The sequence below is a fragment of the Parasedimentitalea psychrophila genome, assembly GCF_030285785.1.
Taxonomy (GTDB): domain Bacteria; phylum Pseudomonadota; class Alphaproteobacteria; order Rhodobacterales; family Rhodobacteraceae; genus Parasedimentitalea; species Parasedimentitalea psychrophila.
The window spans coordinates 1757653-1871439 of sequence record NZ_CP127247.1 but is presented as its reverse complement, the minus strand read 5'-3'; the positions used below and the strand labels follow the sequence as shown (position 1 = coordinate 1871439).

At 59.8% G+C, this 113787-nt stretch carries 111 protein-coding genes and 2 tRNA genes (1 of these 113 only partly in view); 50 read left to right on the top strand and 63 right to left on the bottom strand.

Annotation, left to right across the window (positions count from 1 at the left end; translation table 11 throughout):
* The 3 genes in view from QPJ95_RS09030 to QPJ95_RS09020 are tightly spaced (at most 5 nt apart) and all read right to left on the bottom strand, a layout consistent with a single transcriptional unit that may run on beyond the window.
* Window positions 1-818 carry the 5' portion of a metal ABC transporter permease gene (locus QPJ95_RS09030; RefSeq protein WP_270917482.1) on the bottom strand. Its footprint begins 388 nt before the window's first position, so 818 of the gene's 1206 nt are visible here — the first part of the coding sequence; its start codon is at window positions 816-818; its stop codon lies off the left edge, out of view.
* 5 nt (window positions 819-823) lie between these two features.
* Window positions 824-1627 (bottom strand): metal ABC transporter ATP-binding protein, encoded by an 804-nt coding sequence (locus QPJ95_RS09025; protein WP_270917481.1) that lies wholly within the window; start codon window positions 1625-1627, stop codon window positions 824-826.
* 2 nt (window positions 1628-1629) lie between these two features.
* Window positions 1630-2571: a metal ABC transporter solute-binding protein, Zn/Mn family gene (locus QPJ95_RS09020; protein ID WP_390923796.1), complete on the bottom strand. Its 942-nt coding sequence runs from the start codon at window positions 2569-2571 to the stop codon at window positions 1630-1632.
* A gap of 223 nt (window positions 2572-2794) precedes the next feature.
* Here QPJ95_RS09020 and deoC point away from each other — a divergent pair, with 223 nt between their 5' ends.
* Window positions 2795-3784, top strand: coding sequence for a deoxyribose-phosphate aldolase (gene deoC, locus QPJ95_RS09015; RefSeq protein WP_270917479.1), 990 nt, complete (start codon window positions 2795-2797; stop codon window positions 3782-3784).
* A gap of 84 nt (window positions 3785-3868) precedes the next feature.
* A complete protein-coding gene (locus QPJ95_RS09010; RefSeq protein ID WP_270917478.1) occupies window positions 3869-6205 on the top strand; it encodes an aldehyde dehydrogenase family protein in 2337 nt (778 codons plus the stop codon).
* Between the two features lie 110 nt (window positions 6206-6315).
* Here the strand turns inward: QPJ95_RS09010 and QPJ95_RS09005 are convergent, their stop codons facing one another.
* On the bottom strand, window positions 6316-6507 hold the full coding sequence (locus QPJ95_RS09005) for a DUF1674 domain-containing protein (protein ID WP_270917477.1): 192 nt from the start codon (window positions 6505-6507) through the stop codon (window positions 6316-6318).
* An 86-nt stretch (window positions 6508-6593) separates the two neighbouring features.
* On the opposite strand from QPJ95_RS09005, the gene QPJ95_RS09000 reads away from it, so the two are divergent.
* The 7 genes from QPJ95_RS09000 (at window position 6594) to QPJ95_RS08970 (ending at window position 15222) form a co-directional block, all read left to right on the top strand.
* Window positions 6594-7880, top strand: a complete 1287-nt coding sequence (locus tag QPJ95_RS09000) for an RsmB/NOP family class I SAM-dependent RNA methyltransferase (RefSeq protein WP_270917476.1) — start codon at window positions 6594-6596, stop codon at window positions 7878-7880.
* A 92-nt stretch (window positions 7881-7972) separates the two neighbouring features.
* Window positions 7973-9715: a heparinase II/III family protein gene (locus QPJ95_RS08995; RefSeq protein ID WP_270917475.1), complete on the top strand. Its 1743-nt coding sequence runs from the start codon at window positions 7973-7975 to the stop codon at window positions 9713-9715.
* Between the two features lie 21 nt (window positions 9716-9736).
* Window positions 9737-11326, top strand: a complete 1590-nt coding sequence (gene purH, locus QPJ95_RS08990; RefSeq protein WP_270917474.1) for a bifunctional phosphoribosylaminoimidazolecarboxamide formyltransferase/IMP cyclohydrolase — start codon at window positions 9737-9739, stop codon at window positions 11324-11326.
* A gap of 16 nt (window positions 11327-11342) precedes the next feature.
* A complete protein-coding gene (gene lspA, locus QPJ95_RS08985; protein ID WP_270917473.1) occupies window positions 11343-11822 on the top strand; it encodes a signal peptidase II in 480 nt (159 codons plus the stop codon).
* A 53-nt stretch (window positions 11823-11875) separates the two neighbouring features.
* Window positions 11876-12391 carry a DUF3035 domain-containing protein gene (locus tag QPJ95_RS08980; protein ID WP_270917472.1) on the top strand — a complete coding sequence of 172 codons (516 nt, stop codon included), beginning with the start codon at window positions 11876-11878 and terminating at the stop codon, window positions 12389-12391.
* Between the two features lie 171 nt (window positions 12392-12562).
* Window positions 12563-13906, top strand: a complete 1344-nt coding sequence (locus tag QPJ95_RS08975) for a M16 family metallopeptidase (RefSeq protein ID WP_270917471.1) — start codon at window positions 12563-12565, stop codon at window positions 13904-13906.
* Complete coding sequence (locus tag QPJ95_RS08970; RefSeq protein WP_270917470.1) at window positions 13903-15222, top strand: M16 family metallopeptidase; 1320 nt, start codon at window positions 13903-13905, stop codon at window positions 15220-15222. The genes QPJ95_RS08975 and QPJ95_RS08970 overlap by 4 nt, the downstream gene beginning before the upstream one ends.
* A 102-nt stretch (window positions 15223-15324) precedes the next feature.
* On the opposite strand, the gene dapB is transcribed toward QPJ95_RS08970, so the two are convergent.
* Window positions 15325-16134, bottom strand: coding sequence for a 4-hydroxy-tetrahydrodipicolinate reductase (gene dapB, locus QPJ95_RS08965; RefSeq protein ID WP_270917469.1), 810 nt, complete (start codon window positions 16132-16134; stop codon window positions 15325-15327).
* A gap of 88 nt (window positions 16135-16222) precedes the next feature.
* Between dapB and rbfA the strand changes: the two genes are divergently transcribed.
* From rbfA to QPJ95_RS08920, 9 genes are all read left to right on the top strand, one after another.
* The gene (gene rbfA, locus QPJ95_RS08960) at window positions 16223-16615 is read left to right on the top strand and encodes a 30S ribosome-binding factor RbfA (protein WP_270917468.1); all 393 of its coding nucleotides are present in this window, start codon (window positions 16223-16225) and stop codon (window positions 16613-16615) included.
* Entirely contained in the window at window positions 16612-17352 is a 741-nt protein-coding gene (locus tag QPJ95_RS08955; protein WP_270917467.1) for a phosphodiester glycosidase family protein, read from the top strand. Before rbfA ends, QPJ95_RS08955 begins: the two co-directional genes overlap by 4 nt.
* On the top strand, window positions 17345-17629 hold the full coding sequence (locus QPJ95_RS08950; RefSeq protein WP_270917466.1) for a hypothetical protein: 285 nt from the start codon (window positions 17345-17347) through the stop codon (window positions 17627-17629). Before QPJ95_RS08955 ends, QPJ95_RS08950 begins: the two co-directional genes overlap by 8 nt.
* A 173-nt stretch (window positions 17630-17802) precedes the next feature.
* Complete coding sequence (gene truB, locus QPJ95_RS08945) at window positions 17803-18708, top strand: tRNA pseudouridine(55) synthase TruB (protein ID WP_270917465.1); 906 nt, start codon at window positions 17803-17805, stop codon at window positions 18706-18708.
* A 69-nt stretch (window positions 18709-18777) separates the two neighbouring features.
* On the top strand, window positions 18778-19284 hold the full coding sequence (locus tag QPJ95_RS08940) for a DUF1643 domain-containing protein (protein ID WP_270917464.1): 507 nt from the start codon (window positions 18778-18780) through the stop codon (window positions 19282-19284).
* Between the two features lie 113 nt (window positions 19285-19397).
* Entirely contained in the window at window positions 19398-20378 is a 981-nt protein-coding gene (locus QPJ95_RS08935) for a calcium-binding protein (RefSeq protein WP_270917463.1), read from the top strand.
* A gap of 186 nt (window positions 20379-20564) precedes the next feature.
* Window positions 20565-20834, top strand: coding sequence for a 30S ribosomal protein S15 (gene rpsO, locus QPJ95_RS08930; RefSeq protein WP_270917462.1), 270 nt, complete (start codon window positions 20565-20567; stop codon window positions 20832-20834).
* 401 nt (window positions 20835-21235) lie between these two features.
* Window positions 21236-23359: a polyribonucleotide nucleotidyltransferase gene (pnp, locus tag QPJ95_RS08925; RefSeq protein WP_270917461.1), complete on the top strand. Its 2124-nt coding sequence runs from the start codon at window positions 21236-21238 to the stop codon at window positions 23357-23359.
* 1061 nt (window positions 23360-24420) lie between these two features.
* Window positions 24421-25137, top strand: a complete 717-nt coding sequence (locus QPJ95_RS08920; protein ID WP_270917460.1) for a glycosyltransferase family 25 protein — start codon at window positions 24421-24423, stop codon at window positions 25135-25137.
* A gap of 73 nt (window positions 25138-25210) precedes the next feature.
* Here QPJ95_RS08920 and QPJ95_RS08915 read toward each other — a convergent pair whose 3' ends face one another.
* A complete protein-coding gene (locus QPJ95_RS08915) occupies window positions 25211-25861 on the bottom strand; it encodes a peroxiredoxin (protein ID WP_270917459.1) in 651 nt (216 codons plus the stop codon).
* Window positions 25862-26136: 275 nt separating this feature from the next.
* Between QPJ95_RS08915 and QPJ95_RS08910 the strand changes: the two genes are divergently transcribed.
* Complete coding sequence (locus tag QPJ95_RS08910; protein WP_270917458.1) at window positions 26137-27576, top strand: aldehyde dehydrogenase family protein; 1440 nt, start codon at window positions 26137-26139, stop codon at window positions 27574-27576.
* A gap of 122 nt (window positions 27577-27698) precedes the next feature.
* On the opposite strand, the gene QPJ95_RS08905 is transcribed toward QPJ95_RS08910, so the two are convergent.
* Complete coding sequence (locus tag QPJ95_RS08905) at window positions 27699-28136, bottom strand: glyoxalase superfamily protein (RefSeq protein WP_313851402.1); 438 nt, start codon at window positions 28134-28136, stop codon at window positions 27699-27701.
* Between the two features lie 250 nt (window positions 28137-28386).
* Between QPJ95_RS08905 and QPJ95_RS08900 the strand changes: the two genes are divergently transcribed.
* A complete protein-coding gene (locus tag QPJ95_RS08900) occupies window positions 28387-29232 on the top strand; it encodes an alpha-1,2-fucosyltransferase (RefSeq protein ID WP_270917456.1) in 846 nt (281 codons plus the stop codon).
* A gap of 146 nt (window positions 29233-29378) precedes the next feature.
* Here the strand turns inward: QPJ95_RS08900 and QPJ95_RS08895 are convergent, their stop codons facing one another.
* Complete coding sequence (locus QPJ95_RS08895) at window positions 29379-30032, bottom strand: pseudouridine synthase (RefSeq protein WP_270917455.1); 654 nt, start codon at window positions 30030-30032, stop codon at window positions 29379-29381.
* A gap of 107 nt (window positions 30033-30139) precedes the next feature.
* Between QPJ95_RS08895 and QPJ95_RS08890 the strand changes: the two genes are divergently transcribed.
* Complete coding sequence (locus QPJ95_RS08890) at window positions 30140-30550, top strand: nuclear transport factor 2 family protein (RefSeq protein WP_270917454.1); 411 nt, start codon at window positions 30140-30142, stop codon at window positions 30548-30550.
* 56 nt (window positions 30551-30606) lie between these two features.
* Complete coding sequence (locus QPJ95_RS08885; RefSeq protein ID WP_270917453.1) at window positions 30607-31245, top strand: SGNH/GDSL hydrolase family protein; 639 nt, start codon at window positions 30607-30609, stop codon at window positions 31243-31245.
* On the opposite strand, the gene rarD is transcribed toward QPJ95_RS08885, so the two are convergent.
* The 4 genes from rarD to QPJ95_RS08865 all read right to left on the bottom strand — a co-directional run bounded on the left by rarD (window position 31242) and on the right by QPJ95_RS08865 (window position 36212).
* Window positions 31242-32144 (bottom strand): EamA family transporter RarD, encoded by a 903-nt coding sequence (gene rarD / locus QPJ95_RS08880; protein ID WP_270917452.1) that lies wholly within the window; start codon window positions 32142-32144, stop codon window positions 31242-31244. The two genes, QPJ95_RS08885 and rarD, sit on opposite strands and share 4 nt — an antisense overlap.
* 18 nt (window positions 32145-32162) lie before the next feature.
* A complete protein-coding gene (locus tag QPJ95_RS08875; protein WP_270917451.1) occupies window positions 32163-32594 on the bottom strand; it encodes a DUF3995 domain-containing protein in 432 nt (143 codons plus the stop codon).
* Window positions 32595-32662: 68 nt separating this feature from the next.
* Complete coding sequence (locus tag QPJ95_RS08870) at window positions 32663-35113, bottom strand: GcvT family protein (protein ID WP_270917450.1); 2451 nt, start codon at window positions 35111-35113, stop codon at window positions 32663-32665.
* Between the two features lie 85 nt (window positions 35114-35198).
* Window positions 35199-36212 carry a GlxA family transcriptional regulator gene (locus tag QPJ95_RS08865; RefSeq protein WP_270917449.1) on the bottom strand — a complete coding sequence of 338 codons (1014 nt, stop codon included), beginning with the start codon at window positions 36210-36212 and terminating at the stop codon, window positions 35199-35201.
* Window positions 36213-36288: 76 nt separating this feature from the next.
* Between QPJ95_RS08865 and QPJ95_RS08860 the strand changes: the two genes are divergently transcribed.
* Window positions 36289-36588, top strand: coding sequence for a DUF1294 domain-containing protein (locus QPJ95_RS08860; protein ID WP_270917448.1), 300 nt, complete (start codon window positions 36289-36291; stop codon window positions 36586-36588).
* On the opposite strand, the gene QPJ95_RS08855 is transcribed toward QPJ95_RS08860, so the two are convergent.
* Both QPJ95_RS08855 and QPJ95_RS08850 read right to left on the bottom strand, forming a co-directional pair.
* Entirely contained in the window at window positions 36568-37020 is a 453-nt protein-coding gene (locus QPJ95_RS08855) for a GAF domain-containing protein (protein WP_270917447.1), read from the bottom strand. The genes QPJ95_RS08860 and QPJ95_RS08855 overlap by 21 nt on opposite strands.
* Window positions 37021-37114: 94 nt before the next feature.
* A complete protein-coding gene (locus QPJ95_RS08850; protein WP_270917446.1) occupies window positions 37115-38287 on the bottom strand; it encodes an acetyl-CoA C-acyltransferase in 1173 nt (390 codons plus the stop codon).
* Between the two features lie 93 nt (window positions 38288-38380).
* Here QPJ95_RS08850 and QPJ95_RS08845 point away from each other — a divergent pair, with 93 nt between their 5' ends.
* From QPJ95_RS08845 to QPJ95_RS08835, 3 genes are all read left to right on the top strand, one after another.
* Window positions 38381-38719 carry an STAS domain-containing protein gene (locus QPJ95_RS08845; protein ID WP_270917445.1) on the top strand — a complete coding sequence of 113 codons (339 nt, stop codon included), beginning with the start codon at window positions 38381-38383 and terminating at the stop codon, window positions 38717-38719.
* Window positions 38720-38761: 42 nt separating this feature from the next.
* A complete protein-coding gene (locus QPJ95_RS08840; RefSeq protein ID WP_270917444.1) occupies window positions 38762-39199 on the top strand; it encodes an ATP-binding protein in 438 nt (145 codons plus the stop codon).
* Window positions 39200-39470: 271 nt separating this feature from the next.
* Window positions 39471-41048 carry a gamma-glutamyltransferase family protein gene (locus tag QPJ95_RS08835; RefSeq protein ID WP_270917443.1) on the top strand — a complete coding sequence of 526 codons (1578 nt, stop codon included), beginning with the start codon at window positions 39471-39473 and terminating at the stop codon, window positions 41046-41048.
* Between the two features lie 57 nt (window positions 41049-41105).
* On the opposite strand, the gene hspQ is transcribed toward QPJ95_RS08835, so the two are convergent.
* Window positions 41106-41432, bottom strand: coding sequence for a heat shock protein HspQ (gene hspQ / locus QPJ95_RS08830; RefSeq protein ID WP_270917442.1), 327 nt, complete (start codon window positions 41430-41432; stop codon window positions 41106-41108).
* Between the two features lie 84 nt (window positions 41433-41516).
* Here hspQ and QPJ95_RS08825 point away from each other — a divergent pair, with 84 nt between their 5' ends.
* Both QPJ95_RS08825 and QPJ95_RS08820 read left to right on the top strand, forming a co-directional pair.
* Complete coding sequence (locus QPJ95_RS08825) at window positions 41517-42398, top strand: AEC family transporter (RefSeq protein ID WP_270917441.1); 882 nt, start codon at window positions 41517-41519, stop codon at window positions 42396-42398.
* A 65-nt stretch (window positions 42399-42463) separates the two neighbouring features.
* Window positions 42464-43051 (top strand): transglycosylase SLT domain-containing protein, encoded by a 588-nt coding sequence (locus QPJ95_RS08820; RefSeq protein WP_270917440.1) that lies wholly within the window; start codon window positions 42464-42466, stop codon window positions 43049-43051.
* A gap of 90 nt (window positions 43052-43141) precedes the next feature.
* On the opposite strand, the gene QPJ95_RS08815 is transcribed toward QPJ95_RS08820, so the two are convergent.
* The 4 genes from QPJ95_RS08815 to QPJ95_RS08800 all read right to left on the bottom strand — a co-directional run bounded on the left by QPJ95_RS08815 (window position 43142) and on the right by QPJ95_RS08800 (window position 49413).
* Complete coding sequence (locus tag QPJ95_RS08815) at window positions 43142-43732, bottom strand: LolA family protein (protein ID WP_270917439.1); 591 nt, start codon at window positions 43730-43732, stop codon at window positions 43142-43144.
* A gap of 42 nt (window positions 43733-43774) precedes the next feature.
* Window positions 43775-46687 carry a DNA translocase FtsK gene (locus tag QPJ95_RS08810; RefSeq protein WP_270917438.1) on the bottom strand — a complete coding sequence of 971 codons (2913 nt, stop codon included), beginning with the start codon at window positions 46685-46687 and terminating at the stop codon, window positions 43775-43777.
* Between the two features lie 110 nt (window positions 46688-46797).
* The gene (locus tag QPJ95_RS08805; protein WP_270917437.1) at window positions 46798-47976 is read right to left on the bottom strand and encodes an aminotransferase class I/II-fold pyridoxal phosphate-dependent enzyme; all 1179 of its coding nucleotides are present in this window, start codon (window positions 47974-47976) and stop codon (window positions 46798-46800) included.
* Between the two features lie 108 nt (window positions 47977-48084).
* The gene (locus QPJ95_RS08800) at window positions 48085-49413 is read right to left on the bottom strand and encodes an amidase (RefSeq protein ID WP_270917436.1); all 1329 of its coding nucleotides are present in this window, start codon (window positions 49411-49413) and stop codon (window positions 48085-48087) included.
* 88 nt (window positions 49414-49501) lie between these two features.
* Between QPJ95_RS08800 and QPJ95_RS08795 the strand changes: the two genes are divergently transcribed.
* Window positions 49502-50731 (top strand): UbiH/UbiF/VisC/COQ6 family ubiquinone biosynthesis hydroxylase, encoded by a 1230-nt coding sequence (locus QPJ95_RS08795; RefSeq protein WP_270917435.1) that lies wholly within the window; start codon window positions 49502-49504, stop codon window positions 50729-50731.
* 80 nt (window positions 50732-50811) lie between these two features.
* Here QPJ95_RS08795 and QPJ95_RS08790 read toward each other — a convergent pair whose 3' ends face one another.
* The 4 genes from QPJ95_RS08790 to QPJ95_RS08775 all read right to left on the bottom strand — a co-directional run bounded on the left by QPJ95_RS08790 (window position 50812) and on the right by QPJ95_RS08775 (window position 53687).
* Window positions 50812-51012: a Trm112 family protein gene (locus QPJ95_RS08790; RefSeq protein WP_270917434.1), complete on the bottom strand. Its 201-nt coding sequence runs from the start codon at window positions 51010-51012 to the stop codon at window positions 50812-50814.
* Window positions 51009-51650 (bottom strand): LON peptidase substrate-binding domain-containing protein, encoded by a 642-nt coding sequence (locus tag QPJ95_RS08785; RefSeq protein WP_270917433.1) that lies wholly within the window; start codon window positions 51648-51650, stop codon window positions 51009-51011. Before QPJ95_RS08785 ends, QPJ95_RS08790 begins: the two co-directional genes overlap by 4 nt.
* A 27-nt stretch (window positions 51651-51677) precedes the next feature.
* Window positions 51678-52592 (bottom strand): thioredoxin family protein, encoded by a 915-nt coding sequence (locus QPJ95_RS08780; protein WP_270917432.1) that lies wholly within the window; start codon window positions 52590-52592, stop codon window positions 51678-51680.
* A 306-nt stretch (window positions 52593-52898) separates the two neighbouring features.
* Window positions 52899-53687, bottom strand: a complete 789-nt coding sequence (locus QPJ95_RS08775) for an exodeoxyribonuclease III (protein WP_270917431.1) — start codon at window positions 53685-53687, stop codon at window positions 52899-52901.
* A gap of 318 nt (window positions 53688-54005) precedes the next feature.
* Here QPJ95_RS08775 and QPJ95_RS08770 point away from each other — a divergent pair, with 318 nt between their 5' ends.
* Window positions 54006-55115 carry a TauD/TfdA family dioxygenase gene (locus QPJ95_RS08770; protein ID WP_270917430.1) on the top strand — a complete coding sequence of 370 codons (1110 nt, stop codon included), beginning with the start codon at window positions 54006-54008 and terminating at the stop codon, window positions 55113-55115.
* Window positions 55116-55256: 141 nt separating this feature from the next.
* Here the strand turns inward: QPJ95_RS08770 and QPJ95_RS08765 are convergent, their stop codons facing one another.
* Entirely contained in the window at window positions 55257-55943 is a 687-nt protein-coding gene (locus QPJ95_RS08765; protein WP_270917429.1) for a response regulator transcription factor, read from the bottom strand.
* 171 nt (window positions 55944-56114) lie between these two features.
* On the opposite strand from QPJ95_RS08765, the gene ribA reads away from it, so the two are divergent.
* The gene (ribA, locus tag QPJ95_RS08760) at window positions 56115-57203 is read left to right on the top strand and encodes a GTP cyclohydrolase II (protein WP_270917428.1); all 1089 of its coding nucleotides are present in this window, start codon (window positions 56115-56117) and stop codon (window positions 57201-57203) included.
* A complete protein-coding gene (locus tag QPJ95_RS08755) occupies window positions 57200-57703 on the top strand; it encodes a L,D-transpeptidase family protein (RefSeq protein ID WP_270917427.1) in 504 nt (167 codons plus the stop codon). The genes ribA and QPJ95_RS08755 overlap by 4 nt, the downstream gene beginning before the upstream one ends.
* Window positions 57704-57768: 65 nt before the next feature.
* Here the strand turns inward: QPJ95_RS08755 and QPJ95_RS08750 are convergent, their stop codons facing one another.
* Window positions 57769-58416: a YggS family pyridoxal phosphate-dependent enzyme gene (locus QPJ95_RS08750; protein WP_270917426.1), complete on the bottom strand. Its 648-nt coding sequence runs from the start codon at window positions 58414-58416 to the stop codon at window positions 57769-57771.
* A 105-nt stretch (window positions 58417-58521) separates the two neighbouring features.
* Entirely contained in the window at window positions 58522-59502 is a 981-nt protein-coding gene (locus tag QPJ95_RS08745; RefSeq protein WP_270917425.1) for a porin, read from the bottom strand.
* A 305-nt stretch (window positions 59503-59807) separates the two neighbouring features.
* On the opposite strand from QPJ95_RS08745, the gene QPJ95_RS08740 reads away from it, so the two are divergent.
* The 5 genes from QPJ95_RS08740 (at window position 59808) to QPJ95_RS08720 (ending at window position 65116) form a co-directional block, all read left to right on the top strand.
* Window positions 59808-60290 carry a DUF3576 domain-containing protein gene (locus QPJ95_RS08740; protein WP_390923529.1) on the top strand — a complete coding sequence of 161 codons (483 nt, stop codon included), beginning with the start codon at window positions 59808-59810 and terminating at the stop codon, window positions 60288-60290.
* Between the two features lie 86 nt (window positions 60291-60376).
* A complete protein-coding gene (gene leuS, locus QPJ95_RS08735) occupies window positions 60377-62908 on the top strand; it encodes a leucine--tRNA ligase (RefSeq protein ID WP_270917423.1) in 2532 nt (843 codons plus the stop codon).
* Window positions 62895-63434, top strand: coding sequence for an LPS assembly lipoprotein LptE (gene lptE, locus QPJ95_RS08730; protein ID WP_270917422.1), 540 nt, complete (start codon window positions 62895-62897; stop codon window positions 63432-63434). Before leuS ends, lptE begins: the two co-directional genes overlap by 14 nt.
* A complete protein-coding gene (holA, locus tag QPJ95_RS08725) occupies window positions 63431-64459 on the top strand; it encodes a DNA polymerase III subunit delta (protein ID WP_270917421.1) in 1029 nt (342 codons plus the stop codon). The genes lptE and holA overlap by 4 nt, the downstream gene beginning before the upstream one ends.
* A gap of 63 nt (window positions 64460-64522) precedes the next feature.
* Entirely contained in the window at window positions 64523-65116 is a 594-nt protein-coding gene (locus tag QPJ95_RS08720; RefSeq protein WP_270917420.1) for a glutathione S-transferase family protein, read from the top strand.
* Window positions 65117-65210: 94 nt separating this feature from the next.
* Here the strand turns inward: QPJ95_RS08720 and QPJ95_RS08715 are convergent, their stop codons facing one another.
* The gene (locus QPJ95_RS08715) at window positions 65211-66413 is read right to left on the bottom strand and encodes a TIGR03862 family flavoprotein (RefSeq protein ID WP_270917419.1); all 1203 of its coding nucleotides are present in this window, start codon (window positions 66411-66413) and stop codon (window positions 65211-65213) included.
* A gap of 135 nt (window positions 66414-66548) precedes the next feature.
* Between QPJ95_RS08715 and QPJ95_RS08710 the strand changes: the two genes are divergently transcribed.
* Window positions 66549-66818 (top strand): hypothetical protein, encoded by a 270-nt coding sequence (locus tag QPJ95_RS08710; RefSeq protein WP_270917418.1) that lies wholly within the window; start codon window positions 66549-66551, stop codon window positions 66816-66818.
* On the opposite strand, the gene QPJ95_RS08705 is transcribed toward QPJ95_RS08710, so the two are convergent.
* Together QPJ95_RS08705 and QPJ95_RS08700 are read right to left on the bottom strand one after the other, a co-directional pair.
* Window positions 66806-67423: an enoyl-CoA hydratase/isomerase family protein gene (locus tag QPJ95_RS08705; protein ID WP_270917417.1), complete on the bottom strand. Its 618-nt coding sequence runs from the start codon at window positions 67421-67423 to the stop codon at window positions 66806-66808. The genes QPJ95_RS08710 and QPJ95_RS08705 overlap by 13 nt on opposite strands.
* Window positions 67420-68169: an SDR family oxidoreductase gene (locus tag QPJ95_RS08700; RefSeq protein WP_270917416.1), complete on the bottom strand. Its 750-nt coding sequence runs from the start codon at window positions 68167-68169 to the stop codon at window positions 67420-67422. The genes QPJ95_RS08705 and QPJ95_RS08700 overlap by 4 nt, the downstream gene beginning before the upstream one ends.
* Window positions 68170-68303: 134 nt before the next feature.
* Between QPJ95_RS08700 and QPJ95_RS08695 the strand changes: the two genes are divergently transcribed.
* The 6 genes from QPJ95_RS08695 to lpxK all read left to right on the top strand — a co-directional run bounded on the left by QPJ95_RS08695 (window position 68304) and on the right by lpxK (window position 76047).
* Window positions 68304-69827: a DUF2125 domain-containing protein gene (locus tag QPJ95_RS08695; RefSeq protein WP_270917415.1), complete on the top strand. Its 1524-nt coding sequence runs from the start codon at window positions 68304-68306 to the stop codon at window positions 69825-69827.
* Between the two features lie 137 nt (window positions 69828-69964).
* A complete protein-coding gene (locus QPJ95_RS08690) occupies window positions 69965-71503 on the top strand; it encodes a DUF2125 domain-containing protein (protein ID WP_270917414.1) in 1539 nt (512 codons plus the stop codon).
* A 132-nt stretch (window positions 71504-71635) separates the two neighbouring features.
* The gene (locus QPJ95_RS08685) at window positions 71636-72982 is read left to right on the top strand and encodes a TldD/PmbA family protein (RefSeq protein ID WP_270917413.1); all 1347 of its coding nucleotides are present in this window, start codon (window positions 71636-71638) and stop codon (window positions 72980-72982) included.
* Window positions 72969-73757 carry an inositol monophosphatase family protein gene (locus QPJ95_RS08680; protein ID WP_270917412.1) on the top strand — a complete coding sequence of 263 codons (789 nt, stop codon included), beginning with the start codon at window positions 72969-72971 and terminating at the stop codon, window positions 73755-73757. The genes QPJ95_RS08685 and QPJ95_RS08680 overlap by 14 nt, the downstream gene beginning before the upstream one ends.
* A 72-nt stretch (window positions 73758-73829) precedes the next feature.
* Complete coding sequence (locus QPJ95_RS08675) at window positions 73830-75050, top strand: 3-deoxy-D-manno-octulosonic acid transferase (protein WP_270917411.1); 1221 nt, start codon at window positions 73830-73832, stop codon at window positions 75048-75050.
* The gene (lpxK, locus tag QPJ95_RS08670; RefSeq protein WP_270917410.1) at window positions 75037-76047 is read left to right on the top strand and encodes a tetraacyldisaccharide 4'-kinase; all 1011 of its coding nucleotides are present in this window, start codon (window positions 75037-75039) and stop codon (window positions 76045-76047) included. The genes QPJ95_RS08675 and lpxK overlap by 14 nt, the downstream gene beginning before the upstream one ends.
* Before the next feature lie 50 nt (window positions 76048-76097).
* Here the strand turns inward: lpxK and QPJ95_RS08665 are convergent, their stop codons facing one another.
* Window positions 76098-76772 (bottom strand): DsbA family protein, encoded by a 675-nt coding sequence (locus tag QPJ95_RS08665; RefSeq protein WP_270917409.1) that lies wholly within the window; start codon window positions 76770-76772, stop codon window positions 76098-76100.
* Window positions 76772-77296, bottom strand: a complete 525-nt coding sequence (locus tag QPJ95_RS08660) for a DUF721 domain-containing protein (RefSeq protein ID WP_270917408.1) — start codon at window positions 77294-77296, stop codon at window positions 76772-76774. The genes QPJ95_RS08665 and QPJ95_RS08660 overlap by 1 nt, the downstream gene beginning before the upstream one ends.
* A gap of 84 nt (window positions 77297-77380) precedes the next feature.
* Between QPJ95_RS08660 and mutY the strand changes: the two genes are divergently transcribed.
* Entirely contained in the window at window positions 77381-78460 is a 1080-nt protein-coding gene (gene mutY / locus QPJ95_RS08655) for an A/G-specific adenine glycosylase (RefSeq protein ID WP_270917407.1), read from the top strand.
* Between the two features lie 69 nt (window positions 78461-78529).
* Window positions 78530-79663 (top strand): alkane 1-monooxygenase, encoded by a 1134-nt coding sequence (locus QPJ95_RS08650; protein WP_270917406.1) that lies wholly within the window; start codon window positions 78530-78532, stop codon window positions 79661-79663.
* Between the two features lie 10 nt (window positions 79664-79673).
* Here QPJ95_RS08650 and QPJ95_RS08645 read toward each other — a convergent pair whose 3' ends face one another.
* The 6 genes from QPJ95_RS08645 to QPJ95_RS08620 form a co-directional block, all read right to left on the bottom strand.
* On the bottom strand, window positions 79674-80918 hold the full coding sequence (locus QPJ95_RS08645) for an AGE family epimerase/isomerase (RefSeq protein WP_270917405.1): 1245 nt from the start codon (window positions 80916-80918) through the stop codon (window positions 79674-79676).
* 61 nt (window positions 80919-80979) lie between these two features.
* Entirely contained in the window at window positions 80980-81309 is a 330-nt protein-coding gene (locus QPJ95_RS08640) for an arsenate reductase family protein (protein ID WP_270917404.1), read from the bottom strand.
* 190 nt (window positions 81310-81499) lie between these two features.
* A tRNA-Ser gene (locus QPJ95_RS08635) sits at window positions 81500-81583 on the bottom strand.
* Window positions 81561-82670: a tyrosine-type recombinase/integrase gene (locus QPJ95_RS08630; protein WP_270917403.1), complete on the bottom strand. Its 1110-nt coding sequence runs from the start codon at window positions 82668-82670 to the stop codon at window positions 81561-81563. Before QPJ95_RS08630 ends, QPJ95_RS08635 begins: the two co-directional genes overlap by 23 nt.
* Window positions 82671-82881: 211 nt before the next feature.
* The gene (locus QPJ95_RS08625; protein WP_270917402.1) at window positions 82882-83421 is read right to left on the bottom strand and encodes a MerR family transcriptional regulator; all 540 of its coding nucleotides are present in this window, start codon (window positions 83419-83421) and stop codon (window positions 82882-82884) included.
* Between the two features lie 72 nt (window positions 83422-83493).
* Window positions 83494-83904 (bottom strand): hypothetical protein, encoded by a 411-nt coding sequence (locus tag QPJ95_RS08620; RefSeq protein WP_270917401.1) that lies wholly within the window; start codon window positions 83902-83904, stop codon window positions 83494-83496.
* A gap of 88 nt (window positions 83905-83992) precedes the next feature.
* On the opposite strand from QPJ95_RS08620, the gene QPJ95_RS08615 reads away from it, so the two are divergent.
* Window positions 83993-84421, top strand: a complete 429-nt coding sequence (locus tag QPJ95_RS08615; protein ID WP_270917400.1) for a helix-turn-helix domain-containing protein — start codon at window positions 83993-83995, stop codon at window positions 84419-84421.
* 423 nt (window positions 84422-84844) lie between these two features.
* Here the strand turns inward: QPJ95_RS08615 and QPJ95_RS08610 are convergent, their stop codons facing one another.
* From QPJ95_RS08610 to QPJ95_RS08580, 7 genes are all read right to left on the bottom strand, one after another.
* Window positions 84845-85378, bottom strand: coding sequence for a Panacea domain-containing protein (locus tag QPJ95_RS08610; protein ID WP_270917399.1), 534 nt, complete (start codon window positions 85376-85378; stop codon window positions 84845-84847).
* 180 nt (window positions 85379-85558) lie between these two features.
* A complete protein-coding gene (locus tag QPJ95_RS08605; protein ID WP_270917398.1) occupies window positions 85559-86611 on the bottom strand; it encodes a phage portal protein in 1053 nt (350 codons plus the stop codon).
* A gap of 2 nt (window positions 86612-86613) precedes the next feature.
* On the bottom strand, window positions 86614-87207 hold the full coding sequence (locus tag QPJ95_RS08600) for a hypothetical protein (RefSeq protein WP_270917397.1): 594 nt from the start codon (window positions 87205-87207) through the stop codon (window positions 86614-86616).
* Window positions 87208-87209: 2 nt separating this feature from the next.
* Complete coding sequence (locus QPJ95_RS08595; protein ID WP_270917396.1) at window positions 87210-87818, bottom strand: HK97 family phage prohead protease; 609 nt, start codon at window positions 87816-87818, stop codon at window positions 87210-87212.
* Window positions 87818-89068 (bottom strand): phage major capsid protein, encoded by a 1251-nt coding sequence (locus QPJ95_RS08590; protein WP_270917395.1) that lies wholly within the window; start codon window positions 89066-89068, stop codon window positions 87818-87820. Before QPJ95_RS08590 ends, QPJ95_RS08595 begins: the two co-directional genes overlap by 1 nt.
* Window positions 89055-89390, bottom strand: coding sequence for an HNH endonuclease (locus tag QPJ95_RS08585; protein WP_270917394.1), 336 nt, complete (start codon window positions 89388-89390; stop codon window positions 89055-89057). The genes QPJ95_RS08590 and QPJ95_RS08585 overlap by 14 nt, the downstream gene beginning before the upstream one ends.
* A complete protein-coding gene (locus QPJ95_RS08580; RefSeq protein ID WP_270917393.1) occupies window positions 89381-90895 on the bottom strand; it encodes a terminase TerL endonuclease subunit in 1515 nt (504 codons plus the stop codon). Before QPJ95_RS08580 ends, QPJ95_RS08585 begins: the two co-directional genes overlap by 10 nt.
* A 32-nt stretch (window positions 90896-90927) precedes the next feature.
* Between QPJ95_RS08580 and QPJ95_RS08575 the strand changes: the two genes are divergently transcribed.
* Window positions 90928-91179 (top strand): hypothetical protein, encoded by a 252-nt coding sequence (locus QPJ95_RS08575; protein ID WP_270917392.1) that lies wholly within the window; start codon window positions 90928-90930, stop codon window positions 91177-91179.
* Window positions 91180-91681: 502 nt separating this feature from the next.
* Here QPJ95_RS08575 and QPJ95_RS08570 read toward each other — a convergent pair.
* The 3 genes from QPJ95_RS08570 to QPJ95_RS08560 all read right to left on the bottom strand — a co-directional run bounded on the left by QPJ95_RS08570 (window position 91682) and on the right by QPJ95_RS08560 (window position 92507).
* The gene (locus tag QPJ95_RS08570; RefSeq protein WP_270917391.1) at window positions 91682-91936 is read right to left on the bottom strand and encodes a hypothetical protein; all 255 of its coding nucleotides are present in this window, start codon (window positions 91934-91936) and stop codon (window positions 91682-91684) included.
* Window positions 91933-92457 carry a hypothetical protein gene (locus tag QPJ95_RS08565; RefSeq protein ID WP_270917390.1) on the bottom strand — a complete coding sequence of 175 codons (525 nt, stop codon included), beginning with the start codon at window positions 92455-92457 and terminating at the stop codon, window positions 91933-91935. Before QPJ95_RS08565 ends, QPJ95_RS08570 begins: the two co-directional genes overlap by 4 nt.
* Window positions 92431-92507, bottom strand: a tRNA-Arg gene (locus tag QPJ95_RS08560). The genes QPJ95_RS08565 and QPJ95_RS08560 overlap by 27 nt, the downstream gene beginning before the upstream one ends.
* Before the next feature lie 220 nt (window positions 92508-92727).
* On the opposite strand from QPJ95_RS08560, the gene QPJ95_RS08555 reads away from it, so the two are divergent.
* Entirely contained in the window at window positions 92728-93753 is a 1026-nt protein-coding gene (locus tag QPJ95_RS08555; protein ID WP_270917389.1) for a LacI family DNA-binding transcriptional regulator, read from the top strand.
* Entirely contained in the window at window positions 93753-94967 is a 1215-nt protein-coding gene (locus QPJ95_RS08550; RefSeq protein ID WP_270917388.1) for a winged helix-turn-helix domain-containing protein, read from the top strand. Before QPJ95_RS08555 ends, QPJ95_RS08550 begins: the two co-directional genes overlap by 1 nt.
* 72 nt (window positions 94968-95039) lie before the next feature.
* On the opposite strand, the gene QPJ95_RS08545 is transcribed toward QPJ95_RS08550, so the two are convergent.
* The 16 genes from QPJ95_RS08545 to QPJ95_RS08470 all read right to left on the bottom strand — a co-directional run bounded on the left by QPJ95_RS08545 (window position 95040) and on the right by QPJ95_RS08470 (window position 113781).
* Window positions 95040-95957, bottom strand: coding sequence for a helix-turn-helix transcriptional regulator (locus QPJ95_RS08545; RefSeq protein ID WP_270917387.1), 918 nt, complete (start codon window positions 95955-95957; stop codon window positions 95040-95042).
* Between the two features lie 111 nt (window positions 95958-96068).
* Window positions 96069-96515, bottom strand: coding sequence for an acyl-CoA thioesterase (locus tag QPJ95_RS08540; protein ID WP_270917386.1), 447 nt, complete (start codon window positions 96513-96515; stop codon window positions 96069-96071).
* On the bottom strand, window positions 96516-97697 hold the full coding sequence (gene boxA, locus QPJ95_RS08535; RefSeq protein WP_286018253.1) for a benzoyl-CoA 2,3-epoxidase subunit BoxA: 1182 nt from the start codon (window positions 97695-97697) through the stop codon (window positions 96516-96518).
* Window positions 97698-97705: 8 nt separating this feature from the next.
* Window positions 97706-97882: a hypothetical protein gene (locus tag QPJ95_RS08530; RefSeq protein ID WP_270917384.1), complete on the bottom strand. Its 177-nt coding sequence runs from the start codon at window positions 97880-97882 to the stop codon at window positions 97706-97708.
* 58 nt (window positions 97883-97940) lie between these two features.
* Complete coding sequence (gene boxB / locus QPJ95_RS08525; RefSeq protein ID WP_270917383.1) at window positions 97941-99392, bottom strand: benzoyl-CoA 2,3-epoxidase subunit BoxB; 1452 nt, start codon at window positions 99390-99392, stop codon at window positions 97941-97943.
* Between the two features lie 82 nt (window positions 99393-99474).
* Window positions 99475-101136, bottom strand: coding sequence for a 2,3-epoxybenzoyl-CoA dihydrolase (gene boxC / locus QPJ95_RS08520; protein ID WP_270917382.1), 1662 nt, complete (start codon window positions 101134-101136; stop codon window positions 99475-99477).
* A 138-nt stretch (window positions 101137-101274) separates the two neighbouring features.
* Window positions 101275-102813 (bottom strand): benzoate-CoA ligase family protein, encoded by a 1539-nt coding sequence (locus QPJ95_RS08515; RefSeq protein ID WP_270917381.1) that lies wholly within the window; start codon window positions 102811-102813, stop codon window positions 101275-101277.
* 307 nt (window positions 102814-103120) lie between these two features.
* Entirely contained in the window at window positions 103121-104626 is a 1506-nt protein-coding gene (locus QPJ95_RS08510; protein WP_270917380.1) for a TRAP transporter large permease, read from the bottom strand.
* The gene (locus QPJ95_RS08505; RefSeq protein WP_270917379.1) at window positions 104623-105207 is read right to left on the bottom strand and encodes a TRAP transporter small permease; all 585 of its coding nucleotides are present in this window, start codon (window positions 105205-105207) and stop codon (window positions 104623-104625) included. The genes QPJ95_RS08510 and QPJ95_RS08505 overlap by 4 nt, the downstream gene beginning before the upstream one ends.
* Window positions 105208-105286: 79 nt before the next feature.
* The gene (locus QPJ95_RS08500; RefSeq protein WP_270917378.1) at window positions 105287-106321 is read right to left on the bottom strand and encodes a TRAP transporter substrate-binding protein; all 1035 of its coding nucleotides are present in this window, start codon (window positions 106319-106321) and stop codon (window positions 105287-105289) included.
* Between the two features lie 258 nt (window positions 106322-106579).
* Window positions 106580-107284, bottom strand: coding sequence for a fumarylacetoacetate hydrolase family protein (locus QPJ95_RS08495; protein WP_270917377.1), 705 nt, complete (start codon window positions 107282-107284; stop codon window positions 106580-106582).
* Window positions 107285-107478: 194 nt separating this feature from the next.
* On the bottom strand, window positions 107479-109293 hold the full coding sequence (locus QPJ95_RS08490) for an ABC transporter ATP-binding protein (protein WP_270917376.1): 1815 nt from the start codon (window positions 109291-109293) through the stop codon (window positions 107479-107481).
* A gap of 2 nt (window positions 109294-109295) precedes the next feature.
* Complete coding sequence (locus QPJ95_RS08485; protein WP_270917375.1) at window positions 109296-110225, bottom strand: ABC transporter permease subunit; 930 nt, start codon at window positions 110223-110225, stop codon at window positions 109296-109298.
* Window positions 110226-110234: 9 nt separating this feature from the next.
* A complete protein-coding gene (gene oppB / locus QPJ95_RS08480; protein ID WP_270917374.1) occupies window positions 110235-111158 on the bottom strand; it encodes an oligopeptide ABC transporter permease OppB in 924 nt (307 codons plus the stop codon).
* A gap of 70 nt (window positions 111159-111228) precedes the next feature.
* Window positions 111229-112857, bottom strand: a complete 1629-nt coding sequence (locus tag QPJ95_RS08475) for a peptide ABC transporter substrate-binding protein (protein WP_270917373.1) — start codon at window positions 112855-112857, stop codon at window positions 111229-111231.
* Between the two features lie 144 nt (window positions 112858-113001).
* Window positions 113002-113781 carry a pyrroline-5-carboxylate reductase gene (locus QPJ95_RS08470; RefSeq protein ID WP_270917372.1) on the bottom strand — a complete coding sequence of 260 codons (780 nt, stop codon included), beginning with the start codon at window positions 113779-113781 and terminating at the stop codon, window positions 113002-113004.
* Window positions 113782-113787: the final 6 nt, after the last annotated feature.

The window sequence follows — 113787 nt, the reverse complement described above, 5'->3', positions numbered from 1 at the left end:
GCAAAGCTCATCAGCACGATGATCGGCCCGGTGGGCAGGTTCGGCGCCGAGGCCGACATAGCGGCACCGACATAAGCCGACAGACCACCCGCCAGCCCGGCCAGCAGCACCACATAGTCAGAGCGTTCGGTCCAGAACCGCGCCGTCACCGCAGGGATGATCAGCAAAGCGACGATCAGGATCAGCCCAACGATTTTGAGCCCCACCACGGTGACCGCCATCACCAACCCCATCATCGCCATGTCAATTTTGCTGACCGGCAGACCCCGGGCGGCGGCATATTCGGGATCAAAGGCCACCAATGTCATCGGGCGGCGGATCAGCAGGATCAGCAACAGCGTCACCGCACCGCCCACCGCGATCACCATCGCGTCCGCCCACAGCATGCCGGCGGTCGACCCCAGCAGGAACCCCTCAAGCCCGGCCTGACGGCCCACACCTAAGGTCTGGATCACCGTCAGCAACACGATGCCAAAGCCAAAGAACACCGACAGCACCGAACCAATCGCCGCATCCTCGGCCAGACGGGTATTGCGGGTCAGCCAGTTCAGGCACCACAGCCCGGCACTGGCAGAGGCCGCCGAGCCCAGCAGCAAGCCGATCAGGTTGCGACCATCACCGCCAAAGCTGGCCATCAGGATAAAGGCAATACAGACCCCCGGCAGGGTGGCATGCGAGATCGCATCGCTCACCAAAGCCCGTTTGCGCAGAAACAGAAATGTGCCGGTAACCCCTGCCGAGATCCCCAGCAAGGTCGCACCAATAGCCACCAGCGTGGCGTTATAGCCAAGCTGCAACAGCAGAGCATCCATCAACATATCGACTACCCCAGCGCCAGAGCGAGCTGGTCCACCTGCGCCGTCGCCAGACGTCCGCCATAGGTGGCCTGCAGGTTTTCCGCCGAGAAGCTGACCGCCACCGGTCCCTCGGCCACTTTGCGGGTGTTGATCAGGAACACATTGTCGAAATATTCCGCCACCGTCGCCAGATCGTGATGCACCACCACAACGGTCTTGCCCGCCGCGCGCAGGGTTTTCAGCACCCCGATAATAGCCTTCTCGGTGGCCGCATCCACCCCGGCAAAGGGTTCGTCCAGCAGGTACAGGTCAGCACCTTGGGCCAGTGCCCGGGCCAGGAACACCCGTTGTTGCTGACCGCCAGACAATTGGCCAATCTGACGGCTGGCAAAGTCCCCCATGCCCACCTGCTCCAGACAGTCCATCGCATTGGCCCGGTGGCTGGGCCGCAGACGGCCCAGCAGGCCCAGCTCGCGGTACAGCCCCATCAGCACCACATCGATCACCCGGGTCGGGAAATCCCAGTCCACACTGGCCCGTTGCGGCACATAGGCGATGCGCGCCCGCTGCGCCTCCAGCGGCTTGCCGAACACCTGAATTTGCCCGGACACCGCTGGCACAATGCCCAGCGCCGCCTTGAGCATGGTCGATTTGCCAGCGCCGTTCGGCCCGATGATCGCCGTCATCTTGCCCGCCTCGACGGTCATATCAACGGAAAACACCGCCGGCTTCTGACCATAAGAGACGGTGAGACCGCGGATCGCCAGAGGGCTGTTTGCCACTGCCTGCTGCTGGCGCGCCTGGCCATTGCTACTTGCTAGATCCAACATCTTCAGGTCCCCGCCTCTAGTTTGCCAACCATACCGCGCGGTGGCACATCGCCACCCAACGCCTCGGAAATCGTGGAAATATTGTGGTCCAGCATGCCGATATAGCTGCCTTCGTAACTGCCATCCGCCCCCATCGCATCCGAGAACAGCTCGCCGCCAACCCGGACCTCGTGGCCCTGTGCCGCAGCGCCTTCGATCAAGGCCCGCATGGAGCGGTCCGAGACCGAGCTTTCGACAAACACTGCATTAATCTGACGGTCCACCAATAAGTTCACCAATTCTCCGATACGGTTCAGGCCCGCCTCAGACTGGGTTGAAATGCCCTGAATACCCAGCACCTCAAACCCGTAAGTCCGTCCAAAATAGCCAAAGGCATCATGGGCCGTGACCAGCACCTTATTGTTTTCTGGCACGGTCGCCAGCACTGCTTGGCCATATGCGACCAACTGATCCAGGTCGGCCAGGTGATCTGCGGCATTGGCCGCAAAGACCTCGGCAGCCTCTGGGCGCGCTTCGGTCAGGGCCTTTTGCACCTCGACCACCACCAGCTTCCACAACACCGGAGTCATCCAGACGTGTGGGTCATATTTATCCGCATAGGTATCATGGCTGCGCAGTATGTCCTTGGGCAGCCCTTCGGCCACCGCAACCACCTGCCGCTTGCGCGCCAGATCGTGAAAGAACTCACCCATCTGCGCCTCCAAGTACAGCCCATGCCACAGCACCAGATCAGCGCGGGTCATCGCCACGATGTCTGACCGGGTCTGGCGATAGGCATGCGGGTCAACCCCCGGCCCCATCAGCCCTCGCACCTGCACCAGGTCTCCGCCAATCTGACGGGCCGCATCAGCAATCATGCCGGTGGTGGCTACAATCTTCAGCGGCGCCTCGGCACGGGCCGCCCCGACCACCACTGGCAGTGACATCAAAATCATCAAGCCCATCAAGGCAAACTGGCGAATCCACATCGGAGAAGTCCTTCTGAGATATTATTTCAGGTGAATATGAGAATGATTCGCAACTAAGTCAACGCAAATGCGACTTATTCGCAAGAAGAGTTCAATTTTGTCCAATTAGTCAAATTTACCGTGCGGAATGCGCGCCAGTTGCTTGCGCAAGAGGCCACAGTCGTGCCACCGTTCCCCCCTGAGCTTTCGAGGACGCATGATGGACAGTCAAACAGCAGAACGAACCGCGCAGTCGCCGCAGGTGACCGAACCGCGCAATCCCGGCATGGCGCTGGATCTGGACTGGGTGGCAGGCGTGCAGGCCAATACCTCGGCCATTGAACGGCGCGCCGCCAGCCTGCCCGGTCGGCGCAGCGTCAAAAAGGACTATCAGGCCGCATGGTTGCTAAAGGCAATCACTCTGATCGACCTGACCACCCTGTCCGGCGACGACACCGCAGGTCGGGTGCGCCGCCTCTGCGCCAAGGCACGCCAGCCGGTCCGCGCCGACTTGCTGGATGCGCTTGGCGTTGACGGCATCACCACCGGCGCGGTCTGCGTCTATCACGACATGATCGCGCCCGCCGTGCAGGCCCTGCAGGGGTCTGGCATTCCAGTCGCCGCCGTCTCCACCGGCTTTCCGGCTGGCCTGTCGCCGTTTCACCTGCGCCTGGCCGAGATCGAGGAAAGCGTCAAAGCCGGCGCCCAAGAGATCGACATCGTGATTTCCCGCCGCCATGTGCTGACCCAGAACTGGCAGGCGCTCTATGACGAAATGAAAGCCTTTCGCGTTGCTTGCGGCGAGGCCCATGTCAAGGCGATCCTCGCCACCGGAGAACTGGGCACCCTGCGCAACGTCGCCCGTGCCTCGCTGATCTGCATGATGGCCGGGGCTGATTTCATCAAGACCTCCACCGGCAAGGAAAGCACCAATGCCACCCTGCCGGTGTCGCTGGTGATGATCCGCGCCATCCGCGACTACTATGACCGCACCGGCTACCGGATCGGCTACAAACCGGCCGGCGGCATCTCCAAGGCCAAGGATTCTCTGGTCTATCTGTCGCTGATCAAAGAGGAACTGGGAAATCGCTGGTTGATGCCAGACCTGTTCCGCTTTGGCGCCAGCTCGCTGCTCGGCGATATCGAACGCCAGTTGGAACACCATGTCACCGGCTCCTATTCGGCCGGCTACCGCCACCCAATGGCATAACGCCGGTTCGGCTCTAACCGGAATTTTCCAAAATTCCGGACCGTTTTCTGCGAGGAAACGGATACAGGACAAAAGGTTAGAACAATGACCGTTAAAGAGATTTTTGAAACCATGGACTATGGACCCGCCCCCGAAAGTGCCGTTGAGGCTCTGGCCTGGCTGGTCGATCAGGGCGACCGCTTTGGTCACTTCATCAATGGCGCCTTCACCCCGCCCGGCGACGGGTTTGACAGCCGCAACCCGGCCACCGGCGAGGTGCTGGCGACGCTGACCCAGGCCAGCCAGGCGGATGTCGATAGTGCCGTCTCTGCCGCCCGCAAGGCGCAGCCAAAATGGCAGGCCCTGGGCGGCGCCGGACGCGCCAAATATCTCTATGCGCTGGCCCGCCTGCTGCAGAAACATTCGCGCCTGTTTGCGGTGCTGGAAAGCCTCGACAACGGTAAACCGATCCGCGAGGCGCGCGACATTGATATCCCGCTGGCGCAGCGGCATTTCTATTATCACGCCGGCATGGCGCAACTGATGGACACTGAGCTGCCCGACGTTCAGCCACTGGGAGTCTGCGGTCAGATCATCCCGTGGAACTTCCCGCTGCTGATGCTGTCGTGGAAAATCGCGCCCGCACTGGCGATGGGCAATACCGTGGTGCTGAAACCGGCGGAATACACCTCGCTGACCGCCTTGCTGTTTGCCGACATCTGCCAACAGGCCGGCCTGCCCGCAGGCGTGGTCAACATCATCACCGGTGATGGTGCCGTGGGCGAAATGATCGTCGCCGCCGAGGTCGACAAGATCGCCTTTACCGGCTCCACCTCGGTGGGCCGCCGCATCCGCGAGGCCACCGCCGGCTCCGGCAAGGGGCTCACCCTCGAGCTGGGCGGCAAATCCCCCTATATCGTCTTTGATGACGCCGACCTCGATTCGGCGATCGAAGGACTGGTGGATGCGATCTGGTTCAATCAGGGCCAGGTCTGCTGCGCCGGCTCGCGCCTGCTGGTGCAGGAGGGCATTTCCGAAGTGTTCCACGCCAAGCTGCGCGCCCGCATGGACAAGCTGCGCATCGGCAACCCACTGGACAAATGTATCGACGTCGGCGCCATCGTCGACCCGGTGCAGCTGGAGACAATCAGCGCACTGGTCGCCGCCAACACCGCAGGCGAGATGTACCAGCCGCAGATCCAAATGCCCGAGGCTGGCTGTTTCTACCCGCCAACCCTGATCGAAGGGCTGACCCCCTCGGACTCCCTGATGCAGGAAGAGATATTTGGCCCGGTGCTGGTCTCCTCCACCTTCCGCACCCCGGCTGAGGCGGTCGAGATGGCCAACAACAGCCGCTACGGTCTGGCCGCCACCCTATGGAGCGAGAACATCAACCTGGCGCTGGATATCGCGCCAAAACTGGTGGCTGGCGTGGTCTGGATCAACGGCACCAATATGTTCGACGCCGCTGCCGGTTTTGGCGGAGTGCGCGAAAGCGGCTTTGGTCGCGAAGGCGGCTGGGAAGGGCTCGGTGCCTATACCAAACCCACAACCAAGACCAAACCGCTGGCTCTGGTCAAACCGTTCACGGGCGAGGGCGCAGCGGCAGATCCGCTGGACCGCACCGCCAAAATCTATGTCGGCGGCAAACAATCCCGCCCCGACAGTGGCTACTCAAATGCCATCTATGGCAAATCCGGCACCTTACTGGGCCAGGTCGGCCTGGCCAGCCGCAAGGATGTCCGCAACGCAGTAGAGGCCGCAGCCGGTGCCAAATCCTGGGCTAAAACCACCGGCCACCTTCGGGCTCAGATCCTGTATTACATCGGTGAAAATCTCTCCGCCCGCGCTGCAGAGTTCGCCCAGCGCATTGACGCCATGACCGGGGCAAAAGACGGCAAAGCCGAGGTTGAGACCTCGATCCAGCGGCTATTCACCGCCGCCGCCTGGGCCGACAAATACGACGGTCAGCTGCACAATGTGCCGATCCGTGGCGTCGCCCTGGCAATGAAGGAACCCACCGGCGTGATCGGCGCGCTCTGCGCCGACGAAGCGCCGCTGCTGGGGCTGGTCTCGGTGATGGCCCCGGCCATTGCCATGGGCAACCGGGTGGTCCTGGCCGCCTCGCAGCCATTCCCGCTGGCGGCCACCGATTTCTACCAGGTGCTGGACACCTCAGACGTGCCCGCCGGTGTGGTCAATATCCTGACCGGCTGTCACACCGATATCGCCAAGCCATTGGCCATGCACCTGAACGTCGATGCGTTGTGGAGCTTTTCCTCCAGCCCCCTGTCCGCCGCCATCGAGGCCGCCTCAGCCGGCAATTTAAAACGCACCTGGGTCAACAACGGCCAGACCACGGACTGGTCGCAGGACCACACCAAGCGTTTTCTGCAGGCCGCAACCGAGGTCAAAAACATCTGGGTGCCCTACGGCGAATAGGCAGGCGCAGCCAGGCCTTCTGCAAGGCCTTCTGCGGGATCGCCTTCATCTGGCTGAAAATATCCCGGGGGTGTGGGGGCTGGCCCCCACCCTGCCCTCCAAAACCACCGTCAAAAATCGATAGCAATGCCCTTTTTCTCCCAGTCGCCATAGCGCACCGGGTCCAGACCATCGCGGCCACCCAGCTCTTTGGGCGGTGGCGCCTTGGCCGCAGCCGCTTTGCGGCGCTGTTCCGCCTCACTCAGGGCGCGGATGGCCGCTGGCGGCAGATCAGGCTTTTCAGGTACAGTTTGATCACTCATCGCGGGTTCCTTTATGCTGAACCCATGATATACGCCCCTGTCTCGCGGGAACAACCCGCATGCCGCACCCGCTTTAGGAGCTGACCATGTCCAAACCCACCACCCAATCGGCAACTCAGGCGCGCCGCAGCGCAATCTATTTGCTGGACCAGGTGCTTGGCGAGGGGCGGCTGCTGCCCGAGATTCTCGCCGCCGGAACCCTGGACACGCTGCCCCCCGAAGAGCGGGCGCGGGCGCAGCGACTGGCAACACAAACCCTGCGCGGGCTGGAACGCGCCGACCGGCTGCTGAAAAAGCACCTGCGCAAAAAGACCCCGTTGATGGTGCATAATGCACTGCGGCTGGGCACCGTCGAGCTGTGCCAGGGGGCCGCTGCCCATGGCGTGGTGAATTCGATGGTCGAGATCATCTCCAAACACAAACGCCATGGCAAGCTTAAGGGTCTGGTCAACGCGGTGCTGCGCAAAATGGCCGACGAAGGCCCGGCAGGATGGGCGGAACGGCGGGTGCCACGGCTGCCCAAATGGCTGCGCAGCCCATTGGCCCAGGCCTGGGGAAACGAGGCAATGGCGGCGATGGACCAGGCCCATTTCAACGGCGCTCCGCTGGATATCAGCGCCAAACCCGGCGCCGATCTGACCGATCTGATCCATTTGAATGGCACCACCCTGCCCACCGGCTCAGTCAGGCTGGCCACCGCCGGGCAAGTTTCGGCGCTGCCCGGATTTGACGATGGCACCTGGTGGGTGCAGGACGCAGCTGCGGCGCTGCCGGCCCGGGTGCTGAACCTGCAGCCCGGCGAATCAGTGCTGGATCTCTGCGCCGCCCCCGGCGGCAAGACGCTGCAAATGGCGGCGGCCGGAGCCAAGGTCACCGCGGTGGACATTTCCAAGGGGCGGATAGCGCGGCTGCAGGACAACCTGACCCGCACCGGGCTGGTGGCCTCGCTGGTGGTGGGCGACGCGCTAGAGCAGCAGGGGCAATATGATGCCGTGCTGCTCGACGCGCCCTGCTCGGCCACCGGCACCATCCGCCGCCACCCCGACCTGCCATACGCCAAGGACGGCAGTGAATTCGGCCCGCTGATCGAGTTACAGGCGCGGATGCTGGCCCATGCCTGGAGCCTGGTGAAACCCGGCGGCCGTTTGCTGTTCTGCACCTGTTCGCTGCTGCCAGACGAGGGCGAATGCCAGGTTGAGGAGGCGCTGGAGATGTTTGCCGATATGACAGTGGACCGCGACGCGCTGGCTCTGCCCGGTGTTGAGGCCGCCTGGATCACCAGCGAGGGCGGGTTGCGGCTGCGCCCCGATTACTGGGCCGATCGTGGTGGCATGGACGGGTTTTACATGGCCTGCCTGCGCAAAGCCGCTTGAGTTCAGCCGGCCTTTGTATTCACCGGTGACTTGCGACAGCGCCCGCGTTATGCTCCGGCCGAAACGCCAGCAGAGCGTATGAGGCAGAGAGCATGTCCAGACACGATAGATCGGCGAGCCGGAGCACCCGCTTCCTGAACGGCCTGTACGCCCGGCTGGCGCGCAGGCAGGCGGCGGCAACGGGGTTTGTCTCGCAACCCGAACCCCGCACCATTGGCAGCTTTGCCCGTGGCCGACAGCTGGTGGCCGGCAATCTGCTGTTTGCCGGCTATCTGGTTGAATCACCCACCACCGGCCTGTGGGAGGTCGAGGCGCCCGACCTGGCTTTTGACGCCGAGAGAAACGGCTTTGCCTGGCTCGATGACCTGGCCTCGGTGGGCGACCTGCCAGCCCGTGAAAAAGCCCAGAAATGGCTCTGGGGCTGGATCAAGGCGCATGGCAAGGGCCGCGGCCCTGGCTGGTCTCCGGATTTGACCGGTCGCCGGGTGATCCGCTGGATCAACCACGCACTGTTTCTGCTGCGCGGCCAGGACAAAGATGCCAGCGACGCCTTTTACCGCTCGCTGTCGCAACAGACCTGGTTTTTGTCACACCGCTGGCACGGCGCCGCGCCCGGCCTGCCCCGGTTCGAAGCGCTGACCGGGCTGATCTACGCCGGGCTGGCGCTGCAGGGCCGCGAAGAGCTGGCCGATCCGGCGATCAAGGCGCTGGCGCTGGAATGCCAACAACAGATCGACGATCTGGGCGGCCTGCCAACCCGCAACCCCGAAGAATTGCTTGAGGTCTTCACCCTGCTCACCTGGGCGGCAGCGGCCCTGCACGAGGCAGGACGAACCGTACCGCACGCCCATACCGCAGCAATCGAACGCATCGCCCCCACCCTGCGCACCCTGCGTCACAGTGACGGCGGGTTGGCCCGGTTTCACGGCGGCGGCCGTGGCCTGGAGGGCTGGTTGGATCACGCATTGGCGGCCAGTCATGTGGCTGGCATCCAGGCAGACCGGTTGGCGATGGGCTATGCCCGATTGTCAGCCGGCCGCAGCTCGGTGCTTATCGACGCCAGTGTGCCGCCGCTTAGCGCCGCCTCGAATAACGGTCATGCCTCAACCCTGGCCTTTGAGCTCACCTCGGGGCGACGACCCTTTATCGTCAACTGTGGATCGGGTGAGGCCTTTGGCGTTGAATGGCGCCGCGCAGGCCGCGCCACCCCATCCCATTCCACCCTCTGCATCGAGGGTCACTCCAGTGCCCGCCTGAAACCACCGCAAAAGGGCAGCGGCCATGAGGCGCTGACGGAATCCCCCGATAGCGTGCCGGTTGAGATCAGCGAGATCGCCAGTGGCTTTCGCTTTCAGGGCGGTCACAACGGGTTTGCCCGCCATTTTGGCCTGACCCATGCGCGCACACTGGAACTGTCCTTTGATGGTCGGACGCTTTCGGGTGAAGATATGCTACTGGCGCTGGAAGACGCATCAAAACGGATATTCGACCGGGCGATGGACGCGGTGTCGCTCCGCGGTATCGGCTTTGACATCCGGCTGCATTTGCACCCCGAAGTAGACGCGGCACTTGACTTGGGGGGCACCGCCGTATCCATGGCACTCAGAAGCGGTGAAATCTGGGTGTTCCGCCACGACGGAGGCTGCGAGCTAAAGCTGGAACCCAGCGTCTACCTGGAAAAGAACCGCCTGAAACCACGCGCGACAAAACAGATCATTCTCTCTGGCCGGGCAATGCAGTATGCCACCCGCGTAAGGTGGACGCTAAGTAAAGCCCAAGAGACTGCGATTGCCGTGCGCGACCTGAACCGGGATGACCCGGTAATCTTTGACTGAGCCTGCAAAGGACTGCCTGTTATGACCGACCTTCACCCCGTACGCCGTGCGCTGCTTTCCGTATCCGACAAGACCGGCCTGATCGAGCTGGGCCAAGCGCTGTCCGCGCGCGGTGTTGAACTGCTCTCCACCGGCGGCTCTGCCAAGGCGCTGCGCGATGCGGGCCTGACGGTCAGGGATGTCTCTGACGTCACCGGCTTTCCCGAAATGATGGATGGCCGCGTCAAGACCCTGCACCCCGGCGTTCACGGCGGGTTGCTGGCGCTGCGCGACAATGATGCGCATGTTGCAGCGATGGCTGAGCACGGCATTGTTGAAATCGACCTGCTGGTGGTCAACCTCTACCCGTTTGAGGCCACCGTGGCCAAGGGCGCCGACTATGACACCTGCATCGAGAACATCGACATCGGCGGCCCGGCAATGATCCGCGCGGCGGCCAAGAACCACGGCTTTGTCAACGTGGTGGTGGATGTCGAGGACTATGACGCCCTGCTGGCCGAGCTGGAGGCCAACGATGGCCAGACCAGCTACAAGTTCCGCCAGTGGCTGGCGCAGAACGCCTATGCCCGCACCGCCGCCTATGACGCCGCGGTCAGCAACTGGATGGCCGCTGCGCTAGAACTGCAAGCCCCCCGTCGCCGCGCCGTGGCAGGCCAGCTGGCGCAGACTCTGCGTTACGGCGAAAACCCACATCAGCAGGCGGCCTTTTACCTGGATGGCTCCGCCCGCCCGGGTGTTGCCACCGCCACTCAGGTGCAGGGTAAGGAACTGTCTTATAACAACATCAACGACACCGATGCGGCGTTTGAGCTGGTGTCGGAATTTGACGCCGCCAACGGCGCCGCCGTGGCGATCATCAAACACGCCAACCCCTGCGGTGTGGCACAGGCGGCGAGCCTGACCGAGGCCTACCAAAAGGCCTTTGACTGCGACCGCACCTCGGCCTTTGGCGGTATCGTGGCGCTGAACATGCCGCTGGACGCCGCCACCGCAAAAGAGATTGTGCAGATCTTTACCGAGGTGGTGATTGCCCCCGGCGCATCGGATGAAGCAAAAGCAATCTTTGCCGCCAAAAAGAATCTGCGGCTGCTGCTCACCGACGGGCTGCCCAATCCGCTGGACAGTGGCATGACCACCCGTCAGGTCTCGGGCGGCATGCTGGTGCAGGACAAGGACGTCGGCCACCGCGCCATGCAGGATCTCAAGGTGGTGACCAAAATCGCCCCGACAGAGGCACAGATGCGCGATCTGCTGTTTGCCTGGAAAGTGGCGAAACACGTCAAGTCCAACGCCATCGTCTATGTCAAAGACGGCCAAACCGTCGGCGTCGGCGCCGGCCAAATGAACCGCCTCGACAGCGCCACCATTGCCGGGCTGAAAGCCCAGCGCATGGCCGATGTGCTGGAACTGGACAGCAGCCTGGCCAAGGGCTCTGCGGTGGCTTCGGATGCTTTCTTTCCCTTTGCCGATGGTCTGCTGGAAGCCGCCGCTGCCGGCGCCAGCTGCGTCATTCAACCCGGTGGCTCGATGCGCGACAATGAGGTGATCGCAGCTGCGGACGAGGCTGGCCTGGCCATGGTCTTTACCGGCATGCGCCACTTCCGCCACTAAGGAAACAGGCAGGGGTATGGCAATGCGTTGGATGTTTTGGGCTGCTTTTGCGTCCCTTTTGCTGGATCAGGCAAGCAAGTATCTGGTGATCCACTGGATGCAGCTATGGCGGCTCCGCAGCATCGACGTGTTGCCGCCCCTGCTCAACTTTCGCTATGCCGAAAACCGCGGCATCAACTTTGGCCTGTTCGGAGATGGCACGGACGCCATGCGCTGGATCCTGATCGGCGTGTCGCTGGTGATCTGCGTCGCGGTTGCGATCTGGATCCGGGGCTGGCACCCGTCGCGCTGGATGCAGCTTTCGGCCGGGCTGGTGATCGGCGGCGCATTGGGCAATGTGGCGGATCGGCTGCTATATGGCTACGTGCTGGACTTTCTCAATATGTCCTGTTGCGGCATTCGCAATCCCTATTCTTTCAACGTCGCCGACATCTTTATATTCGCCGGCGCCGCGGGCCTGATCCTCTTTGAAAACCGGGATAAAAAGGCCGCGTGACCTTGGAATTAAAATGCTGTAAAAGCACGTCAAACAGGCAGGAGTACGGGGCCATGCGGATCCCTCTGGGTGTAATTTTTCTGACCACAGCGGTGGCCCTGGCGGGTTGCAGCTCAACAGGCCTGCGCGAATTGCAGCAGCCCGGCACTGGACCAGATGAATTTCTGGTGATGCCAGCCGAGCCGCTGACAGCGCCCGAAGACTATACCGCGCTGCCCGCCCCGACACCGGGCGGCACAAATCTGACCGACCAGAACCCTCAGGCCGAGGCCATTGTTGCCCTTGGCGGCAACCCGGCGGCGCTGAACGCAGGTGGCGCCGTCCCCTCCAGTGATGGCGCCCTGGTCACCGCCTCCAGCCGATATGGGGTCGAGCCCGACGTACGGACCGCCCTCGCAGCCGAGGACGCCGTCTTTCGCAAGCGCGAGCACCGGACCGCACAGTTCAAGCTATTTTCAGTTGATCGCTACGAAGATGCCTATAAAAAAGAAGCCCTCAATCCATTTGAAGTTAGCCAGCGGTTCCGAGATTCCGGATATATCACCCCTTCGGCTCCTCCGGGACAATAGGGCTCACGTTTACGACAGACAGGTCGCTACACTCTTGACCGCGGCCTGCTGAACTCTGAACTCTGAACTCTGAACTCTGAACTATCCGGTCGGCCGTCCCTGGACCCAGATGCGCGTTTTATGCGCATCCAGATCACCTGTCGGCCCCTGTGAAACCAAGGAGAATTCCGTATGATCAGACGGATCGCATGGGCGAGCGCATTGCTCTCGGCCAGTTGGGCCGCCCCGACAATCGCCGGTGAGGACCTGGTGTCCAGTTTCACCCTTGGCAATGGGATGCAGGTTGTTGTGGTCGAGGATCACCGCGCCCCGGTGGTGCAGCATATGGTCTGGTACCGGGCCGGCTCTGCCGATGAACCCAAAGGCCAGTCCGGGGTGGCGCATTATCTGGAACACCTGCTGTTCAAAGCCACCGATACGCTGGCCTCTGGCGAGCTGTCATCGACGGTGGCGGCCAATGGCGGTAAGGACAATGCCTTTACCAGCCACGATTACACCGCCTACTACCAGCGGATCGCCTCGGACCGGCTCGAACTAATGATGCGGATGGAAAGCGACCGCATGGTCAATATCCGGCTGACTGAACGCGACATTACCACCGAGCGCGAAGTGATTCTGGAGGAGCGCAACCAGCGCACCGACAACAACCCCCGCGCCCTGTTCCGCGAACAATCCAACGCGGTGCAATACCACAATCACCGCTACGGTGTGCCGGTCATCGGTTGGCGCCACGAGATGGAAAGCCTCGACATGGGGGACGCGCTGTCGTTTTACGGCACCTATTATGCGCCCAACAACGCCATTCTGGTGGTCTCGGGCGATGTTGATCCGGCCGAGGTGAAATCGCTGGCCGAGGTCTATTACGGCGCAATCCCGGCCAATCCGGATCTGCCCACACGACTGCGCACCAAAGAGCCCCCGCAGACCGCAGCCCGGCGACTGACCTTCAAAGATGCTCGCGTCGCCCAGCCCTATGTGCAGCGCTCCTATCTGGCACCGGAACGCGACAGCGGCGCCCAGCAACAGGCGGCGGCGCTGTATCTGCTGGCCGAGCTTCTGGGCGGCGGCACCACCTCTTATCTGGCCAATGCGCTGCAATTCGACCAGCAGATCGCCGTCTATACCGGCGCGTTTTATTCCGGCATGTCGCTGGACGACACCACGTTTTCGGTCCTCGTCGTGCCCAGCGAAGGCATCACCCTGCAACAGGCCGAGGATGCGCTGGACCAGACCTATGCCGATTTTCTGGCCGAAGGCGTAGACGCCGAACAGCTGGACCGAATCAAACTGCAACTGCGCGCTTCTGAAATCTATGCCCGCGACAATGTCGATGGCATTGCCAACCGCTATGGCCGGGCGCTGACCTCAGGGCTGACCGTCGCCGACGTTCAGGCCTGGCCCGATATCCTGCAGGCGGTCACCGCCGAACAAATCATCGCAACCGCCAAGCAGGTGCTCAGACCCGAGGTTTCTGTCACCGGCTGGCTGATGCGCGACGAGGAGATCATCCAATGACCGGTTTCAAACGGATTGTGGCCACACTGGCCACCTGCCTTCTCGCCCTGCCCGCGCTCGCTGAGGTGAAAATCAAACAGGTCACCTCACCCGGGGGCATCACCGCCTGGCTGGTCGAGGACCACTCGATCCCCTTTACCGCGCTGGAGCTGCGCTTTCGCGGCGGCACCTCGCTGGACGCGCCCGGCAAACGCGGCGCCATCTACCTGATGTCCGGCCTGCTCGAAGAGGGCGCCGGTGATTTGATGGCACAGGACTACGCCAAAGCCCTCGAAGCGCTGGCGGCGTCGTTTTCCTATGACACCAGCAAAGACACCACGTCGATCTCGGCGCGTTTTTTGACCGAGAACCGCGACGCCGCCATCGCGCTGCTGCGCGACACCCTCCACTTGCCCCGGTTTGATCAGGTTGCAGTGGACCGGGTGCGGGGTCAGGTGCTGTCCGGGCTGCGCTCGGATGCCAAAGACCCCAATGACATCGCCGGGCGCGCCTTTTCGGCGATGGCCTACGGCGACCACCCCTATGGCAGCGACGGCAAGGGCACCATCGACAGCGTCACCGCGCTCAGCCGTCAGGATATTATCGACGCCCACGGGGCTGTGTTTGCCCGCGACCAGCTCTACGTTGGCGCCGTCGGTGACATCAACGGCGAACAACTGGGCGCCCTGCTCGACACCCTGCTCGGCGATTTGCCCGAAACAGGCGCGGCTATCCCCGGCCCGGCCACGGTGACCATTCCCGGCGGCGTCACCGTGGTTGATTTCGACACGCCCCAGTCCGTCGCCCTGTTTGGCCAGATCGGCATCGACCGCGACGACCCGCGATTCTTTGCCGCCTATGTGATGAACCAGATCCTCGGCGGCGGCTCCTTTGAAAGCCGCCTGATGACCGAGGTCCGCGAGAAACGTGGCCTGACGTACGGGGTCTATTCCTACCTGGTGCCGCGCGACCTGGCTGCGGTCTACATGGGCTCGGTTGCCTCGGCCAATGACAAGATGGCGCAGGCGGTACAGGTGATCCGCGATGAATGGCAAAGCATGGCAACCAAAGGCGTCACCCCGCAAGAGCTGCAGGATGCCAAAACCTATCTGACCGGAGCCTACCCGCTGCGGTTTGATGGCAACGGCCCGATTGCCTCGATCATGGTGGGGATGCAGGTGCAGGGGCTGCCCATCGACTACATCGCCACCCGCAACGACAAGGTAAACGCCGTCACCCTCCAAGACGTCAACAGCCTGGCCGCTGAACTGCTCACCGCCAACGGGTTGCACTTCATCGTGGTTGGCCGCCCTCAAGGGCTGCAAACCAGCAACTAACAAAAAAACGGGGCCTGGCCCATTCCGCCACGCCCCGTTTCTTTTTGCCAAAACTACTCCCGCCGGAGGCAGCGGCCCAAGGGGCCGCTTTTTCACGGGTCGCTACAGCCCCAGAACATCCAGCATATCATACTGACCCGGATCCTTGCCCTGCCCCCACAGCGCCGCCTTCAAGGCACCACGGGCAAAAATGGCGCGATCGGTGGCCATATGGCGCAGCACGATGCGTTCGCCAGCAGCGGCAAACAACACATCATGTTCACCAACAATGTCACCACCGCGAATCGCACTGAACCCGATATCGCCCCGCTTGCGCGCGCCGGTGATTCCATCACGTCCACTGTCGGAAACATCGGCCAGGGTCACGCCGCGCCCCTCGGCCGCTGCCTCACCCAGCATCAAGGCGGTGCCGGATGGCGCATCCACCTTGTGGTGGTGATGTGCCTCGATCACCTCAATATCGAAATCCTCGTCCAGCGCTGCCGCCACCTTTTTGGTTAGCTGCACCAGCAGGTTGACGCCCAGGGACATATTGCCAGCCCGCACGATCACCGCATGGCGCGCCGCAGGCTCCAGCCGGGCGATCTGCGCCTCAGACATGCCGGTGGTGCCAATCACATGCACCGCCCGCGCCTGTGCTGCCAAGGCGGCAAACTCCAGCGTCGCCTCGGGCGCGGTGAAATCAATCACCGCCTGCGCCCGAGAGAACGCCTCAAGCGCGTCATCGGTAACTGAAACCCCCACCGCCGCGCCGCCCATGGCAACGCCAACATCCTGACCAACCCAAGAATGGCCCGCGCGTTCAACCACGCCCACCAGCCTGGCCCTGTCACTGTCCAGCACCGTGCGGATCAGCATCTGCCCCATCCGCCCTGATCCACCGGTAATCACGATCCCTGGCTTATCCGTCATCTGCCCTACCCTTTTCACTCAAGCTGCTTTTTTCCTAACCGCAATGGCACCGCTTGGCAAAGCCTCGGTTTCGGCATAAAGCGGAGCCATGGCTAAGAACAAATTCAATGATGGTGCTCCTTCTCAGCGACAGTTGCGTGTTGGCGAACTCATCCGGCGGGCTCTGTCGGAAGTGTTGGCGCGTGGTGATCTGCATGATGCCGAGCTGAACCGTCTCTCCATCACCGTCGGCGAGGTTCGCACCTCTCCCGATCTCCGTATCGCCACCTGCTATGTGCTGCCGCTGGGCGGCAAGGGCAAAGACACCGTGCTGAAACTGCTCGCCAAGAACATGGGAGAGCTGCGCCGCCTGGTGTCCAAGAAGACCGATCTGAAGCACTCGCCCGAGTTCCGCTTTCGTCTGGACGAGACCTTTGACCGGATGGACGAGACCGAACGGTTGCTCAATCAGGACGTGGTGCGCCGCGACATCGAAGAGTGATCCGGGCGCTGCTGGTACTGCTGGCAGCGCTGTCTGCCGCCCCGCTGGCGGCTCTCGACTGCACTGACATCACCTATGACGGCAATCGCTATACGATCTGCGAGGTCGATGCCGCCAGGGAACAGCTGCGGCTGTTCCTGCGCGATGATCAGGGCAAGGTCTACGGCCAGTTCGCCGCCATCGACGCCGCATTGGCGCAAGACGGCCAGAAACTGGCCTTTGCCACCAATGCCGGCATGTATCACGCCAACCGCGCCCCGGTGGGTCTGTATATCGAGGATCAGCAACAGCAGATGCGGTTGATCCCCAATGCCGGCCCCGGCAATTTTGGCCTGCTGCCAAATGGTGTGTTCTGCATGCGGCCCGGCCGGGCCGACGTTTACGAAAGCCTGACATATCGCGATGCAGGGATAAACTGCACCCATGCCACCCAATCCGGCCCGATGCTGGTGATCGACGGTGCGTTGCACCCGCGGTTTCTGGTCGATTCGACCTCCTATTACATCCGCAACGGCGTTGGCACCTCGGCAGATGGCAAGCGAGTCGTTTTCGCGATCTCGCGTAACGCCGTCACCTTTCACCAGTTCGGCCGCCTGTTCCGCGATCACCTAAACCTGCCCAGCGCGCTCTATTTCGACGGCAATATCTCGCGCCTGCACGCGCCCTCGGTCGGGCGCAGCGACAAGGGGTTCATGATGGGGCCAGTGGTGGGTGTGGTTGAGATGACCGATGACTAGAAAGCAAAATCGTAGATACATTCAGATTGGATTTCAGTGCGCAAACTTGACTGTTGCGTCATTTATACTGGCTGCATTTGGATTTGTTGAAGTCGCTGCACAAAATGGTTGGGGCTGGCTGTTCTTTTTGGTCTTTGCTGCGTCAATGGCGGGTATCGTAGTATTCCTTATACTACTTGGGCTGGGCCCTCGGTGGATTGCTTTTCTTAAGAAGCAGGACAGCCTGAGTGATGCGCAGTTTCAAGCACTTGAGATATTTCCTCAGATCGAGGGCTAGCCCGCTTTTTCATCGTCTCCAGTCACATTCCATTTGGTGCGTGCAAGCACACACCCTACGCTGGCTGAACGGTTGCCCCTCTTGTGAAAGCTAGACCTGATTTTCCGAACTGGAATTGACAGGCCTTCCCCCATAAGCTACCCCGCGCGCCTCACTGTAATTCGGGGAACGACATGGCACGCAAACGCAAAGGCCGCGATATTTCTGGTTGGTTGGTGGTGGACAAACCCGCCGGCATCACCTCGACCTCGGTCGTGAACAAGGTCCGCTGGGCGCTTGAGGCCAAGAAGGCCGGCCATGCGGGCACCCTTGATCCTGAGGCAACCGGCGTGCTGGCCGTGGCTCTGGGTGAGGCGACCAAGACGGTTCCCTATATCACCGATGCGCTCAAGGCCTATCACTTCACCGTGCGGTTGGGTCAGGCCACCAATACAGACGATACTGAGGGCGAAGTGATTGCCAGCAGCGATGCGCGCCCCACGGATGATGAAATCATCGCCGCGCTGCCGCAGTTTCTCGGTGACATCATGCAGGTGCCGCCTAAATTCTCAGCGGTGAAAATCGACGGTCAACGGGCCTATAAACTGGCCCGCGACGGCGAGGATGTGGAACTGGCGGCGCGGCCCTTGTGGGTCGAGGAACTGCTGCTGGTGGATCGCCCCGACGCCGATCACGTGACGCTGGAGATGACCTGCGGCAAGGGCGGCTATGTGCGCTCGATCGCTCGCGATCTGGGCGCCTCATTGGGCTGTCACGGCCATGTGCGCGAATTGCGCCGGGTCTGGTCGGGGCCGTTTGAGGTTGAAAACGGGCTGACCCTTGCGCGGATCGAAGAGATGGCCCGCACCCCAGAGCTGGATACCTTCATTCAGCCGCTGGAAATTGGCTTGGTGGATCTGCCCGAGCTGAAATGCACCCCCGAAGGCGCCGCCAAGCTGCGCAACGGCAACCCCGGCATGGTACTGGCCGCCACCGTGGAGTACGGCGACGAGGCCTGGGCCTCGCTAGACGGCGAAGCCGTCGCCGTTGGCGTCTACAAAGCGGGCGAGCTGCACCCCAGCCGGGTGTTTGTGCGCTAAACGGTTCTGCCCGGCGGCAGCGCCGGGCATCCACTTGCCTATCCGGCATCGGGATGGCATCCCTGCCCCATGATCACCCGCTCTCATACCAAAGGCGACGCGCCCTCAACCGCGGTCTATTCCGACTGCGAGACCTATCGCTATAGCCTGACCCGGATCTGGCACCCTGAGGGCCGCCGTGTGATGTTTGTGATGCTGAACCCCTCCACCGCGACCGAGCTGCAGAACGACCCCACCATCGAACGCTGCGAGCGCCGCGCCAGATCGCTGGGCTTTGGCGGCGTCCGTGCCACCAATATCTTTGCCTACCGTGCCACCGACCCGCGTGACATGCGCGCCGCCGCCGATCCTGCCGGGTCACACAACGACGCCGCCATCCTCGACGGGCTGGACTGGGCCGATCAGGTGATCTGCGCCTGGGGCACCAATGGCACCCACCTGAATCAGGGACGCCGTATCGAGACCCTGCTGCGCGCCCAAGGCCAGGCCTTGCATCATCTGGGGCTGAGCAAGGCAGGGCACCCCAAACACCCGCTGTACATCGCGTATAGCCAGGTCCCGCAGCTGTGGGACTAAATTGGTTTCGGCGCGCCACTGTTAACCGATGTTCCTGATTTGTTTTGAAATATCCCCGCCGGTATGAGACACTGCCCCCTGTTAATTGGTCTCCATTGTTGTGGGGTTGTTAAATGTTGTGGATGGCAAGTCTTATTGGCCTGATGGCCATGGGTGGTATGATCATTGGCGATGATGCCGACATTGAAGGCGGCGACGACAATGCGGGCGACGACGGCGCCCTAACCGGACCTATAGAGCCCGAGACCGGTACTGCATTGCCTGACCTGCTGCCTACCGGTGGCTCTCAGGGCGACGATATCCTTTCGGGCACTGCTGACAGCGACAGCCTTGCCGGAGGCGATGGCATTGACCAGATCAACGGCTATGGCGGCGACGATCTGCTGGACGGCGGCAGCGACGATGACCACCTATATGGGGGAGAGGGCGCCGACACGATCCTCGGCGGCGATGGGTCAGACCTGATGCACGGCGAGGCTGGCGATGACCAGATGATTGGTGGCAACGGCAGTGACAGCCTGTTTGGCCATTTTGGCGCCGACCTGATAATCGGCGGCGATGGCGATGACATGGCCCATGGCGGCCAGGACGGTGACACGCTGCTCGGTGGCGGTGGCAATGACGCGCTGCATGGCAACTATGGCGATGACACCCTGTTTGGCGGCGATGGGGCCGACACGCTGTTTGGCGGGGTCGGCGATGATCTTGTTTCGGGCGCTGACGACGCGGGCGAGCGTGACTATCTCAATGGCGGCGACGGCGATGACACTCTGGTGGCCGGGGCCAATGATGTGCTGACCCTGGGCGACGGTGCCGATCAGATCATCACCGGCAGCTGGATCACAGCGGGCGACTCCATCGAGATCATCGATTTCGACGCTGCCGAGGATCAGCTGGTGTTGCTCTGGGACCTACAGGATCAGCCCGACCCCGATATCCAGATTGAATCCGATCCCGATGCCCCGGACCAAAGCATCATCCGCATCAACGGCACCGAGACCCTGCGGCTCAACAGCTCAGCCGGGATCACCGCAGCGGACATTGTGGTGCTGGATCAGAACAGCAGCGCCCTGGCCGCTCATATGCCGGGTTGATCCGGCAACAAGCGGCAGCCCTGCCGGGCAAATTACCTTTGCCATTGCCGACGGAACGGCCTATATCCGCGCATCCACCATGGATTCGCGGATCTGCGCTGTCTTCGGGTGGGGACTACTCCACGGGCCTGTGCTGGACGACATCCCGGCCTGCGCCATTCACACAAACCTATATAGGAGACCCCGATGTCGATCACAGTTGAAGAAAAAAACCGCCTGATGAAAGAATTCGCAATCAAGGAAGGCGACACCGGTTCGCCAGAAGTCCAGGTTGCCATTCTGACCTCGCGCATCACCACCCTGACTGAGCACTTCAAAATCCACAAAAAAGACAACCACGGTCGTCGTGGTCTTTTGAAAATGGTTGCTCTGCGCCGCAAGCTGCTGGATTACACCAAGTCGAAAGATCTGGCCCGTTACCAGGACCTGATCAAACGTCTCGGCATCCGCCGCTAAGAATACCGATCCTTTTGGATCATCTAACGCCCGCTCATCTGAGCGGGCGTTTTTTCGTTGTGCCGGGCCTTTTGTGCCGCCGCCCGCATGCGCGCAGCTCGCCAGGTTTCAGACCTTTGCATTTGCGGCCAGTAAGTCCGAGCGGGACACCACAACCCTAAGACGCATCACCGCGCCCTATGCGCAGCCGAGATATAGTCTGAAAAACCGGCAATTCTCCTCCTGCAGATGGTGTTATTGCATTGAACCTTTCTTTTTGCGCCAAAAACATATACGGCGAAGCAATCTGGAATGGGGCATCCGAGACCCGCGCCCCAGATACGAAGGATAGGGTCGCGAGCATGGGCTCGCATTTTTCCGGCCAAAGGGGATACGCCCCGGCGGCCTACGTAGGAAACGTGATGTTTAACGTAACTAAGAAATCGATCCAGTGGGGCGAAGACACGCTGACACTGGAAACCGGCAAAGTAGCCCGTCAGGCTGACGGCTCGGTGATCGCCACTCTGGGCGAGACCTCAGTCATGGCCAACGTGACTTTTGCCCGCAAGCAAAAACCCGGCCAGGACTTCTTCCCCCTGACCGTGCATTACCAAGAAAAATACTATGCCGCCGGTAAAGTACCGGGTGGCTTCTTCAAGCGTGAGGCCCGCCCCACCGAGAAGGAAACACTGACTGCACGTCTGATCGACCGTCCGATCCGTCCGCTGTTTGTCCCTGGCTTCAAAAACGAAGTTCTGGTGATGTGCACCGTGCTGTCCCACGATCTGGTCAACGACCCTGATATGGTTGCAATGATCGCTGCTTCGGCTGCTCTGACCATTTCCGGTGCTCCGTTCATGGGCCCGATCGCCAACTGTCGCGTTGGCTTTGAAGATGGCGAATATGTTCTCAACCCAACTGTTGACGACATGCAGGACCTGCGCCTGAACCCAGAACAGCGTCTGGATCTGGTTGTGGCCGGCACCAAAGACGCCGTGATGATGGTTGAATCCGAAGCTTACGAGCTGTCCGAAGCTGAAATGCTGGGCGCCGTCAACTTTGCCCATGAGCAGATCCAGCCGGTTCTGGACCTGATCATCTCGCTGGCCGAAGACTGCGCCAAAGAGCCGTTCGACTTTGCCGCTCCGGATTACTCGGATCTGTCCGCAGCCGTTAAGGCCGCTGGCGACACCGAAATGCGCGCCGCCTTTGCGATCAGCGACAAGCAAGAGCGGACCTCAGCTGTTTCGGCTGCCCGCGACACCATCAAGGCTGCCCTGAGCCCTGAGCAACTGGACGACGCGAACCTTGGTTCCGCTCTGAAAAAGCTCGAAGCTGGCATCCTGCGTGGCGACGTTGTCAAAACCGGCATCCGTATCGACGGTCGTAAAACCGACGAGATCCGCCCAATCGTTTCGGAAACCGGCCTGCTGCCGCGGACCCACGGTTCGGCACTGTTCACCCGTGGCGAAACTCAGGGTCTGGTTGTCACCACTCTGGGTACCGGAGACGACGAGCAGTTCATCGACGCGCTGCACGGCAACTTCAAATCCAACTTCCTGCTGCACTATAACTTCCCTCCCTATTCGGTTGGTGAAGTGGGTCGCGTCAGTGGTCCTGGCCGTCGTGAAATCGGTCACGGTAAACTGGCATGGCGTGCGCTTCAGGCGGTTCTGCCTGCTTCGACTGATTTCCCCTACACCATCCGTCTGGTGTCCGAGATCACCGAATCAAACGGTTCAAGCTCGATGGCTTCTGTCTGCGGCGGCTCGCTGTCGATGATGGACGCTGGTGTGCCTCTGAAAGCTGCCGTTGCCGGCGTTGCAATGGGTCTGATCCTGGAAGAAGACGGATCTTATGCGATCCTGTCCGACATCCTGGGTGACGAAGATCACCTCGGCGACATGGACTTCAAAGTGGCCGGTACCGCAAAAGGTATCACCTCGCTGCAGATGGACATCAAGATTGCCGGCATCACACCGGAAATCATGGAAAAAGCCCTGGAGCAGGCCAAAGTTGGCCGTGTTCACATCCTGGGCGAGATGGCCAACGCACTGACCGAAGCCTCTGACTTCTCGGTTCACGCGCCGCGCATCGAAACCATGCAGGTTCCAACCGATAAGATCCGTGAAGTGATCGGCTCGGGTGGTAAAGTGATCCGCGAAATCGTTGAAGTGTCCGGCGCCAAAGTCGACATCAACGACGACGGCATCATCAAGATCGCTTCGCCAAACGCGGAATCGATCAAAAAGGCCTATGACATGATCTATTCGATCGTGGCTGAGCCTGAAGAAGGTGCCATCTACACCGGTAAAGTTGTCAAAATCGTCGATTTCGGCGCTTTCGTGAACTTCTTCGGCAAGCGCGACGGCCTGGTGCATGTGTCCCAGATCGAAAACCGCCGCCTGAACCACCCTTCGGACGTTCTGAAGGAAGGCCAGGAAGTGAAAGTCAAACTGCTGGGCTTTGACGATCGCGGCAAGGTTCGCCTGTCGATGAAGATCGTTGACCAGACAACTGGCGAAGAGATCAAGGGCGAAGAGTAAGCCGATACGGCTTAACTCTCTTGTGAAATAACCAAGGCCCTGCTGGCAACGGCGGGGCCTTTTTTGTATTATGCAGCTAAGATCGTCCGGGCCATTCTGCTCAAACCCGCGACCTCATGTTCAAGCATCAATTCTCCGTTTTTTGGGATTTGCTTGTCAGAGTACCGACGGCCCTTCGCGAGATCTAAAACACAAAATCGGCAATTACCGAACTGAGTATTCTGGAACATCTTGTTGAGGACAAAACAGCCCAACCCCGCAACCGATTGTGTTGAGGGTGTCATTGACGAAGCATAGACCAAATGAAGAAATGCCTCATTCTTTTCAGTGGTGATGAAACTGGGTTTGGACTTAAGCAAAAAATCATGGTCACCAAGGTACCAAACTCCCTCCAAATCAGCATTTTCCCACTCTCTGCTGTTGGGCTTAGACCACTTTGAGAAAACGTTTAGTGCAGCGACATTGTGCGAAAGCTCGCTCTTGTTTTTCAGGTCAGCGATATACCCTGGGTCCGCCTCAAAATCTTTGGCGGCAATTTTGTGGGAAATTGTTTTCTTCAGTGACCAATATCGATCTTACTTACCAGGCTGCAGTAACGACTCCATTGTCGGCCATTGTTTTTGTGGCTGCAACTGACTCAATCTCAGAAATATTGTTAATCCTACTTCCATTATCCCTCACGCCTCTTTTTGACATCCAACTCTTGCTCACGTCACTCAATCAATAAGGGCGTCGGAAAAGTGTTTAGCTCCTTAGGCGCGTTAAGATTTCCATAAACCCTAGCCCAACCCCCCCCGAACCAAGCCAAGCCCCTCCCCCTGCGGAGGGGCGCCCCCTGCTCTGGCAATCGCCAGTATCTCGGCCGACAAAATTGAGGTTGAAGTCTTGCTGAATGGCGTGGACAATGAGCGGGTCGTTGTTATGACCACCAGCATGCTGACCCGTTACGCCCCGACCCGCCTCCTTGCTGCGCCACGATGTTGTCGGGCTAGTTTTCTGACTGGACCTGCTGTAGGTCCCCACTGCGCCACATCTGCACCGCAACAGAGTTCGCTGTCCTCATGAGAATCAAACCCTTCATCATCCACCTTGCCCGCGCCACCCAGCGGCATGCGCAGGTGCAAAAGCTGCGAACCCGCTTGGGGCCGGACAGTGAAATCATCGCTGCGGTAGATGGCTCCACCCTGTCCAGGGCGGATCTGGCAGCAGCCTATCAACCGGTGCCACAGGCGCCTCGCTATCCTTTTGCATTGCGCCCCGGTGAGGTCGGTTGTTTTCTGAGCCATCGCAGGGTCTGGACCGCTCTTTTAGAAAGTGATGCGGATGCGGCGCTGGTGGTGGAAGACGATGTTGAGTTGAGTATGGATTTCGAAGCGGCACTTAGCCTGGCCCAGCGGAACCTGGACGCGCTTGGATATATCCAGCTACAAACTCGTGATTACCTTGGCTCCGAGATCGACCGCCAGGACGGCTACGCACTGATCCGGCCACAGCTCACACCGCTTCGCACATCGGCTCAACTGGTCAGTCGCGCGGCGGCAAAATCACTGCTCGATATCTCGGCGCCCTTTGACCGGCCCGTCGATAGCTTTCTTCAAATGCACTGGCACACCGGAATACACCTTGCCGTGATTTCCCCCGCTTGCGTGATCGACCGCACAGCCGAGACCGGCGGCAGCACAATTGGGACCTCAAAACCACTGCTGGAAAAACTACAGCGCGAATGGAAGCGTGCGCGCTATCGGGCAAGGATCAAGAGACTCTCTTCATCTGGCTAAAAATATCCTCGGGGGTGAATGTGCCAAAGCCACCGGCTTTGGCACAGAGGGGGCAGACAGCCCCCTTTTTCTGTTACTGCGGCGCTTTGGTCTTGCGCAGATAAGGAAAAATCGTCTCGAACTCACCAAATTTCGCCTTGGCATCCTCATTCGACACCGTCGGCGGAATGATCACATCCTCACCCGGCAGCCAGTTGGCCGGTGTGGCGACGCCCTTTCCCGACATCTGCAAGCCGTCCAGCGCCCGCAGGATTTCGGCAAAATTGCGACCCACCGTCATCGGATAGGTCATCGACAGCTTCAGCTGTTTGTCTGGCCCGATGATGAACACCGACCGCACGGTGGCGCTATGCGCTGCGGTGCGGCCATCCGGCATATAGGCCTCGGCGGGCAGCATATCAAACGCCTTGGAGACCTCCAGACCGGCATCGGCAATAATCGGGAATCCTGCGGCGGCACCGCCATAGCTCTCGATGTCGACCTTCCATTTCTTGTGGTCCTCGACCCCGTCCACCGACACCCCGATCACCTTGGTGTTGCGGGCGGCCCACTCATCCGCCAGCTGTGCCACCGCCGAAAACTCGGTGGTGCAGACCGGGGTGAAATCTTTCGGGTGGGAAAACAGGATGGCCCAGCTGTCGCCGATCCAATCGTGAAAAGTGACGCTTCCCTGATCGGTTTCAGCGGTGAAATTTGGTACCACATCGTTGATGCGCAGGCCCATGGTGATCTCCTCCAATGTTCAAGTTCAGATCGTATACACGACCATGTAAGACTATTTCCCAGCGTTACACCCTCTCAGCCGTAGCACCAGTGCAAAAACAATTCCTCTGTTGGGCTATACAAAATGGGCTCCCCTTCCTCAGCCGCTCCTGGTGCCCCTGACATTTGATCAAACTTCTGGATATGGTCCCTTGCCGAGACCCCGGCGCAGTGACAAAGTGGCGCCAATTCCCCGACCGGTTGGTCGGGAACACAGTCTGTCTTGGGAGAATCGACATGATCGAGAAACGTGATTTTTACATCAATGGCCGTTGGGTCGCCCCGTCGGCAGCCAATGACTTTGCGGTGATCGACCCCTCAACCGAGGAGGCCTGCGCGGTGATCTCACTGGGCAGCGAGGCCGATACCAACGCCGCCGTCGCCGCCGCCAAGGCAGCGCTGCCAGGATGGATGGCAACCCCGCCGGCCGAGCGTATCGCCATGGTCGAAAAGCTGGTCGAGGCCTACAAGGCCCGTGGCGAGGATCTGGCTCAGGCGATGTCATCTGAGATGGGGGCCCCAATTGACATGGCCCGCAGCCAGCAGGTTGGCGCCGGCGTTGGCCACCTGAAGAACTTCATCCGGGCCGCCAAGGCGTTCCAGTTCGAAAAACCGCTGGGCGACCACGCGCCCAATGACATAATCATCCACGAAGCCGTCGGCGTTGCGGCGCTGATCACCCCGTGGAACTGGCCGATGAACCAGATCACCCTCAAGGTTGGCGCGGCAGCGATTTCCGGCTGCACCATGGTTCTGAAACCCTCCGAGCAAAGCCCGCTGAACGCGATGATCTTTGCCGAAATGATGGACGAGGCAGGTTTTCCGCCCGGCGTCTTCAACCTGGTCAACGGCGACGGTGTGGGCGTCGGCTCAACCCTGTCGGCGCATCCGGATGTGGACATGGTGTCCTTTACCGGCTCAACCCGCGCCGGCACCGCGATTTCCAAATCTGCGGCCGACACCCTGAAAAAGGTTCACCTGGAACTGGGCGGCAAGGGCGCCAACGTGATTTTTGACGATGCCGATGAAAAGGCTGTCAAACGCGGCGTGCTGCATATGATGAACAACACCGGCCAGAGCTGCAATGCGCCGAGCCGGATGCTGGTGCAGCGCGGCATCTATGATCAGGCGGTCGCCACCGCTGCCGAGGTCGCTGGCAAGATCACTGTGGGCCCAGCCTCGCAAGAGGGCCGCCACATCGGCCCGGTGGTCAATGAATTGCAGTGGGGAAAGATCCAAGGCCTGATCCAGGCAGGCATCGACGAAGGCGCCAAGCTGGTTGCCGGTGGCACCGGGCGTCCCGATGGGCTGAACAAGGGCTTTTATGTCAAACCCACCATTTTTGCCGATGTAACCAACCAGATGGTTGTGGCGCGTGAGGAAATCTTTGGCCCGGTTCTGGCGATGATCCCCTTCGACACCGAGGAGGAAGCCATCGAGATCGCCAATGACACGCCTTATGGCCTGACCAACTACGTCCAGACCCAGGACATGGGTCGCGCCAACCGCATGGCCCGCCAGTTGCGCTCGGGCATGGTAGAGATGAACGGTCAGCCCCGCTCTGCCGGGGCGCCTTTTGGCGGCATGAAGCAATCCGGCAATGGCCGCGAAGGCGGCAGCTGGGGCATCGAGGATTTCCTTGAGGTCAAAGCCGTCGGCGGCTGGACTGCGGAATAACGCGCGCGCCTCTGCTACAAACCGGTGTGCTCCCGCGCCCGGCAGGGATGCACTTGGTGCACCCCTAGCGGGCTTCAGGCGGGAGCCTGCCGGTTGCCCGCTGAAGATAATTCCGCTCTGTTTCAGACCGATATCAGCTCGACACTCAACTGCGGCACCCCGTCCGAGGTTTTGCTGACCGAGCAGCCATCCCAGCCAATGGTGCCGCTGACCCGTTGGCGAAAGTTTGAAAAACTGTCGAATTTAACCACATCAACCGGTACATCAAAATGCAGGGTAATGCGGCGTTGCTCGCCATCCCCCAGCACCGTCAGACTGCGTATGGTGGCGGCAAATCGCTGCCCCAGATAGCACCCCTGCACCCGCTCTCCGATCCGCAGATGCAGTTTGTTGCCCGCCTGGGCACTCAGTGTGTTCCAGTCCCGCAGACCATGTTGCTGCGCCAATAGCTCAAGCGATTTGCTGTGACTGATCTCATGGCCGCTAAAGCGCAGCCTGTCGCGCAAGCGTTTCGCCTGCGCCTTCAGCTCCGAAACCGGAGCCAGAATAGGGGTCTTCATCATCTTTGCCTCGTCCAATATCAACGGGCGCGTTATTTCTGACGGGGCTCGCATTGCCATCTGGCGCGCCATGATTGTGGGCGGAAGATGTAGATCAAGCAGGTTTCACCATAGCCAAAGGGCCGCGAGCGGCAGGGACCTGAACCTGCGGCCTAGATAGGCAGGCGCGGCCCCCTGGTCAATCCCCGACTGGCTTTGATCACCAGGACCACATATGAAGGCGCCAGCCGAATGATCAAAGGACCGCGCCGTGATCACTGCCCGCCTGCATGGCCGACTGGGAAACCAGATGTTTCAATATGCCGCCGCAGCCGGGTTGGCGGCGCGCCATAACGTGCCGGTGGCGCTGGATACGCGCGGCGCCGAGCGGCGCGGCGAAGGCGTTCCCACCCGGGTTTTTGATCTGGATCTGGCGCCGCCAACGGCGCTGCCGCCACTGAAACAGCAGGCACAGCTGCGCTATGCGCTGTGGCGGGCCTTGGGCACTGCGCCGCGGTTCCGGCGTGAAAAGGGCCTGGGCTACAACGCCGCGATCGAGGGCTGGGGCGATGGCAGTTATCTGCATGGCTATTGGCAATCCGAGCGCTATTTTGCCCATATCGAGGCGCAGATTCGCAGCGCCTTTACCTTCCCGGCGTTTTCCAATGCGCAGAACGCCGAGATGGCCGATCAGATTGCCGCCGACACCGCGATCTCGCTGCATGTCCGGCGTGGCGATTACCTGACCCTCGGCGCCCATGTGCTCTGTGATCATGCCTATTACCAGGCCGCCTTGACACGGCTGCTGGACGGGTTGCCGGGCGCTCCTACGGTCTATGTGTTCTCAGACGATCCACAATGGGCCAAGGACAACCTGCCGTTGCCCTGCGCCAAGGTGGTGGTGGATTTCAACGGGCCCGACACTGATTTCGAAGACATGCGACTGATGAGCCTGTGCCAGCATAACATTATCGGCAACAGCTCGTTTTCATGGTGGGCGGCCTGGCTGAACCAATCCCCGAACAAGCGGGTCGCAGGGCCTGCAAAATGGTTCGGAGATCCAAAGCTGAGCAACCCCGATATCCTGCCGCCAGACTGGTTGAAGATCAGCACCTGAGCGGGGCTGCAGATTAATTCAACGTTAGGTTGTTTCGCGCGCGAAACGTATTATGTTAAATGCCCCGCATTCCATGCGCAACGCACGGCCTGCGCCTGCCCCAGCCGCAAGCGGCCCCGGCGGGAACTCCACGAGATATTCTCAGATCAAAAATCAGGCTTGGCGCGGAACTTGATGGATTGGCTGGTCTCGGGGTGCTTGACCCGCAGTTCCTGCGAATGCAGCATCATCCGGTCATGCTCTCTCGCATCGCCGGTGGCATAGAGCGGATCGCCCAGGATCGGATGACCCAGCGCCAACATATGCAACCGCAGCTGATGGGTCCGGCCGGTCTTGGGGGTCAGCCGCACCCGGGTTTCATCGGCGCCGTATTTGACCACATTCCAATCGGTGAGTGAGGCCTTGCCGGTATGGTGACAGACCATCTGCCGCGGCCGGTTGGGCCAGTCCACGATCAGTGGCAGATCCACGGTGCCGGTGCGCGGCTCCAGCCGGCCGGTGATGCGGGCGACATAGACCTTGCGAGTGCTGCGCTGTTCAAACTGCATCGACAGATTGCGCTGCGCATGCGGGGTCAGGGCAAACAGGATCACCCCTGAGGTGTCGCGATCCAGCCGATGCACCAGCAGCGCCTCGGGGAATGCGATCTGCACCCGGGTCAGCAGACAATCGGCCAGATGCGCGCCCCGGCCCGGCACCGAAAGCAATCCGGCGGGTTTGTTCACCGCCACGATCTGGGCGTCGGAATGCAGGTACTCTAACGGGTCCTGCGGTGGGGTATATTCGCTTGATACTGCCATAGGCGCCTGCCTAGCGCCTGCAGGCTGCGGGGGCAAGTTCCCGCAACGTCGGGCTTGCCCCTCTTCTGCACATCGCCGCAGGATTGGAAGAACCAAAGGAGAGACCAATGCATCCAACACTCAGCGCCATGATGGAGGTCGTGGCCTCAGGCGACGACAGCAAAATCGCCGGCTTACTGGCCGAGGACGTGAAGTTTCTGCCACCCACCTACTGGAAAACCTGGACCGGGCGAGAGCCGGTGGCGGCGGTGCTGGGTCATGTGGGCAAAGTGTTCAGCGATTTCAGCTATCGCCGGGTGATGGGCGATGGCAACGATTGGGCACTGGAATTTCAATGCAAAATCGGTACACTCGACGCTGTTGGGGTGGATCTGATCACCCTGAACAACGACGGATTGATCCAAGTGTTCGAGGTGACCATGCGCCCTTACAAATCAGTCGGCGCCCTGCGCGAGGCGGTGAATGCGCGGGTGATGACCGATGCACGATTTCTGAAATACCGCGAGGCGCTCAGCTGATTGCCCTGGACCAGATCCTGCGTATCCCGCTGCTGCCGTTATTGATCACTCAGGCTATGCAAGTCCGTCGCAAGGCCCTGCTACTGCCCGAGCCCGAGGGCGAGCGCACCGGGGCCAACGGCAGCGGCCCTGCGCTACGCCTGTTGATCACCGGTGACAGCTCTGCCGCTGGGGTGGGTGCAGATACCCAATCCGAGGCGCTGAGCGGGCAATTGGTGCAGCAGCTGTCGAGGCGCCGTGCGGTGACCTGGCGGCTGGAGGCAGCAACGGGTCATACCACCCGCGACGCCATATCCCGGTTGCGGCCTCTGCAGGGGCAAACCTTTGACTGCGCCGTCATTGCCCTGGGTGTCAATGATGTCACCCGCGCCACCAGCGTGTCGCGTTTTCTGGCAAGCCAGTCAGAGCTGTGGACGCTGCTGAAACAGCAGTTCGGCGTGCGCCACATTCTGTCATCCGGTGTGCCCCCGATACAGCACTTTCCGCTGCTACCGCAGCCTCTGGCCTGGGTTCTGGGGCGTCATGCGGCCCGGCTGGATGCGGGACTGGGGGAACTGGCCGACGGGCATGGCAACGTCACCCATATTCCATTGACCCTGCCCCAGGATCCAGCACTGGCTGCCCCGGACGGGTTTCACCCCAACCCGGCAGCCTACGCATTATGGGCCGAGAACCTGGCGCGACATATCCCCTAGGCAGGCTTGCGCCGCAGCTGTTTCACCAGCGGCACCGAATAGATCACCAAAGCCGCCCAGATCATCGGAAAGGCAATCATCCGGGCGCCGCCGAATTCCTCGCCAAAGGCAAACACCGCGATCAGGAAGATCATCGTGGGGGCGATGTATTGCAGGATGCCAATGGTCGACAGCCGCAACAGTTTGGCGCCATTGGCATAGGTGATCAGTGGCACCGCGGTGACGAGGCCACAGCCCAGCAGCAGCGCGGTGTCCAGCCCTGCGCCGCCCATATGTCCGCTGCCGGTTACCGACAGATAGATCACATAGCCCAGCGCCACCGGCAACAGGATCAGCACTTCCAGCATAAATCCCTGATTGGGGCCGACCGGTAGTGATTTCTTGAAAAAGGCGTAAAAGCCCCATGACAGGGTCAATCCAACGGCCACCAGCGGCAATCCTCCGGCGGCAACCGTCAATAGCACAACCGCAGCAGCGGCCAGCGCAATCGCCACCATCTGCACCGCACTGGGCCGCTCGCCCAGCAGCAGCGCCCCCAGCAAGACGCTGAACAGCGGGTTGATATAATAGCCCAGCGCCGCATCCAGCGCATGGCCATTGGCAATCGCCCAGACATAGATCCCCCAGTTGACGGTGATCAGCGCCGCCGTGACAGCGGCCATCAGCAGCGTCTTGGGACTGCGCAGCGCCGCCATAAGATCATCGGTGCGGCGCAGCACAATCAGCAATAGCCCCGCCACCGGCACCGCCCAGATCACCCGATGCGCCACCACCTCCGCCGCCGGGAAATGCGACAGCGCCTTCATATAGAGCGGCATCAACCCCCACATCACATAGGCGGACAAGGCAAAACCCAAGCCGCGCGGGCTATCGGTATTGTTGGGGTTGGGGGATGTCATCAGGCGCGCCTCCCGGCATCAGGTCAAGGCAACATCAAGCAGCAGCGCCGCAATCAAAATGCACAGCGGGCCGTATCGGGTCTGGTCAAACCGGGCAAAGGGCTGCTCGGGCACCATCGCGCGCCACTGCGGGACATAGGCAACAAGCCCCCGGAACGAGAACACAAGGATCATCGCAACCAGCAGAATTCGGTACATCTGAAACAGCAAAAAACCCTGCATTAGACCCGCATAGGCCATCACAACATGGGCGGCGCCGGTCAGCACCAAGGCAACCATCAGACTGGCCAGTCGCGGCGGCATCTTTTTAATGCCTTTGCTGCCCACAACCGTTTTGGCCAGAGTTGCTTCATCCGCTGCCGGCCAATGGCTGCCCATGGCCCAAAGCAGATGCAGCAGGGCAATAGCCAGCAACAGGATGACCACAAGAATTGCGCTGAAGGGCATCATTAGGAGGACTTTCTGTTCGAACCGGCTGCCGCATGGCTCTCACCAAACGGCAGCATGTTCAACAGAAATCAGAGCTTCACGCGCTCGGACTTGGGGTCATACATCGGCTTCAGCGAGGCCTCGGCCTTGACCCGGGTGCCCATCACGTCGATTTCATAACTCGAGGCCAGCACATCAGCGGCGCTTTCGCCCTCGCAGGGCACATAGCCCATGCCAATGGCAGCCCCCAGCGTGTGACCGTAGTTGCCCGAGCTGATGTAACCGACAATCTCGCCATCCCGCAGCAACGGTTCGTTGTGATACAGCAGCGGTTCCGGATCAGTCAGCTTGAACTGCACCATGCGGTTCTTGGGGCCGGTTTCCTTGCGCTCCAGCACCGCATCCCGTCCGATGAAATCGGGCTTGTCGGTCTTCACCGCGAAACCCAGTCCGGCATCAATCACATGGTCCTCGCAGGTGATGTCATGGCCAAAGTGGCGAAAGCCCTTTTCGATCCGGCAACTGTCCATCATATGCATGCCGCACAGTTTCAGCCCCATGTCCTGCCCTGCCTCGGACAGGGTTTCAAAGACATGTCCCGCCATATCCGAGCTGACATAGACCTCCCAGCCAAGCTCACCCACGTAAGTCACCCGGTGTACCCGGGCGAGGCCCATGCCCAGCTCGATCTCCTGCGCGGTGCCAAAGGGGTTCACCGCATTGGAGAAATCATTGGGCGAGACCTTTTGCAGCAACTCACGCGAACGCGGACCCATCACCGCCAGAACGCCCTCGCCTGCAGTTACATCGGTCAAAACCACCCGGTAATCCCCCTGATTGCGCATCATCCAGGTTTGATCTGCCAGCCGGGTGGTTGAGGGAGTCACCACCAGATAGGCGGTCTCGCTCATCCGGGTGACGGTGACATCGGCCTCGATGCCGCCGCGCGCATTCAGGAACTGAGTATAGACGATCTTGCCCAGCGGCACCGAAAGACTGGCCCCACAGACATAGTTCAGAAAGGCCTCGGCATCAGGGCCCTCAACGCGGATCTTGCCGAACGAGGACATGTCATACATGCCGACGTTTTCACGCACCGCACGGTGTTCGGCGGCTGAATTTTCAAACCAGTTCTGGCGTTTCCAGCTATACTGATACTCACGCTTCTGACCTTCATTGGCAAACCAGTTGGCGCGCTCCCAGCCAGCAGTTTCACCCATCACCGCGCCGCGGTCCAGTAGCTGTTGATGGAACGGTGAGCGACGCACGCCACGCGCAGTGGCCTTCTGGCGGAACGGGAAGTGATCGGCATAGAGCAGCCCCAGCGTTTCCTTGGAGCGCTCATACAGGTAGTGCTGATTGCCCTGAAACGGATGCATACGGGACACGTCCACATCGCCCAGATCAAACGGCTTCTCGCCCGCATCCATCCATTGCGCCAGCGCCATGCCGGCGCCGCCAGCTGACTGGATACCGATCGAGTTAAAGCCCGCCGCCACCCAGACATTGTCCATCTCAGGCGCCTGACCCAAGTGATAGGCATCATCCGGGGTGAAGCTCTCGGGGCCATTAAAGAAGGTGTGAATACCGGCCTCGGCCAGCATCGGCATCCGGTTGCAGGCGGCCTCGAGTATAGGCTCGAAATGGTCGAAGTCTTCCGGCAGCTGGTCAAATTCAAAGCGCTCGGAAATGCCCTCCATGCCCCAGGGCTTGGCATTGGGCTCAAAAGCCCCCAGCAGGATCTTGCCGGCATCTTCCTTGTAATAGGCGCATTCATCCGGCACCCGCAGCACTGGCATCTGGGTCAGACCGGGGATCGCCTCGGTGACGATGTAGAAATGCTCGCAGGCATGCAGCGGCACATTGGTGCCCGCCATTTTGCCGACCTCGCGGCCCCACATGCCGGCACAGTTCACCACCATATCAGCCTCGATATGACCCTGCTGCGCACCGTCATCACTGACCCAGTCTACCCCGGTCACCCGGCGGCCCTGGCGGGTCATGCCGGTCACCTTGATGCGTTCCTTGATCAGCGCCCCATTTTGGCGCGCCCCCTTGGCCAGCGCCAGGGCGATATTGGCCGGATCAGCCTGGCCATCCGTAGGCAACCATATCCCACCAGTTACCCCATCAAGGTTCAGATGATCATAACGCTGTTTGACCTCCGCCGGTGACAGCTCCTCGGCGGGCACCCCAAAGGCGCGGGCCATGGCAGCACTGCGATACAGCTCTTCGCGCCGCTCCTCGGTCAAGGCCACCGAGATGGAGCCAACCTGGCGCATGCCGGTGGCAACACCCGTCTCCGCTTCCAGCCCGTTATACAGCTCAGCGGAATAGCGGGCCAGCTTGGTCATGTTGGAACTGGCACGCAGCTGACCGATCAGCCCGGCCGCATGCCAGGTGGTGCCGCTGGTCAGCTGTTTGCGCTCCAGCAGCACCACATCCTGCCAGCCCAGTTTGGCCAGATGGTAGGCCACCGAACAGCCGATGACGCCACCGCCGATAATGACCACACGGGCCTTGTTGGGAAGATCGCTCATGACATTGCTCCAGACTAAATAGTTCGGGATTAACCTGCCATGTCACCACAAATGAAAATGCACGATTTCCGCCATATCCTGACGATTATCCATCATTTTCGACACAGCTATTTGTCCTTTGCCCCCCTGCCCCGCAGCGCTTGCGCAGGGCCATCGGAGTAAGTCCGAACTGTGCCTTGTACAGGCTGGAAAAACCGCTGGGAAAGCCGCAGGCCAGGCCAATTTCACCGACGCTGAGGCGGCTGTTCAACAGCAGGTTATTGGCCTTGCTCAGGCGAATTTCACGATAGAAACTGTTCGGCGTGGTGTCGAAACCGGCCCGGAACCTGCGCTCAAGCGAGCGGGCGGACAGGCCCAGTTGCCGGGACAGTTCAGCAATTGGCACCGGCTCCTCGATATTGTCCTGCATGATCTGAATGCAGCGGTCGAGCGCGGTGTCGCCGGTGGTGTTGCTGCGCGCCCCGCCAAAGGGCTGACGGGTCGAAAAGTCCCGAATTCTGTCGTGCAACAGAACATTGGCCACCGTCACCAGCGCCGCCGGTGAGATATGCCGCCCCATCAGGGTCAGCACCACATCCACAGTTGCCCCCATGCCGGCACAGGTCACCACCAGACCGTCTTCGCTGGCCAGCGCACTGTCTGCCTCGAACAGGCTGCTACGCTCGCGCATCAGCGCCGAGTTTTCCCAATGGGTTGACAGATGTTGCGCCGCCCCCCCTCGATCCTTGATATAACGGCTTGCGGCCTCGGCCAGGAGAAACACCTGCGCGCCGCGAAAGGTATAAGCCGAGATCAGCGCCGGCGGCGACAGCGCCGGGCAGTCGGGATCACTATTGCCGATGACAAAAGCATAGTCCGCCCCGGGCCGCTCAACACAGGGGGCTGAGTTGACAAAAGCCTCACAGCGGCTCTCGATCAGGCCGCCCCGGGCAGAACGATAGGTCCAGGCAAACTGCGGCTGCGCAGCGATCCGGTTGGCAATGCGCAGGGCATCCACGATGGCCGCCACCTCCAGCAGCACAAAGCCATCGGCGACGATAATGTCGATCTGCCAAACACGCGGTGTTTGCGGGGTGTTGATATTGGTGGAACTGGCCATGGTAAAAGTCCTAGAACATCCCAGATGAATTCTGCAACGTTAATTCAGACGTTGGCGAGCGACGAAAGAAGTGGTGATGATGGATTTTCCCTGGCTGGTCGTTCTACTGTATCTGCTGGCCATCAACACCCTGACGCTGGCTCTCTTCGCTCTCGACAAACACCGGGCGCGACACCGGCGGTGGCGGATATCGGAGCAGAGCCTGCTGCTATCCTGCCTTCTGGGCGGCACCCCGGGCGCCTATTGGGCGCGCAAGAGGTTTCGCCACAAGACCCGAAAACAGCCCTTTTCAAGCCAACTACACATGATCGCTGGGCTGCAGCTGCTTGCAGGTTTGGGAGCCATCTGGTTGATCCTATCGGGTAAAGACCTCTGACAGGATTGCGGTCAGGGCATCCGCGTCCTGCTGTGAAAAGGCATCGGGCAAATTGCTGTCGATATCAAACACCCCGATCAGCCCCCCAGCGCTATCATGGACCGGCAGCACCAGTTCGGACCGGGTTGAGCTGGCGCAGGCGATATGGCCTGCAAAAGCTTCGACATCCGCCACCAGCTGCGCCTTACCGCTGCGGGCCGCAGCGCCGCAGACGCCGCGCGAGAACGGGATTTTCAGGCAGCCATGACCGCCCTGGTAGGGGCCGATTTTCAACACCTCAGGTTCCGTCACCCGGTAGAAACCGGTCCAGTCAAAGCGATCATCGCTGTAGTGCACCTCGCAGGCTACTGTGGCCATCAGCGCCACCTGATCACTTTCGCCTTCGGTCAGGGCGGCAATGGTCTTGGCCAGAAAAATGTAGTCGACTTTCATAGGGTAACCTCAGGTCGGAGAGGGGCGGAGGGGGCCAGCCCCCTCTTGGCCTGACGGCCAATTCACCCCCGGGATATTTTCAGCCAGATGAAGATCAGACCCGTTCGATGGCAATGGCAGTGCCTTCGCCGCCGCCAATGCAAATGGCGGCGATGCCGCGTTTGAGGCCGCGTTTTTCCAGCGCATTCAGCAGCGTCACTATGATTCGCGCCCCGGAGGCGCCAATCGGATGGCCCAGCGCACAGGCGCCGCCATTGACGTTGACCACCTCGCGGGACAGGCCCATGTCACGCATAAAGGCCATCGGCACCACGGCAAAGGCCTCGTTGACCTCCCACAGGTCGACATCCTCCCGGCGCCAGCCGATACGCTGCATCAGCTTTTGCGCCGCAGGCACCGGCGCGGTGGTGAACAGACCCGGCGCCTGGGCGTGACTGGCATGTCCGAGGATTTTGGCGCGCACGGTCAGACCCTGTGCTGCGGCTGCCTCGGCTGAGGCCAGCACCAGCGCCGCGGCCCCGTCCGAAATCGACGATGCATTGGCCGCAGTGACAGTGCCGTCCTTGCGGAAGGCAGGTTTCAGGGTAGGGATTTTCTCCGGACGGGCCGATTTTGGCTGCTCGTCCGCATCAAACACCAGCTCGCCTTTCCGGGTCTTGACCGTAACGGGCGTGATTTCGCCGTCAAAGGCATTGCTGGCCTGCGCCTGCAGCGCGTTGGACAGCGAGCGCAGGGCAAATTCATCCTGCTCCTGGCGGCTGAATTGATAGGTTTCGGCACAATCCTCGGCGAAGGACCCCATCAGGCGACCCTTGTCATAGGCATCTTCGAGCCCATCCAGAAACATGTGGTCGATCACCTGATTGTGGCCGATACGGGCACCACCGCGCATCTTTGGCAGCAGGTAAGGCGCATTGGACATGCTCTCCATGCCGCCGGCAACCATTGTATCTGCATGACCCAGTGCAATCTGGTCATAGGCCATCATTGCAGCCTTCATGCCCGATCCGCACATTTTGTTCAGCGTGGTGGCGGGCACCGCCTCGCCCAAACCCGCCGCAAACCCGGCCTGACGCGCCGGAGCCTGCCCCAGACCCGCCGACAGAACGCAGCCCATCAGCAGCTCATCGACGGTTGCGGCCCCAGCCCCCTTCAGCGCGGCCCGAATCGCTGCGCCCCCGAGATCGGCAGCGGCGACCCCATCAAATATCCCCTGAAACCCACCCATTGGGGTGCGCGCGGCCCCCGCAATAACAACCTCGATCATGCTCTTCCCTCCCTTGGCTGAACCATGCATACAAAATGGTAAGGATTGCGGTCTAGACTGCGCAGTAACGAATTACCATTTTTGGGGGAAAAAATGAGCCTGACCAGCACAATGACGGAGAGTGGCCAGATTGTAACGGTGAACGCCGAACGTATCGATGCCGCAATTGCCATTCAGTTCAAGGAAGACATGCGCAGTGAGACGGAGGGCGGCGCAAGCCGGGTTATTCTGGATCTGTCTGAGGTTAAATTCATTGATTCCAGTGGATTAGGCGCGATTGTCGCGGCGATGAAACAATTGGGCAGCAGCCGGAAACTGGATCTCGCGGGGCTAAGCCCAATGGTCGACAAAGTCTTTCGGTTGACCCGTATGGATACCGTCTTTGATCTCTATGCCTCGCTGAGTGAAGCCACGGCTGTGCGCAATATCTAACAAATGGATTCGAAGGCGCAAATCGCGCAGATTGAGAACTTGATGGTCGCTTCCTTTGCCTGCTCGTTTCTGGCCACGGAACAGGATGCCCGCTGGGGCATCGGTACCGTGGTTGAGCGATTGCGCCGGATGGGATTACCCGAGGACCGTGCCGAAGACGTGCAAATTGCCCTGGCCGAGGCTGTCAACAATGTTGTCGAGCATGCCTATGCCGATACCACCCCCGGTGATGTGGACATCGGCTGCAGTCTGGACACACAACAGCTGTGGATCAGCATTGGTGACGCCGGGCGACCACTGCCCAGGGAAAACCTGACCATAGGCAAGCCCGCCGACCTGTCGGTCCCCCGTGAAGATCTGCCCGAGGGTGGATACGGCTGGTTTCTCATTCGCGAGCTGACCAGCCACATAAAATACGAACGCAATAACGGCAATAATCGGCTGTCGCTTTGTTTCGATGTTGGCAATACCTGCCGTTAACCACCGCCGCCAGTTGCTGTGCCACAAAACCGCCGCAAAATCGGCAAAACTGCGCCTTACCCCTGTGCTGATACTGAGCTGTAGCTGCTGATAGCTTCCCTCGGCGCCGCGCTCAACAGCCCCCACCCAGTGCGCGCCGCCGGGGAATTCAAACCTCCCCCATGTCCACAGTCAAAATCCTGCCCCGCCAGCGCAGATTGCGATTGTTTTGCGTATTGCCTTTCGATGCTCAACTTCTAATCTCCCGGCAACGATCAAGGGGACTCAATTGATGCGCGATTTTCAACTTCAGGGCAGGTCAGCCGTTTTTGCCGAGAACGGCCTTTGCGCGACCTCTCATCCACTGGCAGCCGGGGCGGCGATTGACATCCTGAAACGCGGCGGCAATGCGATGGACGCGGCCCTTGCCGGTGCTGTTCTGCTGGGCATTTGCGAGCCTCAAATGACTGGCATCGGCGGCGATTGTTTTCTGCTCTACACCCGCCCGGGCAGCGACGACGTGCTGGCGCTCAATGGATCGGGTCGGGCGCCAGCGGCAGCCAATGCGGCGCATTTGCGGGATCAGGGGCTGGATATCGTCCCACCGGGAAGCCCACATGCGGTCACCATTCCCTGCGCAATGGACGCCTTTTGTCACCTCGCTGAAACCGAGGGCAAGCTGGGCCTGGATGTGATACTGGAGCCGGCAATTCACTATGCCGAAGCCGGAGTTCCGGTGGCGCCACGCGTTGCCTTTGACTGGGCCAATGATGCGGCAACCCTGCAAGGAACTGCCAGGCAGGACTATCTGTTTGACGGCCAGCCGCCCCGCGTCGGTCAAATGTTCCGCTCTCCCGGCCAGGCCGAAGTCCTGCGTCGGGTCGCCCGGCATGGCCGCGATGCCTTTTATACAGGTGAGGTGGCCGACGACATGTTGGCGGCATTGCAGCAGCAGGGTGGTGTGCACCAGGCCGAGGATTTTGCCGACGCTGCCTGCAGCACCGAAACCCCGGTCAGCGGCAGTTACCAGGGGATGGAACTGGTCGAGCACCCGCCAAACGGTCAGGGAGCCACCGCCATTTTAATGCTCAACATCCTCAAGCATTTTGACATTGCCGGCATGGACCCCTTTGGCGCCCAACGGGTTCATATCGAGGCGGAAGCGGCCAAGCTGGCCTATGACGCCCGCAACCGCTTTATCGCCGATCCCGATCACATGTCACACTTGCAGCATATGCTGGCACCAGAAACAGCGGCAAAACTGGCGGCGCTGATCAACCCAGGCCGCGCCATGGCCGCCGCTGCCCCGCTCAGCGAAGCTGTGCATAAGGACACCGTGTATATCACTGTGGTCGACAAGGACCGGATGGCGGTGTCACTGATCTATTCCATCTTCCGCGGCTTTGGCACCGGCATCGCGTCGGAAAAATTTGGCATCTTGCTGCAAAACCGTGGATCTGGGTTCACACTGGAAGCGGGGCACCCGAATGAATTGGGCGGCAATAAGCGGCCCATGCACACGATCATTCCCGGCATGCTGCGCCAGGACGGCAAGGTTGTGATGCCGTTTGGCGTCATGGGCGGAGCCTATCAACCCAATGGTCATGCCCGGTTTATGTCCAACCTGACTGACTTTGACATGGATATTCAGGCGGCAATGAATGCGCCGCGTGCGTTTAGCGACAAGGGTGTTCTAAAGGTCGAACGGGGATATTCAGACAAGGTGCGCCAGCAGCTTGCTGATCTGGGCCACAGAGTTGAAATACCACCAACCGCGATTGGCGGCTCTCAGGCCATCCGCATCCGCAGTGATGGCGTGCTGGAAGGCGCCAGTGATCCGCGCAAAGATGGCTGTGCATTGGGCTACTAACCACCGCAACCCGTGTAGGGTGCGTGCTCGCACGCACCTTCCGCAGCGACAGCGCCGTCAGTTCAGTTGGAAATGCAGCGGATAGGTGCCGTCTGAAAACGGGCCAAACATATCCGGGATATCCGGATGATCCACCGGCTCGCCAGAATAATCGGCCACCAGATTCTGTTCAGACACATAAGCCACGTAATAGCTTTGGTCATTTTCCGCCAGCAAATGGTAGAACGGCTGTTCTTTCGACGGGCGGCTTTCCTCGGGGATCGCCTGATACCATTCGTCGGTATTGGTGAACTGAGGGTCGACGTCAAAAACCACACCGCGAAACGGGTGTTTTTTGTGGCGTACGACCTGCCCCAAATGATATTTCGCGCGTATTCTTAACATAGTCTTGCTGCCCCTATGCGCTACCACTACCCCGTAACCTAGGACCTTGTCCAACAATTGACATGACTATCGGGGAAACAGTCTGTGAACCTTTCTTTAACAGTGCTCGAAATCGTAGCACCGGTTTTTATTCTCGCAGCAACCGGCTTTGGCTGGGTTAAATTCGGCTTTGAGTACCGCATTCAATTTGTCACCCGACTGGCGATGACACTGGCCGTGCCCTGCCTGATTTTCACCGCCCTGATGAAGACCAGTCTGGACAAAGGCACCCTGGGCACATTCCTGCTGGCAAGCCTTGCGGGCTATGCCTTGATCGCACTGGTGGCTCAGGGTTTGGTGCGCTTTACCGGGCTGGATCGACGCACCTATCTGGCGCCTCTGATCTTTGGCAACACCGGCAACCTCGGCCTGCCACTGGCGCTGTTTGCCTTTGGTGAGGCCGGGCTTGGCTACGGCGTTGTGGTGCTGGCTGTGTCCTCGGTTCTGTCCTTCACCTTTGGGATTTACCTGGTGGCGGGCCAGGGCGCTGGCCGCAAGGTGCTGAAGGAACCCATGGTCTGGGCAACCCTACTGGGGGGCTTGTTCCTGTGGCAGGACTGGCAAACGCCGCAGTTCCTGACAAATGCACTGGATCTGATCGGCCAGATGGCGATTCCGCTGATGCTGATTACGCTGGGCGTTGCCGTGGCCCGGCTGACCCCCGGCAAGATCTCTCGGGCGGTTGCCCTGTCACTTGCAAAACTGCTGATCTGTGTCGCTGTCGGCTGGGGGCTGGGGCTGATATTTGCCCTGGATAAAGTGGCTTTTGGGGTGCTTGTCTTGCAATTGTCGACCCCGGTGGCCGTCACCTCGTATCTGCTGGCGGAAAAGTTCAACGCAGATTCCGAGGCGGTGGCCGGCATGGTCGTGGTGTCCACCCTGATGGCGGTCGTGGCGCTGCCGCTACTGCTGGCCTTGGTTGTGTAAATGTGAATTTGTCCACCGGTCATTTTTTGCTATAGTCAGAAAAAAAATAAAGTAGGCAGAGGCAAATGAGCAGAATCATGAGCGCCCTGATCGCGTTGTTGATCATGGCATCCTGTGGCGGTGGCCAAAAATCGCCGCCGCGCAATCTGGACAATGCGTGCAGCATTATCAGCCAGAAATCCGATTACCTGAAAGCGTTCAAAGCGGCCGAGCGCCGCTGGGGGGTTCCGGTGCATGTGCAAATGGCGACCATCTATCAGGAAAGTCGCTATCGGGCGGATGCCCGCACGCCGCATAAATATGTGCTGGGAATCATCCCCATGGGCCGGGTCTCCAGCGCATATGGCTTTTCACAGGCGCTGGATGGCACCTGGGACGAATACCAGCGTGAGGCCGGCCGCCGCAGTTCCAAGCGCAATCGCATTGGCCACGCCACCGATTTCATCGGCTGGTACATGAACAAGACCCGTGCGAAAAACGGCATCGCCCTGTCGGATGCCCGCAATCAGTATCTTGCCTATCACGAAGGCCACACCGGCTATGCCCGGGGCAGCTACCGGTCCAAGCCCTGGCTGTTGCGGGTGGCGGACAAGGTTGATGCGCGCGCCGATATGTACCAGCGCCAGCTGGCCAATTGCCGCAAGTTCAACTGAGCCGGACAAGCTGAAAATGCCCGGCGACCGCGCCGGGCAGTGCCGCAATAACCATGTAGGTGATCTTGTCGGCGTAAGGGCAGATGCCCCTTAGCGCGACGCCCTGTTGGACGAGGTGTCAAACAGTTTGGATGGCAACTGCATTCCCGTTTCCAGCGGCCCCAGTATCACTGTGGTCCGGCCACCGCTGTTGTCATGCACCACCCATTTTCGCAGCTCCACCGGATCGCTTGTGAACATCAGCTCCAGGCTGCCGTAATCCGGATGCTCGGGGTCCTGCGTCTGCACCACGGTTGTGGTGCCGTCAAAGCCGTGGCCAACAACCATATTGGCCTGTTTCAAATCCACCCGACGGGCCAGTATAACCGAGAGCGGCGTGCGTCTGAGCGGATAGGTCTCGGGGGGCTGGTTGGATTTCTTGTCAAAGATCGCCACCGCACCGGCACCGGCGACCACGGTGCCAAAATCCGGCGGATCATATTCAAACCGCATCCGGCCCGGCCGGTGGATATACAGCCTGCCGGTGGACAGGCTGCCATCATCGTTGATCTGAGTGAAACTTGTCTGGGCCGTCTTCAACCCATTCAGATAGCCGGAAATTTCAGTCAGGCTCAGCTTCTCGGCGGCCCAGGCGGCGGGGGCGCAGGCAATCAGCGCCAAAGCAAATGCAATCTGTTTCATAGATCCTACATAAGCCTTGTGCGCCAGATGTGAAGAGCCGTGTTACTGCGGCTCGGGTATCAGAATTTCTCTTTTACCAACGTGGTTTGCAGGTGAAACAAGGCCTTCGTCCTCCATCTGCTCAACCAGTCTCGCGGCCTTGTTATATCCGATGGCGAGTTTCCGCTGAATATACGAGGTGGAACATTTGCGGTCACGGGTCACGATCTGCACTGCGGTGTCATACAGCGCGTCCTCAGTCGTGGTATTGCCCCCGGTCAGCCCCAGCACCGCATCAATATTGCTGGCCTTATCGTCATCCGGCGCATCGAGCACATTGCTCATGTATTCCGGCGGGCCAAAGGCCTTGAGGTGATTGACGATCTCCTCAACTTCTTCGTCCGAGACAAAGGGACCGTGGCAGCGTGTAATCTTGGCGCCACCGGCCATATACAGCATGTCACCCATGCCCAGCAGCTGCTCGGCGCCCATTTCACCCAAGATGGTGCGGCTGTCGATTTTTGAGGTCACCTGGAACGAGATCCGGGTCGGGAAGTTGGCCTTGATGGTGCCGGTGATCACATCAACCGAGGGCCGCTGAGTGGCCATGATCAGGTGGATACCCGAGGCCCGCGCCATCTGCGCCAGACGCTGGATGCAGGCCTCGATTTCCTTGCCGGCCACCATCATCAGGTCAGCCATCTCATCGACGATCACCACGATATAGGGCAGCACCTTGGGGGCGAACTCTTCGCTCTCGAACACCGGCTCGCCGGTGTCATCATCAAATCCGGTCTGCACCGTGCGGCTGAACATCTCGCCTTTGTCCAGGGCCTCGCGCACCCGGCCGTTATAGCCTTCGATGTTGCGCACGCCCATCTTGGACATCTTGCGATAGCGGTCTTCCATCTCGCCGACGGTCCATTTCAGCGCCACAACCGCCTTTTTCGGATCGGTCACCACCGGCGACAACAGATGTGGGATGCCGTCATAGACCGACAGTTCCAGCATCTTGGGGTCGATCATGATCATCCGGCATTCGGCTGGTGTCAGCTTATACAGCAGCGACAGGATCATGGTGTTGATGGCCACCGATTTACCGGAGCCGGTGGTACCGGCAATCAGCAGGTGGGGCATCTTGGCAAGATTGGCCACCATCGAATCGCCGCCGATGTCTTTGCCCAGCGCCAGCGGCAGGCTCATGGTGCTGTCACCAAAATCACGCGAGGCAAGGATCTCGCGCAGCATCACTTTTTCGCGGTTCTCATTGGGAAGCTCGATGCCAATCACCGAGCGGCCGGGCACCGTGGACACCCGCGCCGACAGCGCCGACATCGACCGGGCGATATCATCGGACAGGCCAATCACCCGACTGGCTTTCAAGCCCGGCGCTGGTTCCAGTTCATACATGGTGACCACCGGACCGGGACGCACCGCGACGATCTCACCCTTGACGCCATAATCGTCCAGCACGTGCTCCAGCATCCGGGCGTTTTCTTCCAGCGCGTCGTCACTCAGGTGATGGCGCTCGATACTATCGGTGCTGGCCAGCAGATTCAGCGGCGGCAGTTCAAAGCCGTCGTCGCTGTCCTCAAACCCCAAACCGGGCTGCGCCTCGGCAATGGCGCGGGCCGAGGGCAGCACCGGTTTCAGCACCGGCAGTTCTACCACCGATTTACGCGGCGCTGCCACCGGCAGCTCCATCGGCGCGAGCGGCATGACCGCCACCGGCGGAGCCATTGGTGACGGGGCCACCATGGCATTTTCTGGCTCCAGCTCAGGACTGTCCGGGGCTATGACCGGCGCCGTGACCGGTAGCGACACAGGCATTGCCGTCATCGGCGGCACGGGCATAGCCGTCATCGGCGGCTCGGGCGGCAAACCGTCCAACGGCGACTGGGGATTGAACACCAGCGGTTCGGGGCGGCGGCCACGGCCCTTGGTCAGGGGCAGGTTTGGATCATGCTCGGGCAACAGATCAGCGGCTCGGCGCTCGCGGACGGCATCGGCAATCTTGGCCGCAATCCGGTCATCTCCGGGGGCAGCATCCAGTTCAACCGTCGAATGGCGCTCAACCAGTTCCGGCTCGGGCATGGTGATCGTCTCGCTGCGGCGGATCATCGACGGCATCCGCGACAGCAAACCTCCACGCTCGGGGGTCGGTTCTTCGAGAACATCCTCCGCAGGTTCCGAGGCGGCCTCAGCGGCAGGCACCGCCCCATAGCGATCCGTGGTATCGATCACCTGCAGTTCATCGTCGGCATCGGCAGCACGTTGTGCGCGTTGGGCGCGATAGGTCATCGCCGCCTGCAACCCGCCAGTGGCACCCCGCCCCAGAAGATTGGCCAAGCCGGCATAGGCCATCACCACTCCGACCAGCATGAAGCGGCCGCCACGGGCCAGCTCAGGACGGGTGAACCCCAAGACAAAGGCGCCCAAAGTCAGCATGCTCAGCGCAGTCAGCAGTGTCATCAGTTTGACGGTGATCACATAGTTGATAGGCGACAGGGTCAGCAAAGCCCCCATAACAGTATCGCCGAACAATCCTCCCAGGCCAAAGTTATGGCTCACCTCCCAAATCGCATCAGGAACCAGATTGGCGGCATAGACAGAACTCAGCGCAATGGCGATTGGCGCAAATATCGTCCGGGGCATCGCCCGGTCTTCGCCCCAATGCAGCACAAACCGGGCGCCCCACATCAGCAGTATCAGGGAAATCGCCCATGCGCCTTTGCCGACAATCATGAACAACAACGCGGTAATCGAGGCACCGGGCCGCCCCAGCCAGTTTTGCACGGGAGCGTCGGTCGACACCCACCAGTTGGGGTCGTCCGGGGTATAAGATCCAATCATAGCCGCAGCCATCAGGCCCAGCATGATCAGCGCGATGCCGATCAGCTCCTTGCCCCGTTTTTCGATCGCTGCCTGCATATTACTGTCCAACAGCGGATCGCGACTGCGTGTTTGAAATGCCATGCCTACCTCGGTTCCTCATTTGGGCCATGCCTGCTGTTTTCGCAGGTCGCGGGCCCGGTCTTTTCTATGGGCGCAGCAACGGCCGACTGCTCGGGCCGTCGCGGCGCAATTCAGTACAGACAGCTGCGCAATTTCGTCAGCGCCGCCTCTGTTTGATCTTTCGGCGCCACCAGAGCGACGCGGATAAAGCCCTTGCCCGGATTTTGCCCGTCCGCATCCTGCGCCAGATAGGCACCGGGCAGAACCCGCACGCCGGTCTGCTGCCACAGCGTCAATGCAGCGGCCTCGCCATCCGCGACCGGCAGCCACAGGAAGAACCCAGCTTCGGGGGCCATATAGCCCGGCAATCCGGAGAACACCCGATCGGCGATCTCATATTTTTCCACATAGAGCGCCCGGTTTTTTACCACATGGGCCTCATCCGACCAAACCCGGGCGGCGGCGGCCTGCAGTGGCAGAGGTAAAGGCGCGCCAGAATAGGTGCGCAACTGTTTGATCCGCGCCATGTTCTGCGGCCCGCTGGCAATCAACCCTGAGCGCAGCCCCGGCAGGTTTGACCGCTTGGACAGCGAATTGAACAGCACCACCCGTTCCGGGTCGGCGCCCAGCTCTTGCGCCACGGTCAACGCGCCCAGTGGGGCAGTGTCACGGTAAATCTCCGAGTAGCACTCATCTGCGAAGATCTTGAAATCATAGCGCTCGGCCAGCTGGATCAACTGGGTCCAATAGGCGCGGTCAGCCACCGCGCCCTGCGGATTGGCGGGCGAGCAGATATAGGCAATTGCGGTGCGGTTCAGCACCTCTTCGGGCAGGCTGGCATAGTCTGGCAAATGGCCACTGGCCTGCGTGGCCGACACAAAGACCGGCTCAGCCGCCACCGAAAGGGCGGCCAGCATATAGACCTGATAAAACGGATTGGGGATCAGCACCGCCGGCTTCAAACCAGCCTTCTGCTCAGGGCACAGGGCCATTGCCGCGTTATACAGCCCCTCGCGGGTGCCATTCAGCGCCATAACTTGCGTTTCTTTGTCCACCACCACGCCATAGCGACGCTGGATCCAGGCGCTGATTTCACCGCGCAGCTGGTCCGTGCCCTCATTGGGTGGATATTTATTAAAGCCGGCGGCGTTTTCGACAATGACATCCGTAACCCACTGAGGAAACGCGTGTTTTGGTTCCCCAATGGTCATATGGACCACATCCCCACCCGGAGTGTGATGATCCAATAGCGTCCGCAAGCGCGGAAACGCATAGGCCGGAAGGTTCGAAAACCGCTCGGGAAAATTCATGTGTTAAGCCTCAAGTCCGGGATCATTTTCGCCCCGTTTTCCATAAGATACAGACCGGGCGGCAATCCGTCCAGACGCCCACAGCCAGTGAATTGGTTAATGTGGCTTTCAGGCCAAGGCCCGCTCAATCGCCGTTCCAAGCCGCAGCAGCGCCGCCTCTCCGTCGGGCTGCCCCAGCACCTGAAGCCCACAACTGGCAGTGCCTACCGGTAGCGACAATGCGCAGAGCCCCATCAGATTGCCAATCCGGGTGTTGCGCAGCGCCATCAGATTGGCGTGAACGTAATAGTCATCCTCGCTCAGCAGTCGCGCCATGTTCGGCGGCAAAATCGGTGAGGTCGGGCACAGCACCGCGTCAAACCCCGAGCTCGCCTGATCCCAGACCATGCGGATCTGCTCTATCCTGGCCCAGGCGGCCACATAGTCCGCGCCGCTGACATCGCCGCCGGCCCGGAACCGCTCCAGGATGGCCGGGAACATCAAATCGGGCGAGGCCTCGATCACCTCTTTCCACAACCCGTAGGCCTCGGCGGTGAACAGCACGCCGCTCAGCGCCATTGCCTCGGGCAGCTCTGGCACCACCAGCGGCACCACCTCGGCCCCCGCAGCCCGCAGCCGGTCCAGCGCCATTTCATGCGCTGCCCGCACGGTGTCATCCAGATCATCCAGCGCCACGGTTTGCAGGTCGGCAAACCGGCGCCCCTTTAGGCTGGCGCCGCGCAGATCGGCAGCGGGCGCTCCCTCAAGCACCCCCAGAAACAGCGCCGCATCTTCGACGCTGCGGGCCAGCGGGCCGACGGTGTCGAATTTCAGGCACAGCGGCACCACGCCCTCAAGACTGATCCGCCCCGAGGTGGTTTTCAGCCCAACCAGATCATTCCACGCCGATGGGATACGCACCGAGCCGCCGGTGTCGGTGCCAATACCGCAGGCCGCCAGCCCAAAGGCAACCGAGGCCGCCGCGCCAGACGAAGAGCCGCCGGGCACCGCATCACCGTCGTTGATACAGGGCGGCGTTTCCTTGACCGGGTTCAGCCCCAGCCCGGAAAAGGCCAGCTCGCTCATATGGGTTTTGCCCAGACAGACGGTGCCCATGGCGGTGGCGTTGCGCAGCACCAGTGCATCTTGGTCCGGCACCCGGCCCAGCAACAGGTCCGACCCCGACTCGGTGCCCACTCCGGCGCTGTCGTACAGGTCTTTCCAGCTGATCGGCACCCCGTCCAGCATTGAGCGGCGCTGGCCGGCGCGGGCGCGTTTGGCTGCAGCGGTGGCTTCACTCAGCGCCCGGTCATGGGTGACGCGGGCATAGATCCGGTCGCGCAGGGGATGGGCGTCGATGGCCTCCAGATAGGTATGGGTCAGTTGCAGCGGATCGATCTCGCCGCACTCAATACCCCGACCCAGATCCGCCGCGCTCATTTTCAACCAGTCCGACATGTCTTATGCGCTCCCTTTAGCTGTCAAAGCGACGGTAGCGTCACTGCCGCCCATGGACAATCCCGAACACAGGCGCATAGTGCGGCGCATGAAAAACACATCCGATATCCTGATCGTTGGCGGTGGGTTGAACGGCCCGGCGCTGGCGCTGGCGCTGGCCCAGACCGGCTTTTCCGTCACCGTGATCGACGCGCTGCCGCAGGCCAAATTGCAGGACAGCGCCTTTGACGGTCGCAGCTATGCGCTGGCCCTGGCGTCGCAGCGGTTGCTGCAACAGGTCGGCGTATGGCAGCATGTGGGCAGCGATAACGCCCAACCGATGTTGGAAATCAAAGTCACCGATGGCCATGCCGGGCAAGGTCCGTCACCGTTCTTTATGCACTTCGATCATGCCGAAATCGAAGACGGCCCGATGGGCTATATGGTCGAAGACCGTTTCCTGCGCCGCGCCCTGATCACCGCGATGGAGGCCGAGCCCGGCATCACCCTGATCAACCAGCGCCGGGTCGAGGCGCAACAGGTGGATGTCAGCGGTGTCACCCTGACGCTGGATGGTGGCGATACCCTGCGCGGCCGGATGCTGGTCGGCTGCGACGGTCGCAACAGCGGCACCGCCCAACGGGGTGGCATCAAGCGCAGCGGCTGGGACTATGGCCAGACCGCGCTGGTCTGCGCCATCGACCACGAAAAACCCCACCACGGCATTGCCCATCAGTTCTTCATGCCACCCGGACCATTGGCGATTCTGCCACTGCCCGGAAACCGGTCCTCCATTGTCTGGAGCGAGAGCACCGACACGGCCGCAGCGATCCAGGCGCTGGATGACGTCGGTTACATCGAAGCCCTGCGCCCCCGGTTTGGCGATTTTCTGGGCAAGATCAGCCTGGCCGGCCAGCGGTTCACCTATCCGCTGAACCTGACCCTTGCCAATTCTTTTGTCGGCGATCATCTGGCGCTGGTTGGCGATGCCGCCCACGGAATGCATCCCATTGCCGGACAGGGCCTGAACGCCGGGCTGCGCGATGTTGGGGCACTGGCGCAGGTGCTGACCGAGGCCAGCCGCCGCGGCGAAGATTTTGCCTCGGAGCTGGTGCTACAGCGCTATCAGGAGTGGCGTCGGTTCGACACCGCAACGCTGGCCGCCGCGACCGATCTGTTCAACCGGCTGTTTTCAAACGACAACCCGATACTGCGGTTGGGCCGCGATATTGGTATGGGAATTGTCGGCTCTCTGCCCGGCCTGCGCCGCAGCTTCGTGCGCGAGGCGGCTGGCCTGACCGGCGACCTGCCCAAGCTGTTGCAGGGCAAAGGGATTTAATCGCAACTTACCGAACCGGAGAGCCGGGCGCGGCCCGTTCACGCCTGAAAGGATCGCCCGGATCACTTTCTAGACGGCGATCATTCCAGCACGCGGGCCTCGTCCAGCAGCATCACCGGAATGCCATTGCGGATGGGAAAAGCCAGATTGGCCGCCTTGGACACCAGTTCCTGCGCCTCGGCATGATATTCCAGCACCGTGTGGGTCTTTGGACAAACCAGTGCCTCAAGCATATGACGGTCAAAGGCGGGGGTCTGAGTCTCGGTCCGGGTCTCGGTCATTGCAGCATTTCCTCGCTGGAACCGCCTCGCAGGGCAAATTCGATCAGAGTGGTCAGGGTTTCACGTCTTGTGGCAAGCCCCGGCGCCTCTAGCAAGGCCTGTTTGTCCTCGGGGTCAAAGTCCAGCATCATCGACAGCGAGTTGATCAGCAGCTCGTCATCCGCGTCCTTTAGCACCTCCCAGTCGGTCGATAGGCTGCGCGACGAGAAAAACCGCTCCAGCAGATCAAGGAACTCGGGCCGATCAAACCGGCAGTCATCCTCAACCCGGCCCAAATCCCGCTTATAGCCATCCCAGCTGACCTGACAGCGCCGATAGGGCGTAAAGCCATCGGTTTCTTGCTCGATCCGAAACCGGGACACCCCCGACAGGGTGATCAGATAGCGCCCATCCTCGGTTTCAGAGAACTGGGTCACCCGTCCCGCACAGCCAATATCGTGTAGGCCTTCGTCACTGCCCTGCCCGGCAAAGGGCTGCACCATGCCGATCAGCCGCTGCGGTGTCTTCAGGGCGTCTTCCAGCATCATCAGATAGCGCGGCTCGAAAATATGCAAAGGCAGCCTTGACCGGGGCAGCAAAAGCGCCCCGGGCAGAGGAAACACGGCAACCGTGTCCGGTAAGTCTGTGGACTGGATCATTGACTTGAAATTAGCCCTCAGCCGGGATTAGGCAAATATCATCGAGCTCAATTTGCGGCGACCGTTAAGAACAATCGGATCTTCCGGCTTCAGAGCGTCAAAGACGGTAAACAACTGAGCCTTGGCAGCTCCGTCATTCCACTCCCGATCGCGCCGGAACAGTTCCAGCAATTCCGCAACCGCCGCCTCGGCATCGCCGGCAGCATGCAGCGCCTGAGCCAGATCAAACCGCGCCTGATGGTCCGTCGGATCCGCATCAACGGCGCTGCGCAATTCTGCCACCGGACCGGCGTTTTCAGCTTGCCGCGCCAGCTCGATCTGCGCCCGGACAGCCTCGATCTCGGTGGCTTCGGCAATCTCGGCCGGGGCGCCGTTCAGCACCGCTTCGGCCTGATCCGCGTCACCGCCCGCCAGATGGGTCCGCGCCAGGCCGCCGTAGGCGGCTGCGTTTTTATCGTCTTCGCCAATCACCGCCGCAAAGATCTGCGCCGCGTCCTCGGCCTCGCCCTCGGCCAGCATTGCTTCAGCAGCCTCCAGAGCATCGCCCAGACCGCCGTCAGCAGCGCCGCCGCCAGCTTCGACAATCTTTGCAACAAAGGCGTCAATCTCAGACGGCGGCAAAGCCCCCTGAAAGCCATCAATCGGCTGGCCTTGGTAGAAGGCAAAAACAGCCGGGATCGACTGCACCCGCATCTGGCTGGCGATCATCTGGTTTTCGTCCACATTGACCTTGACCATGGTCACCGCCCCCTTGGCGCGGATGACAGCGGCTTCCAGCGCCGGGCCCAGTGTCTTGCAGGGGCCACACCAGGGCGCCCAGAAATCCACGATTACAGGCACCGTCTGCGACGCCTCAACCACATCCTGCATAAAGGTCGCCTCGGTGACGTCCTTGATCAAATCTGCTGCCGGGGCCTCGGCCCCACCAATAATATCCATCATAACCTTGTTCTCCACTTCGAGCTTGTCCTCTATATGAAAGCTGCCGAGCAAGAAACCAAGAGTGGAGTTGCGCAAATGCCCTGCCCCCGAATGGATATTTTTGCTCTTTGTGCGCGAATGATGGCAATGGGTGCTATCGCCAATTCCCAAAAACCAAAAGCTCCCGCGCCTGCAGGTGCATCGGCTACGCCGATTGACCTTAGCAGCCTTGGGCGTGGCGCCGCGCTTTGCGCGGCGCCACGCCCAACGGGAGGAACGCGTCCCTTGGGGCGCTGACGACGGGCGGGAGCCGCCCCTTTTGCTGTGTTAAAGGTCGAAGCTGGCAAAAACCGGGGCGTGGTCGCTGGGTTTTTCCCAACCCCTTGCATCCCGCAGGACCCGGCTCGAATGCCCTGCCGCCGAAATATCGGAGGTGGCCCAGACATGATCCAGACGGCGTCCCTTATTGGCTACATCCCAGTCTTTGGCACGGTAGGACCACCAGCTATACAACAATCCCTCGGGGATATCCTGACGGGTCACATCCACCCAGTTGCCAGCCTCCTGAACCGCCGCCAGAAGATCAACCTCAACCGGAGTGTGGCTGACCACTTTGAGCATCTTCTTGTGATCCCAGACATCATCAACGCGCGGTGCAATGTTCAGATCGCCCACCAGAATGGCCTTCTCGGGCGTCTCGTTGTGGAACCAGTCCCGCATATCACTCAGGTAATCGAGCTTCTGGCCAAATTTCTCATTGATCTCGCGATTCGGTTTGTCGCCACCAGCAGGCACATAGAAATTGTGGATGGTCACCCCGTTTTCCAACCGCCCGGCAATGTGGCGCGCATGATCCAAGCCGCCGAACTGCTGGCTGCAGACCTCTTCGATGGGCAGTCGCGACAAGATTGCAACGCCGTTATAGCCCTTTTGGCCGCGCGCAACCATGTGGCGGTAACCCAGCTCGGCAAAGCCATCCAACGGGATCTTGTCCACCGGGCTTTTACATTCCTGCAGGCACAGCACATCCGGCCCCTGTTCCGCCAATAGCTTTAGCACAAGGGGTTCGCGCAGGCGGACCGAGTTGATATTCCAAGTGGCAAGAGTAAAGGACATGCGCGTCTCATCTGTTGGGTCAGGTCAATTTCGAGCAAGTCTGCCCGTCTGCGCAGGGCGACACCAGTGCCGAATGGCATGGGCACAATATTTGTAGCAAGGCGTGGATTGTTCTTGCGGTTTGACCGTTTCTTGCTCAAATGCCCGCAGTTCCAAAAGATGTTGAAACGGAAATCGGACATGACTGCAGTGTTGGGGAGACTCCCCGGACACCCCTACACAAAGGTGCACGACTGGTGGCCACCGCCACAGACCGCATAGCCGGGCTGCGGCCCGGACTCTGATTCCCACAACATTTTTCTTTTTGGAGGTCTCCAAATGAGCAACGCAACTTTGCGTCCCGATACCGCTATGGTTCACATCAGCTGGCCGGACGGCAGCAATGCCGATTTCCCTTACATCTGGCTGCGCGACAATGATCCGGCAGCGTTTCACCCCCAGACCAAGGAACGCACCGGCGACCTGACCAGTTTCTCGCTGGATGTCTGCCCGGCCAAAATCGAAGCCGATGATAATAGCCTGACGATCTGGTGGGCCGACGAGACCACCGTCAGCAGCTTTGACATGGGCTGGCTGCGTCAACACCGCCCCGGCAAGCGCGCAGCCGATCCGGCGCATACAGGTTTTGGCCTCTGGCGTCAGGATCTGGGGGCCGAGGGTGTGCCCCGGGTCCAGGCGGACCAGGTGCTGAACTCTGACAGCGCGCTGCAAGACTGGCTGGTAAAGACCCAGGTCTCAGGCTTTTCCATTGTCGAGGGTCTGGCCGATAATACCGATGCGGGCATGGATGTGGCCCGCCGCATTGGATTTCTGCGACAGACCAACTTTGGCCTGACCTTCGAAGTGCAATCCAAACCCAACCCAAACAATCTGGCCTATACCTCGATCGCGCTGCCTTTGCACACTGATCTGACCAACCAGGAACTGCCGCCCGGGTTTCAGTTCCTGCACTGTCTGGCCAACGAGGCACAGGGCGGCGGGTCGCTGTTCTGCGACGGCTATGCCATTGCCGAAGACCTGCGGCAGTTGGACCCCGAGGCCTTTGAGCTGCTGTCGACGGTGTCGATCCCGTTCCGCTTCCATGATGAAGATACCGACATCCGAAGCCGCAAGAAAGTGATCAATCTGGACGAGGACGGCCAGGTAATCGAGATCTGCTTTAACGCCCATATTGCTGATGTGCTGGATCTGGAGCCCGCGTTGATGACCCGGTACTACCGGGCCTACCGCCAGTATATGATCATGACTCGCGCCGATGCTTACCTGGTCACGCTGAAACTAAAAGCGGGTGAGATGGTCGTCTTTGACAACCGACGGGTGCTGCACGGACGCGAGGCGTTTGATCCACAAACCGGGTTCCGGCACCTGCATGGCTGTTACGTCGACCGCGGTGAGTTCGAAAGCCGCCTGCGGGTTTTGAACCGCTGAGTCGAGAATAAAAAAAGGCCGGGCTCAGAGCCCGGCCAGTCCAACAGGGAGGTGCATATCATAACCCGGATATGCGCGGGGTCTCGTTAGAATCTAGGTAGGTGTTTATTTGTCATATTAAATACCTAGGCTAAGAAATTTTCAGGACACCAGCCGATATCCGCCGGATTCGGTCACCAACAACCGCGCATTCGATGGGTCCGGCTCAATTTTCTGCCGCAAACGGTAGATATGGGTTTCCAGCGTATGGGTGGTGACACCCGCATTATAACCCCAGACCTCGTGCAGCAGCACCTCACGCGCCACTACACCATCGTTTGACCGGTACAGGAACTTGAGGATATTGGTCTCTTTCTCTGTCAGCCTGATCTTGCGGTCATCCTCGGTCAGCAGAATCTTCATCGAGGGCTTGAAGGTATAGGGCCCCAGTGCAAAAACCGCGTCCTCCGACTGTTCATGCTGACGCAGTTGGGCGCGGATGCGGGCCAGCAGCACCGGAAATTTAAACGGCTTGGAGACATAGTCATTGGCACCGGCATCCAGCCCAAGGATGGTATCAGAATCGCTGTCGTGCCCGGTCAGCATCAGGATCGGTGCTTTGACCCCCTGCTTACGCATCAGACGGCACAGCTCGCGGCCATCGGTATCCGGCAGCCCAACGTCCAGAATGATCAGATCATACAGGGCCTCTTTGGCGCGTTCCATCGCACTTTGACCGTCCTCCGCCTCAAAAACATCAAAGTCTTCGGTCATCACCAGCTGTTCGCTCAGTGCTTCGCGCAGGTCCTCATCATCATCGACCAGCAGTATTTTCTTGAGTTGTGCCATTGGGAAACTCTCCTGTCCTGTTCTCACACATGTGCCCCGCATGGCAAAACGGCAAGATTTGCTGCAATGCTTTCACGCGCACGTGTTTTGTGCACGGGAAATGTTTCACTTTCCCTGCAATTAGGCCTAACTAACACCTGCTTATATTTCATCACATGCCGGAATCCCCTGATGAGTCTGCTGCCCTCAATGATCGAACTTCTGGCCCGCGCTCGGGTTGATCTGCGCATGGGATTGCCGGTGGTGCTGGCCGGCAATGGCGCGGCGGCACTGGCGATTGCCGCCGAAAGCCTCAGCGCCCAGCGGCTGGCGGATCTGCGCGCATATGGAGAGGTCTCGCTGGCGCTGACCGCACGACGGGCGGCAACCCTAAAGGCACGGGTCTATGATAGCGACATCGCCCGCCTGACCGTTCCCGCCGATGCGGATCGCAATTGGGTGCGCTCGCTGGCCGATCCGGCGGATGACCTCAATTCGCCAATGAAGGGCCCGTTCATCTGTCAGCGAGACGGCAATGCCGATCTGCACCGGCTGGCGATTGCGCTGGTTAAATCGGCCCGGCTTTTGCCTGCCGCCCTGCTGGTGCCGGTGGAGGCTGCGGCAGCCCTTGCTGCAGAGCTCGGGCTCACCCTGATCAACCACGCCATCGCCACGCCATTGCTGGGGCAAAGCTCGCCGTTGCATCCGGTTGCCGCCGCCCGACTGCCGGTTGAGGCCGCCGCGGCCGGGCGGCTGCATGTGTTCCGCCCCGAGGACGGCGGCGAAGAGCATTACGCCATCGAAATCGGCCGCCCCGACCGCAGTGCCCCGGTGCTGGCCCGGCTGCACTCGGCCTGTTTCACCGGTGACGTGCTGGGGTCGTTGAAATGCGACTGCGGGCCACAACTTCGCGGCGCTCTGGCCCAGATGGGGGCTGAGGGCGCCGGCGTGCTGCTGTACCTCAACCAAGAGGGCCGCGGTATTGGGCTGGCCAATAAGATGCGCGCTTATTCCCTGCAAGATCAGGGGTTTGACACGGTTGAGGCCAACCATAGGCTGGGCTTTGAGGATGACGAGCGCGACTTCCGACTCGGCTCAGAAATTCTGCGCAAGCTGGGATTTGATCAGGTGCGGCTGCTGACCAACAACCCCAAAAAGATCTCGATGATGGAACATGCCGGCATCAAAGTGACCGAACGGGTGCCTCTTCGAGTGGGGGAAAATGACTTTAACCGCGCCTATCTGGCCACCAAGGCCAACAAATCCGGCCATATGCTGTGAGCCCCGACGATCTGGTCCTGACCCCCAATGGGGTGCGGTTTCAGGGTCGCCTGCTGCCCTGTTCCATTGGCAAGGGCGGGCTGACGACCACAAAACGCGAGGGCGACGGAGCCACCCCAGTGGGCATCCACCAGATAGCTGGACTGCTCTACCGCCCCGACCGGATCCGCCGTCCGGTGCCCTGGGCGGAACCCATTGGTCCGGCTGACCTGTGGTCGGATGACAGCCGCGATATCGCCTATAACCACCACGTCCGCGCCCCTTATGGGCACAGCCACGAGCTGCTGCGCCGGGGCGATCCGCTTTATGATCTGGTATTGGTGATGGATTGGAACTGGCCCCATGCACAGCCGGGCAAGGGCTCGGCCATCTTCATCCACCAATGGCGCCGCCCCGGCTATCCAACCGAAGGCTGTATCGCCTTTTGCCGCTCTGACCTGCACTGGCTGGCCAGGCGGATCCGCCCCGGAACACGGGTTATTGTACCCGCCTTGGCCTAAGCGGCAAACCACCCAAGAAAATTCGAATTTTCTTGCCAAAATTCTGCGCAGAATTTTACACCCTGTCAGCCACGGGTGCCAAAGATTGCCGAGCCAACCCGCACATGGGTGGCCCCCTGGGCGATGGCGGTCTCAAAATCGCTGCTCATCCCCATCGACAGGCCCTCCAGCCCATTGCGCGCCGCAATTTCGGCCAATAACGCAAAGTGCCGCGATGCGTCTTCACCCACCGGAGGAATGCACATCAGGCCTTTGACCGGCAGGTCCAGCGCCTGACACTCCGTTATAAAACCATCAGCCCCGGTCGGCAGCACCCCGGCCTTTTGATCTTCCTCACCGGTATTCACCTGCAGAAACAGATCCGGACAATGACCTAGCTCTTGCGCCAACCGGGCCAGTGTTTTGGCCAGCTTGGGCCGGTCCACGGAATGGATTGCATGGCACAGCTCCATCGCCTGGCGTGCCTTATTGGTTTGCAAGGGGCCGATCAGATGCAGGTCAACACCTTCGAATCGCTGCATGAAATCGGGCCACTTGCCCGCCGCCTCTTGCACCCTGTTCTCGCCAAAACAACGCTGCCCCTGCTCTAGCACCGCCGCGACACGCGCGTTCGGCTGCAGCTTGGAAACGGCGATCAGCGTCACCGCGCCCAAGTCACGTCCGGCAGCGACCTCGGCCTTGGCAATACGGGATTTGATTTCATCCAGTGACATCTCTGCCCTCATATCTGTTTGACCGCAGAGAAACACTGTTTTGCGACAAAAGAAAAGGGCGGCCCCGTAAAGGACCGCCCTAAATACTCTAAGTGTCAGATCAGCTTAGAAGCTGAGTGCAACACCCAAGTCTGCCAGTGTGTTGCCGTTATCGGAAGCAACACCACCTTTAAGGGTAACACCGCCACCCAGGCTGTGCTTGAAGCCAACGCCGTAAGTTGCGTCATCGTCGTTTGCACCATCAGCAATCAGCGCCTGGATCGAAGTCGCCGAAGAGATTTCGTAGTTCATGGACGCACCAATGTGCATGTCGTCGAACGAATCTGCATCGCCGATCATGACCGCATAGCCGAACTGGCCAAAGTCACCGGAAACGGTAGCTGCCCAGTAGTCACCAGCAACGTCGTCGTCGCCATATGCAGCGCCAAAGGTTGTACCGTTGAAGTCATAGCCAGCACCGATCTGGAACTCTTCGGTTGCAGCAACAGCTTCCGCGTTGGTGATGGTTTCGGTGCTGGGGGTGGCGCCAGTGTGAGTGATGATTGTTACATCAGCAGCAACAGCTTTGGTTTCGGAGTAGGAAGCCGCAACAGTGAAACCGCCAGCAGTGTAACGTGCTTTCAAGGTTGTCATGTCCGCACCACCAGCGCCGAACCCACCGATGGTGTTGCCAGCATCTGTGCCGTACCAAGGTGTGTTGTGCTCAACCAGGGCTGTCAGGCCGATGCCGTAGCCGTAGTAGTTGATAACGTCGCCCGAGTCGAAGACGTCGGATACGTTACCTACGTCAACACGCAGACCTTCGTAGGACACGGCGAAACCAGCAGCACCAGGGCCTTTGCCCGAGATTGCGCTGTTTGCATCTTCGTTGCTTTCCAGACGGAAGCGACCTTCGAATTTCACGCCAGCGTCGGTGGTTGCGATGCCGGTGATGTTGATGCGCATACGCTGCTCAACACGAGTGCTTGTGTCATTGGCTTCGTTGTATGCCAGACCAAAACGAGCCGAACCACCGATGGTGATTTCAGCAGCAGCAACGCCGGCAGTGGCGATCAACGCAGTTGTTGCGAAGAGAATACTTTTCATGATTTTTTTCCCTCGGGTTTAAATTTTCTCAAACCAGCACGTTCCGGTACGAATTTGAGTACGATCCCCGTTTCGCTCTTTTGGGGGGTCTGGTGCAAGAGGCGGCTAAAGCAGCATTCTTTTCCCGCTAAAGTTGGTGCAAGGATGTCACAGTAAATTAACCCCTGGGGCGAAACCGGCGCTATACACTCATAAGACTCCTGAAGAATTCGCTTGTTGCAGCGCGGCGGCTTGGCTAGGACTGAAGCGCAACCGAAGTTTGATACGGAATTTGACCCTATATGCAGTGGCTAACGAAACTCGGAATGATATCTCTCGTCGTCTTGGTCGCGGGCTGCGGTGCCTTTGGTGGCAAGGATGGCGCAACAAACAGATCCGCCACCAACAATTCGCCGCCGGTACGACCGGAGCGTGACTTCCAAGATGCCATCACCTTTGATGATCCGGGAGAAACGATCTGGGATGCCTTTGGCGGATCCAACGCTGAGCAGACCGTGCAGGTAAACCGTTACCTGTGGTCGGCGTCGCTGGATGTGCTGAATTTCCTGCCAGTGCAGTCTGTTGATCCCTTTACCGGGTTGATCATCACCGGCTATGGCACCCCTCCCGGTGGCGGTCGCTCTTACCGCGCCACGGTGCATATCAAGGATCCGGCGCTGGATGCGCGGTCCCTGAACCTGTCGCTGCACTCCAAGGGTGGCACCGTCAGCGCCGCCACAACCCGCGCCGTGGAAGACGCCATATTCTCCCGGGCCCGGCAGTTGCGGATTGCCGACAAAAAGCTCTGATCCAGCTGACCTCTGGATCATCGCCGATAATCTCAGTATGACAGCGCCGGGTCTTGACCCGGCGTTTTTATTTAAAGGACCGCAAGATGTCGCGTTACGAAGCCTCCGAAATCGAAGCAAACTGGCAAGCGGCCTGGGAAAAGGCTGGAATCTTTCAGGCCAAGCGCACCGCAGACAAGCCAAAGTACTATGTGCTGGAGATGTTCCCCTATCCGTCGGGCCGCATCCACATGGGCCATGTGCGCAATTACACCATGGGCGACGTGGTGGCGCGCTATAAGATCGCGACCGGCCATAATGTGCTGCACCCCATGGGCTGGGATGCCTTTGGCCTGCCTGCGGAAAATGCCGCCATCGCCATTGGCGGCCACCCGAAAGAGTGGACCTATAACAACATCGCCGACATGCGTGGCCAGATGAAACCGCTGGGGCTGTCGATCGACTGGTCCCGCGAATTTGCCACCTGTGACCCGGAGTATTACGGCCAGCAGCAGGCGCTGTTCCTCGATTTCCTGAAGGCAGGATTGGTCTACCGCAAGAACGCCGTGGTGAACTGGGATCCGGTTGATATGACGGTGCTGGCCAACGAACAGGTCGAAGGCGGCCGGGGCTGGCGCTCGGGGGCCTTGGTTGAGCGGCGCGAGCTGACCCAATGGTTCTTCAAGATCTCTGATTTCTCGGACGAATTGCTGAGCGCGCTGGACGGTTTGGACAACTGGCCCGCCAAGGTGCGGCTGATGCAGGAGAACTGGATCGGCAAGTCGCGCGGGCTGCAGTTCTCGTTTGAGCGCACCGACGGCGGCGATTCGATTGAGGTTTACACCACCCGTCCCGACACCCTGAATGGTGCGTCTTTTGTCGGCATCTCGCCGGATCACCCGATTGCCAAACAGCTTGAGTCGGACAGACCCGAACTGGCTGAATTCCTTGCCGAATGTCGCAAGGGCGGCACCACCGAAGAGGCCATCGAAACTGCGCCCAAGCTGGGCTATGACACCGGCATCCGGGTCAAGCACCCGCTGAGCGGCGCCGAGCTGCCGGTCTGGATCGCTAACTTTATTCTGATGGAATACGGCACCGGCGCGATTTTCGCCTGCCCGGCGCATGACCAGCGCGACCTCGATTTCTGCCGCAAGTATGACCTGCCGGTGGTGGACACCTTCTATGCGATGGACAATGACACTCCGGTGGCAAATACCGCCTTTGTGCCCGCCAAGTCTGAAAAGGTCCGCTGGGTCGATCACTTTGCCGGGCTGACCGAGGCCACTGGCGAGGACGCGGTCAATACCACCGTCGATTTTGCCGAAAAAGCTGGCTGGGGCACCGGCGTCACCAAGTTCCGTCTGCGCGACTGGGGCCTGTCGCGGCAGCGGTTCTGGGGTTGCCCGATTCCCGTGGTGCATTGCGATGCCTGCGGCGTGGTGCCGGAAAAGAAAGAAAACCTGCCGATCGAGCTGCCCGAGGATGTCAGTTTCGACAAGCCCGGCAACCCGCTGAACTGGCACCCGACATGGCGTGACTGCGCTTGCCCATCCTGTGGTGAGCCCGCCAAGCGCGAAACCGACACCATGGACACATTCGTTGATTCGTCCTGGTATTTCGCCCGCTTCACCGCGCCAGATGCGGAAACCCCGACTGATATGGCCGAGGCCGAGTACTGGATGAACGTCGATCAGTATATCGGCGGCATCGAGCACGCGATTCTGCACCTGCTGTATTCGCGATTCTTTGCCCGCGCGATGCAGATCACCGGACATTTGCCGGACAAGGCGATTGAGCCGTTTGACGCGCTGTTCACCCAAGGCATGGTCACGCATGAAATTTACCAGACCCGTGGCGAAAACGACCGTCCGGTCTATCACCTGCCCGAGGATGTAACCGGCGGCAAACTGGCCGACGGCAGTGAAGTTGAGATCATTCCCTCGGCCAAGATGTCGAAGTCCAAGAAGAACGTGGTCGATCCGGCCTCGATCATCTCGGCCTTTGGCGCTGATACTGCCCGCTGGTTCATGCTGTCCGACAGCCCACCCGAGCGGGACGTGGAATGGACCGCTGCGGGGGCCGAGGCGACTTATAAGCATCTGGCGCGCGTTTACCGGATCGCCAATGAGATTGCCGGTGCGGATGTTGCTGCCAATGGCAACGACGACGCTCTGCTGCGCGAAATGCACAAGGCGATTGAGGAAGTCACCAAAGGCGTCGAGAGCTTTGGCTTTAACGCTGCCATTGCCAAACTGTACGGTTTCACCGCGACGCTGGCAAAATCCAAGGCCGGGTCCGACGCCAAGAAACAGGCGGTGAAAACGCTGGCACAGCTGATGTCTCCGATGACACCACACCTGTCTGAACAAATCTGGCAGATGCTGGGCGGCGAGGGCCTTGTCACCATCGCGCCTTGGCCGGTGGCGGACCCGGCGATGCTGATTGACGAAACCGTCACCCTGCCGATCCAGGTGAACGGCAAGCGGCGGGCGGAAATCAGCGTGCCCAAGGACATGGACAAGGCTGAGGTTGAAAAACTGGCGCTGGCAACGGATGCTGTGCAAAAGGCGCTGGATGGAAAGGCGCCGAAAAAGGTGATTGTGGTGCCAGGTCGTATCGTCAATGTCGTTGTTTGATCGCAGAACCCTGCTGGTAATGCTGGCGCCTCTGGCGCTGGCGGCCTGTGGCTTTACCCCGGTCCACGCCCCCGGCGGCAGTGGTGATGCACTATATGGTCAGGTGTCAGTGCAGGCGCCCGAGGACGTTCCCTCAACCAGCGAAGTCGATTCTTACCTGTTGGTGCAGAATTTGGAACATCGTCTGGGACGTACAGATGCAGGGGCCTATCAACTGGACCTGACGCTTAGCACCCGTGACGATGGCCAGGCGATCACCGATGACAGCCAGACCACCCGCTATTCCCTTCTTGGCAAGGCCAGCTATACGCTGACCCGGAAATCGGACGGCAAGGTGGTTGCCAGCGGCGAAGAACAGGCCTTCACCGGCTATTCCGCCACCGGATCCACGGTGGAAGCTCTGGCCAGTGAACGGGATGCGCATCGGCGGTTGATGGTGATATTGGCCGACCAGATCAACACCCGCATTTTGACAACTGTGGATCTATCGACCGACCCGACCCCGGTTGCGGCCTCTCCAGAATGAAGCTCAGCCCCCGCGACGCCGAAGGGTATTTCGCCCGTCCAGACCCGGATAAAACCGGGATACTGATCTACGGCGGTGATGCAATGCGGGTGGCGTTGAAACGCCAGCAGGTGCTGGCCGCGCTCTTGGGTCCGGCCGCTGAGGAAGAGATGCGCCTGACCCGGATGCCTGCCGGCGGATTGCGCAAGGACCCGGCGCAATTGCTAGACGCGGTCAAGGCGGTGGGCTTCTTTCCCGGCATCCGCGCGGTGTTTGTCGAAGAGGCCAATGATCAGGCCGCCCCTGCCATTCTGGCCGCTCTGGAGGAATGGCAGCCCGGCGATGCGCAGATCGTGGTCACCGGCGGCCAGCTGAAAGCCACCTCAAAACTGCGCAAGGGATTCGAGAGCCACCGCAACGCCTATGCGGTTGGCATTTACGACGACCCGCCGTCGCGCGCCGAGATCGAACGCATTCTGGCTGCCGCCTCGATTCGCGATATTCCCGGCGACAGCATGTCTTCGCTGACCGATATCGCCAATGACATCGGCCCCGGTGATTTCTCGCGGATGATTGAAAAGCTGGCCCTGTATAAGCACGGCGACGCCAGCCCGCTATCGCTGGACGACATCGAGGCGGTGGCGCCACAGTCCACCGAGGCGGCGCTGGATGATGTGCTGAACGTGGTGGCCGAAGGTCGCAGCGGCGAAATTGGCCCGTTGATCCGCCGGTTGCAATCCCAAGGCACCAACGCGGTGACATTGTGCATTGGCGCCACCCGACATTTTCGCACCCTCTATGCCTGTGCCTCGCATCCCGGTGGTGCGGCGCAGGGCATTGGCCGGATGCGGCCGCCGCTGTATGGCAAACGCCGGGACCGGGTGCTGCGACAGGCACAGGGCTGGGGCGTTGACCGGCTGGAAACGGCGCTGACACTGCTGACCGACACCGACCTGCAACTGCGCTCGGCTGGACAAACCGCGCCGGCACTGGCGCTGATGGAGCGCGCCCTGATCCGGCTGGCAATGTTAAGCCGCCTGCGCTGATTACCCCTTGACCTTGGGGCGATATTTCCCATTTTGAGATCAAATCAAAAGACAGGGATCAACATGTATAAACTTTACGGAAGCGTCAAAAGCCGGGCTTTTCGCGTCTTATGGATGCTGGAAGAAATCGGTGAGCCGTACCAGCTGATCGAAGCCGCACCGCATCACCCAGATGTGCTGGCGCTGAACACATCTGGCAAGATCCCGGTGCTGGTGGACGGCGATGCGGTGATCACCGATTCCACCGCCATCATCACCTATCTGGCGGACAAACATGGCAAACTGACCCATGCCGCAGGCACGATCAAACGCGCGCATCAGGATTCTCTGACCCAGATGGTGCTGGACGAATTCGACTCAGTTTTATGGACCGCCGCCCGCCACAGCTTTATTCTGCCAGAAGACAGGCGGGTTCCGCAGGTGAAGGACAGCCTGAAATGGGAATTTGAGCGCAATCTGGAACGCTTGGGCAAAAGCTTCGACGGCCCATTCCTGCAGGGCGACAGCTTTACCATCGCTGACATCACCGCCACCCATTGCCTGAACTGGGCCTTGGTTGCCGGTTTCCCGGTCAGCGACACAACCATGCGCGCCTATGCCAAGGAGATGCGCGAGCGTGAGGCTTTCAAGCGGGCCCTTGCCCATCTGCAAGACTAGCCAAACGAGGGTCGCGCCCACCCGCTGGGTGGGCGCCGCCCGACCTAACGGCCGGGCAAAACTTCGTCACACTGGCGGCTGGGTAAAACAGTCGTCACACTGGAGACGGGGGTTTGCTCAGGTATTGCGCTGCCGCCCGGCCGGCCCAACGCCCGGTGGCCAGACAGCCGGTCAGCAGATAGCCACCGGTGGGCGCTTCCCAGTCCAGCATTTCCCCGGCACAGAACACCCCGGGCCTCTGCTTCAGCATCAATCCTTCGTCCAGCGCGCCACGGGTGACACCGCCAGCGGTTGAGATCGCCTCGTCAATGGGCCGCAGCCCCGCGTGTTTCACCGGCAGAGCCTTGATCAACCGGGCCAGATCTGCGGGTTGCGGTGGCAGTGGGCGGGCAAATTCCTGCAACATCGCAATACGCGCCGGATCCAGTTTCAACACCTTGCGCAGATGGTTGGACAGGCTGGCCTTGCCACGAGGGCGCGACAACCGGCGGGTAACCTCATCCCCAGACAGATCCGGCAGCAGATCCAGCGTCAGCGGCGCACCGCCGCGCACCGCCGCGCAGATCGCGTAAATTCCACCGCCCTCAAGCCCGCGTTTGGAAATCACCGCCTCGCCGCGTGAAAACAGATCACCGGCCTGCAGGGCGATACCCTTGAGCGGCGCGCCAAACTGGGGGACCATGTGATCGGACCAGTCCACCAGCAGTCCGACATTGGCCGGCTTGAACGGGGCCAGCGCGACCCCTTGATCCGCCAGCACCGGCGCCCACATCCCGTCCGAGCCCAGCCGCGCCCAACTGGCACCGCCCAGCGCCAGCACGGTGACCGCCGCAGGGATGACCTGGGTGCCCTCGGCGGTGTCAAACAGCAGATCCGCCCCGTCCCAGCCGCGCCAGGACCAACCGGTGCGGCGCTGCACGCCCAAGTCGCCCAGCGCAGCTAACCAGGCCCGCAGCAGCGGCGAGGCCTTCATGACTTTGGGAAACACCCGGCCGGTCGATCCGGTGAACAGCTCACTGCCCAGGCCACGCGCCCAGTCCTGCACCGCCTGCGCATCAAACTGCCTGACCATCGGCGCCAACCAATCCGCCGCCTTGCCATAATTGGCGATCAACTGGTCAAACGGTTCATCCCTGGTCAGGTTCAAGCCGGATTTCCCCGCCATCAGCAGCTTGCGCCCCACCGAGGGCTTGGCCTCGACCACCACAACGCTGTGCCCTGCCCGCGCCAGTTGATCCGCCGCCATCAGCCCTGCCGGACCGGCTCCGATCACCACTGCATCATATTCCATTGCCATGCCTACCTCTTGTCAGCGCTGCGATCCGGCGCATTCTATGCGATGCTATAGCCCACAAGGCGCACCCTTGTCCGATCCGATCTGGCCGCTTTGCCACCACAAAATCGGCACATTCCTGAGCAAGGCCATCCCCGGTTGGCCAAATTCATTGTCAGCGCCGCCCGACACCCGCCAAACACCCGCGCCAGTTCAGCTCTAGCCAGTTCCGCTCTCGCCGACCCGGCAAACGGCATTACCGATAAGAACCGCCGCGCATTGCTCCCGCGCCCGCAGGGCGTCTGGCTGCGCCAAACACCCTTGGCGGGCTTGGGCGTAGCGCCGCGCTTTGCGCGGCGCTACGCCCAACGGAAGGCAGGCATCGCAGATGACAACGACGGGCGGGAGATCTTGGATCAGCTGTCCTGACACATCGCCAATATACGCCGGGCCAGCTCCGGCTTGGCCGCCAGACTATCCGCCATCAGATCACGGGCGACCTGCATCAGATCTGCGGGCTCTACCAGTTGATCGAGCAGGCCAAATTCATAGGCCTGCTGCGCCGATATCTTTTGGCCGGCCGCCAGGATCAGCTTGCATCGAGCCGGCCCCACCAGCGCCGCCATCCGTTTGACGTCCGAAGGCTGGGGTAGATAGCCCAGCTTCATCACCGGATAGAACAGCCTGGCACTGGGAACCGCAATGCGCAGATCACAGGCCAGCGCCATGCCATTGGCACCGCCCGCCAGGGTGCCGTTCAGCGCCGTGACGGTCAGGCAGGGCAGAGCCGCGATCGCCGCAGACAACTGCTCCCACAGCGGCGAGGTGGCGAGACCCGCCGCCGCCTCGTCCAGATCGGCGCCTGCGCTGAACACCTTGCCGGTGCCGGTCAGGATCAGCCCACGCGCGCCGACCGCGCGATTGGCAATATCCACCAGCTCCTCCAGCATCGCTGAGGTCAGCGCATTGGCCTTGTCCGGGCGGTTGAGGGTCACGATCCACAGGCCGGACTCCTCGACCGTCAGCTCGATCATGTCAGGCCGGCCCGCTTGCGGATCTCCTCATCGCGCTGGGAGATTTCACTGCCGATAAATTCATCCGCATCCGAGCTGCACATCCACAACAGGATCTTGGCCGGCCACTCAGCAGGCACGTGGTCCTCCCAGCTCATCTCGCTCACCGGATTGATACCACTGGCCTTGATATCCCGCTGCATCTGGGTGGCCACGGTTCCCGGCGACAAGCCAATGGCGCGGATACCATTGCTGCGTTCCTCCAGATCCAGCGAGCGTGTCAGCATCGCCGCCCCCGCCTTTGAGGTGCAATAGGCCCCCCAACCCTCAAGCGGGTTATGGGCAGCGCCGGAACTGACGGTCAGAATGGAGCCTCCCCCTGCCGCCTTCATCACCGGCAAGGCGGCCCGCATGCCATTGAAAACCCCCTTGATGTTGATATCAATCACCTGGCCCCACTGCTCCGGGTCCGCCTCGGCCAAGGGGCCAATGGGTTTTAACACCCCGGCGTTGTTGATCAGCACATCCAAGCCACCAAAGTGTTCGACGGTTTTCTGCACCGCCGCTTCAACCGCAGCGTAGTCAGCAACATCGCAGGTCAGCGCCAGCGCTTTTTCGCCGATCTCGGTGGCCAGTGCCGCCAGACTGTCGGCGCTCCTTGCCAGCAAGGCCACATTGGCACCCGCCGCCGCAAAGACCCGTGCAGCCTCAGCCCCGATTCCCCGACTGGCCCCGGTAATAATGACCGTTTTACCCTTGAATTCCATATATTTTATCTCCAATTCACGATTCCAAATCATGGTACTATGTTAATGGGGAATGGTCGACAATCAGGCCCCTTGACGGGCAATACCCTAACTGTTGACCATGGACCCACAGATTTTGATAGAAAGGTTGTCATATGTCAGTTTTCCCCGCACGCGGTTATGGTGCAGCGTTTGTATTGGTGCTTTCCAGCCAGGCTGCTTTGGCCGATCTTAGCGCCCAGGAGGTCTGGGACGACTGGAAGTCCTACCTCTCTGGCACCGGCTATGACGTCAATGGGACTGAGACACTGTCTGGCGGCACCCTCACGGTATCCGACATGTCGATGATGATGCCGATCCCCGACGAAGACGTCACAATCGGCTTGAGACTTCCTGAAATTCAGTTTTCCGAAAATGGCGACGGCACCGTTGACGTGCTGTTCCCCAAAGAGTTCCCGATCACATTCAACTTTTCCGGCGACAATGACAACGCCTCGGGCGAGATGATCTATTCGCACGACGGCAGCGCCATGTTGGTGTCTGGCGATGCCCAGACCATGACCTACGATTATTCCTCGCCGCTGGTGGAGCTGGCCCTGGGCAAGGTGATGGCCGATGGCGAAGAAATGCCCGCAGGCATGGTCAAGGCAACCATCTCGCTGATGGATGTGGTCACCAAGACCAGCATGACCATTGGCGACCTGCGCATCTATGACCAGTCCATGACAGCCTCCGCGCTGAACTACAGCTTTGGCGCCAAAGAGCCCGGCGGCAGCGATGCCGGATCGGCAACCGGCAGCCTGCAGGGGCTGAGTTTTGGCGGAACTAGCTCCATTCCGATGGGGCTGGATTTCAACGATATTACCGCCATGCTGGCCTCGGGTTTCGCCTTTGACGGGGTCTTTTCCTATAGCGGCGGCCATGCCTCGATGTCGGCGGTTGATGGCAGTGAAACCTTTGGGCTGGAGACCTCGTCCCAGGGCGGTAATTTTGCCATTGCGATGGGCAATGGGCAACTGTCCTATGACCTGAAACAGCTGCAGACAGAGGTAGACGTCAGCAGCAGCGATCTGCCGTTTCCGGTCTCTCTCAGTATTGCCGAATATGGCGCCAAACTGGCGATGCCAATTGCCAAGTCCGACAGCGAGCAGGATTTTGCACTTGGTCTGACCCTGCGCGATTTTGCGGTGCCGGACATGCTGTGGGGTATGGTTGACCCGACCGGAATGCTCTCGCATGAGCCCGCCACTGTTGTGCTGGACCTGGCCGGCAAGGGCAAACTGCTGTTCGATCTGTTCGACCCCGCAGCGATTGACGCTCTCGATATGGGGGATCAGGAACCGGGTGAGCTGACCGCGCTGACCATCCGGCAGCTGCAGGTCTCTGCGGCGGGGGCCAAGCTGACCGGCACCGGCGATTTCACCTTCAACAACGATGATCTGGCCAGTTTTGATGGCATGCCTGCCCCAGCCGGCAGCGCTGACCTGAAACTGGTGGGTGCCAATGCGCTGATCGACACGCTGATCCAGATGGGCCTGATGTCCGACGGCGACGCCATGGGCGCGCGGATGATGATGGGAATGTTGACGGTTCCGGGTGACGGCGAGGACACACTGGATTCGAAACTGGAAATCACCGGTGACGGTCAGATTTTGGCCAACGGCCAGCGCATTAAATAAGCGCTGAAATAACTAAAAGTTGAAGCCGTTTCCCCCTTGGGGGAGCGGCCTTTTTTACGCCTACTGGTTGAAATCACACTCCATAGCGGCTTAGTTGCCACTACCCCGTTCTGACCAAATCATTTGAAAGGCTGTTTATGAGCTTCAAGAATTCCACCGCCCTGCTCACTGTTGGCTTTGCAGCCCTGACCGCAGCCCCTGCACTGGCTGACATCTCCGCTGACGATATCTGGACCAGCTATCAGGCCATTGCTCAGACCGTGGGCGGTGAGCTGACCGCGACAGCCACGCGCGATGGCAACAAGGTTCTGTATACCGATGCCAAACTGCACTTTCTTATCCCCGACGGCAAAGGTTCGCTCGACATCTTGTACCCCACATTGTCCTATACCAACCATGCGGATGGGACTGTCTCGATGGATATGGCGGGGACCCACAGCTACAAGTTTGTCATTACAGGGCCCGACAAGAAATCAGATCAGATTTCAGCCAACATTATTTCCACCTATGACAATGCCGAGGTGATCGCCTCGGGAAACCCGGATGACATCACATTTTCCTACGCCGTGGATAGCTTTGCATTTGCTTTGCAGAACTTGGATTTGGGTGCCAGCGGCGGCAACAGCAACGTCGAGCTGTCTCTGACCGGCACGGGTTCAGCCGCACAGGGCAGCAGCCGATGGACACAGGGTGACCTTATCACTCTTGCGGGCCAATCCGTGATCTCGGGTTTTGACTATTCCATGCACAGCAAAGACGAGGATGGGGCGGTATCCACCACCTCAGCCACTTACGGCGAGATGGTCAGCAAATCAACAATCACACTGCCAACCGGAGGCATGTCGATCATGAACCTGGCCGCCGCTTTGCATGACGGGCTGTCAATCAAAGCAACAGGGACCTACGGCAGCAGCACGACGCAAGAATCCGTTGTGATGGATGGCGAGCAAGTCTCCTCGCAAACCATCACAACCGGTTCATCGACAAGCGCCTTTGCGGCCAATGCAGAGGCCATACAGCTCACCGCTGAAGGATCTGACATCGGCATGGATGTGCTCATCAATGCTGGCCTGTCGATGGCGCTCAAGACTGATATTGACCAAGTGGCCGGCGACTTCCGCATGCCGGTTTCCGCATCGGGAGAGCCGCAAGACTTCACCCTTGCGCTCGGCCTGAAGGGTCTGGATCTGGGCGATGAAATCTGGTCGATGTTTGACCCAAGCGAAGTGCTGCAACGTGACCCGGCAACCCTGGCGATAGGTCTGACCGGTCAGGCAACCCTGTTGCAGGACCTGCTGAACTTCACCGAAATGAAGGAACTGGCCGAGGGCAATCTTCCTATTGAGCTGAACACACTGGCCATCAAAGAATTCCTGATCTCGGCCGTGGGTGCCAGCCTGTCCGGCACTGGTAATTTCGCCTTCAACAACGATGATCTGACCAGCTATGACGGCATGCCCGCGCCATCCGGCAGCGCAGACCTGCAAATCACCGGCGCCAACGCGCTGATCGACAGGCTGGTCGAAATGGGTTTGGTCGAAGAGTCCGACGCCATGGGCGCGCGGATGATGATGGGGATGTTCACTGTTGCAGGAGACGGCGACGACACGCTGAGCTCGAAACTGGAAATCACCGAGGACGGCCAGATATCGGCCAACGGTCAGCGCCTCAAATAGGCGCATCGTCCACCGGAGCAGAGAGGGGCTGCCCACAGCAGCCCCTTTTACCATTGTCACCTTTGCACGGCCCCGGCGCGCTGGTAGGGTCGCTTGCAGACCCCCGCAGCCAGATCATCTCAGTAGGTACCCATGACCCAATCCCCAGAATCGCTCTGCCATGCCCTGATTGATGCAGCCATTGCGGCCGGCGCGGATGGCGCAGATGCGATGGCCGCCGAAGGCCAGTCGGTCTCGATCGAAGTACGCGAAGGCGCGTTGGAACATGCCGAACGCTCGGAAGGCACCGATCTGGGGCTGCGGGTTTTTGTCGGCCGCCAACAGGCGCTGGTGTCGTCGTCTGATATGCGCCCCGAAACGCTGATTGCGATGGCGGAACGGGCAGTGGCGATGGCGCGTGAGGCCCCCGAGGACCCCTATGCCGGCCTTGCTGACCCTTCGCAACTGATCAAAAGCTGGGACATGGCGGCGTTTGAGCTGGAGGATAGCGCGCCCGAGCCCGCCCCCGAGACCCTGAAACAGGATGCGCTGGCGGCAGAAGCCGCCTGTCAGGCGATTGAGGGTATCTCTCAGGTGCAATCGGCAGGGGCCGGCTATGGCACCCACACGGTTCATCTGGCCGCATCAAACGGATTTTCCGGCGGCTACCGCCGCAGCAGCCGGTCGCTGTCCTGCGTTGGCATTGCGGGTACTGGCAGCGGCATGGAACGCGACCACGACGGCGATTCGCGGACCTTTCACAGTGACATGCGCTCCGCTGACGAAATCGGCCGCACCGCCGGCCAACGCGCCGTTGAACGGCTGCAGGCGCGCAAGCCCGACACCGGCAGCTATCCGGTGCTGTTCGACGAACGCATCTCGTCCTCGCTGATTGGCCACCTGCTGTCTGCGGCCAACGGAGCGATGATTGCGCGCGGCTCATCCTGGCTCAAGGACAGTATGGGCGAACAGGTGCTGCCGACAAACCTGTCGGTGATCGAAGACCCGTTCCGCCCCCGCATCGCCGGATCCCGCCCCTTTGACGGTGAAGGTCTGGCCACCCACCGCCGCGCCATTGTCGAGGACGGCAGGTTGACCGGCTGGACCCTGGATCTGGCCTCGGCCCGCAAGCTGGGGCTGGAAAGCAGTGGCAACGCGGTGCGCGGTATCGGCTCGGTGCCGTCACCGTCAAACTGGAACATTGAACTGACACCCGGCGACCAATCGCGCCAGGAGCTGATCCGCTCCATGGGCAGCGGCTTGCTGGTCACCTCGATGATCGGCTCCACCATCAACCCCAACAACGGCGATTATTCGCGCGGCGCATCGGGGTTCTGGGTTGAAAACGGCGAGATCTGCTATCCGGTCAATGAATGCACCATCGCTGGCAATCTGCGCGACATGCTGATGCGCATCATCCCGGCCAATGACGCGCGCAGCTATCTGTCGCGGGTGGTGCCGTCGCTGTTGATCGAAGGCATGACCCTTGCCGGCAAGTGACCTGGACCTGCTGATCGACGCAGCACAGCGGGCGGGCAAGATCGCAACACAATTCAGTGGCCCCGAGGCCAAGCGCTGGGACAAACCCGACGGGGCTGGCCCGGTGACCGAGGCCGACCTGGCGGTCAATGCCATGCTGGAGGACATGCTGCCCAAGGCGCGTCCCGATTATGGCTGGCTTTCTGAGGAAACCGAGGACAGTGCAGACCGATTGTCCAGAGACCGGGTGTTTATCATCGACCCGATCGACGGCACCCGCAGTTTTGCCGCCGGGTCGCGCACCTGGGCGCATGCCTTGGCAGTGGCGGAAAAAGGCGTGGTGACGGCGGCGGTGATCTACCTGCCGCAGCGGGATTTGCTCTATACGGCGGCCAGCGGCCAGGGGGCCCGATGCAATGGCGCGCTGATCCGCACCTCCACCCTGACCGAGCTGAGCTCGGCCGAGGTTCTGGCGGCCCGGCCAATACTGGAGCCGCATCATTGGCAAGACGGGGTGGCGCCCGGCTTTAACCGAAGTCACCGGCCCTCGCTGGCCTATCGCATGGCCAAGGTGGCCGATGGTGGGTTTGACGCCATGTTGACCCTGCGGCCCAGCTGGGAATGGGACATTGCGGCCGGCGACCTGATCCTGCGCGAGGCAGGCGGCCATATCTCGGACCGCGCGGGCCTGCCGCTGAGGTTCAACAACCCGCAGCCACAGTTGAACGGCGTGGTTGCGGCCAATGTGGACTTGCACCGCGCCCTGATTGCCGCACTTTCCACCCCCACCCCATAGCTCGGGCGGCGCTTGACCTGCCTTGCCAAAGGCGTAGGTTGGCGCTGATCCGCAACATCTAGGCAAATTTATATGGGTCTCCCCTCACCCTCTACACGGGCCAAACCATGGCGCAAGTCAGCCGCCGTCGACGCCTGGCCGCCGCGGCCAAAGGGCGAGCTTATCTGGGCCCATGCCACCAGCACCGAGCGTTTTTTTGCGCTTGGCGATCTGGGGCAGCGGTTGAAAATGATGCGACCGGATCTGTCTCTGATCCTGACCTGCGAACCCGACCTGACCCCTTTGCCGACCCCCGACGGCTATGATCCGGTGATCGGAGAGCTGCCCGCCGACCAACCTGCGGATGTGCGCAGCTTTCTCAATCACTGGCGCCCGGACATCTGTCTTTGGACCGGCGGCAATCTGCGGCCGGTGTTGATGCGGGCCTGTAGCGAGCGCGGTATTAATGCGCTGCTCATCGACATCGAGGCGGACGAGCTGCCGGCCCGAGGGCGGCGCTGGCTGCCTGACAAAAGTCGCAAGCTGCTGGACAAGTTCTCGGTTATATTGACCCCCTCCCCGGCCGCCTTTGCACAGTTGCGCCGCTCAAGCCTTGCCGCCGAAAAGATCACGCTGACCTCGCGATTACGCCTGTCATCGACCCTGCCGGCCTATCACGAGGACGAGCTAAGCCGCATGCGGGGCAATTTGGGCAGCCGTCAGGTCTGGCTGTCAGCCCATACGCGCATGGGTGAAATTGACACGATAATTGGCGCCCATCGCAATGCCCTGCGCTTGTTGCACCGCCTGCTGCTGGTGCTGTCAATCGAGCAGTATTCCGATCTGGACGCGGCCCGTGATGCGCTAAAGGACACCGGGCTTCGCTGGGCAGACTGGGAGGCGGGCGAAGATCTGGACGACAATACACAAGTCTTGCTGACCTGCGACGAAGACCTGGGGCTGTGGTTCCGCGTCGCCCCTCTCAGCCTGCTGGCCGGAACACTGGAGGCAGGCGCAAGCGGTCACAACCCGATGGGTGCCGCAGCGCTGGGATCGGCCATCCTGCACGGCCCGCATGTTGGCCCCCACGCGCCGCTGTATGACCGGCTGACCACGGCAGGCGCCGCGCAACAGGTGCAGGGAAAGGACGAATTGGCGGTGCAGATCATCCAGCTGTCGGCCCCGGACAAGGCGGCTGAAATGGCTGTTGCCGGCTGGCAGGTTGTCACCGAAAGCGCCGAGTTGACGGATCTTTTGCTGGACAAGATCCAGGACATGCTGGACCTGCGCGAGGCTCGCCATGCGACCCCCTGATTTCTGGAACAAAGCCCCCCGGGCGTTTGACCTGCGTGCCACCCTGTTGGCGCCTTTGGGTTGGATCTATGGGCGTGCCACGGCGCGCCGGATGGCCAAGGGGGAGCCGATTGATGCCGGTGTTCCGGTGATCTGCGTCGGCAACCTGAATGCCGGGGGCACCGGCAAAACACCGACAGTGATATGGCTGCTGGAGGCGCTGCGCGATATGGGCCATCAGCCCCATGTGGTCAGTCGCGGCTACGGCGGCTCTCTGCGGGGGCCGGTGCAGGTTGATCCCAGACAACACAGCGCTGAACACACCGGCGACGAGCCGCTGCTGCTGGCCGCCTTTTGCAAGGTCTGGGTGGCCCGCGACCGCGCCGCCGGAGCCCGCGCCGCTGCGGCCAGTGGCGCCACGGTGATTGTGCTGGATGACGGCTTTCAGAACCCCGCAGTGGCCAAGGATCTGTCAATCATCGTGGTCGATGCCCAGCGCGGATTTGGCAACGGCCGCTGCCTGCCCGCCGGGCCGTTGCGCGAAACCGTGGATGTGGGGCTGAAACGCGCCGATCTGGTACTGTCGCTTGGCGCCGACACGGCGCAGGCCAGCTTTGCCGCGTTATGGCAGCACAGATTGCAAGGGCTGCCGCATTTCACCGGCGCGGTGCAGCCACTGGAAACCGGTATGCCGTGGGAGGGCAGCAAGGTTCTGGCCTTTGCCGGCATCGGTCATCCGCAGAAATTCTTTGAGACGCTAAAGGCGCTTGGCGCCGACATCCGCCGCGCCGAAGCGCTGGAGGATCATCAGCCATTGTCGCCGGCCTTGATGGCCCGGTTGGAAGCAGAAGCCACAGTTCTGGGGGCGCAGTTGGTGACCACCGAAAAAGACGCGGTGCGGCTGCCGGACAGTTTCCGCAGCAAGGTGATCACCCTGCCGGTCCGGTTGCAGATTGCACAAGACAATGAGCTGCGCCAGATCCTGCTCAGATCAGCTCCAATACCGTCCAAGGCATAGGGGCCCGGCCAAAACATAGGCCCGGCGCGCAAACGCCGGGCCAAATGCACTCAGCCTTCCAGCTCGGCGTCGATCAACGCCTTGAAGGAATCATATCCCTGGTTGGCAACGGCAGTGCCATTCAGGATGAACGACGGGGTCGACTGAATTCCATCCGCCTCGGCGTTTTCCTGGTACCAGCTGACCAGAGACTGCGCTTTGTCACCATCCGCCAGGCAGGCCTCAAGCTGATCGTTTTCGATCCCGGCCAGACGACCGATTTTGCGCAGCTCATCGACGATCTCAGAGGCGCCGCCGGCCCGTGACCAAGTGGACTGGCCGGAATAGATCAGGTCAGAAATACCAAAGAACTTCTCGGGGCCCGCACAGCGTGCGATCATCGAGGCCCACAGCCCATAGCGATCAAAATAGACCTCACGGTAAATGAATTTGACCTTTCCGGTGTCGATATAATCCGCCTTCAGCTGCTGATAGGCGCCGGAGTGGAAACTGGCACAATGCGGGCAGGTATAAGACGCATATTCAATCAGCGTAACCGGCGCATCTTCGGCACCCATGACCATCTCGGTGATGGATGAGGTATCAACCTCAGCTGCCTCTTGCGCGGTGGCGGCCCCTACAAACGGCAGCGCGGGCACGGTACCGGGCGACTTTGCCCCCATTAGGGCATAGCCCCCCGCAACCACTGCAACCGCAGCAAGAACACCAGACATCAAACGGGCCATTAAGTCCCCTTTCCTTGGGTTTTATTATTGCTCAAAACATTTTGCCCCAGCCGCTCAAGCGCTTGGCGCAATTCATCACTTTCAACTCCGGTCGCCGCCTTGGCCGCCTCGGCCACCGCCAGCGGGTCCGGTTTGATTTTTGCCCGCTCAACGGGGGCATATTGAAACTGCACCTGTCCATCGGCAAACCCGGTTGGGGCGGTTTGGGTGATCCGCACCTTGGAAATGGCATTGTAGCCATAAACCGCGTTCACCTTCTCGCGCAGACGTTCCTTTTGCATTTCCAGCATCGGCGCCTGCGCCCCGGTGGTCAGCACCGTCAGCGTCGCGCCCAAGCCACCGCGCCCATAGCCCACATTGACCGGCCGGGCGATGGCGGCGATATCCGCACCTGCGATCTCGGCCCAATGGGTCAATAGCCGCGACACCGCAAAACCACGGCTCTCGCCGGTTTTACGGATCTGCTCGTTGAGCAGGGAAACGGTGCGTTTAAAACCGCGCGTGGAGGAACGTCGATATGCCATGACCATGGTTTTGCGTGACTGTTGCCCCTATTGTAAAGACCGCAGAGGCGGGAACCAGCAAAACCACCGCACAAGGGGTAAAGAATGCGTGACCTGAACGATTGTGCCCAGAACGACGAGGCAGTAGGGCTGAGTGATCAGATCCTGACCTGGTATGATGTGAACGCACGCCCGCTGCCCTGGCGGGTCAGCCCGGCCGAGCGCGCGGGCGGTGTTGCGCCCGACCCCTATCGCATCTGGTTGTCCGAGGTCATGTTGCAGCAAACCACGGTGGCGGCGGTCAAAGACTATTTTCACCGCTTTACCGCCCGCTGGCCGACAGTTCAGGATCTGGCCGCCGCCGAAGATGGCGCGGTGATGGGAGAGTGGGCCGGGCTGGGCTATTACGCCCGCGCCCGCAACCTGCTGAAATGCGCCCGGGTGATTGCCAATGAACAGGCCGGGGTGTTTCCAACGACCTACGACGGGTTGCTGAAGCTGCCGGGCATCGGACCCTATACCGCCGCCGCCATATCCTCAATCGCCTATGACCTGCCGGAAACCGTTCTGGATGGAAATGTCGAACGGGTGATGGCGCGGCTGTATAATATTGATGCGCCATTGCCGGGGTCCAAGCCGCAGCTAAAGACGCTGGCCGCGGCATTGACCCCGGACCGCCGTCCCGGTGACTATGCGCAGGCGGTGATGGATCTAGGCGCCACCATTTGTTCTCCCAAATCTCCGGCCTGTGGCATCTGCCCCTGGCGCGCGCCCTGTCTGGCCCGCAGCGCAGGCACCGCGCAGGCACTGCCCCGGAAAACCCCGAAGAAGCCAAAACCAACCCGACGCGGTTTTGTCTATCTGGCCCGGGCCGCCAATGGGGACTGGCTGCTGGAGCGCCGCCCCGACAAGGGGCTACTGGGCGGCATGCTGGGCTGGCCGGGCTCTGAATGGTGCGAGACCGCCGCGCCAGAGCCTCCGTTTGCTTCCGATTGGCAGAGCCTCGGGGCTGAGGTGCGCCATAGTTTCACCCATTTCCACCTGATCTTGCAGGTGATGGTGACTGACCTGCCAAGGCAGCATAGCCCTGCGGCCGGGCAGCTCCGCGTTTCTGTCGATGACTTTCGCCCCTCCGATCTGCCCACGGTGATGCGCAAGGCCTTTGATCTGTGGCAAGGACAGTAACCGCTTGGGTTGTTAAGAAATTCGACGTAAGATTCGCATAATTCATGCTGACAGACTTGGAGTTGCCCGATGATTGCCTCGCATACCCTGGCCCGCTGGCAAAGCGCACTGCCGTTCTGGATGTCATTTCTGCTGCCGCCGCTGGTCTTGATCGGAGCCACCAATGGCGGCTGGACCCTGCTGCTGGCACCGCTGGTAACCTGGTATCTGTTCACCATTCTCGACGGCATCTTTGGGCTCAACCGGGAAAACGCCGACCCGCAGACCCCGGACGAGGATCTGACTTGGTACCGGGCCCTGACCTCGGCCTGGGTGCCGCTGCAATTTGTGATGATTTATGGGCTGATCTGGTACGTGACCCGCGCCGAGCATCTGTCAGGGCTGGGCAAATTCGGGGTGTTCTTTGGCGTTGGCGTGCTGTCGGGCACCATCGGCATCACCTACAGCCATGAATTGATGCACCAGAAAAACCGGATCGAGCGTGGGCTGGGGGATATCCTGCTGGCGATGGTGCTGTATTCGCATTTCCGCTCTGAGCATCTGCTGGTGCATCATCGCTATGTGGGCACCCCGCGTGATCCGGTGACCGCTCGCTATAACGAAGGATTTTTTCGGTTTTACCCGCGGGTGCTGCAACAAAGCCTGCATTCGTCGTTCAACGCGGAAAAGGCGATGCTGGCGCGCAAGGAGCTGCCGTGGAGCGACCTGTCCAACCCGTTTTTCCGCTATTGGGGGTTGCAGGCCGCCATGCTGCTGCTGGCGTTCCTGCTCGGCGGCTGGGTTGGGGTGGGGCTGTTTCTGGTGCAGGCAGGGGTGGCGATCTGGCAGTTGGAACTGGTGAATTATGTCGAGCATTACGGGCTGACCCGCAAACACCTGGGCGAGGGCAAATACGAACATGTGCAACCGCGCCATTCCTGGAACGCGGCGCATAAGGCATCAAACTGGCTGCTGATCAACCTGCAGCGCCACTCGGACCACCACTACAAACCCGATCGCCGGTTTCCGCTGCTGCAAAACCACACCACCCGCGATGCGCCGCAGCTGCCCTATGGCTATCCGGTGATGACGGTGGCCGCGATGATCCCGCCCCTGTGGCGCCGCATCATGAACCCTCGTGTGCGGCACTGGCGACGGATGTATTACCCCGAGATCAGCAACTGGAAACCCTACAACAAGTCCACCAATCCAATGCCAAAATAACGCGCCCGGTTTAGGGTCGCAGACGCGCCTCTAAGCCTTTGTAGGCATTTGAGATGCCATTGGTCAGTGGGAACAGCGTGGCCTGAAGTGAGTGGTAGATGTCGGGCTTGCCCAAGAACTGAACCTCGGTTGGCCTGCCCTGCGCGTCGATCTCAGGAAACCAGCCGCCAATGGCATAGTCAATGAAATGCTGATCGGCAAACAGCCACAGTTTGCGGTACCAGTCTTCGTCGCTGGGCTGCGGGTCACATTTCAGAAGCGCCGCCAGAACGCCAATCGCCTCGGTCACGGGCCACCAATAGCGATCGGTAATCGCCTGGCTGCCGTCAAAATTCAGCGTGTAAACCAACCCGCCGCTTTGCCCATCCCAGGCATCGCCAAGCGCCCGATAGGTCAATTTGCGCGCCGTTTGCAGCGCACCATCGTCAGGCCGCCCCCGCAAATCCCAATATTGCAGCAACAGCCGGGCCAGTTCAAACGAATGGCCGGGCGTGGTGCCGGCAGGGCGGAACATCGGATTGCCGCTATAGCTGCGGTCGATCGCCCAGTTTTCTGTGTAATGTTCGGGCAGCCGCCAGTTTTCACTGGGTGCAATTTTTCCCAGAAAGAAATCCAGAATACGCCCGGCCCGGTCCAGATATTTCTCCCGCCCGGTGGCCTCATAGGTCGCCAGCAGCGCCTCGGTCCCATGCATGTTGGCATTCATGCCGCGATACTTTGAGAACGGCGTCCAGTCCCGGTTCCACTCGTCGCAAAACAGCATCGGCTCGTCCTGCCAGAAATGACGATCCAGAACCGCGTCCACCTGCGTGATCAGCTTGGCCCCATCGGGATGCCCCGCAGCCAGCGCGCTGGACCCGGCCAGCAGGGCAAACACATGGCCATAGGCAAGTTTGCGATCATCGTGGATGCCATCATCATCCAGCGCCCAGACAAAGCCGCCATGTTCGCGGTCGCGGTGATGGCTGAACAGATAGCGCATACCCTGATCAATCATCGCGTCGCAGTTTTCCACCCCGGCGATTTTACCCAGGGCAAAGGAATGGATCATACGTGTCGTCGTGTGCAACTCCTGCACCGTGCTGTCCAGAGTCCCCCCATCCTGCGCCAGCACATGGAAGCCTGGCTTTTGCTGCAGGCTCGGCCGGAAAAAGTCGAGTTGTTTCAGGGCATTATTCGCCAGATAATCCTGGTGGAGCGGCGACCTTATCCAACAGGCGGTGGCCGCGTCAGGGCCAAGAGACGGGGTGCTCATGAGGGGGGAGGCTTTCTTGAAATGTGTCACGTTTAGTTTGTGGACAGGTTTACGCCTCGCCTCACTCGGTAAGCACAGCCTGCTGCACCGCCTCGTCCCAACCCAGATAATAGGTATCGCCATCCTGAAAAACCGGACGCGCCATCAATTTTGGCTTGGCGGCCAGCTGATCTTCAGCTTCTGAGTGCTTCAGCCAATCGCTGAGACCGCGCCAGTCATTGGTCGTTCGATCCACCAACCGATCGCCAAATTCAGCGATCAACACACCCAGTTCGACCTCGCTCAGCGGATCAGCCCGCACATCTCGAAAGGTGAAATCCTTGCCCAGGGCCTCCAGCGCCTTGCGGGCCTTCTGGCAGTCGCCGCAGGTACTCAGTCCATAGATTATCATGGCGCAGTCTCCAAAAATCATTGATACCGCAATCTCTAACATCAGCTACCAGAGCGCAAGATGCGCATTCAGGATGGATCATTCACGCCGTTGGCAGCAGGTCACACAAAACCGCAATCAATCGCAGTCATCGGGTAACGAAACCATATCCCGGACTGAGGCTGGAAATAACTGCCCTCAGATGGATAGCTGGTGACCCCGATTGGATTCGAACCAATAACCTGCCCCTTAGGAGGGAGTCATTCATGTTCTTATTTACCTTTCTTTTTCAGTCTGTTGGGTGAGATTGACATATTGCTTTGTACGCGCCCTGTACGGATCTGCTCTCTAATTTTGGACTCATCCGCTTCGACGTGTGCGTAGATTTGGTCCGGTAGAGAGACGCTTTTCCAGCGCCCTGCCGCTGCTGCGGTCACCGGATCAGCGCCCTGTCTGACTCGTAATTCTGTGTAAAACCCGTGGCGTCCTGCCGGATGTGCGGAGATATAGGGAATGCCAGCGGCTTTGCAGATCGTTTTCCATCGCGGATTATACCCAGTTGAGCTGCCATATCCGAACACTCGCGGGTCCATCCTGTAGCCAAGCTTGCGATTGTAAGGGCGTTTCGGTGGCAAGTTGGCAAGCTCGATCATCATGCCTTGAGAAATTGCCACCCATTGCGCCTGGTGGCCTTTCGCCGCCTTCAGAAAGACCTTTCGATTTGCTAGGTCCAAGTCATCAGGAGTCAGGGAAATCGCCTGATCAATCCGGGCTGCTGTCTCGAACATAAACCGCACCAGAGCGGCATTGTAGATGTCAGCGTGCTCACAGAACTGCTCGATCCACTGGCGGTCTGCTGGCATGCGCTCCATTCGGCTCAGTTTACCACGCTGGGTGTCCTGGTCGATCCGATCCTTTTCACTGTAGCGTTTAACCCTGATTGGAGGGCACTTCCCCAAATCATGGGCATTGTTGATTGCCGCCCTGATTGGGGTCACGACTTCCCGCCACATCGTGTCAGTCGCTGCATTAGGCTTGAGGGCATATCCTAGCACTCTGAGGTATTTCCCCGTGATGCTCGAAACTGGCTGCTGCAAGAACTCATCACCCAACGCCTGTACAATCTTATACAGCTGCTTCGCCACATTCGGCTTCGAACCATACATCTGAATCGCGGCGCCCATCGTCAATTGCTCCGCTTCTTCACCCAGGAAGTAACGACGCCTTTGCCGATCCGTTTCGTTTTGGATCCATTCGACTGCACCTTGCTTTGAAGATGATCCAGTAGATTTTCGGTAGTAACCGGTGATTGGCAGTCCTTCGTATTCAACCCGACCTTTGACCCACCATTTGCTTTCTCGGGAATAGACTTCGAGTGGCATGACTGATCCTCCATGAACATTTCGTCCAAATGCTCCGGTAGAATGAGCATCTCTTTGCCCAGCTTACCGCAAGTGCTCAGCTTGTTGGCTTTCTCTCGAAGTGTGCGTTCGGTGATGTTCACCCCTCGCTCGCACAGAATTTCCGCCCACTCAGCAGGCGTCCTGCCGTGGTCGAGAAATTTGGAACCTGTGGAGGTGGGGACAGTCATGACTACCAGTTCAACCCCATCTGTTTACGCTGCTCACGCATTTCACGTTTCGCTTTGAGAAGAGCGTCGAACAATTCCTTCGGTAAGCAATCCAGAACCTTGACGGCGTCCAAAATGATCGGCGCGGGCGCGTTAACCACGTGATCAATCTCGCCAATCAACTCAGCTTGGTAGGTGGCAAAGGGTGCCAGCGGGTCAAGCGGGAATTGGCGCCTATTCTCGGGCAGGGCACTGTTGCTCCAAACTGCCAAATAGCGGGGTTCCTTTGTTTCCTTAAAAAAACCGGCCTGATCCAAAACGGTGTTGGCGAAATCTTTGGCAATTTTGATCGCAACGCCACCATCTAGACCCGAACCGCGAATTTGCGTGCATATTGCCAACGTCAGGGCGTCTTTCAGGCTGTACTTCCAGCGATCATTGGCACCTTGCTCCCCGATCCCAACAAGATACTCGAGCCGCCGCCACTCGCGCAAAAACTGCGAGCTAAAGCCCGTTAAGCTTTCCACATCCTTCGGAGTTAAATCGCGGTCAGTGAAAGACATTGGTCAGTTCCGTGTAGTGATTACATAATTATTCATACATGGAGTCGCTACATGGTGCAACCCTTACCCCACTCACTGCATCCGCCCCAACGCCAGCCCACCGGAAATCGAAGCCAGGAACGTTTCGCCGAACTCGGCAGTTAATTCTTCTCGATTGTATTCAAGCAAGAGTTGGACTTGAGCGTCTGCACCCTCACGGGTTTTCGCTTTGGTTTGAACGATCAGGTCAAGCAGGGCGTATTCACGTGCGCAGGCTTCCTCGCATTCCGGGGTGTTAGAGTCTCCACTCGGGTCAACATCCGCAGCCCTGCACCAATCAACACGGGCTATCCGCCACTGCCTCACCCACTCAGTGTGAGGATCAACTGGAGCAATTAGGGCAACCGCAGGCGTTGCGGCTGTTACTACGGCAGTGGTCAGGAAGGCGCGGCGGCTTACAGCGGGCATAGTTTTCCCGTTCGCACAAATGCGTTGGTAGCTCATTGCTTTGGACTCCAAATTGAGTTATTGATAACGTGGTTATAATTTCACAGCGCCCATCGGTCAACATAAATATAACAAGGTTATCAAAATGAACGCAATGCAATGCAAAATGGCCCGGGTCGCATTAGGACTTGGTGTTCGAGAATTAGCTTCTCTGGCAGATGTGGCTCAGGCTACAGTTAGTCGATTAGAACGCGGCGAAGAATTGAAGGCTGGAACAGTTCAGATCATTCGCGCGGCATTGGAAGGTGCAGGGGTGATTTTTGTCGAAAGTAACGGAGAAGGCGAAGGTGTGAGAATGAGAAAGCTCAGAGAAGGCGACAAAGTAAAGTTGGTGAAGGGCACCTCCACTTGGGGTGCGCATCAAAATCTTCAGGGGAAGATTGGTGTCGTCATCGATGAAGTCGCAGATGGAACATCCACGCATAGAATTTCTGTGTCATTTGACGGTGAAGAAATTTTCACTGGAACCAGCGCTGGGGCATTTGAACATGCGGGCTCTTTGTCGACCCACTGAAACACGTTTGAAGACGCCAAGATGAAGTCCAGTGTCGAACATGGATGGGGCTGACGTAAGATTAGTAAAGCGCCGAAAGATTGGCGATTGCAGCCTGTAGATGCGCAGGAACTAGCGTTTTCGGCGGGGTATCGGTCAAAAATAGCACTATTGCCCGGGCAAGATCACCACTAATGACACCACGATCTTTGGCTCCCGCCAATTCACCCGCTGGAAAAGTAGTCACTCTAGAACAATCCAGATAGCAGTCCCGCGAAAGTGCTACATGATCGTTAGTTTCTAGAGAAAACTGCCCCACTCCATGACGCCGTGGGTCGGTGTTGATCCAAAAAAAAATATCACGTGAAGCACAAACACACAAAGTAATCTTACCCTTGGGTGGGTTAGAAAGAGCCGTCAATACAAAATATACGTGGCCTACATTCACTGAACACCATAGTTTGCAAAATCTTGTGCATCAGAAATTACTTCGTCGCGGAATTCGCCTTCAATCATCAACTCATAGTCCATAGCCGAGTTAGCAGGAGCATCCAGCCAAGCGCGTTCTTGGTGTGTTAACGTTGACAGATGACCGAAGCCCTTATCGCGACAGAATTCAATCGCCTCGTCCAAGCACTCCAGGTCGCTGGGAGATAAAGCACTCATGTCAGCTTTTCTAAGCGCTGTAATGCGAGGAACCCCGGTGGCCTCGACGTTCAAAGCCTTCACAATGGCTTCCGGATCGCCGGCCTGGTGTAACTTCCCTTTAGTAAAATCATAAATTGTCGACGGAACTGGGCCGTTCGCCATCGCAATAAATGTGTCCCCAACGATAGGACGAGCATACCGATTTAAGTGATACTTTTCGGCAAAGAACAGCACTTTTGCCGCAAAAAATGGCGTAATTTCATCCCACATAGAAGCTATGTAAGTCAGAGCTTCTACACCCTTTTTCTCATCGAACTGAAATCTCATCATGCTTTTCACCATTAAATGTGACCAAGAGGTAGCACCAATTGGTCAACAACATATAGGCAACCGTTATTCCCAAGGCAACCTGTGACACTTACAGAACATCTTCACCCTACGTCAAATTAGCCCAGCACGCCAAAAAGAAAGGTATTTGAGTGGCCCTTTATTCAACGACTATCAGTTTGACTATTGCCCCCAATCCACCAACTCTAACGCCTGTGCCGGATCGACCCCGGTTTCTTTCGCCAGTGCCAGCGTCTGAACCACAGCCGACAGTGCCCGCGCTCTGCCCCCGGCATCAAAAGCTTGAAGAGGCCGCATCACGTCCAGAGTGATTTCGGCCCCCAGCTTATCGGTGCATTCCTCGGCCATCACTGCTGCAATCGATTGTAAGGTCCACTGGGCAAGGTGACGTTGCGCCTCCCTGACCATCGGCCCCGTGGTGGCGCTGGACGCCAGCCCTGGCAAAATGCCGAACACCATGTGGATTGCATCGCGCGCAGCGGACAGGGACTCCTTGGTCATGCTCTTGGACAAGTCCGGGGATAAATCATGCGGCTTCCAATCCTGCATTGGAGCAGGTCCTCCAGCGGCCGCAACATTCACAGACTCGCGCACCTGTACCCGCCCACGGTAGCCACGAAATCCACGCGCTAACGCGGTCAAGTCTGTCTCTGGAGCTTCTGGAAACGGCACCACGCTTGAACCAAGCGGTGCATTCTCAAACACCTCAGCCAATGCGGTTTCGACCACTTGCAAAAGCCCCGCCGTAAGCTGCGCCCGCTTTAACGGTGCGGTGCCGTAGTATGGCGCAGACACATCCGCCCCGATCCTGAAATGCAGCACCTCGGCCGCCAGTGCAGTTTCAGTTCGCCCACCACCTGCCTCAGAAATGGACACACGGTACGCCGTGGGCCTGCTGTCACGGGTGCGCAGGTCCCAATCAGAGCAGGGAACCAATCCAGAATCGCGAACCAGAAACAAGGCTTCACCCCGCAACGCCAGAGACCGGGCGGTAAGTGCAAGATTGCGCCGGTCCAGCAGATCGGTGCCGGTCACGTCTGCCAGAGACAAGCCACCTTCCCAGAGACTGACACAGCTTTGCACGGTAGCGGTCAGCTCACCGATGCCCTGACGCCCAGAGATATAAGCCTCTCGCGCTGCGATGATTTCAGCAGTGAAGCCGGAACCAGCAGAACGGGTTTCGGTTTCGAGCTGTTTTTTCTTGAATGGCCACATGCTCAGGCCCTCCTATACGTGCGCAGCAGATCAGCCGCACCGCTGTTTTGCATAGCTTTTGCTAACCAATTTGACGGGCGTTGGAATGAAACTTCCTGCCCACCGTCACCCGGCCCTTTGACGCTCAAAGAGGTTGCAAAGTGATCCGGCCCACGCACTATTTCTCCGTATGTGTCCGTCTCGATGGTGACCAATAGATAGTTGGTTATCCGCCGAACCGCTTGGGCCACAGCGTCGGGAACGTCGAACGTTGTTACATCATCAACGGTGATGCCAGCGGGACCAACTGTTGCCGTGATACGGTAAGGCCCGTCACCTGGCAGGCAATAGCCATAGGGGCCGTCAGGCAACGTTGTTTCCACCCATGCGCCCATCTCCCACACCTCTACTGTGGCGATTACTGCAGGGAAGAGAGGTGGTGCCCAATCACCGTCTCCCTCTACCGTCCAGATCACCTGACGGGGCGTCCAGCGATGTGCGCAATAGGCTTCAACTCGCTCCCATATGTCGCGGCCTGGGTCGTGGCCAAAATCGGAAGAGCCAATGTCAGGAAAGACATCGGGCTTAGCTTCGATCTGCTTTATCGTTGTCGCCATTCTCAAGCCCTCCATCTGTTGTGGTGTGACCTCGCCCCGGCGTGGGCAAAGGTTGTAGTTGGCGACCAGCTTCGCGCCTCGATCTCGGTTTCTGAGTAGGCAGGCCGCGTGACCAGACTCAGTTCAAACAGGATCGCTTGATGAATTGTCCTGATCAAAGCCGTGCCTTCACTCGGATCTTCTTCCTCCACGCTTTCCGCATCTGGAACCGTGCGTTGCGGCGGAATGCGAAACCCCGGCGAAATGCCCACGATCAGGCCTGCGGCCAGCCCTGCCAAGGCGTCCCGGACATAGGACACATCTGCCAGCTCAGGTGATATTTCCGCCGAGAATGTCAAAGCATCGTCAGCGTCGATCAGTTTCAAAGAGCTGGCCCCACGGCTAGCCAGAGGCTTGTCAAAGGAATGACCGGACAACAGATGAATTTCTGCATCCGAGTCGACCGAATACCGGAATGCTCCAGATGCAAATTGCTCCTTGCGCGGTCTGCCAGTGCGGCCCCCATCACTGAGGACAGCACGACTGTTGTATGGGAATCGGCCCGCGAGGTGAGCTGATCCGTCCGATTTGCGGCGTAGTTCAAGCCCGCCAATAGCAAAGCCGGTCAGCATTACTGCAGGCCTGTCAGGATTTCGGTTTGCACTGAGCGCGAGACCGTCACGTCCATTGTAGTCAACGCCGTCAGACGCAGCCCGCCGGATTGTGCATCGGCATACGGATCGCGGATCATGTCCACAGCGCCCCAGGTGCCCACAAAGATCGGAGCAACGCCACCGCTCGAGGTGGTCATTACGCCAAGGCTTGCCAGAGGATCGCCAGTCGGTGCCGCCAGCGCATTGCTGGACAACACCACTTTGCCGACCTTGGAAACCAGCCGGTCCCATTCCGAGATAGCCAAGCCGCTGATAAGCTCATCCATGCTATCAAATATTTCCGGACGCAGCAGCAGGTTCACAGCCCCGCCGCCCGTGGCTGCATTCGCCGTCATGAATCGCACCACTGCCGCTCGGAACGCCGCATAAGACGCCGCTGCATCAATCGCGGTTTCGGTAATGCTCCAGCCCGACGCACCAGCCAATAGGCCGGTTGGCTCGCCAGCAGAACCAGAACCTTGGAACACAGCCTTATCCAGTGACTCGGAAATGGCCCCGTTCATATCCCGGCGCACTGCTTGTTCTAGGCCAGCCCCCGACTGTTTCAGGGTCTTGCGGGTGATCCGCATTTGAATGCCCAAGGTATTGTCAGGGGCAAGCGGACGATCCAGCGTGGTATAGGCAGATGGCCCCGGCACATTGCCGGTTTCACTTGCAGCCCAACCAGCCGTCACTGCCGACGAAGTGACGGGGTATTCCATTTCTCCAACGCCGACGTTGATCATGCTGGCCCCCATCTGAGAGGCTACTGAACCAGCAAACAGCCGGTCAATGATCGGTGCCGTGCGGATTGGGTCAGGCGTACCAGCCGCTACCGTCTCACCAGCTCGCATTTCCAGAGATTCCCAAGGCACTGGAATTCCGCGATAACCGCCTTGGCTGCGTAATTCGGTGACAATCTCCTGTGTGCGCCCGGTCAGAGTTGCGCCTTCATCCAGGGCAAGTGCCACCTGACGCATTTCAAACCCGGCCATCAACTCCGACCATTCCTTGTCAGAGCGAGTTTCCAGTTCGACACCAGCTTCACGGCGTTCGGTATCCTCAGAAATCAGCGCTGCCCGATAGCGAGTTTCTGCACTGCGGTATTCCAGATCCAGCTCACCCATCTTGCGAGTTTCATCTTCAGACGGGTTATCGTTCGCGGCCAGCTCTGCCAGCGACTGTCGGATATCAGAGCGGCGAAGCTCGATCTTCTTAGATGTCAGCATTGTGTATTCCTTTCATGCTCGACAGGAGGTCACGCCATTCCTGGCGCTTAGGAGGCAAAGGCTTATGCCCCACCTCAATTCGGGTTTTCCGGGCATGGCAACGACCGCACAGGCACTGCAAATTGCTCAGAATGTATGAGAGTTCAGGGTGGGTTCTGACCGGCTCGATGTGATCAACTTCAAGCCGCCGACGCTCGCCGCACTGGACGCACTGCCAGCCGTCACGGTCCAGCGCCTGCATCCGCAGAGCCTTCCAACGCGGTCCGCGCGTGACCTTGGCAGAGTGGTGTTTGTACTCGGAACGCTTGCGATTCATCCCCATGCGATCCGCCCCCCTTTGTGGGTAGGGCGGCCCATCATCCGGGCTCCCTCGGCCACAGCAAGAACCGTTGCCGCCGCCGGATCGATGCGACCGGTCGAACGTGCCTTTGCCAATTTCAGGTTATTGGCTGGATCGCGCAGGGTTACAGCGTCAGCAAAGGCAGATCGCAGCAGCAGAGACGGGGAAGTCTGGACCTTGCCGTCATAGGCCGCGCGCCGGAACCGCTCGCAGTCTTCACCGCCATCTTTGAAACCTTGGCCGCGCCAGATGATTGGGCACCGGATTCCTGCCTTGTCGATCGCCTCGCCAAGTTCGGCCTGTTTGTATCGATCGGCAGTAATCGCGGCGACGGTCTCACCTTCCACATGGGCCATGACCTGCATCAGCCACGGGGCAACCGGCACCGTCTGATCACCCAGGGTGGACAGTTCACAGCGGGCATTCATTTCGACATATCGCCCAGACACACCATCATTCTGACCACGATCCAGCAGGGTTGGCTTGCTGGGGAATGTGCCAAGGCATTCCAACCGCCCAGTATCTGGCCAATAGAAAGCCGCCGCCGTCATCGATGCAGAGCCGCCTAGATCCACCCCGATAACCACCTGACCCTTCCGGGCCGGAACCTCGGACACTTCGCAGTTCAGCCATTCGTCAACCGTCAGAAGCACGTCGCGGGTTTCACCGCTGACTCGTTCGTTTCGATTGTAGAGCCGGTAGCTTGTGAGGGTGGAGCCACCCCGTGCAATCGCCCGCCGCGCCTGACCTTGCAGCCATTCCAGCGACGATCCGATGCCATGCACCGCGCCGGGATTGGCCTCTTTCAAACTCGCCTTATCATCCGCAGGTAACCCCGGTGCAGGCCGGTGTTCCTGCACATAAACGCCTTCCTGAACCTCATCGAGCCAGACGGAGAAAGGGTGCGCATCGTCGGGTGCAGAGGTGGAAATGATCAGCGCCCGGCCGCCCCGCTTGCCCATGCCGGACAACAGCGCGTGTTCCAGAGCATCGCCCTGATCGGCCATCCAGTGGCCACGTTCGTCCATGAGCACCAGAGTAGGCGCAGAACCAAGCGCAGACTTACCATCTGCAGAAATGGCTCGGATTACATGCCCGCCGCCGTCACCGTCATATTCGATTTCCAGCCGTGGCGAGCGGCGCACCGTGAACAGCTTCTTTTCCTCGTCAGACAGCGAGCGCATGAACCCGACTACAAAGTCAAAAGCAATGCGCGCCTGATCCCGCGTCCTGGCGGCAATCAGGATTTCCCGGCGGGGCTGCGTATCCCACTTGCCCATGACCGCACCCAAAGCGATGCCAGCCGACAGTGCGGTCTTCGCGTTTCCCCGTCCAATGCTGAGAACAGCAGCCTGCACACCATCCGCCAGAGCGCCCCGTACGAACTTCTTTTGGAACGGTGCCAGCTTGATCAGCTCGCCAGCTTTCGGTCCCTCAGGGATTGCCAGCGTTTCCAGAAAGCGGATTGCTTTGGTTGAAGCCTTCATGCAAGCCTCCACATTCGAAAGAATCGAGCAAAATGAAGGAGGAACACCAAGTGCCGATTGATGACGAGTTCGAAGAAGGTATGCACGCGTGCGTAAGAATTGACGTTGAACTGGACGTTAAAGGCGACGGTTACAAGGAAGTGCTGCCACGCGCCGCACACGTGCTGCGCGCACTGGCCACAAAGGTGGAGAACGACCTCGAAACCGGCCATCACGATGTTCACGATTCCAGTGGACGAAAGGTTGGCACGATTTACCTCGATCACTACGGCGAAGGTTTCTGAGCACAGCGCGAACGCATAACCCACCACCGCGGCGTCGGCCCTTCTCCAAAAGGGGGCCATTGGGACCATTTGGATTGCTGGCCAAGTCATCATCGTCTCTCCTGCCTTTCGATTAGACACAGCTCCGCCACCCGCTCCTTCCCCCCGATAAACAAGGGAAGGCCCTACGCTCTCTGCTCCGTATCCACGCGATGCCCGATGACGGAGGCCAACCGCTTCCCCGCTGGGATTACTCCAGCCCCACCCTTTGCAGCCTTGCTCTGGTGTGGTCCCCGGTCTGTGCCGGTGGGTTGTAGTAGTCGCGCTTATGATCGGGCCTAGTAGGAGCCGGTTCCCGACCGGGCCGGGTGAGATCCCCGGAGCATGTCCGCCTTTGGCACGGGAAGGCGGTAAACCGTGGCACAGCTCTTTCGTCATCCATCTCTGCGATGCTGATCAGGTAAAACCGCGCATAAACCTTGCATGTGGTTTGACCCCGCGCGGTCAGGCGCAGGGCTGGCGGTTACTCGAACAGTTGGATATCGCCCCCCTGATCTGGGTCATGGGAGAACAAGTCAGAGACCAACTCGCGCATGACCGGCAGTTGTTTCAGGGAAGGCTTCCAGCCCTTACGGCGGGATTGCTTGATGACCGACTGGGCGAACCCCTTGGCGAAATCGGTCTCGGCAACATTTGCCACAGTCGGCATGTGAAAGATCAGGCGTTCAATCTCATCCGGTGTGGCCTCGGGGGCGATGGCTTGGCGTTGATGCCTCATGTCACGACCTCCCCAGGCAGGGTGCCGAACAGAGCAGCAGATGCCGTCATGTAGGCGTGATCTTCGCTAAGGCTGTTGAGCGCAGCAAAGGCCAGTCCCGCTCGCTCGGCCTCACTTAGACGAGACATCAGAATAATCGTCAGACCATGCCATGCCGCTGTAGTGCCAAGGGTGAGTGCATAGCCCAAACTTCTGGAAACCCGTTTGTGCGCATCCTTGGCATACATGGACATTGCATTGCGGTGCAGTTTTGAGGTATTCTGTTGGGGAAGCTGGGAAGCTTTTCTATCTGATTTGACGCCGTGGCCCTTTGCAGAGGACGCGGCGTTTTTCTTTGCAGATTCGAGAACAGCAGGCGAACATTCACTGCCAACTTGTACGGGTTTTGTACGGATTACACCCGTATTGTACCCGTTTGTTCCCGTATTAGTCCGTTTTTGGGTTTTTGCGGCAGATGCGTCACCACTACAAGCACTTGATTTAGCTTGATTTTGTGGTGACCCCGATTGGATTCGAACCAATAACCTGCCCCTTAGGAGGGGGCTGCTCTATCCAGTTGAGCCACGGGGCCACGGGCAGTGATTGCCTGTACCCTCCCCTAGCAAATAGAATTTGCGAGCTCAATCCCGCGTCTTGCACTGCCGTCATATTTTGCGGCGCCAGATTGGATCGCCTGTTTCACCAAATTTCAATCTCATTGGTACAGCTTACGGGTCGGTTGCAAATGGCCCCATTGTGCTGCGAGGCCTGATTGCCTAACCTCATGCGGACAACAACAAGAGGCTGACACAGTGACATCGGACAACAAACGCCCCCTGACGCTCCGCGATGTATCCGAAGCCACCGGGGTTTCCGAGATGACCGTCAGCCGGGTGCTGCGCAATCGGGGCGACGTGTCGGACAAGACCCGCGTCAAGGTGCTCGCTGCCGCCAAAGAGATAGGCTATGTGCCCAACAAGATCGCCGGAGCGCTGGCGTCGAACCGGGTCAACCTGGTGGCGGTGATCATCCCGTCGCTGTCCAACATGGTGTTCCCCGAGGTGCTGACCGGCATCAACCAGGTGCTGGAGACAACCAAGCTGCAACCGGTTGTCGGGGTCACGGATTACCGGCCTGAAAAAGAAGAAAAAGTGCTGTACGAGATGCTGTCCTGGCGGCCCTCCGGGGTCATCATTGCCGGTCTGGAACATACCGAGGCGGCACGGGCGATGCTGAACGCGGCCGGCATCCCGATTGTCGAGATCATGGACACCGATGGCAAACCCGTTGACGCGATGGTGGGTATTTCACACCGTCGGGCCGGCAGCGAAATGGCCAAGGCCATCCTGAAAGCCGGCTATCGCCGTATCGGCTTCATGGGCACCAAGATGCCGCTGGACCACCGCGCCCGTAAACGCTTTGAGGGCTTCACCGAGGCGCTGGCCAAAGAAGGTGTCGAGATCGAAGACCGCGATTTCTATTCCGGCGGGTCGGCGCTGGCCAAGGGCCGCGAGATGACGCAAGAAATGCTGACGCGCTCACCTGATCTCGATTTCCTGTATTATTCCAATGATATGATCGGGGCGGGCGGGTTGCTGCATCTGCTGGATCAGGGCGTCGACGTGCCGGGTCAGATTGGTCTGGCCGGGTTCAACGGGGTTGAACTGCTGCAGGGGCTGCCCCGGCAGTTGGCGACGATGGACGCCTGCCGTCTGCAGGTCGGGCGTAAGGCGGCTGAAATCATTGCCGCCCAGCTGGACAACCCCGAGGAAGAGATTGAAACCCGCATCACTCTGACCCCGACCATCAGTTATGGCGACACGCTAAAGCGACGCTGATGGCGCTGCAACAGCTCGACAATCGCACCGCGCGACGACTGTTCATGGACCGGCACGCGCTGATCGAGACCCCGACCGGGGCGGCCACAGGGGCGGCCTTGCTGGAGCTGATCACCCGGCTTGGCTTTGTGCAGCTGGACAGTATCAATACCGTGGCACGGGCCCATGATATGATCCTGTATTCCCGACGCCCGTCCTACCGCCCGGAAAACCTGAAACAGCTGTACGAGGGCGACCGCGCGCTGTTCGAACACTGGACCCATGATGCCGCCGTCATCCCGATGCAGTTCTATCCACACTGGCATCTGCGGTTTTTGCGCGACGCCGCCCTGCTCAAGAAACGCTATCGCAACTGGCACCGGGATGGCTTTGAAGCGCAGTTCAAAATCGTCCTTCAGCAGATCCGTGACCACGGTGCTGTGGGATCGTCGGATGTTGGCAAGGGTGAGAAAAAGGCATCAGGCGGCTGGTGGGACTGGCATCCCTCAAAAACCGCGCTGGAATATCTGTGGCGATCCGGGGCGCTGACGGTGGTGGGGCGCAACGGTTTTCAGAAACGCTATGACCTGACCGAACGGGCGATCGAGGAACATCTGCGCCCCGGCGCCCTCTCCTGTGATGCCGACGAAACGCTCGATACCCTGTGCAATGGCGCGCTGGACCGTCTCGGCTTTGCCACCTCGGGTGAGATTGCTGCATTTTGGGATACCGTATCTTCAACCGAGGCGCGCGCGTGGTGCAAGGCACAGCTGGATCAGGGACGGCTTGAACATATCGAGGTGGCCCATACCGATGGCAGGTTGCGCCAGGTCTTTGCCCGCCCGGGAACTGTTGAGGCGGCGCAGGACATTGGCCCGGCACCAGCTCGAATGCGGGTGCTCAGCCCGTTTGACCCGGTGCTGCGCGATCGCAAGCGGGCCGAGCGACTGTTTGGGTTTCACTACCGGATCGAGGTCTTTGTCCCTGCGCCAAAACGCATCTACGGCTATTACGTTTTCCCGCTGTTTGAGGGCGAGCGCATGGTTGGTCGCATCGACATGAAGGCCCAACGCGATGCTGATCTGTTGCAGGTCACGGCGGTCTGGCCCGAACGCGGCGTCAGATGGCCCGCCGCGCGCATCCGCAAATTGGAAAGCGAGCTACAGCGGGTGGCGCGTTTTGCAGGGTTGGCGCAGGTGGCGTTTTCCGACAATTGGCTGCGCCCGGAGATCTGAAGATGGATCCGGAAAATTCGAATTTTCCGACCCGGAATTTTCAAAATTCCGGTGATCATTGGCCAACCTAAGTTATCCCAGAAACTCCCGATCGCGGATCAGATTGACCAGATCTGCCAGCGTGACCTCAACCTCCTGCCCCGAGGTGTCCAGCTGCGCCAGCGCCTTGCCATAGAGCGCCTCGCGGCTGGTCAGGATCGACCGCAGCTGCTCCATCGCCTCGGGATTGCCGGCCATTGGCCGCTCATCCCCCTGGGCACGGACCCGTGCCATGTGGTCTTCGGCGCTGGCCTTGATCCAGATGGTGTGAAAGCCGGTCAGCAGACTGTTGTAGGTTTCGGGTTCGGCAACCACACCACCAGCGGCGGCCAGGATCAGGCTGTCATGGGTGGCGGTAATCCTTGAAATCGCCTGCGCTTCAAGCTTGCGATAACCCTCTTGGCCATACAGTGCCATGACCTCGTCCACCGGCATACCGCTTTGCGATTCGATTTCCGAGTTCAGCTCGACAAACGGCAGATCCAGCGCCTGCCCGGCCAGCGCCCCAAGTGTGGACTTGCCCGCGCCGCGCAGACCAACAAGACAAATCCGCCCGGCGCGCAGGTTGGCCTCGGGTTCGGGGGACAGCAGCTCTTGCACCAGCCGCTGGGTTTCGGCGTTGGACCTGCGGTACAGATCCCCCACCCGCAGCGCCTCAGAGCTCCAGGGGTCCTCTTCGCCGGTCAGCCATTCGATACGGTGATCCAGCGCGATGGCCACCCGTTGCAGCAACCCGATCGAGATATTGCCGGCGCCGCTTTCGAGCTGGGCCAGATAGCGTGGGGACACCCCCGATTGTTCTGACAGGATACGCCGCGATATGCCCTTGCGTTCCCGCGCACGCCTGACCCGCTCGCCCACTCGGGTGATCAACCTCGCCACTGAGGCGTCGGATTCATCGCGGTCCGAGACCCCTTTGGCCTCGCCGCGGAAATTGGTGATCTCACTCATAGGGGCGCCAAATATGAATCATACTGCATAAATCTAGAGCGACTGGGCTGCACCTTCAAACAGAAACCGGCAGTTTCACAGTCAGGCTGCACTATTTTGCGAAAAACCGCGCTATTCGGGGCGGAGCAGCGGGGTGACGATGTCGCGGATGTCATGCGGTGCCGGTTTCGAGGTGAAAGTGTCAGGAGTGATAAAGACACAGATGAATTTACCCTCGAAACACAGTTTGTCATCCTGACGCGCATTGACCCTAAAACCGATCGAGCTGGTGCCCAGTTTGCACGGCCAAACCTCGCAGATCAGCCGATGGCGCGGGGTGATCGGTGCGCGAAAATCAATGCTCATATGCACAAAAGGCGTGCCGGTGCCGCGATCCAGCTCCATCTGAAACCAGCCGTCGCCGCCCAGGTTATGCTCCCACCAGGCATCGATGGCTTCCAGTGCAAACCAGGGCAGCCGCCCGGTATAGGCAATGCGCGCCGGGTCGCAATCGCCCCAGCCAACCCGAATTTGATGGGTGAAATTGGCCAGAGCCGCCGCTGGTTCCTGTATCGTCATTCAGTAGGTTTCCACGTGATATCGTCCGTCGAGGCGCATCTTATCCCTCAACTCGGGCCAGTTCAAATCAATGCCACGGGCGATGTCGCGCAGGGCCTCTTCGACCCCCTGTTCCATCGCCTTCAGTCCGCAGATGTAGATATATCCATTGGGGTTCTGCAGCAGTTCAGCCACCCGGGTGGATTCTTCACGCAGACGATCCTGCACATATTGCTTGGGCGCACCGTGCTGCCGGGAAAAGGCAAAGTGCTTGGCCATAAAGCCATCCGGGATTTTGTTGAGCGGGCCGAAATAGGGCAGCTCTTCCGGTCTGCGGGCACCAAACACCAGCGTCATGCGATCCCTGTCCCCGGGCGAGACCCGTTGGCGATGCATGGTAAAGCCGCGAAAGGGCGCTGAGCCGGTGCCGGTGCAGATCATCAGCATATCCGCCTGCGGATCATTGGGCATCAGGAAGGTCGAGCCAAACGGACCCGTCAGCTGCACCTCGTCATCCTTGCCCAGATCGCAGACATAGTTAGAGCAGACCCCCTGCGGCTCGCGCTTGACCGTCAGCGAGATGTTCAAAAATCCAGGCCGTTCACCGTCGCGCGGGCTGGAGACCGAATAGAGCCGCGGCAGATGTGGCTGCCCCTTGGCATCACTGCCCGGTGGAATGATGCCGATGCTTTGACCTTCGAGCACCGGAAACGGCAGGCCGGCAAGATCAAGGATGATATGGCGCACATCGGCGTCGCTGGCCTGGTCTGTTAGCCGGTAATTGCCCTGCACCCGCGCCTTTGCGGGCTTGCCAAGGGTATACATGTTGATGGTCGGCTTGGTGGCGCTGAGTGGTGCCTTGGCCTTGCCACCGGCCCCCGAATGCGCCTGAGCCAGCAAGGCGGCCATCGCGTCATCCAACGCCTCTAGCCCGTCTTCGGCCTCGCCGCCCTCGGCAATCTCGGCCTGTTCGGGCATCTCTTCCCAGCCAAATTGCTGGTCCACCGAATAGGGCGTGGTGACCACCCGCCATTCGTCGATAGAGCCGGTTGGGCAGACCGAAATGCAATCCATGCAAAAGTTGCACTTGCTGGCATCCACCACCACGTTGACATCGTCATGGACGATGGCCTCTTCGGGGCAGGCATTTTCGCAGGTGTAGCAGCGAATGCAAATTTCGGGGTCGATCAAATGCTGTTTCACGGCCTGGGTCATTGGGTCTTTATCGCCTTGTTCAGGATGATATCGGGCAATGTCAGCGCATCAATCAGCGCCATGCACAGCCCGGTGCAATTCTGACAGCCAACGCAGGGGCCTTGCAGGCTGCTGACTTGCAGCGCCAGATGCTCAATCCGGGGTGTTGCCGCCCGGTCACGTCTGATTTTCATCGCATATGCTCCTCTCAAGGCTAAACCCGGCTCACACATGGAGCCGGGTCTGGGGTCGTCACGCCATGTGCAGCTGCACATACTCAAAATCACCCGGTTTGTTGTCGATACCGACCTTTGGTGGCGCAATCCAGCTGGCAAATTTGCCCGGATCCATACAGGGTTTCATCAGCGATTGGATGAAATCGCCGTCTGCCTTGGTAGGCAGCCAGTCCTTGGCCTTGGCATCCCACTGTTCCCTGGAGATAATGTCACCCTCTGGGGAAATGCAAACGGGGGAAAAGACCCCGATTTTGCGGTGGAACCCTTCGTGCGGGATGGTCATCTCAAAATCAACGCCCAGCTTGGCAATCAGCTTGTTCCAGCGACCAACACCACCGGCAGCATCTTTGACGTAATCATCCCGCAGGCGCATGTTGATCGCGGTCAGGGCCGGCACTTCTTCGGCGACAATCCGGCCTTCCTTGATCGAGCGCACCACATAGCTGTCATTGGTCAGCTGGTGGTCATCCTTGATCCGCTGCTCCATGAACCGGCCTTTGATGCCCGAGTTAAAGGCATTGGCGGCGTTGGTTGACACCTCCTGGCCAAACAGGTCCAGTGACAGGGTGTAATGCAGGTTCAGCTTTTTCTGGATCGTCGGCAGGTCGATGACGCCCAGATCGCGGATTTTGTCGATGTCATAGGGATCGGTGATACCGGCCCGCTTCATCGCATCACAGGTCGCCTGAATGGTGCGGCCAACGCCGGTTTCACCCACAAACATGTGGTGCGCCTCTTCGGTCAGCATGAATCGGCAGGTGCGGCTGAGCGGGTCAAAGCCGGACTGGGCCAGGCTTTCCAGCTGCATCTTGCCGTCGCGATCAGTGAAATAGGTGAACATGAAGAACGACAGCCAATCCGGCGTTTCCTCGTTGAAGGCCCCCAGCATCCGGGGCGCCTCTTCGGAACCGGAGGAGCGCACCAGCATGTCGTTGGCTTCTTCACGACCATCACGGCCAAAGTATTTCTGCAGCAGGTAGACCATCGCCCAGAGGTGGCGGCCCTCTTCGACATTGACCTGAAACAGGTTGCGCAGGTCATAGAGCGACGGCGCGGTCAGGCCCAGGAACCGCTGCTGTTCAACCGATCCCGGCTCGGTGTCGCCCTGAATAACGATCATCCGCTTCAGCATGTTGCGGTATTCACCGGGGACCTCTTGCCAGACGGGTTCACCGTAGTGTTCACCGCAGGGAATGGTGCGGCCTTCGACCTGCGGTGCAAGCAGCACACCCCAGCGGTATTCCGGCATCTTCACGTAATCGAACTTGGCCCAGCCCTTGGGATCGACCGAAACGGCCGTGCGCAGATAAATCATGCTCTGCTGGAACTGCTGCGGGATCAGGTCATTCCACCAGTTGATATAGCCAGGGTGCCATTTCTCCAGCGCCTTCAGAACCTTCTTGTCACTGCTAAGGCCTACGTTATTTGGGATTTGGGTGTCATAGCTGACATTAATCAGATCGAGCATTTCATCTCTCCTACGGGGTGGTGCGTGCAAGCACACACCCTACGGTTGGTGTAGGGTGCGTGCTTGCACGCACCGTTGTTGTCTAGACGCGTTCCATATTGTATTCGCCGCGTTTACCGGTGCCATAACGTTGCAAGGCGCCCTCTGGGCCAACTGCATTGGGGCGCTGGAAAATCCAGTTCTGCCAGGCGGTCAGGCGGCCAAAAATGCGGGTTTCCATGGTTTCGGGACCGGCAAAGCGCAGGTTTGCCTCCATACCGGTCATCGCATCCGGCGAGAAGCTGGCGCGCTCTTCCATGAACAGCCGCACTTCGTCTTCCCAGTCGATGTCGTCAAAGGCATAGGTGATCAGACCCAGATTCTCGCACTCTTCGGCAACCAGGGCTTCGCCCATTCGTTCCTTCAGCGCCTCGACATCATCCGGGTCACCGAGAAAGCGGGTCTGCAGCCGGGTCAGGTCATTGCCCATTGGATAGCTGCCAAAATTGCCCTCGCTCAGAGAGACAGCAGCCAAGCTCCGGTTGTCGCCCTCAAACTCCTCGAGCATCATATAGCTGCGGTCCACCGACCACAGCAATTCAGCCAGCATTCCGGCAAAACAGGATCCGTGCTCGACCAGAGCCACCAGCGAGCGCGAGGTCATGTCGACCCGTTTCAGCACCCGCTTCCAGTACTTCAGGATCTCATTGGCCAGCCAGTGATCTTTGTTGGCCAGCAGCAACTCCTCGTGGGCCAGCAAGATCTCAGAGTCGCCCTGGGTGCGGAACACCATCAGACCGACTTCGCGTTCGTTCAGCCGCAGGTGCAACAGGGCATCGTCAAATTCACGTGCCAGTCGCAGAATATAGGACTCGGCCCCCTGCGCCTGCAGCGCGGCCATATCCGCCGGTGCGGCCTCATCCGGGCCCTTCAGCGTGATATTTGCACGGCCGTTTTTGCGATCAATCACAACCTCGACAGTGGAATAGCTCACCGAGCCATCGTCGCCAAAGCGGCGCTCCAGCGGTGTCAGCTCAATGCCCGACAGGCCCGATGGCTTGGCGCTGGCGGCTGCAAGTTCGGCGGCGCGGTCCAGCACTGCTGCGTCGAATTTTGAGTTGGCGACCACTTCGTCAACCAGCTTCCAGTCCACCGCGCGCTGACCTTTGACACCTTCCTCGATCGAGCAGAACACATCTGCCAGGTCACGCCGCACTTTGCGCTTGTCGGTCACCCGGGTCAGCCCGCCAGTGCCTGGCAATACCGCCAGCAATGGCACTTCGGGCAGCGACACCGAGGAGGCGCTGTCGTTGGTCAGCATGATGTAGTTGCAGGCCAGCGCCAGCTCGTAGCCGCCACCGGCGCAGGCGCCTTTGATTGCGGCCATATACATCTGCCCGGAATCCACCTCTGCGGCCTCAAATGTATTGCGGGTTTCATTGGTGAATTTGCAGAAATTCACCTTATGGGCATGACTGGCGCCGCCCAGCATGCGGATATTGGCGCCGGCGCAGAACACCTTGTCCTTGGCCGACTGCATCACCACAACTTTGACCTCGGGGTGTTCAAACCGCATCCGCTGCACCACGTCTGCCAGCTCGATGTCGACACCAAGATCATAGGAGTTGAGCTTGAGCTCATAGCCCGGAAACAACCCGCCGGCCTCGTCCACATCCATGAACAGATTGGCAACCTCGCCATCATATTCAACCCGCCAGTGACGGTATTTCGTGGGGTCGGTCTGAAAATCAATCACTTGGGTCATGGCGCGCACTCCTGAGTCTGTCTTGTTATGCAGCATAGCGCAGCAAGCCACCTCGGGTAAAGCTTGTTGTGCACAATAATGCAGATACTTGCCTGACCTTTCAATTTTATGCGAGGATTTCATGCATTATAATGCACGTTAAGAGTCCTGACGCAGTTTGAACCGTTGAATCTTTCCGGTTGCGGTCTTTGGCAGGTCATCGGCAAATTCGATCCAGCGCGGATATTTCCATTTGCCAATCTTGTCTTTGACAAAGGCCTTCAACTCGGCTGCCAGCTCCGGGCTGGCGGGGCCTTCTTTCAGCACGATATAGGCTTTGGGTTTTTCCAGACCGGCATCGTCGCGGGCCGAAACCACCGCCACTTCGAGCACCGCCGGATGGGAGACCAGCGCCTGCTCGACCTCAAACGGTGACAGCCAGATGCCCGAAACCTTGAACATGTCATCGGTGCGGCCGCAGTAGATGTACCGCCCCTGCGAGTCGCGTTGGTACTTGTCACCGGTGCGCGTCCATTTGCCTTCAAAGGTCGCCCGGTTCTTGTGACGCTGATTCCAATAGCCATCTGCCGCCGAATCTCCGCAGACCAGAAGCTCGCCGATCTCCCCCTGCGCCACTTCATCCCCGGCTTCGTCCACCAGCCGGAGTTGATAGCCGGGTACCGCAACACCCGAGGTTCCATAGACCACATCGTCTGCGGCGTTGGAGAGAAAGATATGCAGCATTTCAGTGGAGCCGACGCCGTCCAGGATATCAACGCCCCAGAAAGCTTTCCATTTGCGGCCAATATCCTCGGGCAGCGCCTCGCCTGCTGAAATGCAGCAGCGCAATGGCACCTCAGGCTTTGTCGCGCTCTCAAACCGGGCAAGTGTCGCCGCATAAAGCGTTGGCACCCCGCAGAATATCGTTGGCTTTTCTGCTTCCAGAATGTCCACCACCACGTCGGGTGTCGGCCGGCCACTGAACAGAACCGCCGTCGCGCCGACCGCCATCGGCAGGCTCATCGCGTTGCCCATACCGTAGGCAAAGAACAGTTTCGCCACTGAATACACCACGTCCTGTTCGGTGATCTTCAGCACCTGAGCGCCATAGGTTTCGGCGGTGGCGCGCAGCGCCCCATGCACGTGGCGCACGCCTTTCGGCAGACCGGTGGAGCCCGAGGAATAGAGCCAGAACGCCTCCTCATCCGCTGAGCAGGCCACCGCATGTTGCGGTTCGGCCCCGGCAAGAAAATCGCCAAACCCGATGGTGCCCTCGGGGGTCTCATCGCCAATCACTACGATGTGCTGCAAATCTGGTGCTGCCAGCGCCGCCTGTTTGACCACCGGCCAGACCTCGGCACTGACAAACAGGGCGGTGGCACGGCTGTCGCGCAGGATGGTTTCATAGACCGCCGTGCTGAGCAGGGTGTTCAGCGGCACCGGGATAACGCCAGCTTTAAGCGCGCCCCAAAAGATCTGGGGAAATTCGATCTGATCCAGCACCAGCATTGCGATGCGGCATTCGCGGGCAATCCCGGCGCGGGCCAGTGCCCCGGCAACCTGACTGCTGTCACTGGCCAACTGGCCATAGCTGAGACTGCGCTTTTTCCCTGCCGCCTCCCGAAAGGCGATTTTATCCGGCCGTTCGGTGCTGTGACGATCAACAAAGTAGCTGGCTGCATTGGCGCTGGCGGTCATTCTGGTTCTCCTCGCATGGGGGCCGGGTCAAGTGGTCCGACACCCCCAGGCCCTCCGCGATGTTGAGCCTTGGTATGCTGTCATAATGCACCAGAATTTGGACTATGCAACATATTGCGCATTTATTGTGCATAATAATGCAACAAAGGCGATTGAGAGGTAACCCGTGGGTTACCAGAGCCTGATTGAATCCGCCTGACCCATGCAATTCCCCCCATAGCAGGGCTGCTACGGGGGGATAATATTGCGTTCATGATGCGCCTCACCAGACCGCCACAGGAAGCGGTGGTGAGGGGTAAGAAAATGATCAGTACAGGAGCATCAACGGCAGCAGGGTTATGATCGGGAACAGCACCAGAATGATCACCCGGACAAGATCCGAAGCGACAAAGAACATCACCGCTTTGTAGGTGTCGATCATCTTGGTTTTGCGATCCATTGCATTGATGATGAACAGGTTCATCCCCACCGGCGGAGTGATCAGGCCAACCTCGACCACGATCAGCACCAGGATACCAAACCAGATGGCGACATATTCTGCCTCAATCCGGTTGGCCATGCCCTGGGTCACCCGAATGCCCAGTTCTTTCATCTGGTCGCGGGTTAGCTCCATACCGCCGGCAATGGCCTCTTGGATCGAGGCAAGCATCCCATCTGCCATGCCGTCGGGCACCCCGACATTGAGCACCTCCATCGCGGCGCTGGCCTGCATTGCGGGCAGCGAGACCAGATTGAAATCCATCGCCGAAATCACTGGGAAGAAGATCGGAATAGTCAGCAGGATCATGCTGAGACTATCCATCAGGCAGCCAAACAACAGGTAGAACACTAGAATCAGCGTCAGCACCATCCATGGGCTGAGCCCCTGACTGACGACAAAATCGGCCAGTTCCTGCGGCACTTTGGTCAGCGCCAGAAAGCCATTGTAGAAGCCGGCCCCGAGCACGATGAAAAAGATCATCGCGGTGGAGCGGGCGGTGACCATGAAGCTGTCGGTCAGGCTGACCCGGTCCAAACCACCATTCAGCCAGGCAATCATCCCGGTGCCAAAGGCGCCGACGGCGGCGCCTTCGGTTGGGGTGAACCAACCCAGGTAGATACCACCAACCACCACGCCAAACACCATCAGCACCGGCCAGACCCGGAACAGAGCGGCAAAGCGCTCGGCCCAGGGTATTGCCGGACGGGTGCCGGCCGATTCAGGATACAGCCGCACATAGATCGAGATGACAATCACATAGCCGAGGGCCGCCAAGATGCCCGGTATAAAGGCCGCGAGGAACAGCTTGGCGATATTTTGTTCGGTCAGGATAGCATAGATCACCAGCACCACCGAGGGCGGGATCAGGATGCCAAGGGTGCCGCCAGCCGCCAGTGTGGCCGCTGAGAAGCCGCCGGCATAACCGTATTGTTTCAGCTCAGGCAGGGCGACACGGCCCATGGTGGCGGCGGTGGCCAGTGAGCTGCCACAGATCGCGCCAAAGCCGGCGCAGGCGCCAATCGCCGCCATGGCAACACCGCCCTTGCGATGGCCCAGGAACCCTTCGGCGGCTTTGAACAGCGCGCTGGACATGCCGCCCAGCGTGGCAAAGTGGCCCATAAGCAGGAACATCGGCACGATGGTCAGCGAATAAGAGGAAAAGGTCGAATAGGTTTCGTTTTTCAACCGACCAAAGGCCACCACGGTGCCGTCGGTAACGATCATCAGCCCGCCCAGGCCAACCAGGAACATCGACAGGCCAATGGGCACCCGCAGAAAGATAAGCACCATCAGGAGCGGGAAAGAGGCAATTCCGATTTCAAGAGCAGTCACTGTTCAGTCTCCACGCCGTCCCAGACCAGGATCCGACCGGTAAGAAATTCGATGGTGCGCACAGCACCCATGTAAACGCCGACGATGGCAGCCACCACGGCAGCAACCAGACTGGCGGCATAGGCCCACCAAATCGGAAATTGCAGCAGAAACGAGGTTTCCCCATTGTACAACTTGCTGACCAATCCCGCCGCCAGCCGCCATGCGATCAGAACCAGCACTGCGGCAAACACGATCTCGGTCACCATGCGCAGAAATCTGTTCACCCGTTTGGGGAAGTTATCGACAAGGATGTCAACCGAGGCGTGCCCCGAAGTGATCTGGCACAGGGGCAGAAAGGCAAAGATGGCAAAGGCCACCCCGGCCTCGACCAGTTCGAAATCGCCGTTGATGGGTCCGACACCAATGGCGATCATCCATTCAGCAAAGTCTGGCGCAACGCTGCCCATCAGGTCGCCGTGAAAGAAGCCATTCAGCAGGCGACCGGATATCGACAGGCAGGTGAGAAGAATCAGCAGGGTCAGGACAAGCCCACCAGCGGCAGCCATAAATCTGGCCAGTTTTAACATGTGCTTGTGCATAGGTACGCACCCATCCCTTTCGCGTCACAAATAGGGCCGCAGCAAAGTGTTCGCTGCGGCCCCTTAGTCTATACCAGACTTACTTCGAGTATTTCTCGATCAGCATGGTGGCTTCGTCGAGCAGTGCCTGACCGTCGATGCCTTTTTCGCTCATGTCAGCCAGCCAATTGTCATAGATCGGCTGCGAACGCGCACGCCATACGGCAGTTTGTTCGGCGTCCAGAGTGATGACATTGTTGCCCATATCCAGCGCCATTTCGCGCGATGGACCATCGGCATCAGCCTGAGTACCGCCGGCAAACACCGAGAATTCCAGACCGGAGTTGTCGTCGATGATCTGTTGCAGATCAGCGGGCAGGCTGTCGAACTTGGGCTTGTTCATCGCCAGAACGAAGGTCAGCGTGTACAGCGCCTTGCCGGTGAACTCGGTGTGGTTGGTGACCAGCTCTGGAACTTTCAGGGCTGCGGTGACTTCCCACGGGATGGTGGTGCCGTCGATCACGCCTTTGGACAGGCCTTCGGGCACCGCCGGAACCGGCATGCCAACCGGGGTTGCACCCAGTTCGGTCAGCAGCGAGTTGACCGAGCGTGAGCCGCCACGGATCTTCATGCCGCGCAGGTCATCAGGTGTTTCCACCGGCTCCGAGGTGTGGATCATGCCGGGGCCGTGAACCCAAGTGCCGAGGATCTTCAGATCCTTGAACTCGGTGTCCTTCATATGGGTTTCGAACATTTCCCAATAGGCGCGCGATACCGCACGGGCATCGGTCATCATGAAGGGCAGCTCAAACACTTCGGTCGATGGATAGCGGCCCGGCGTATAGCCCACCACAGTCCAGACAATGTCTGCCACGCCATCAATGGCCTGGTCCATCAGCTCTGGTGGCTTGCCACCCAGCTGCATGGATGGATAACGGTCGATCTTGATGCGACCTGCGGACGCCTCTTCGATCTTGTCCGCCCAGACATCCAGGATCAGTTTTGGCACATTTGCCTGTGCTGGCAGAAACTGGTGTAGCTTCAGGGTAACTTCCTGAGCCATTACCGATGTCGCGCTAAGCGCTGCGATAGCTGCGACACCAAAGGCGCCGAGTAGCTTTCTCCGAGTGGTCATGTGATTCCTCCCTTAGGACCATAGTCTCGCACTATAATGCCTTCATTTTTAAAGTTTGCAATATAGTGCATCAATGTTCTTGTTTCTTCCTCAATTTTTCGGCGGCGCCCCTATTTTCCTCATTGGGTGCCACCCGTCTCAGTTCGATATTCGAACCGCTTGGGCGTTTGCTATTAGGTGAGTTTGTAACCATCAACAGTGGATATGCATATTTGACTCATCAATGGGCAGCGCTGCGCGGCTGGAATTGCGGGTATTTCAAGTGTCACCGTCGCCCTTCACCGCCATAAAAATAGACTGAAGCCCATCAATGCCGCCTTCGATCACATCGCCGGCCACAACAGGGCCAACCCCGGCAGGTGTGCCGGTCAGGATCACGTCACCGGGTCGCAGGTGATAGAATTGCGACAGGTGGCACAGGATTTCCTCAAGGGACCAAATCAGCTCGGCCAGTGTGGCATCCTGACGCGTCTCACCGTTCACAGTGAGATAAATGCGCCGCTCGGCGGATGCGGTCCAGTCTGATGCGCGGGTCAATGGCGCCAGAACGGTGCCATTTTCCACGTCCTTGCCCAGGCTCCAGGGGCGCTGCTTGTTGCGCTCTCGGATCTGCAAGTCGCGCCGGGTCATGTCCAGCGCGCAGCCAAAGCCATAGATCGCCGCGCGGGCCTGCTCCGCCGTCGCCTGAAACAGCGGCACCCCAATCGCCAATGCCAGTTCCATCTCGTAGTGAAAATTGTCAGTGCCCGGCGGATAGGGCACCTGCGCCCCGCTCAGCACCATATTTGCAGGCGATTTGGTGAAATAGAATGGCGCCTCGCGGTCCACTTCGACGCCCATTTCGGCGGCATGGGCGGCATAGTTGCGCCCCACACAGAAGATACGCCCAACAGGATATCCCGCGGCCTCGTTGAGGACGGGAACCACCGGGATGGCTGGCAATTGGAACAGAGTATCAGTCACGCACAGGCCCTTTTTGGGTCATTAATACAAAGCTAACTTGGGATTGCAACGTTCCCAAAGGAGACGCCAGAGAGGCGCAGGGGCATCGTGAAAATGCCGCAGGCGCAGCGCTCTGGATGTGGGATACATAACATGGCAATCACTTTTCGGGTATATCTGTTTAGGGATTTATGTCCGCAGCGTCGGGCCGCAGGTCAGGCAAGACATCCGTCCCTCAGGATCAGCTCAAGCGGATCATGCTCGGCGACATAGTGATTTGGGGCAAACTGGATCAGTTTCGGCAGGTAATTAATTTCTCCGGCAGCCAATCGACTGGGCAGGAATCGCAGCGCCGCGCGGGGGTCCAGCGGCGAAGGCAGCTCTCCCGGCAGTTTGATCCGGCACCTGCTCCGTTCAATGTCAGGATCTGGAATCGGCACCGCAGAAATAAGCGATTGCGTGTAGGGGTGTTGCGGGCGGGCGCAGACGGTCTCGCCGTCGCCCAGCTCAACCACCCGGCCCAGATAGAGCACCATAATCCGGTTTGAGATCGCCCGCACCACCGACAGGTCGTGGCTGATGAAGATCAGCGCCAAGCCGAATTCGGCCTGCAGTTCCCGCAGCAGCCCAATGATCTGCGCCTGAATGGAGACGTCCAGCGCCGAGACCGCCTCGTCACAGATAATCAGCTTGGGCCGGTTGATCATCGCCCGGGCAATGCCAACCCTTTGGTTCTGGCCGCCGGACAACTCGTGCGGGTAGCGGTTGAACAGGGTCCGGTCCAGCCCCACCCGCTCCATCATATCAGCCACCGTCATCTTGCGCTCGCGGTTGGTCAAATCGGGACGATAGGTCAGCAAGGGTTCGGCGATCGAGGCCGAAATGGTCATGCGCGGGTCAAGACTGGCCAGAGGATCCTGAAACACAATTTGCAGGTCCTTGCGGTATTTGTTCAGCTCGGCCCGTTTCAGCCCCACGATCGGCTGCCCCAGCCAGCTGACACCGCCACCGGTGGGTTCGATCAATTGCAGAACCGCGCGGGCCAGGGTGGATTTGCCACAGCCGCTTTCGCCCACCACCCCCAGTGTTTCGCCTTGCCGGACGTCAAAACTGACACCATCCACCGCCTTGAGCGGCACCCTGTGGCCAAACAACCCGCCGGGCATTTTCATCTGGAAGTGAACCTTGACGTCAACAACCTGCAGGATTGGCCGTGCTTTGGTTTCGAACAGCTGCGGTGCATCTGCCGCGTCGATGCGCGGCATCGCCTTGAGCAGGGCTTGCGTATAGGCGTGTTTTGGACTGCGAAAGATCTCGGTTGCGGTGCCACTTTCAACAAAGCCGCCCTGACGCATCACCTGTATGCGGTCACACATGCGGGCGACCACGCCCATATCATGGGTGATCAGCGCAATGGCGGTGCCCTGCTCTTTTTGCAGCTCGGCCATCAGATCAAGGATCTCTGCCTGCACCGTGACATCCAGCGCCGTTGTTGGCTCATCGGCAATCAACAGCCGGGGATTGCACAGCATCGACATGGCGATCATCACCCGCTGGCGCATGCCGCCTGACAGCTCGTGGGGGAACTGGTCCAGCCTGCGCGCCGCCACCGGCATCTGCACCCGATCAAGCCAGTCCAGACAGAGGCGGCGGGCCTGCCTGCCCACCATCCCCTTGTGGACCTGCAACACCTCGCGCATCTGCTCACCGACCCGCAAATGCGGGGTGAGCGCGGTCAGCGGGTCCTGAAAAATCATCCCAACATCGCTGCCGCGGATCTTATTCAGTTCGAGCCTCGCCAGATTAAGGATCTCGCTGCCGTTCAGCCGGACCGAGCCCGAGGCGCGCCCGTTGGCGGGCAGCAGCCCCATTGCCGCCATAAAGGTCTGGCTTTTGCCAGAGCCGCTTTCCCCGACGATGCCCAGACATTCGCCCGGCTGGATGTCAAAGCTGATGCCGGTGACGGCCTTGACCGGGCCGTCATGTGTCGTGAAATCGACGCTGAGATCTTGCACTGTTAGCAGGGGCATGGTCAGCGGTCCTTGGGGTCAAGCGCGTCGCGCAGCCCATCACCGATGAAAAACATGGTGATAATGATGGCGACATAGAAAAACAGTGGGATAGCCAGTTGCCAGAGGGTGCCATAGGCCATGGTGCCCGCCCCTTCCGAGATCAGGCTGCCCAATGAGGTATAGGGCTCCGACACCCCTAACCCGAGAAAGGAAATGAAGCTTTCAGCCAGGATCATTTCCGGCACCATCAGCGAGGCATAGACAATCACCACCCCCAGCAGGTTGGGCAGAATATGGCGGCGCATTATGGTGATCTCGCTGACGCCGGCAGCGCGCGCCGCCTCGATGAACTCGCGGTGCTTCAGCGCCAGAGTCTGGCCACGCACAATCCGCGACATGCTCAGCCAGCTGACCGCGCCCAGGGCGATGAACAGCATGAAGAAGGAGCGGCCAGCGACCACCAGCAGCAGGATGATCACCAGGGTCGCGGGGATCGCCATCAGAATATCGACGATGCGCATCATGATGCTGTCGGTGCGGCCACCGACAAAACCGGAAATAATGCCGTATATGGTGCCGACAAACAGCGCCATAGAGGCGCCGATCAACCCCACCAGCAACGAGGTGGTGGTGGCCTGAATGACCCGGCTATACAGATCCCGGCCCAGATCATCGACGCCAAAGTAGTGGCCAGTGGCCAGCGACGGCATGCCCTGCGCCGCCACATTGCCCATGATGTCCCAGTCGATCTCTTCGTTGTTCCACTGCGCGAACAGCGGGCCGAATATGGTGAAGGCGATGATCAGTGCCAGCACCAGCACACAGGCGCGGGCGGCACGGTTCTGCACAAACCGCGCCCGTGCGTCCTGCCACAGAGAGCGGCCCTGAACGGCGGTAAAATCGGTGACCTCTTCGGCGATCTGGGCGGCTTTTGTTGATTTTGCAAACATGGCGCGCCCCTAAAACCGGATCTTGGGATCAAACCAGGCATAGGCCAGATCGGTCAGCAGGTTCACCGCAACGGTCAGGATACCATAGAGGATCGTCACCCCCAGCAGCACCGCATAGTCGCGCGACAGGGCCGAGCCCACATAGGCCTGCCCCAGCCCCCCGGTGGAAAAATACATATCAACAAAGACCGAGCCGGTCAGCACGTAGACAAACACCGGCCCAAGGTAAGACACCACCGGCAGCAGGGTGGGTTTCAGCGCGTGACGCCAGATCACCGTCCGGGTGGGCAGCCCCTTGGCATGGGCGGTGCGGATGAAGTTGGAATTCAGCACCTCAAGCATGGAACTGCGGGTGATGCGGGCGATAGAGCCCATATAGGAGGTCGACAGGGCGATCACCGGCATGATCAGATATTGCCACTGACCGCCATGCCAGCCGCCACCGGGCAACAGGCCCAGCCACAGGGTAAAGGTCAGGATCAAGATCGGGCCCATGATGAAATTCGGCAGCGCCTGCGCGGCGATGCCAAGACCGACGGCGAGGTAGTCGATCCAGGTGTTGTGACGGATGGCGGCGGCGATGCCCAGCGACACCCCAACCACTGTCGCCACAAGAAAGGAGAGCGAGCCATAGGTGAACGAGATTGGAAAGCCCTGGGCGATGATATCGTTGACGTCGCGGTCTTTGAATTTGAACGAGGGGCCAAAGTCGAAGTGAAAGATGATGTTGAACAGATAGTCATACAGCTGCTTCCACAGCGGCTGATCCAGCCCATAGCGGGCCTCGATATTGGCAAGCACCTGGGGCGGCAACGGGCGCTCCGAGGTAAACGGCCCGCCCGGCGCAAAATGCATCAGGAAAAAGGAGGCCACGATCAGCACCAGGATCGTCGGAATGGCGGCAAGCAGACGCCGGATAATATAGGCAATCATTCGGGATCTCGCGTTGAACAGTTGCCCCGCCCCCAGATCGGGGGCCGGGCGGTGTTATAGGGGCATGCGATCACTCGGCGATTTTATAGAGGTTTTTGGAGTACCAATTCTGTTCGACGTTATCGACCGGCCAATTGCCGACATCGCTGTCCATCATATAGACCCCCGCATAGTGATAGATCGGGATAATGGGCGATTCCTGCGCCAGGATCTGTTCAACCTCGGTATACAGCTTGGTGGTATTGTCCGAGATCTTGGCCGCCGCCAGCAGTGCATCGACGCGGTCATTCTGGAATTTGCCGTCGTTGTAGCCCGAGTTGGATTGCAGCAGATCCAGGAAGGTCGAGGCCTCGTTGTAATCGCCACACCAAGCGCCGCGCGCCAGATCAAAGTCCTGATTGCCACGGGTTTCCAGGAACACTTTCCATTCCAGATTACCCAGATCGGTTTGCACCCCCAGCTTCTGCTTCCACATCTGCCCCAGCGCCACCGCGATCTTTTTGTGCGACTCTGAGGTGTTGTAGATCATGTTGAAGCTCAGCGGGTTATCCGGGCCATAGCCCGCCTCGGCCAACAGTTCCTTGGCCAAGGAATCGCGTTCAGACTGGGTCATGGCAGACATTTCGACCTGCGGCACGGTGAAACCTGCGGTGGCCTCGGGGGCAAATGTATAGGCTTCGGGCTGACCACCAGCGAGGATTTTTTCGGTTATGATCTTGCGATCAACCGCGAGGGACAGCGCCTGACGCACCCGCGGATCCTTGAAGGCCTCGGGGCCATCCTCAGATAGGTTGAAGGTGTAGTAATAGCTGCACAGGCGCGGGAAGCTGATCGCCTCGGTGGGATGTTCCTTTTGCAGGCGCGGGAACTGGCCTGCGGGCACCTCGGTGCGATCCAGCTCACCGGCCATATAGCGGGTCAGGGCGACGTTTTCGTCGTTGATCACCAGCGCCACCACCTTTTCAACGATGGTGTTCTCATTGTCCCAATACAGGGTGTTGCGCTCCCGAACCGAGCGTTCCTGAGGCAGGTGCTCGGTCAGTATATAGGCGCCATTCGAGACGATATTTTCGGGCTTGGTCCAGGCGTCGCCATGTGTCGCAATCACCTTTTGCGGTGCAGGAAAGGTTGTGGAATGGGTGGTCATCTGCGGAAAATAGGGCAGCGCCGCAGACAACCGCACCTGAAGCGTGTGATCATCAATGGCAGTCACCCCCAGGTCATCCAGCGGTTTTTCACCGGCAATGATGGCGGCGGCGTTTTCGATCGACATCAGCTCCATGAACCAGGCATAGGGCGACGACAGCTCAGGATCGACAGCGCGTTTCCAGGCATAGACAAAATCACTGGCCAGCACCGGATCACCGTTGGACCATTTGGCGCTGTCCCTGAGGGTGAAGGTATAGACATCCTTGGCGTCGTTGGTGGTGAACCCTGTGGCCACTCCGGGCACAAGATTGCCGTCGCGGTCCTGATTCATCAGGCCCTCAAACAGGTCACGGACAATTTCAGCGCCCGAGACATCTTCGACCACCTGCGGATCAACCGAACTGTGTTCGTCAAGAATACGGTAGGTAAAGGTTTGATCATCGGCCAAGGCTTCGCCGGTTTGGGGATGGGTCCCAGCCGCCAAAGCAGCCCCTGCGAAGACTGTACTGGAGAGAAGGCCGGCAAATAATAGGCGTGTTTGCTTATGCATTTTAGTACTCCCTGTTTTACCAAGAGCTATGCGACCCCGCTAAAGGATCGGTCGCATAACGCACAATTATACAAAAGCTTAAACTTATATTGTATCCAATATCCAGTACAATCACCGGATGCGCAGCCCCTGGCCCTCCCGTGACTATGCCTCTCGCGCGTTACGCACCCGTTTGGCGACACTCTCCAGCGCCTGAGTCAGGGCCTTTGTGCCGCCCGAGTCCGCGAAGACCGAAAACATCTGTTCATTCAGCCCACCCGGCGTGGAATGGTTGTCGCGCAGGCTGGCAAAGCTAGCCTGAGGTGCGCTGTCGGCCGTCCGGGACAGCTCCAGAAAGATCTTGGTCAGATAGCTCTGCGCGTTCTGTGGCGATGTGCCCTGGGTGCAAAGCCAATCCGATGCGGTCTCCATGACACCAAAATACAGCTCCATCAGCGCACTTGCGGCGGCATAGGCATCAAATTCATCCAGCGATTGCGCAACAACCACCGTGCCTAGGGCGTCATAGAATGATTCGAGCAGCTCATCCGCCGGATAGATCGCAGTCACACCCCGCCGGTTGGCCACCGCAGGCAATGGGATTGAGCGGCTGAGACTGACCGGCGCGCCAATCCAGTCCAACAGTGATTCGAATGTGACGGTTGCAATCAGGCTGGCGACCTGTTGGCCGTCGCGAAATTTGAGCACCCGCAGCACCTCTTCGGCGACCTGAGGCCGCACCGCCAGGAAAAGCAGATCGGCCTGATCTACGATCTGCTGATTGTCCGGGGTCACGCGGATCCGGCTATCCGCCGCCGCAAGCCGCGCCGATTTAGCCTGACTGCGTTCTGACAGGATGATCTCGCTGATCGGAAAATCCGTCGCAATCAAACCAGTAACAATCGCTTCGGTGATGTCACCAGTGCCAATAAATCCAATTTTCATAGCTAT

Coding starts and splice junctions, on each gene's coding strand:
- QPJ95_RS08610 (WP_270917399.1), bottom strand. CDS start 85,378: ATGATGAGATTTCAGTTCGATGAGAAAAAGGGTGTAGAAGCTCTGACT.
- QPJ95_RS08490 (WP_270917376.1), bottom strand. CDS start 109,293: ATGCCCCTGCTAACAGTGCAAGATCTCAGCGTCGATTTCACGACACAT.
- QPJ95_RS08795 (WP_270917435.1), top strand. CDS start 49,502: ATGAAAAACACATCCGATATCCTGATCGTTGGCGGTGGGTTGAACGGC.
- QPJ95_RS08475 (WP_270917373.1), bottom strand. CDS start 112,857: ATGCATAAGCAAACACGCCTATTATTTGCCGGCCTTCTCTCCAGTACA.
- QPJ95_RS08975 (WP_270917471.1), top strand. CDS start 12,563: ATGATCAGACGGATCGCATGGGCGAGCGCATTGCTCTCGGCCAGTTGG.
- purH (WP_270917474.1), top strand. CDS start 9,737: ATGACCGACCTTCACCCCGTACGCCGTGCGCTGCTTTCCGTATCCGAC.
- mutY (WP_270917407.1), top strand. CDS start 77,381: ATGCGTGACCTGAACGATTGTGCCCAGAACGACGAGGCAGTAGGGCTG.
- QPJ95_RS08810 (WP_270917438.1), bottom strand. CDS start 46,687: ATGGCATTTCAAACACGCAGTCGCGATCCGCTGTTGGACAGTAATATG.
- QPJ95_RS08645 (WP_270917405.1), bottom strand. CDS start 80,918: ATGAGCACCCCGTCTCTTGGCCCTGACGCGGCCACCGCCTGTTGGATA.
- QPJ95_RS08620 (WP_270917401.1), bottom strand. CDS start 83,904: ATGAGCTACCAACGCATTTGTGCGAACGGGAAAACTATGCCCGCTGTA.
- QPJ95_RS09020 (WP_390923796.1), bottom strand. CDS start 2,571: ATGGGCTTGATGATTTTGATGTCACTGCCAGTGGTGGTCGGGGCGGCC.
- boxB (WP_270917383.1), bottom strand. CDS start 99,392: ATGCTCGATCTGATTAATGTCAGCTATGACACCCAAATCCCAAATAAC.
- QPJ95_RS08590 (WP_270917395.1), bottom strand. CDS start 89,068: ATGCTGACATCTAAGAAGATCGAGCTTCGCCGCTCTGATATCCGACAG.
- QPJ95_RS08685 (WP_270917413.1), top strand. CDS start 71,636: ATGACCCAATCCCCAGAATCGCTCTGCCATGCCCTGATTGATGCAGCC.
- lspA (WP_270917473.1), top strand. CDS start 11,343: ATGGCAATGCGTTGGATGTTTTGGGCTGCTTTTGCGTCCCTTTTGCTG.
- QPJ95_RS08765 (WP_270917429.1), bottom strand. CDS start 55,943: ATGGCACAACTCAAGAAAATACTGCTGGTCGATGATGATGAGGACCTG.
- QPJ95_RS08920 (WP_270917460.1), top strand. CDS start 24,421: ATGAGAATCAAACCCTTCATCATCCACCTTGCCCGCGCCACCCAGCGG.
- QPJ95_RS08545 (WP_270917387.1), bottom strand. CDS start 95,957: ATGAGTGAGATCACCAATTTCCGCGGCGAGGCCAAAGGGGTCTCGGAC.
- hspQ (WP_270917442.1), bottom strand. CDS start 41,432: ATGTTAAGAATACGCGCGAAATATCATTTGGGGCAGGTCGTACGCCAC.
- QPJ95_RS08700 (WP_270917416.1), bottom strand. CDS start 68,169: ATGGAATTCAAGGGTAAAACGGTCATTATTACCGGGGCCAGTCGGGGA.
- QPJ95_RS08940 (WP_270917464.1), top strand. CDS start 18,778: ATGATCACCCGCTCTCATACCAAAGGCGACGCGCCCTCAACCGCGGTC.
- QPJ95_RS08775 (WP_270917431.1), bottom strand. CDS start 53,687: ATGTCCTTTACTCTTGCCACTTGGAATATCAACTCGGTCCGCCTGCGC.
- QPJ95_RS08505 (WP_270917379.1), bottom strand. CDS start 105,207: ATGCACAAGCACATGTTAAAACTGGCCAGATTTATGGCTGCCGCTGGT.
- QPJ95_RS08875 (WP_270917451.1), bottom strand. CDS start 32,594: ATGATGCCCTTCAGCGCAATTCTTGTGGTCATCCTGTTGCTGGCTATT.
- QPJ95_RS08650 (WP_270917406.1), top strand. CDS start 78,530: ATGATTGCCTCGCATACCCTGGCCCGCTGGCAAAGCGCACTGCCGTTC.
- QPJ95_RS08970 (WP_270917470.1), top strand. CDS start 13,903: ATGACCGGTTTCAAACGGATTGTGGCCACACTGGCCACCTGCCTTCTC.
- QPJ95_RS08835 (WP_270917443.1), top strand. CDS start 39,471: ATGCGCGATTTTCAACTTCAGGGCAGGTCAGCCGTTTTTGCCGAGAAC.
- QPJ95_RS08860 (WP_270917448.1), top strand. CDS start 36,289: ATGATGGATTTTCCCTGGCTGGTCGTTCTACTGTATCTGCTGGCCATC.
- QPJ95_RS08675 (WP_270917411.1), top strand. CDS start 73,830: ATGGGTCTCCCCTCACCCTCTACACGGGCCAAACCATGGCGCAAGTCA.
- QPJ95_RS08935 (WP_270917463.1), top strand. CDS start 19,398: ATGTTGTGGATGGCAAGTCTTATTGGCCTGATGGCCATGGGTGGTATG.
- QPJ95_RS08625 (WP_270917402.1), bottom strand. CDS start 83,421: ATGTCTTTCACTGACCGCGATTTAACTCCGAAGGATGTGGAAAGCTTA.
- QPJ95_RS08905 (WP_313851402.1), bottom strand. CDS start 28,136: ATGAAGACCCCTATTCTGGCTCCGGTTTCGGAGCTGAAGGCGCAGGCG.
- QPJ95_RS08870 (WP_270917450.1), bottom strand. CDS start 35,113: ATGAGCGATCTTCCCAACAAGGCCCGTGTGGTCATTATCGGCGGTGGC.
- QPJ95_RS08780 (WP_270917432.1), bottom strand. CDS start 52,592: ATGATGGATATTATTGGTGGGGCCGAGGCCCCGGCAGCAGATTTGATC.
- QPJ95_RS08715 (WP_270917419.1), bottom strand. CDS start 66,413: ATGGCAATGGAATATGATGCAGTGGTGATCGGAGCCGGTCCGGCAGGG.
- QPJ95_RS08980 (WP_270917472.1), top strand. CDS start 11,876: ATGCGGATCCCTCTGGGTGTAATTTTTCTGACCACAGCGGTGGCCCTG.
- QPJ95_RS08790 (WP_270917434.1), bottom strand. CDS start 51,012: ATGACCGAGACCCGGACCGAGACTCAGACCCCCGCCTTTGACCGTCAT.
- lpxK (WP_270917410.1), top strand. CDS start 75,037: ATGCGACCCCCTGATTTCTGGAACAAAGCCCCCCGGGCGTTTGACCTG.
- boxC (WP_270917382.1), bottom strand. CDS start 101,136: ATGACCCAAGTGATTGATTTTCAGACCGACCCCACGAAATACCGTCAC.
- QPJ95_RS08695 (WP_270917415.1), top strand. CDS start 68,304: ATGTCAGTTTTCCCCGCACGCGGTTATGGTGCAGCGTTTGTATTGGTG.
- QPJ95_RS08865 (WP_270917449.1), bottom strand. CDS start 36,212: ATGGCCAGTTCCACCAATATCAACACCCCGCAAACACCGCGTGTTTGG.
- QPJ95_RS08785 (WP_270917433.1), bottom strand. CDS start 51,650: ATGATCCAGTCCACAGACTTACCGGACACGGTTGCCGTGTTTCCTCTG.
- rarD (WP_270917452.1), bottom strand. CDS start 32,144: ATGACATCCCCCAACCCCAACAATACCGATAGCCCGCGCGGCTTGGGT.
- QPJ95_RS08705 (WP_270917417.1), bottom strand. CDS start 67,423: ATGATCGAGCTGACGGTCGAGGAGTCCGGCCTGTGGATCGTGACCCTC.
- QPJ95_RS08575 (WP_270917392.1), top strand. CDS start 90,928: ATGAAGGAGGAACACCAAGTGCCGATTGATGACGAGTTCGAAGAAGGT.
- QPJ95_RS09005 (WP_270917477.1), bottom strand. CDS start 6,507: ATGAGTGATCAAACTGTACCTGAAAAGCCTGATCTGCCGCCAGCGGCC.
- QPJ95_RS08950 (WP_270917466.1), top strand. CDS start 17,345: ATGACTAGAAAGCAAAATCGTAGATACATTCAGATTGGATTTCAGTGC.
- QPJ95_RS08915 (WP_270917459.1), bottom strand. CDS start 25,861: ATGGGCCTGCGCATCAACGATGTGGTACCAAATTTCACCGCTGAAACC.
- holA (WP_270917421.1), top strand. CDS start 63,431: ATGAAGCTCAGCCCCCGCGACGCCGAAGGGTATTTCGCCCGTCCAGAC.
- rbfA (WP_270917468.1), top strand. CDS start 16,223: ATGGCTAAGAACAAATTCAATGATGGTGCTCCTTCTCAGCGACAGTTG.
- QPJ95_RS08665 (WP_270917409.1), bottom strand. CDS start 76,772: ATGGCCCGTTTGATGTCTGGTGTTCTTGCTGCGGTTGCAGTGGTTGCG.
- QPJ95_RS08800 (WP_270917436.1), bottom strand. CDS start 49,413: ATGTCGGACTGGTTGAAAATGAGCGCGGCGGATCTGGGTCGGGGTATT.
- QPJ95_RS08895 (WP_270917455.1), bottom strand. CDS start 30,032: ATGGCAGTATCAAGCGAATATACCCCACCGCAGGACCCGTTAGAGTAC.
- QPJ95_RS08820 (WP_270917440.1), top strand. CDS start 42,464: ATGAGCAGAATCATGAGCGCCCTGATCGCGTTGTTGATCATGGCATCC.
- QPJ95_RS09000 (WP_270917476.1), top strand. CDS start 6,594: ATGTCCAAACCCACCACCCAATCGGCAACTCAGGCGCGCCGCAGCGCA.
- QPJ95_RS08540 (WP_270917386.1), bottom strand. CDS start 96,515: ATGACGATACAGGAACCAGCGGCGGCTCTGGCCAATTTCACCCATCAA.
- QPJ95_RS08660 (WP_270917408.1), bottom strand. CDS start 77,296: ATGGCATATCGACGTTCCTCCACGCGCGGTTTTAAACGCACCGTTTCC.
- QPJ95_RS08605 (WP_270917398.1), bottom strand. CDS start 86,611: ATGTGGCCATTCAAGAAAAAACAGCTCGAAACCGAAACCCGTTCTGCT.
- QPJ95_RS08850 (WP_270917446.1), bottom strand. CDS start 38,287: ATGATCGAGGTTGTTATTGCGGGGGCCGCGCGCACCCCAATGGGTGGG.
- QPJ95_RS08845 (WP_270917445.1), top strand. CDS start 38,381: ATGAGCCTGACCAGCACAATGACGGAGAGTGGCCAGATTGTAACGGTG.
- dapB (WP_270917469.1), bottom strand. CDS start 16,134: ATGACGGATAAGCCAGGGATCGTGATTACCGGTGGATCAGGGCGGATG.
- QPJ95_RS08615 (WP_270917400.1), top strand. CDS start 83,993: ATGAACGCAATGCAATGCAAAATGGCCCGGGTCGCATTAGGACTTGGT.
- QPJ95_RS08885 (WP_270917453.1), top strand. CDS start 30,607: ATGCAAGTCCGTCGCAAGGCCCTGCTACTGCCCGAGCCCGAGGGCGAG.
- QPJ95_RS08485 (WP_270917375.1), bottom strand. CDS start 110,225: ATGTTTGCAAAATCAACAAAAGCCGCCCAGATCGCCGAAGAGGTCACC.
- QPJ95_RS08805 (WP_270917437.1), bottom strand. CDS start 47,976: ATGAATTTTCCCGAGCGGTTTTCGAACCTTCCGGCCTATGCGTTTCCG.
- QPJ95_RS08855 (WP_270917447.1), bottom strand. CDS start 37,020: ATGAAAGTCGACTACATTTTTCTGGCCAAGACCATTGCCGCCCTGACC.
- QPJ95_RS08750 (WP_270917426.1), bottom strand. CDS start 58,416: ATGTCACTGGATGAAATCAAATCCCGTATTGCCAAGGCCGAGGTCGCT.
- QPJ95_RS08515 (WP_270917381.1), bottom strand. CDS start 102,813: ATGACCGCCAGCGCCAATGCAGCCAGCTACTTTGTTGATCGTCACAGC.
- QPJ95_RS08720 (WP_270917420.1), top strand. CDS start 64,523: ATGTATAAACTTTACGGAAGCGTCAAAAGCCGGGCTTTTCGCGTCTTA.
- QPJ95_RS09010 (WP_270917478.1), top strand. CDS start 3,869: ATGACCGTTAAAGAGATTTTTGAAACCATGGACTATGGACCCGCCCCC.
- QPJ95_RS08595 (WP_270917396.1), bottom strand. CDS start 87,818: ATGCTGACCGGCTTTGCTATTGGCGGGCTTGAACTACGCCGCAAATCG.
- pnp (WP_270917461.1), top strand. CDS start 21,236: ATGTTTAACGTAACTAAGAAATCGATCCAGTGGGGCGAAGACACGCTG.
- deoC (WP_270917479.1), top strand. CDS start 2,795: ATGGACAGTCAAACAGCAGAACGAACCGCGCAGTCGCCGCAGGTGACC.
- QPJ95_RS08890 (WP_270917454.1), top strand. CDS start 30,140: ATGCATCCAACACTCAGCGCCATGATGGAGGTCGTGGCCTCAGGCGAC.
- QPJ95_RS08640 (WP_270917404.1), bottom strand. CDS start 81,309: ATGATAATCTATGGACTGAGTACCTGCGGCGACTGCCAGAAGGCCCGC.
- QPJ95_RS08570 (WP_270917391.1), bottom strand. CDS start 91,936: ATGAGGCATCAACGCCAAGCCATCGCCCCCGAGGCCACACCGGATGAG.
- leuS (WP_270917423.1), top strand. CDS start 60,377: ATGTCGCGTTACGAAGCCTCCGAAATCGAAGCAAACTGGCAAGCGGCC.
- rpsO (WP_270917462.1), top strand. CDS start 20,565: ATGTCGATCACAGTTGAAGAAAAAAACCGCCTGATGAAAGAATTCGCA.
- QPJ95_RS08470 (WP_270917372.1), bottom strand. CDS start 113,781: ATGAAAATTGGATTTATTGGCACTGGTGACATCACCGAAGCGATTGTT.
- QPJ95_RS08745 (WP_270917425.1), bottom strand. CDS start 59,502: ATGAAAAGTATTCTCTTCGCAACAACTGCGTTGATCGCCACTGCCGGC.
- QPJ95_RS08550 (WP_270917388.1), top strand. CDS start 93,753: ATGGCGCTGCAACAGCTCGACAATCGCACCGCGCGACGACTGTTCATG.
- QPJ95_RS08690 (WP_270917414.1), top strand. CDS start 69,965: ATGAGCTTCAAGAATTCCACCGCCCTGCTCACTGTTGGCTTTGCAGCC.
- ribA (WP_270917428.1), top strand. CDS start 56,115: ATGAGTCTGCTGCCCTCAATGATCGAACTTCTGGCCCGCGCTCGGGTT.
- QPJ95_RS08840 (WP_270917444.1), top strand. CDS start 38,762: ATGGTCGCTTCCTTTGCCTGCTCGTTTCTGGCCACGGAACAGGATGCC.
- QPJ95_RS08815 (WP_270917439.1), bottom strand. CDS start 43,732: ATGAAACAGATTGCATTTGCTTTGGCGCTGATTGCCTGCGCCCCCGCC.
- QPJ95_RS08585 (WP_270917394.1), bottom strand. CDS start 89,390: ATGGGGATGAATCGCAAGCGTTCCGAGTACAAACACCACTCTGCCAAG.
- QPJ95_RS08770 (WP_270917430.1), top strand. CDS start 54,006: ATGAGCAACGCAACTTTGCGTCCCGATACCGCTATGGTTCACATCAGC.
- QPJ95_RS08500 (WP_270917378.1), bottom strand. CDS start 106,321: ATGACCACTCGGAGAAAGCTACTCGGCGCCTTTGGTGTCGCAGCTATC.
- QPJ95_RS08995 (WP_270917475.1), top strand. CDS start 7,973: ATGTCCAGACACGATAGATCGGCGAGCCGGAGCACCCGCTTCCTGAAC.
- QPJ95_RS09025 (WP_270917481.1), bottom strand. CDS start 1,627: ATGTTGGATCTAGCAAGTAGCAATGGCCAGGCGCGCCAGCAGCAGGCA.
- lptE (WP_270917422.1), top strand. CDS start 62,895: ATGTCGTTGTTTGATCGCAGAACCCTGCTGGTAATGCTGGCGCCTCTG.
- QPJ95_RS08910 (WP_270917458.1), top strand. CDS start 26,137: ATGATCGAGAAACGTGATTTTTACATCAATGGCCGTTGGGTCGCCCCG.
- oppB (WP_270917374.1), bottom strand. CDS start 111,158: ATGATTGCCTATATTATCCGGCGTCTGCTTGCCGCCATTCCGACGATC.
- QPJ95_RS08580 (WP_270917393.1), bottom strand. CDS start 90,895: ATGAAGGCTTCAACCAAAGCAATCCGCTTTCTGGAAACGCTGGCAATC.
- QPJ95_RS08600 (WP_270917397.1), bottom strand. CDS start 87,207: ATGGCGACAACGATAAAGCAGATCGAAGCTAAGCCCGATGTCTTTCCT.
- QPJ95_RS08530 (WP_270917384.1), bottom strand. CDS start 97,882: ATGAAAATCAGACGTGACCGGGCGGCAACACCCCGGATTGAGCATCTG.
- truB (WP_270917465.1), top strand. CDS start 17,803: ATGGCACGCAAACGCAAAGGCCGCGATATTTCTGGTTGGTTGGTGGTG.
- QPJ95_RS08740 (WP_390923529.1), top strand. CDS start 59,808: ATGATATCTCTCGTCGTCTTGGTCGCGGGCTGCGGTGCCTTTGGTGGC.
- QPJ95_RS08630 (WP_270917403.1), bottom strand. CDS start 82,670: ATGCCACTCGAAGTCTATTCCCGAGAAAGCAAATGGTGGGTCAAAGGT.